The sequence below is a fragment of the Peribacillus sp. SIMBA_075 genome, assembly GCF_046534585.1.
In genome coordinates this window covers 57,672-173,014 of sequence record NZ_JAWRYN010000003.1, presented here as the reverse complement: position 1 = coordinate 173,014, position 115,343 = coordinate 57,672, and the positions used below count along the sequence as shown (strand labels likewise).

Genomic DNA, 115,343 nt, shown 5'->3' with positions numbered 1-115,343 from the left:
ATTTTATTCCGGCAGCCATCTGGTTCGGTCTGAAGTTTAGTGCTGTTTTCTATGTATTGGTCTGGATCCGTGTAACTTTTCCTCGTATAAGGGCAGATCAATTGATGGAATTCGGATGGAAAGTGCTGCTTCCGGTTGCATTAGCAAATATATTTTTGACGGCAATTATAAAAGAATTAATTAAACTTTTTTAAAAACTTGAGCTGGTCAGAAAGCGAGGGATTTATATGCTTGGTTTAGCAAAAGGTTTGACCTATACATTAAAGAACTTGACGAGGAAAAAAGTGACCTATGACTACCCGAATGAGCCGCTGCCGCTCCCTGACCGATTCCGAGGAATCCAAAAATTTTATCCTGAAAAGTGTATTGTATGTAATCAATGCGTGACGATTTGTCCAACCGATTGTATTCAATTAACTGGTAAAAAACATCCGGACCAGTCGAAAAAAGGTAAAATCATTGATACGTATGACATTAATTTCGAAATTTGCATTTTGTGTGATTTATGTACGGAGGTCTGCCCTACAGAAGCAATCGTGATGACGAATCAATTTGAGCTGGCGGAGTATAGCCGTGAACATTTATTTAAAAATCTGGAGTGGCTGGATGAAAATGATGAGAATATCCGGAAGGTGAATAAAGTATGAGTTTGTCCGGTGAATTAATTGCCTTTTTTGGTTTGGCACTCGTCGCCATTTTAGGCGGGGTACTGCTAATTACCTTAACTAAAGTAGTGCACATGGTAATTGCACTCGTTTTTACTTTCTTGAGCATTGCTGGCATTTATATGGTACTTTCGGCCGAGTTCGTCGCCATTGTCCAAATCCTTATTTATTCAGGGGCAATTACGATCGTGATGTTATTTGGAATTATGCTCACGAAACACCAAGAAAGTGATGAACCCGCTAAAGGGGGTTGGGGGAAATTCTCCTTGCTGGCAGCGATTGCTGGATTTGCCGTGGCGGTTTATCTAGGGATTTATAATCTGGATATACCTGTACAGCCTACCGCCTTGCATGAGGAAAATACAAAACAAATAGGAATCGAACTTTTTTCAAAATATGTGATTCCATTTGAAGTAATGTCGGTACTCCTGCTTGTTGCTTTAGTCGGCGCCATCGTATTGGCTAAAAAGGATGATGAGGAGGGAGATCAATCATGACGGGAGTTCCCTTGTCGGCCTATCTTGTATTGGCACTCGTTTTGTTTTGTATAGGGCTATATGGCGCTTTGACGAAAAGAAATGCGGTCATTGTATTGATTTCAATCGAACTGATGCTGAACGCTGCGAATATTAACTTAATTGCCTTCAGTAAATTCGGGGTAACGCCATCCATTACGGGCCAAGTGTTTTCATTATTCACGATTACAATCGCTGCAGCCGAGGCAGCTGTAGGGCTCGCTATTTTAATGTCCCTTTATCGCAACCGGAAGACGGTCAATGTCGATGAAATGGATATCATGAAGCATTGAAGGTTTATATAAATGAAGAAGGGGATTTGATACGATGATGGAGAACGCTTGGCTCATACCGATCTTTCCACTCGTCACGTTTCTGGTTCTGCTTCTATCAGGTGGGCGGTTGAGGGAACGAGGGGCTCATATAGGAATTATATGTACTTTGGCTTCGTTTGTTTTATCTTTGCTTGCCTTGATAGAACGGTTTAAAGAACCTACTTATAAAATATCGATTGATTGGCTTTCCTTCGGAAGGACGCAACTAACAGCGGGATTTGAAATCAATCAGCTTAATGCCTTGATGCTTGTGGTCGTTTCCCTTGTCAGCCTGCTTGTTCAGATATATTCGAAGGGGTATATGAAGGGTGAAGTGCGATTCTCCATTTTTTATGCTTATCTGGGCTTCTTCACCTTTGCCATGCTTGGGCTTGTCATGGCACCTAATTTATTACAACTATATTTCTTTTGGGAATTGGTCGGGGTGGGGTCTTTCCTGCTTATTGGGTTTTACTTTTATAAAGAGGAAGCTAAGAATGCAGCAAAGAAGGCATTCATCATGACAAGGATTGGGGATGTAGGGCTCTTAATCGGTATTATTCTACTATTCTGGGAAACAGGCAGCTTTGAATATGGGGAGATCTTTCAAGCCGTTCAATCGGACGTTATATCAAGTGGAAGGTTGACCTTGATCGCTATTTTGATTTTTATCGGTGCGGTTGGGAAGTCGGGACAATTTCCACTGCACACATGGCTTCCGGATGCAATGGAGGGACCGACTCCGGTTTCCGCATTGATTCACGCAGCAACTATGGTTGCTGCAGGGGTTTATCTGGTGGCGACCATGTTTCCGTTATTCCTGGCCAGTTTTGCTGCGATGCAGGTCGTAGCAATAACAGGTGGATTTACAGCCATCTTTGCCGCAAGCATTGCTATAGTGCAAAAGGATGTTAAGCGCGTATTGGCCTATTCGACAATCTCTCAGCTTGGTTTTATGATGCTTGCTTTGGGTACTGCTGGATATGTGGCGGGGGTGTTTCATTTAATGACCCATGCCTTTTTTAAAGCATTGCTGTTTTTGGCAGCAGGCAGTGTTGTTCATGCTATACATACACAGGATTTGGAAAAGATGGGCGGATTATGGGGTAAATTGAATTGGACTGGGCCGCTGTTCTTGACTGGCACTTTGGCGATATCAGGATTCCCCTTGCTCTCCGGTTTTTTCAGTAAAGATGAAATTCTAATGGCAGCTTGGGAGAATGGAAATTATGTTTTGTTTGGACTGGCGGCTATTACCTCCTTTTTAACTGCGTTTTATATGTTCCGGCTGTTTTTCATGATCTTTGCAGGAGATTCACGCAGTCAAGTAAAACAGGTCAATGAATCACCTTCCATCATGCTACTTCCCATGCTCGTATTGGGATTGCTTGCTGTAATCAGTGGATATATCCAAACACCTTGGTTTGGAGATTTCCTGGGAGAGTGGCTTTTGGAGGGAAATGAAAATCTTCTAGGCGCCAGCCATAGTGAGGGACCTGTTTGGATAATGTTCATGGCCGTTCTTGTATCGCTGGCCGGGATATTCCTTGCTTATACGATTTACGCTAAAAAGAGGTTACATCCGGGCTGGCTTGTTAAGGAAAACTCCGAGTTATATAGAATTTTGGAAAATAAGTATTATATTGATGAGATTTATCATTTCACTGTAGGCCATGCAATCAAAGGCTTCAGTATATTCCTATCTTATTTCGAAAGATTCATTGTCGGTGGCTTGGTATCCACTGTTACAAGTTCAATAGAAGGATTGGGGAAAATAGGGTCTAAATTGCAAACGGGACAGGTACAGCAATATGGAATGATAGCCTTTCTGGGACTTGCGGTACTGTTGGTGATTTTTGCAGTAACTGGGGGGTATCTAAGATGAATGTCTATTTACTCTCGCTTTTAGTGTTTTCACCTCTGCTGGGCATAGTGATGGTTGCCCTTATGCCGAAAAAAGAGGAAAGGACGATTAAACAATTTGGATTTTTCGGAACACTGCCTCCCCTTTTCCTATCGTTCTTTCTATGTAGCCAATATTATTCGGGTGTGGCCCTATCCTTATTTGACATTAAGTTGAATTGGATAAGATTTGGGGATTTGGAGATGTATGATCCCAAGCTCTTCACGGTTGACTTTGAGTTGGGGCTGGATGGATTAAGTCTTATCTTCATATTACTGACGACAATCATTTCTTCACTGGCCGCAATCGCATCCATTTATATAAAAAAAGGATGGAAAGGTTATTATTTGTTATTTTTAATCTTGGAGATTGGGATGCTTGGTGTCTTCACGGCAGAAAATTTGATCCTTTTTTTCATATTTTTTGAAATGACGCTGATTCCCGCTTTCTTTTTAATTGGTAGATGGGGCTTTCTGGAGAGGGAGAAAGCGTCTTATAGTTTTCTGATTTATAATGGCATTGGTTCGGCGGTTTTATTGGTGGCCATTTTGATTTTGTTTGCCAGGACAGGTACGACCAATATTGCGGCTTTGACACAGATTATGACAATGGGCGGTGTTTCGCTTTTTGCACCAATATCCGGTTCGATGAAGTTTGGTTTATGTCTGGCCTTTCTCGTTGCATTTGCGATAAAGCTGCCCGTATTTCCCTTTCACAGCTGGATGGTGCGCGTCCATGCAGAAGCACCTCCATCCATAGTGATGATTCATGCAGGTGTACTATTGAAAATAGGGGCATATGGAATCATCCGGTTTGGAATGGGGATATTTCCTGAACAATATAAAAGCTTGGCCTTTACCGTTGTCCTATTTGGGGTCCTCAGTTTTTTATATGGTGCATTTTTAGCATTGGTACAAACGGATTTTAAACTTGTTTTAGCATACTCGTCAATCTCACATATGGGAATCGTCATGATGGGGCTGGGAGCCTTGAATGAAGCGGGCATTCAGGGAGCAATTTTTCAAGTCATCTCACATGGTCTTATTGCTGCTTTGTTATTTTTCTTGGTGGCTGTGTTGTATGAGCGGACGGGAACCACCATGCTTCCTAAGCTTGGGGGATTGGCCAAGTCGATGCCGATTTTTTCAGGCTTCATGTTAGCATGCGGGCTGGCCTCACTCGGTTTGCCTGGCATGTCGGGCTTCATCAGTGAATTCATGGTATTTCTTGGCTTGTTCAAGAGTCAGCCATTGCTTGCAGCAATTGGGGTGATCGGGCTGGTATTAACCGCTGTCTATATACTGAGGGCGGTCATGTTGCTGACGTTCGGGAAAAATGATAGTTTGGTAGAGAAAGAGAAACGGGACCTTAGAGGCTGGGAGCTTGTACCAGCAACGGTTCTTCTCGGTTTGATAATATCCGTTGGGGTATACCCAAATTTGTTAGGCGGGCCTCTTCAAGGAACGATTAAAGCCATGATGCTAGCTCTAGGGGGGCGATGAAGGATGGAGTGGAACACGATGCTTTCTTATGATTGGGGAGCGATGATGCCGGAATTCATCATCCTTGGAACGGCCATGATCCTTTCGGTATTGGATTTATTCTGGCCGAAGCACTTTAATCGGAGAAAACTGGCATGGCTCGCGCTAACCGGAATCATTTTGGCATGTTTGTCACTGATTAGCTTACTATCCTTTGAGACAGTCAGTATCTTATCCGATACGTTTCGTTTAGATTCTTTTGCAAAAGCATTTAAGCTGCTCCTATTATTCGGGGCGGGCCTAATCATCCTTCTGGCTGAAGGCTATGAACCGCAAGAGGGGCTGCGAGAGCATCGGGGGGAATTTTATTATCTGTTCCTGACCGCTTTGCTTGGAGCGATGGTCATGTCCTCAAGCGGGGATTTGATAACACTGTTCGTTGGATTGGAACTTCTTTCACTTTCATCCTATATATTAGTCGGAATGCGTAAACATGATCGGAAGTCTAACGAAGCGTCCATGAAGTATGTGATAAACGGAGGTATTTCCACGGCGATCACTTTATTCGGGATGAGCTATTTATATGGAGTGACTGGTTCTGTCAATCTAGGCGAGATGAGCCGGACGATGGCAGCGATGACGGATGGTCAGCTGCAATATATTATGGGCCTCGCTTTCTTCATGGTATTTGTCGGTTTATCCTTCAAGATAGCTGCCGCACCATTTCATATGTGGGCACCTGATATATATGAGGGGGCACCGACACCAGTTGTAGCCTTCTTAAGTGTAATTTCGAAAATAGCGGGTTTCGTCATCATCCTGCGCATTTTTCTTTCGTTGTTCCTAACAGCTTCCGGCGATACCTTCGGAGCACTCGACTTTTTGGAAAAAAATAATATCTATATAGCTTCATTGGCAGGTCTGACAATCATCATTGGAAATGTGGTTGCGTTAAGGCAGCAAAATCTAAAACGATTGTTCGCTTATTCAAGCATTGCCCATGCGGGTTACCTCCTTGTAGCGGTGGCCACATTGGGCGGGGGATATTTCCTGATCGATACAGTCTGGTTTTACCTAATGGCTTATGTATTAATGAATATCGGTGCATTTGCAGTCATTCAGCTGCTCGCCAGCCAAAGTGGATCAGAAGACATTAGCATTCTTGCAGGACTTGGGAGGAAATCACCGTTTCTTGCCATAGGATTTACTGTATTTATCCTATCGCTTGCAGGAATTCCCGGGACGACAGGATTCATTGGCAAACTCAATATATTCCTTGGAACATTCATTACGGAACCTGGACATTTTGTCCTTGCGGGAATCATGATTGCCGGTACTGTTGTGTCCTATGTGTATTATTTCGGATTATTGGTTCAAGTCTTTTTCCGGCCCATTCATTCAGGGAAGGTCATTAAAATTCGTTCGGGTCTATCCGCCGTGTTGATCATTTGCGTAATAGGCACCATACTTTTCGGGGTGGCGCCAAATATTGCCTTAGATTTTATTCATGATCAATTCGGTGAATTTACAGACTTTATTTCGAGTAAATGATATAATGCCTGTATCAGAGGCTTGCTCCATTGGATCAAGCCTCTATTTACAGTTTTAAAAAGAAATTTTGCAATTCTTCCTTTTATATTCCAAATACGAAGGGGTTTTGTGTTAGAATAGAAGACGGGTGTCTTTTAGGAGGTATGTACATGTTTTCAGCAATGGGACAGCAAGCTTTAACAGGAATAATTGCACACTTGTTTTTCATTGCAGTTACCTGGTGGGCTTTACAGGCATTACACTTTGATAAAATCTTAAGATCCAATTCGGTCATCAAGGCCAGGGTTTTATATATTTTATTAACGGTTGCCATCGGTTCAGTTGTGAGTAATTTCTTCCTTGACTACCTGGGATTTGCAAACCAACTCCCGTATATGTTTAGTGATGACTGATAAGCTGTAAGGCTCTTCTTATAGCAAAATATGATTCTACTCTTGTATTCGCTTTTGCTTCCTGCCATTTGTCAGGTGGAAGGTGTCACCAATTGTCGGAAAACTCGAAGTATGATCTCTCTCCTTATGGAAAGAATGATAAAAGGGGAGGGATTTAACATGTATAATTTAAACAAAAAAATGTTAACATACATAGTATTTCTTGGTTTGATGGTGATTTTAATTGGGAATAGTACGATTGTGGCAGAAAGTAAACCAGATATAGTTAAATTGGTGGGACTGTTACAAAAGGATAAGGATTTGGACATAGGGGATTGGTCTGTACTCGCTAGAGAAATAAATAAAGAGATTACAACTAAACAAGAGTTTGAAAGAGAAGTTACGGCTTTAAAACGAAAATACCCTCAATTTCAATGGCACCGGAAAGATGATGCTTCCGGCTGGAAGGCTGAGGCGTTAACTTACAATGTCGATTCAGGTCTAACCGAGTCCATCAAAATAATGACAACGGAAGAGAAATTTGATAAAGTTACCTATGTCATTTACGAAGTGAAGGGAAAAGAGTGGGAAAAAGCTAATTCGGCATTTTTTACAACTACGTTCCAGAACAGGGTGAATGAACTATTTATAGGGACTCCTTCAATTTTTTCTTGTATTAAAGGGTCTATCAATGATAATATGGATTCGGTTTTAAACGCTAAAACTGAAGACCTGTTAGATATGTTCCAAGCAAGGGAAATTGAGAGTGTGCATGAAACAAACTTTACATCTATATCTGCACATTCAACATTGTTTAAACAACCTTTGACAAAAGAAAAATTAAATTTGCAGTTTGGGCTACGGACAGAAGGATTGGGTGACCGAACGAACTTTGTAGTTGGCACACCAATCATAACGTTTGAATATTAATATAGAGAAAATGGACGCGGAGGGGAATACTTTTGGAAAAAATCATCGTCCGCGGCGGAAAAAGGCTTAGCGGGACAGTTAAAGTAGAAGGTGCTAAAAACGCCGTTTTGCCAGTTATCGCTGCAACATTATTAGCAAGTGATGGGAAAAGTATCATTAAAGATGTTCCTACGCTCTCCGATGTATATACAATCAATGAAGTATTGCGCAACTTAAATGCAGATGTTGCCTTTCATGACAATCAAGTAACTGTAGATGCATCAAGAGAGTTATTAGAAGAAGCACCATTTGAATATGTACGAAAAATGAGAGCTTCCGTTTTAGTGATGGGCTCATTACTAGCAAGGAATGGCCGGGCCCGCGTTGCTCTTCCTGGTGGCTGTGCCATCGGATCACGTCCTATCGACCAGCATTTAAAGGGCTTTGAAGCGATGGGAGCAAAAGTGAAGGTCGGCAATGGTTTCATTGATGCCGAGGTAGAAGGCAGACTTAAGGGTGCAAGAGTGTATCTTGACTTCCCAAGTGTGGGTGCCACTGAAAACATCATGATGGCAGCAACACTTGCAGAAGGTATAACTGTTCTTGAAAATGTGGCCAAAGAGCCTGAAATTGTAGATCTTGCGAATTTCCTTAATAAAATGGGTGCCAAAGTCAGAGGTGCTGGTACTGGTACGATGAGAATCGAGGGTGTCGATAAATTATATGGCACTGAACATGCGATTATACCTGACCGTATCGAAGCCGGTACATTTATGACGGCTGCTGCTCTTACTGGCGGCAATGTTCTTGTTCAAGGCGCTGTACCTGAACACCTTACTTCCCTTATTGCTAAAATGGAAGAAATGGGTGTTGAAATTCTTGAAGAAGAAGATGGATTACGCGTTATCGGTCCAAAAACCTTGAAGGCCATTGATATCAAAACAATGCCGCATCCTGGTTTCCCGACTGATATGCAATCGCAAATGATGGCATTATTATTGCGTGCTGAAGGAACAAGTATGATTACGGAGACCGTTTTCGAAAACCGTTTTATGCATGTTGAGGAATTCCGTCGCATGAATGCCAATATTAAAATTGAAGGTCGTTCTGTTATCGTTAATGGACCAACTAACATACAAGGTGCTGAAGTAGCTGCAACAGATTTACGTGCCGCGGCAGCGCTCATCCTGACTGGATTGGTTGCAGATGGCATTACTCGTGTTACAGAATTAAAGCATCTTGACAGAGGATACGTGAATTTCCATGGTAAATTGGCTTCTCTAGGTGCCGATGTGGAACGTATTAACGAAGATGTACCTGCAGAAACAAAAAAAATTGCCGATTTAAACGCATAAGATAGCTTATAAAACCATTCACGTTCGAGTCATTGAAACGTGAATGGTTTTTTTGTCTTGTATCAGGCATTCATGGCCTCAAGCTAAATGGTTGTCATTTTTCTATTCATAAAAGCTTGTCCTTCGACATACATTTGTTATGTAAAGATACCTGCCGGATAGTGATTTACGGCAGAGAAAACAAGTGTAGGGAGGCTCAGGAATTTGAAAGCAATCAAACCGATGATTGTACTATTCATAGCAGTAGCATTCGTAATTATCATGATTCCAGCAGTGCTTGTGCTTCCATTTTCAAATGATAAGACAAGTGGAGAGTTAGCCGAACAATTAGAAAAAAAAGTGAAGAATGAAGGTAAAGAGGTAAGTGCAAATGAAATGAGTTCCGTTGAAGTTGCTGTTTACCGTACATCTGCAAGAAAGATTGAAAAACTGCCGATTGAAACGTATTTAGCTGGTGTAGTAGCGGCTGAAATGCCAGCGGATTTCGAGGAAGAAGCACTTAAGGCACAAGCATTGACAGCGAGAACCTACATTGTCAATCAGCTCCTAAGCGAAAGTCGATTAGGCTTGCCTGATGGTGCCGATGTAAGCGATACGGTCATGCACCAAGTTTATAAGAATAATGATGAGCTGAAAAAACAGTGGGGCTCTGATTATAAATGGAAGATGAAGAAAATTAACAAAGCAATAAAGGAAACAGCGGGTCAAATTCTAACCTATGAAGGAAAACCGATTACTGCGACTTTTTTTTCGACCAGCAATGGCTACACTGAGAATTCCGAGGACTATTGGCAAGCGGATTTCCCCTATTTAAAAAGCGTATCCAGTCCTTGGGATAAACAGGAATCACCAAAGTTTTATAATAAAGTTGTTGTGAACACTGCAGATTTTGAAAGCAAACTGGGTGTAAGTCTATCATCGGGAACAACAATAGGAACTGTCATTGAAAGAACATCAGGCAATCGCGTAGGTGTGGTGAAAATCGGAGGAAAGAAAATGACAGGAAAACAGATTCGTGAAAAGCTGGGCCTGACATCATCCGATTTTAACTGGGAGCGTCAAGGCAACCAGATTGTCATCACGACAAAAGGATCTGGGCACGGAGTTGGAATGAGCCAATACGGTGCTAATGGAATGGCCAGGGAAGGGAAAACCTATGAAGACATCGTAAAATATTATTATAAAGGCGTTAAAGTTCAGTCTTCAAGTAAGTGGCTGAATACGATGACGGCAAAAAAATGAGAGATGGGGAATCCCATCTCTCATTTTTTTGTGCTTATTTTTTCTATAATGGTCAAAAAGCCCCGTTCATGCTTGAAATAATGATATTGGACATGAAAATACACAGCAGCTACTCCAATGATATCTTTAATGACATCTATTAAGGTAGCGGAGCGGTATGGGATGAATGATTGGTGATATTCATCTATAACTCCGTAAAAGCATGCTGCTATGGCCGCCAACAAGCTTAATCCAGGTTTCAGTTTTTGGTTTGCAGCAAGAGCAGAAACCAATAATATATACAAAAGGGCAAATTCGACTAAATGAAGTGCCTCTTTGATAAATCGGTCAATTGAGGATGATGGAAGATCAAGAATCATATCATCGGGGTTGCTCGACATTATCCAAATGGCAATCATATATAGAAAAGGCAATAACGTTAACACGATTTTAAAGGCTTTTTTCATGAATTAAACACCCTTCAATAGTTAGATACCAAACATTTTACCATTCTACGAATAAAATCGGTTTCATTTCCACAAAATAAATCTAAAAATTTTTTTATCTGAATGTATATAATCTTACCAAAATGTTCAGAATGATTGCTGAGGTGATTAATATGAGAGAGGAAGAAAAGAAACCAACTTCCACAATCCGACGTATACTAAAACAACGTTGGGCATTATCAGCAATCTATATCGCAAGTGCAGCCATAATCTTAGCCGCGGCCTTCTTATTACAAAATAGTTTTAATGATTCAGCTAAGGATGGCAAAGAGGAATCAGCTGAAACAGGAAAAAACTATGATCAGCCTTCTGTCGAGGTTAATAGTAATCTTGAGACAATCAAGATGCCTGTAGCCGATGCAGACAAAACGGTTATTAAGAAACAGTTTTATGATGTGAATGCGGATGAAAAGGCACAAGAAGAAGCGTTGGTATTTTACAACAATAGATATGAGCAAAACAAAGGTATAGACATTGCAATGAAAGATGGAAAATCTTTCGATGTAAAAGCTTCACTAAGTGGAAATGTATCGAAAGTCCAAGACGATGCGTTACTTGGAAATTTGGTTGAAGTACAGCATGAAGATGGTGTAGTTACTCGTTATCAATCTGTTAAAGACATTAAAGTTGCAGTCGGTGACAAAGTGAAACAAGGGCAAGCAATTGCTACAGCTGGAAAAAGCCAAATCAACGAAGAGGCGGGCGTGCATGTCCACTTCGAAATCAGAAAAGATAACATTGCGTTAAATCCACTTGATTTTGTCGATAAACAAGCTTCTGCCATTCAATCGGCAACTGAAGCTGAAGGCAGCGAACTTGACGATTCAGCTAAAAAAGAAGAAACACCTGCGGTTGACGAAACTGAAATTGATAAAGAAGAAGCACCTGCAGTCGAAGGATCTAAAACGGATAAGAAAGAATCACCTGCAATCGAAGAATCTGAAACTGGCACGGATGAACCGCCTGCCGTTGACGAAACTGACGAGAGCACTGATTTAGATAGTGGCACAGATGAAGAAGGCTCTGTCCCAGGTGAAGATACAACTGAGGAAAGCGATTCCTTAAAAGATTCATTAAAACAATCTAATTAAGATCAAGATTTTTAATAATATCAAAACAAAAAACCTTGAGCGTTACGAATGACAACAACTGAAAATTTGGTAAAAGGAAGCCGTTCATTTTGAACGGCTTCCTTTTTTTCTTTCGAGGAAATATTGGCCGATATGCTGAAACATTTGAATTTCTGACAAATTTCTCGGGAAATAATTTGTTCTTAAGGAAAATAAACAGTTGAAAATCAGAAATAAATCCAAACCTCCTGTCCCATTAGGCATATATTCTTAACCAAGCTAATAAGATGTTATAAACCATGCAAAGAGAGTGTTTGAGGTGAGGAATCGTTTATTACAAATTATCTAATAGGTGAATAATTCTATCTTTCATTGTTTATAGGGCAGCGGTATTCGATTCGAAAAATACGAATCTCATTTCACACTTCTCACATCCAATTTGGGGAGGTCGAGTGGTGTGCACGATTACATCAAAGAAAGAACTATCAAGATAGGAAAGTATATCGTGGAAACTAGAAAAACAGTCCGCGTCATTGCAAAAGAGTTCGGAGTCTCTAAAAGCACAGTTCATAAAGACTTAACTGAGAGGCTGCCAGAAATTAATCCTGATTTGGCTAACGAAGTGAAGGATATATTGGATTATCACAAATCCATTCGTCACCTTCGAGGTGGAGAAGCGACAAAGTTAAAATATAAACGATCGGAAAGAGAAGAAGAAATCGTCAAATAATCTTTGTGATATCATTCCGGCATTTGGAAGCGAATCCAGCAATCAGGGGATGAATAAAGAGACATGGAATAGTGTCAGCTTTTTTCTTAACCTTGACTGCGGTTCCTTGCCGGAATTTTTTTGTGGGGAAAGACCGAAGATAGTACATAAGGCATCGGAATTTTTTACATATTGGAAAAAGAGGTAAAAATAGTCTGTATTAGTGTTTATTTATAATTCATACTTACTTGTGCCAATGCAATATGGTAAAATAAACAATTAGGACAGAAGTAGGTTATATGTGAGGATATTCAAGGAGGATTTAAGAAATGTTTGCTAGAGATATTGGGATAGATCTTGGAACAGCCAATGTTCTTATACATGTCAAAGGTAAAGGAATTGTGTTAAATGAGCCTTCGGTAGTAGCGATTGATAAGAATACGAACCGTGTTCTTGCTGTCGGGGAAGAAGCTCGTAAAATGGTAGGCCGTACTCCAGGAAACATCATCGCAATTCGTCCATTAAAAGACGGGGTCATTGCGGATTTTGATGTAACAGAATCGATGCTTAAGCATTTTATCAATACATTGAATGTGAAAGGCTTCCTTTCAAAGCCTAGAATTTTGATCTGCTGCCCGACGAACATAACAAGTGTCGAACAAAAGGCGATTAAAGAAGCTGCTGAAAAAAGCGGAGGAAAGAAAGTATTCCTTGAAGAAGAACCAAAAGTGGCTGCAATCGGTGCCGGCATGGATATTTTTCAACCAAGCGGCAATATGGTCGTGGACATTGGCGGGGGTACAACGGATATTGCCGTCCTTTCAATGGGGGATATCGTTACATCTTCTTCCATTAAAATGGCCGGTGACAAATTCGATAATGAAATTTTACATTATATCAAGCGGAAGTATAAGCTTCTGATTGGTGAACGTACAGCGGAAAACATTAAAATTCAGGTTGCAACAGTCTTCCCTGGTTCCCGTAATGAAGTCATCGATATTCGTGGACGAGATATGGTATCAGGATTACCTAGAACCATTTCGGTCAATTCGGAAGAAATTGAGGAAGCTCTTCGTGAGCAGGTTTCAATCATTGTACAAGCTGCAAAAAGCGTACTTGAGCGGACACCGCCTGAACTTTCTGCTGATATCATCGATCGCGGCGTCATTTTAACAGGCGGGGGAGCGTTGCTTCACGGGATTGATTTACTCCTCGCTGAAGAGCTTAAGGTCCCAGTACTCGTTGCCGAACACCCGATGGATTGTGTAGCAATTGGAACTGGAATCATGCTTGATAATATGGATAAATTGCCACGGCACAAATTCAACTAAAAAGCGGATGGAAATCTGCATCATAAGATAGGGGTCTAAGGTTCAGACAAACATGAGGCATAGTGAAAGTGCGTGCAGTTCTAGTACTGATGAGCAATAGGCCCTCTTCTTTTAGTCGAGAATTTAACACAATTCCTTTAAATCTGACCTAGCTTACGATACATATAAATTCTTCTGCCTAATGCTAGTCCTTTCCTTAAGATACTGACGTTCATGACCGATAAGATAAATATGAGAAATTGAACGGGATAAGTTATGTAGAATGAGGAGTGAAGAGGATGTTAAGAGGTTTTTATACAGCTGCTTCCGGGATGCTTACACAGCAAAGGCGCACAGAATTGCTCACAAACAATATGTCCAATGCGAATACAACAGGGTATAAAACAGATCAAATGAGTATAAGGTCTTTTCCGGAAATGCTTATCAGCAACATAGAAGGCAAAACGGTTCCTGCGGAGAATAAATTGAATTTGCCTGAATTATCCCAGGTCGGGGGGCTCAGTACTGGGGTTTACGTACAGGAGGCAAATCCTTTATTTACCCAGGGTACATTGGAGGAAACCGAGCTTAATACAGATATTTCCTTGGCCGATGAAAACCTTCCGATCAATGAAGAAACCGGTCTGCGAGGGTCGGTGTTTTTTACTGTTCAGGATGGTGATGGTGGCATCCGTTATACGCGCAACGGCAGTTTCACTCTAGATGGACAAGGTTATCTGACTACACCTGCCGGTCATTATGTATTGAATGAAAATAATAATCGAATCCAGCTTGATAGCGATCAGTTCACCGTAACGGAAAACGGTGTTATTTTAGAAGGGAATGTTCAAACGGCACGTCTCGGCATCGGTTATTCAGATGATCCATCATCACAGCTCATTAAGGATGGGGAAGGCCTTTATAAGGCTGTGAATGATGGGAAGTTACCTAGCGCATACACGTCAGAAGGGGTCGGTTTTTCTACTAAGCAAGGGTTCCTTGAAGGCTCTAATGTCGACCAATCGAGAACGATGACAGAAATGATGTCGGCATACCGCTCTTTTGAAGCGAGTCAGAAGGTTCTCCAAGCCTATGATAAAAGTTTGGATAAAGCGGTCAATGAAGTTGGCAGGCTTTAATTGAACATTAGCAGAAAACCGCCTTTGGAAATTTGGACATGTAAGGGGAATATACATGAATCGTACCATGATGACAGCGACAAATACGCTGAACCAGCTTCAAAGTAAAATCGATCAAATAAGTAATAATATCTCTAATGTGGACTCGACTGCCTACAAAAAGACCCAAACGAGCTTCAATGACTTACTGACACAGAGTTTCAATAATCAACCGAGTGAGACCAAGGAAAAAGGAAGGCTGACCACACCTGGCATAAGGCAGGGAACAGGTGCTAAGATAAGCCAGTCTCAATTGGTGCTTTCACAGGGGTCCTTAAAGACTACGGACCGTAATCTTGATGCTGCATTCACTAGTGAAGACCAATTCTTCACCGTAAGCGTTCAGGACGGTAAAGGGGTTAATGCAAGGCTTACAAGGGATGGCGCCTTTTATTTATCTCCAAATGCGAATGATCAGGACCAAATGGTGCTCGTTACCTCTGCTGGACATCAGGTGCTTGATGAAAATGGTGACCCGATCCTTATTGACGGAAATGTTAGAGACATTAGGATTTCGAAAAATGGTTTTTTGACGGTCGATACGGAAGAATACGGAAAAAAGAGTTTTGGGCTTGGCATCGTCTCGATAAAGAAGCCGCAATTTCTTGAGCGGCTAGGCGGAAATTTACTTGGCCTGCCCGAAAACATCAATGAATTGGGTGTAACTGATGACGATATCATGACTGCATTAACAGGGGATTCCCGCAACCAAATAGCTATCCGTCAAGGAACTCTGGAGTCCTCAAATGTCGATCTTTCCAAAGAAATGACGGATCTTATTAATGTTCAGCGGTCTTATCAATTTCAATCCCGGGCTGTAACGATGGCTGATCAAATGAGCGGATTAATCAATGGAATCCGTTAAGTTATCGGGGAAAATAAAATGTCTCCCTGCGGAATTATAGCAAATCGGTTATAATGAATTCATATCAAAGAGAATCGTTTGTCCATAGCTGCCTATTTTCTGGAGTATGGGGGGAATCAAGTCGGCGAGTTTTCTTAGAAAAAGGAGCTTTCACATTCTATATGGAACAAAATCGTGTAATGAGACAACAAATTGAAGAAGAGATAAAGGAAGTTGAGACGAAACCGAATCGTAGAATCAAGGTCCGTCTTTTGCCAATTTGGCTTCGTTTACTCATTGTTATCGGATTGATTTTCATTGCTGTGTTATCCGGGGCACTTATAGGATACAGTGTGATCGGTGGAGGACATGCAATGGATGTTTTCCAAAAATCCACATGGACCCATATTGTTGATATAGTGAACAAGGATGCGTAGTTCCATTGAGGTAGTTGCTGTCGTTAACGGATTTATATTACATAGCAACTACGCCTCTGTCTTTATGGCAGGGGCGAGTTAACGTTATGTTAGAAATATTTAAATCATAGGAGGAACAAAAATGCTTGATATCACACAAATAAAGGAAATTATTCCGCATCGTTACCCATTCTTATTAGTGGACCGGATCATAGAAATAGATGAAGGGAAAAGAGCGGTAGGTTTGAAGAATGTCTCAGCTAATGAAGAATTCTTTAATGGTCATTTTCCGGATTACCCAGTTATGCCTGGTGTTTTAATTGTAGAGGCTTTAGCGCAAGTTGGCGCTGTAGCGGTTTTGAAACAAGAAGAATATAAAGGACGGCTTGCATTTTTTGCTGGAATTGATAATTGCCGCTTTAAAAAGCAAGTAAAACCAGGTGATCAACTGCGCCTGGAAGTGGAAATAGTGCGTATGAGAGGCTCAATGGGTAAAGGGAAAGCAGTGGCAACGGTAGACGGAGAAGTAGCATGTGAAGCCGAAATCATGTTTGCCTTTGGTGACAAATAAGAAGTGCATTCATTTTCGGGGAAAGAAAATGGACTAATATGACTATATTTTTAAAAGTGGTTTAAGGAATCGTGCAGCGGTGTATATATTAAAGAGTACTGCATGGGCTTTTTTAATTAGACCCTTTCCATTCTCCCTTTGAATGCCGGACATTTTTATATGTCCGGCATTTTTTAATGATTAAATTCCAATAAATATGAGGTAAGTGTATTTCCTTTTTAAAATTAAAAATAGGACGCAAGTTATTTTCTCATTCGGACAAAATAACTAATGATAAAGAAGGAAAGGAGGTTGCCAAAAATGAAGAAAAGAATTTTTGCACTAATTGGGGGATCTTTATTATCTATTATGTTCCTTGCTGGATGTGGAACGAATGATAAGGATAATGACAACAAACCCGCACCAGAAGATAATAACAACATCATAGATAAGAATAAAAATGGTGTAAAGGATAACAACGGCACGGATAATAACGGCACGGATAATAACCACTTGAATGATGATAATAATGATGTGATTGATAATGACAATGACAATAATGATGGAAATGACTTGATTGACAAGAAACACGACGACAATAAGTAATTAGCACAGATTGAAAAAGACTGGCTTAGTTAAGAAGAGGATTATCATCCTTATTCGTCTAAGTCAGTCTTTTTTGTGTATATTCGATTAGGGAAATAAAGGGGGGGATTATTTATTCGTAGCTAATTTAGGCTTTGAACGGATTTTTTCCTTGAACTCATTTATTAATTCATCGCCGGCGAGACCTTTTTGGACTAAATCTTCAAGAAGAAGTTCAGCATATTTGCTACGCGTTTTTTGGATGTGACCAAGGAATAATAGGCTATAATGGTTGCCTACTTTTCTTATGGTGCGTAAAACAGTGTGAAACAATGCCGGTTCATTGTCCTTTTTGGTAATGACGGCCTGGATATAAACCTCTCCGTCTATATTGGGGAGTGAGGGTTCAAGCTCTTTGAAATGCTTTTCTTCTACAAAGGCTTCCAGTAACCATGTTCTAGCATCGTTTTCTTTATTTATTATTAGTCCATCTGTTAATACAATATCAATCAATTGTAAATTCTCAGTAACAATTTGCAACGAAATTAATTTAAATGATTTCATCTAATTCCTCCATTTCTAGCCAGAAGAGTGATAAAAGCCCCTTCTTAAACGTGAATTTTATTTTATCTGGAATGGTTCATGTCGATTAATCCTTTTAAAGGTAATTATATCATACTAAAAGATAGTCCCTTAATGAAATGAAAACCCAGCAATTGTCTAAATTATGCAGGATAGAATAAAAATTTGCAAAATATTAAATTTTGTTAACAATGCGTTTATTACTTAATTTTAATCGAAAAAAATTGATTTTACATCAATTCAAACGGTTTTTTAAGAAGGAAAAGGGTGGAATAATGCCATTTCCTTCATTTTTTATTCGAAGGTAGAAAGAGTATGATAAAAGCATATTAAAGAGGAAGGAGTGAAAAAATGATTAACCAAGTTACCCTCGTCGGCAGGCTTACGAAGGATCCCGAATTAAGATACACACCAGACGGCAAGGCTGTTTCCAATATAACGTTAGCAGTCAACCGGAACTTCCGTAATACTGTTGGTGAATATGAGGCGGACTTTGTACAGTGCATCATATGGAAAAGGTCTGCTGAAAATACTGCTCAGTACTGTAAAAAGGGTGCCTTAATCGGTATCACAGGCAGAATACAGACAAGGAGATACGAAAATCAAGAGGGTAAAAATGTATATGTTACTGAAGTGGTCGCCGAGAGGGTTCAATTCATCGCATCTAAACAAAACGATATTAAACCCAAGGATTTTGAACATATTGGCTTATAGTCTTACGTGGAGGTCGAGCATGAGTAAAGGAAATAAAGCTTGCCTCCGGGCAGGAGCAAGCTCGCTTTTAGACAATGCATGAGAAAAAGCGGATGGAAGAACTCATAAGTGATTTGATCCGTCATGTGGCGAAGACCCATGTGAAAACTTCGAATAATGAATATGAATTAGTACAGATTAATTTGATGCTTACTCAACTGAAAACACAAAACAAGTATTTATACGAACATAATGAAAAATTAATGCAACGAATTTCAGCACTTGAACAAAGCATAAAATATTCCGATGACGAAAAAACTTCTGTAAAGCTTGACTGTAGTATTAGTTCATTATCATCCCTTACTTCCCCAAAGCAAATATAGCTTTTTCCTCGCTGGAAACTCCGATTTACCCTCATTTGGAATCAAGTTTTCTGATTCCCCTCTTTCATAGACTGCCAATAAGCAGTCTTTTTTTATGCCAAAATGTGAGTGTATAAAAAAATAAAAAAATTATTCTGTTAAATTAGAATTTTTAGAAAATATATTGTAAAATTTTAATTTTGATGCAATAATAAACCAAATAATGTAATGGGAAAAAAGTTATATATAGGAAGTGATTTGATGGAAGAACCAATTATTAAGGTGAATGGGCTGCGAACCAGCTTTCGTACTGACGATGGGGTGATTCCTGTCGTAAATTCAATCGATTTTCACGTCAATCCTGGTGAAGTTTTAGGGATTGTAGGAGAATCAGGATGCGGAAAAAGCGTAACTTCTTTATCCATCATGGGTCTGGTTTCTTCACCTGCTGGTAAGGTGGAGGGAGAAATCCTCTTTAAAGGGGAGAATATCGCAAATGCCTCTGAAGCGAAAATGAGAAAGATTCGCGGGAATGACATAGCGATGATATTTCAGGAACCGATGACAAGCTTGAATCCTGTGTTCACTATTGGAGAGCAGTTGGTTGAGACGCTTCGGATACATAAAAAATGGAACAAAAAACAGGCCCGACATAGAGCGGTGGAAATGTTGAAGCTGGTTGGGCTTGGCCGTGCCGAGGAATTGCTCAAAGAATATCCGCATCAGCTTTCGGGTGGAATGAGACAAAGGGTCATGATAGCAATGGCCATGATTTGCGAGCCGAAACTCCTTATAGCCGATGAACCGACAACGGCTTTGGATGTGACGATCCAGGCACAAATCCTAGAGTTAATGAAGAATTTAAATAAAGAAACAGACACGGCAATCATGATGATTACCCATGATCTTGGCGTTGTGGCGCAAATGTGTGAACGTGTCATTGTCATGTATGCCGGCAAGGTGATAGAGGAAGGAAATGTGCAAACGATTTTCCAAAACCCTAAACATCCTTATACGGTCGGTTTACTTCAGTCGATTCCCGATATGCGAATAAAGAAAGATCGCCTTTACTCGATACCGGGCAATGTGCCAAAACCTGGGACAAGCAACCTCGGGTGCCAGTTTGCCCCCCGGTGCTCCCATGCCATGGAGCAATGTATAAATGAGACCCCGTCTCTATTGAAATTTGATGAGGGCAGGCATGTTCGCTGCTGGCTGTATGAAGATGGGAAAGGAGCTGCCTTGCATGAATCAAACATTGGTTAAGGTAGAAAACCTAAAGAAGCATTTTCCAATCAAAGGAGGGGTTCTCGGAAAGACCATCGGAGAGGTCAAGGCAGTTGATGGTTTGTCTTTTTCCATTTATAAAGGGGAAACCTTAGGACTTGTCGGTGAAAGCGGTTGCGGAAAGTCGACGACGGGAAGATTATTGCTTCGATTGCTTGAGCCGAGTGAAGGGAATGTTTATTTCGAAGGAAAGGACCTGACGGCTTTATCTTCCCGTGAAATGAGAAAGATGCGCCGTGAAATGCAGATGGTCTTCCAGGACCCATTCGCTTCCCTCAATCCCAGGCATACTATTGAAAAAATATTGGAGGAACCGCTCATCGTACATGGGGTTAAAGATAAAAAGGCGCGTAAGGCACGTGTGCAGGAACTTCTTAAGGTTGTTGGCTTAAGCAGTTACCATGCTAAAAGGTATCCGCATCAATTCAGTGGGGGCCAGCGGCAGCGCATTGGCATCGCCAGGGCACTTGCGGTAAACCCAAAGCTGATCATTGCCGATGAGCCGGTATCTGCACTGGATGTGTCGATTCAGGCCCAGGTTTTGAACCTCCTGCAGGATTTGCAGGAAGATTTTGATTTGACTTACCTTTTCATTGCCCATGATCTTGGAGTGGTGAGGCATATCTCCGACCGTGTCGGTGTCATGTATCTTGGACATATCGTTGAATTGACGGAAAGTGAAGGACTTTATGAAGATCCGCTTCATCCATATACGCAGGCTTTACTATCAGCCGTGCCCATCCCGGATGTGGAATACAAAGGGGATAGGGTAATCCTGCAGGGTGATGTTCCAAGCCCATCTAACCCGCCAAGCGGTTGTCCCTTCCATACGAGATGCCCGCAGGCCATGGCAGAGTGCAAATCAGTAAAACCCGACTTGCATGAGCATAAACCCGGTCACTACGTTGCTTGTCATTTATACAATTGACATTTAACGTACACATAAATTTTTAAAAAAATAAAGGGGGAAGAATATGAAGAAGACATTGGCTTTATTGTTGACTACAATCCTGGCACTCTCACTTGCACTTGCAGGATGCTCCTCGTCTACATCAAAAGAGAAAGATGATGATAAAGGGGGATCAAATGAAGCAAAAGGGGGCGTATTGATTTACGGTAAAGGCGGCGATGCAGTTTCACTAGATCCCGCTATAGTAACGGATGGTGAATCATTTATCGTCACACAGCAGGTTTTTGAAACACTTGTAAAATACGGGGAAGATAATACGGAAATAAAGCCAGGTCTTGCAGAATCATGGAAAGTTTCAGATGACGCAAAGACATATACATTCAAATTGAAAACCGGCATCAAGTTCCATGATGGCTCGGATTTCAATGCAGAAGCAGTTGTTAAAAACTTTCAGCGCTGGGCACAAAGTAAGGATGAAGCTAAATTTGCATACTATGCCTCTATGTTTGGCGGCTTTGAAGGTGATGAAGGTCATGTTATCAAAGAGGTAAAAGCCATTGATGATAATACAGTGGAATTCACGTTAAATCGTCCGCAGGCACCATTCTTGAAAAACATTGCGATGCCTACATTTGCCATAGCAAGTCCAACTGGCTTTGAAAAAGATGCAGACAATTTCGGTAAGAATCCTTCTGGAACAGGTCCATTCAAATTCAAATCATGGAAACCAGGCGATACGATTGAAGTGGTGAAAAATGATGATTATTGGCAAGATGGACTGCCAAAGCTTGATGGAATCACGTTTAAAGTCATTAAAGATAACTCCGCTCGTTTAAATGCTGTAATCAAAGGTGAAGTTGATCTAATGGACGGGTTAAATCCAAGTGATATAAGCAAAGTAACAGGGGATGACAAACTACAAATATTCGAACGTCCATCCATGAATGTCGGCTACTTTGCATTCAATGTTGAAAAAGCACCATTCGACAAAAAGGAAGTACGCCAAGCCATCTCTCACCTAATTAACAAAAAAGAAATCATTGATAACTTTTACGAAGGCACAGCAGAGCCTGCCAAGAATCCAATGCCGCCATCTGTTTCTGGCTACAATGACAACATTGAAGACTATGACTACGATGTAGAAAAAGCTAAGGAATTACTTAAAAAGGCTGGACTGGAAGATGGGTTCAAAATGGACCTTTGGGCAATGCCGGTACCACGTCCATATATGCCAGATGGTCAAAAAGTGGCTGAAGCCATTCAAGCAAGCTTAAAACAAGTAGGCATTGAAGCAAATATCGTTTCGTATGAATGGGCTGCATACTTAGAGAAAGTGCAGGCTGGTGAAGCTCAATCTTTCATGCTAGGCTGGACAGGCGATAATGGAGATGCGGATAACTTTCTTTACACATTATTGGATAAAGATAATATCGGCTCCAACAACTATGCCCGTTATGCAAACGAGGAAGTCCATAAGCTATTGATCGAAGCTCAGTCCACTGCTGATGAAGCCAAGCGTAATGAGTTATACGGAAAAGCTCAGGAAATCATTCATGAAGAAGCACCATGGGTTCCACTTGTACACTCTTTACCACAACTTGCTGGAACTAAGACAATAAAAGGATTCGTTCCGCATCCAACCGGTTCTCAATCTTTAGTTAACGTGTCTATAGAGAATTAACCGTACGAATCGGGGAGTATGGATTTATGCATGCTGCCCGGTTTTGTTATGGAATGCATTTCAAAATGATCGAGGGCGCTTCGAAGGACCCTTATTTAAAAGGCGGGTGATTGTTTTGTTTTCCTATACCGTACGACGTTTAGGATCTCTCATTCCAGTGTTACTCGGAATGGCATTTATTGTATTCATGATGATTCGGGCGATCCCTGGAAATCCAGCACAAGTAATTTTAGGACAGCAAGCAACAAAAGAGGCAGTTGCGGCAATGACAAAGGAACTCGGTTTGGATAAACCTTGGTTCATTCAATTTTGGGATTATTTATCTGGCCTGTTAAAGGGTGACCTGGGTGTATCGTTAAAAACGAATAGTCCGGTTTCCGAAGAAATCGGGCCATACCTAATGGCCACTATTGAGCTTGCATTGATCGCCATGATCATCGCAGTGGTCATTGGTGTAAATGCAGGGATAATATCAGCATGGTTCCAAAACTCATGGTTTGATTATGTAGCCATGGTGATTGCATTGATTGGGTTGTCCATGCCTATATTCTGGCTGGGATTAATGGAGCAATACATCATTTCAATTCAATGGGATTTACTTCCGACGACAGGGCGGGATAATATCAGGGATCCCGTTGCGGCCATAACGGGCTTGTATTTGATGGATACACTCATTGCTGGCAGGGTGGATCAATTTTTTGAAGTGATCAAACATCTCATTTTGCCAGGAATTGCGCTTGCGACCATTCCTATGGCCATTATTGCAAGGATGACACGTTCGTCCATGCTGGAGGTTATGAGGTCGGATTTCATCCGTACAGCCCGTGCTAAGGGGATGAGAATGTTTTGGGTCGTTTACAAGCACTCCTTCAAGAATGCATTAATTCCAGTGGTGACGGTTATCGGCCTGCAGACAGGATTACTTTTAGGCGGCGCCATTTTAACGGAAAACATTTTTGGGTGGCCAGGTATCGGTACATATATTTATGATGCAATACTATCCCGGGATTATCCGGTCATACAGTCCGGAATTCTGGTCATCGCCTTTTTGTTTGTCATGATTAATCTTGTTGTGGACTTGTTGTATGCAGCGATCGATCCTAGGATTAAGTATAAATAGGGAGGGAAACTCATGCCTGAAATTGCAACGAATACATCGCCAATCCTTCCTCCAAAAGAAACAGAGGAAAAAGTCATCTCTCCCTGGAAGGAAGGATGGAAAAGCTTTAAGAAAAATAAGGTAGCCCTTGTTGGTATGGGGATTGTTTTATTTTTCATCTTAATCGCCATCTTCGCGCCGCTTATAGCACCCTATTCATTTGAGGGGCAAAAGCTAAGTGACAAACATTTGGCACCGTCTGCGGAACACTGGTTTGGAACGGATGAATTTGGCCGTGATATTTTGAGCAGGGTCATTTATGGCTCGCGCATATCAATAGGAGTCGGCTTTTTATCTGTAGCAGGGTCTGTCGTGGTTGGATCTTTTTTTGGAATCATTGCCGGGTATTACGGTAAGTGGATAGATACAATCATATCGAGGGTCTTTGACATCATTCTGGCATTCCCAAGTATATTGCTTGCCATTGCCGTAGTGGCCGTTTTGGGGCCTTCTCTTCGCAACGCACTCATTGCCATTGCCATCGTCAACATCCCGATATTCGGGAGGCTTTTACGTTCGAGAGTTTTAACGGTGAAAGAAGAGGAATATGTAACAGCTGCCAAGGCAATAGGAATGGGGGATGGCAGGATTCTACTTCACCACGTCCTTCCGAACAGCCTTGCACCCATCATCGTTCAAGGTACTTTGGCGATTGCCACCGCCATCATTGAGTGTGCAGCACTCGGGTTCCTTGGTCTCGGTGCTCAACCGCCGGCACCAGAGTGGGGTAAAATGCTTGCCGATTCGAGGTCATTTATCATTCAGGCACCATGGACGGTGCTGTTTCCTGGTCTTGCGATTATGCTAACTGTCCTCGGCTTTAACTTAATGGGTGATGGACTGCGCGATGCGTTGGATCCAAGAATGAAAAACTAGAAGTAAATGGGTGATGTTAGTTTTAACATCACCATCTTTTTGTCGATTATCTTGTGAATCTATTAATATATGAAAAATAATGACAATATCCTAGTTCTAAATAGGAAAATAGTGACTATTATCTCTTAAATCACCCCAAAAGTTGTGATACTTTTATACTCAGTAAGAAAATTCCAAATATTCATTATTTTAGAGGGGGAAAAGTTCATTGATTAAACGTAGCTTGTCCATTCTGGCAATCTTTCTATTAGTGTTTACTGCAAGCGTTTCCGCTGCCCAGCTTCCGAATTCACCGAGCGGCTCTGGTGAAGGGAAGAAAAATCAGCAGAATATCCTGAAGTTGAAGAAAAACGATATGGGAAAGAATTATAAAAGTAACGAGAAGGTCAGGGTCATCGTAGAGATGAAGGAAGCGCCTGCGATAGAAATAGCTTCCAAAGAGGGTAAGCTATTTAAACAGTTATCGAAAAGTAAGAAACAACAATTAAAGTCTGAAAAGCTGGCTAACCAGAAGAAATTGAAAAAAAAGGTGAAAGCGAAAAAAATAGCTTTCAAGGAACTTGAAAGCTTTACGACAGTCGTCAATGGGTTCAGTGGTGAACTTCAGTATGGCGAAATCAAAAAGGTGGAAGCCATGCCTGAAGTTGCTGAGGTACATATAGCGAATGAATATGAACGTCCTGTAGAAAAACCCGAGATGCTTTATAGTAAAGAACTTGTCCAATCCCAGGAAGCTTGGCGGGAATATGGATATAAAGGCGAAGGGATGGTCGTCGGGATTATCGATACTGGAATCGACCCATCACACCGTGATATGGTCCTAAACGACGAGAATAAGGCAGAACTGACTAAAAGTGAAATTAGCGGAATAAAGGAATCTAGCCATCTATTAGGCAACTATTATACGGCGAAGGTACCTTATGGATACAATTACATGGATGAAAATGAAGAAATCCTTGACCTTGGTGAAGGGGCCTCCATGCATGGAATGCATGTAGCAGGAACCGCTGGCGCCAATGGGGATGAAGAGAATGGCGGCATTAAAGGGGTTGCTCCTGAAGCCCAGCTGCTAGCATTGAAGGTCTTCGGAAATGATCCCGCCATGCAAACAACTTGGGGCGATATATATATTAAGGCAATTGACGATGCAATCATCCTTGGGGCAGATGTGCTGAATATGAGCCTTGGTTCCACTGCAGGTTTTGTATCAGCAGAAGATCCTGAGCAGCAGGCGGTATCTAGAGCTGTTGATAATGGGATTCTCATGTCGATTTCAGCAGGAAACTCGGCTCACTTTGGAAATGGATTTGCAAACCCGTCAGCTTCGAACCCGGATATTGGAGTTTCAGGTTCACCTGGACTTGCTTATGATTCGGTACAAGTTGCATCGGTCGAGAATAACTATATGGATTTGGATGCGGCGACATATGATATAAACGGGCAAGCAGGAAAAGCGCCGTTCATGTCGGCCTCAAGCGTACATCCCAATGCATTAAAGGATAAAACATATGACTTGGTCGCTGCAGGTCTTGGGACGCCAGGGGAGCTTTCCAAAGTGGATGTAAAAGGAAAATTCGCCCTCATCGAGCGCGGCACGCTTTCTTTTATAGAAAAAGCGCAAAATGCCCAGGCAGCAGGAGCGGCTGGCGTGATTATTTTCAATAATGCTGACGGATATATCTCCATGGCTACAGATCCAAGCATCACCATTCCGCAGCTGTTTATGTTGAAATCGGATGGTGCAAAGCTGAAAACGGCCTTAATGGATGGAGAAAAGGTGAAGATTACCTTTAATGGTGATAAAACAAAAGCTGTAAATCCAGAAGCAGGAAAAATGAGCTCATTCAGTTCATGGGGAGTCGCACCGAACCTGGACTTCAAACCGGAAATCACTGCTCCAGGCGGACAAATTTATTCGACGTTGAACAATGATGAATATGGTATGATGAGCGGTACTTCGATGGCTGCACCACATGTTTCCGGCGGCTCTGCACTGGTTCTTGAAAGAGTGGATAAAGACTTTAAATTAGATGGATTTGCCCGGGCAAATTTGGCTAAGAACCTGATGATGAATACTTCAAAACCATTAACGGATCAGGGTGTCGTAAATAAGGCCCTTGACTGGGATAACCCATACTCGCCTCGCAGGCAAGGAGCTGGAGTCATGCAGCTGCAAGCCGCATTGTCCACACCAGCTGTCGTGACGGAGGCATTCACGAAAGAAGCGAAGGTTGCAATGAAGGAGATCGGCAATAAGTTCGCGTTTACTTTAAAGGTTGAAAACTTCAGCAACAAAGCAGTCAAATATGATGTAAAAGGAAATATCCAAACAGACTATGTAATTCAGGGACAACTGGGTTATTCCGCTAACCAGTTAGAAGCACAGGAAATTAAGGACGCTTCAATTAAAATCAATAATAGAAATACAAATAAGATTACCGTACCTGCAAAAAAATCGGTTACATTCGAAGTGAAAGTGGACATATCCAATGCAAAGGTGCTTGGAGATGACCTTCAGACTCTTGTAGACATTGACAAGGTCTTCCCAAATGGATATTTTGTTGAAGGGTTCATTTCATTGAAGGATCCAGCTGACACTCATCCGGAACTGCATGTACCGTATGTAGGGTTTAAAGGGAAATGGGACAAGGCACCGATCCTGGATGGCACTATATATGATAAAGAGTCTTTCTATGGCAGGGCAGGAGGAGTATCGACAGCAGGGAAAGATTTCACTTATCTTGGCTATGACCCTGCAGGAAAAACATTTAATGGCAAAAATATTGCGATTTCCCCCAATGGCGATGGAGCACAGGATGACTTCGTGCCGGTCCTATCATTCTTGAGGAATGCGAAAAAGGTAGAGTTCAATATATTGAATGGTGAGAACAAATCAGTCCGGAAAATTCGCGCGGAGAATAATGTGCGAAAGGACTATTATGATGGTGGAAAAGGGACTGCATACACAATTAATCCAGCCCGTAAGTGGGACGGTAAAATCAATAATGCACTCGCTAAGGATGGGGTCTATTATTTTGAAATCAAAGCGATGATAGATTACGAGGGTGCAAAATGGCAGACGTTTAAAATGCCTATCAAAATCGATACGGTAAAGCCGACAGTCAAGATTTCGAAAAAAGGTAATGTATTAACCATCCAAGGTAAGGATAATTTGAATGGTTCAGGACTTGCCTATTACGATGTACAAGTCGATGGAGCATCCATAATGGAAGAGCCGCTTCCAGCGAATGCGAAACAATTCACTCTACCTGATGTAAAAGGGGAAAAGGTTCAGGTAGTGGCAATTGACTATGCAGGTAATGAAAAAACGGCTGAAACTGAATTAGCTAATGATTCAGCTCCAATCGATAATCATGCACCAGCTGTAAAGATCAAAAGTCCTGAGGCCTTAAGCGTGAACAATAAAAATAAAATCAAAATAACAGGAGATATTGAAGAAGCGTCGGAAATCAAAGAATTTAAAATCGATGATAAAACGGTCCCTGTAACGTATAACAAAACGAATAATAAATATGAATTCACTTATGAAAAGAAGTTTGAAGATGGCGTCCAAAACTTTACGGTTAAAGCAACGGACAAATGGGATAACACGGTTTCCTTTAAACGGACGATTATGGTCGATGCAACAAAACCAGGTTTAAAAGTAAAAGGTGTACCGGCAACTGTGGGAGTCAAAGGTAAAAATCCAAGAGTGGATGTGACGGTAGAAGATAATTTCGATGAAATCCGCCTTTATCTAAACGGAAGCGAAGTTTTCTATAATGAATTCAAGGAACCATATAAAATGCGTGCCTATAAGAAGAAGATAGAGGATTTGGAACTGCCGCTTAAATCAGGCAACAACAAGTTCGAATTTAAGGTGACCGATCTTGCAGGAAATGAATCGAAGAAATCCTTTAACATCAATAAAGCAAAAAAATGACCAAAAACAGCCCTCTTATCCAAGAGGGCTGCAGTTTGTAGACAAAGTGATTTTACCGATAGTTTTTTTGAGGGTTTGTGTAATTCGAACGTTGATTGGAACTTTTTTAAAGGAAGGCTGTTTTCACATACTTTGTTGCTATTTACCAGGTAGTGAGTTGTGGTTGATTTCCCCTCCAGATGCTCGCTTTCCTTGGTGCGGGCGGTGAGCCTCCTCGGCGTAAACGCCTGTGGGGTCTCACCTGTCCTGCTGCTCCCGCAGGAGTCTCGCACTTCCGCTCCAATCAACCTTAAAAGTTTCGTTTTAAAACAACAATCTTTACGAAAAGAGCCAAAAGAAAAAACTGAAGGCAAACTCGCTTTATTCAAATTTGTTTTCAGTATGAGTCCTCTTATCCAAGAGGGCTTTTTTTTCCGGATTATGGATTTGAAGTATAATTCTTTAGGTGTAGTTTCCTGTGTTTTCACTGTGCTTATATGGAAATCTATTAGTGGGGAATTATTTTTATTATCTAGCAGGTATTTGGTGAAAGATAAAGGAATTAGGTATAAAGAATCAGAAAAAAGGAGGATGTCTATGATTTATAAGAAGAAATCGAGCAAAAAGGTATATAGTCGTGGAATTACAGTGAAATTTGAAGAAAAAGGAAGCCACAGGTCAAATCTTACAAAACCAAGTTTTTTTGATGCACTTCAGCACGTCAATTCTCCATTTGAAAAGGAGCCCCGCTCGGATTCACCCTATCAGGATTATCCCCTATGTCAGGAGGTTACCCTTTCCTTTTTTGAAAAGGGTGCTAAAACATCTATTAATTATGACCCCCACCAGGAAAAAATCACCATTGAGGAAAGTTCAGATGAATATCAGCAGAATAAGGGTGAGGCGCTTATCGCAATCCTCGATCATATTATGATCAATCATGGAAATCACCATTCTTTTTTCATCATCCAACCGAAAGAGTGGAATGTAAAAAGGAAGGCTGCTACCCCGTGATATCCTCTTTAACTTTCTTAGGCAGGTGACTTTCGTTAAGTGAAACGTAATTCGACAACTTCTTTACCCACTCAGATTGTTCAGTTCAATAAGAATGGGGCTGCCAAGGCAGCTCCATCAATGTCTCAACACGATGATGTCATGTATCAAATCAACCGCCGAATGATCTTTGAGAGGGTTTGGATACCATAATCTAATTGTTCCTCCGAGGCGTATGAATATGAAAGCCGTAGATGCGTATTGTTATTTGGTTCATATATGTACCCCGGATTAAGGAGAAGATTCTCCTTTATCGCTTGCTTGAAAAGGTTTTGATTCACAATTGGTTTACATAACTTTACCCATATATAAAATCCGCCTTGAGGTATTTGCCATTCTGCTAGTCCCTTAAAATACTGATTGAGAAGAGATAATGTAAAATCTCTACGTACTATCAACTGATGCCTTAGCCACTCTAAATGTTTTGTATATTGATCACTTTCTAACCATTCTGCGACAAGGTGTTGAGACAGTGCACTGGAACCGTAATCCATTTGCATTTTAATATCTGCTAAACGTTCAATCACAGTTATTGGACCAGCAATCCATCCGATGCGCAATCCGGGGCTCAATGTTTTGGACATACTGCCAATGTGCAATACAAGGCCATCTGTATCAAGGGATTTTATAGGTAGCGGTGGTCTCTTTTCAAACCACAAGTCACTATATACGTCATCTTCAATAATCGGAATCTGTTCTTTTTTGCATGTGGATAAGAGGTTTAGTCTTTCTTCTTTAGTCCATGTAGTATTGGTTGGATTGTTAAACGTTGGAACAGTATAAAACAGTGACGCTTTCTTCCTTCCATTGATGCGCTTTATTTGTGTCGGAATACTTTCTCGGCCTTGTTTTGATAAACCTACTAATTGCATTCCCGCAGATTGAAAGGGATGAACAGAATTTAAATAGGAAGGGGATTCATGTAAAACCATTGAGCCCTTTTGAAGTAAACCAACTGAAATCAACTGGAGTGCTTGAAGCCCGCCAGAAACGATCATGAGGGAGCCTGGGCTAACGTTGATTCCTTTTGTTTCTAAATAAACACTTATACTTTGGCGTAGCCTCTTATCACCCTTGGGTTCAGAATAACCTAATGAGTGGGCGTCAAAAGAAGTGGATTGCAAAGACTTTTCGATTTTTTTAGTAGGCAATAGAGTTGGAGAAAGTTCACCGGTGCCCAATCTGATGATGGCAGAGTCCGTTTCATGCTGATTAATGTCCTGAATCGTTTTTAAATTAGGTTCATGAAGGCCATTGCGGACATAGTTTTTCCAGTCGGGCTGTTTGCTAGAGACGAGCACATTCCATGTGTTATTCGAAACGAATGTGCCAGATCCAACCCTAGTTTCTAATAATCCGTCCGCAATCAATTCATCCATAGCTGTAATGATGGTACTTCGGTTTACGCCAAAAGAATCGGCTAATGAGCGTTGTGAGGGAAGCTTGGTCGCAACCGGCCATTCCCCTTGTGTAATTTGTTGTTTCACCCAATCTACTATTTGTTGGTGTAGTGATATGCTCGACGGTCGGTTTGGCCTCCAGTCGATAAACATACGAAAACCACCCCTTTCATGTTCTAAATTCATTATAAATTGGTTGGGTTGAATACCAACCAAATGGAGGGTCAATTCCTTTGTCTTTTTCATTATACTGAATGTGAATGGAGGGAAGTATTCGTATGGGACCATTTTTTCATGGATTATTATTGGCATTGGGGCTGATACTTCCATTAGGAGTGCAAAATGTATTTATTTTTAATCAAGGTGCAATCCAACCGACCTTAAAAAAAGCATTGCCTGCAACGATCACAGCTGCCATTTGTGATACAGTGCTCATCCTGTTAGCTATTTTGGGTGTTTCGTTGATTGTCATGCAATATGATTGGCTGCGTCTTACATTAATCATATTCGGAGTCATTTTTTTATTGTATATGGGTTTTCAAATTTGGTCTGCCAAAGCGAACCCACAGTCGGACGCTCAAACTATGCAAATGTCCACCAAAAAACAAATTGTATTTGCCTTATCAGTATCATTACTGAATCCACATGCAATCTTGGATACGATAGGTGTAATCGGTTCGAGCTCACTTGTTTATTCAGGAATGGATAAAGTGATTTTCACGGGAACATGCATCGTTGTGTCATGGTGCTGGTTCCATGGATTATGTTTTGCGGGAAGATTGTTGAAAAAGGTTGATGCATCAGGCAAATTCCTTGGAATATTAAATAAAATCTCTGCAATCATCATCTGGATTACGGCACTCTATATGGTGAAATCGATTTTTTGAAACAGAAAATGACATCTGAGTTCGAATTTGACTACAGTCTTTTTATGGCTTGTACAATTTGAACGTTGATTGGAACGCAGGGCACTCGCTTTCCGCGGGCGGTCCGCCCTCGGAAAGCGCCTTTGGTGTCTCCCCTAGACGCGCTTTTCCCGCAGGAGTCTCGCACACCCGTTCCAATCAACTTTGTTATAAAATTAAAATCTCTTTTTGCCTACAGTCTTTTTTGTTTTAAAATGGAAGTATTAAAACTTTAGGTGATGAGGATGCTTTCTAAACATGATTCCATTCAGCGAGATCAACTTGAAATGATTACTTTAGATCAACTGGTGCCAGCGACCATTTGGTTCGAAAAATGGAGGCCGCCATTGACTTCTCATTCAATATGACTTGGTGAAAGATATGTATCCAGAGGTAGGACGCACAAGTATTGATCCAGTTATTTTAGTTAAACTGACATTCATTCAATATAACTTCGGTATTCGTTCCATGCGTAAAAACGATCGAAGGAGTTGAAACAAATATGGCTTACCGGTGGTTCTTTATGGTTTCCATGATAAAGTGCCTCTTTCAACGTCCGGGAAAAATGATGAGCGACGCTTTAAAGATACAGACTTATTTGAACAGATTTAGATCGATGGTGGATGGCTACTTAAGTATGGGCGGACAGGAAAAGTTATATACCAGTCCAGAAAGCTATGAAAGGTTTTCGGAGTTTGAAAAATGAAGTAACTGAGGTCGTTTTTGCAGCATTAACCCGTGCTTTTTGAATAAAAAGGAGAATACATATCGAATATGTATTCTCCTGTATTTTCTTATGTCTTGATAAGCTAGCATGCCCTCATTCAACTTCGTATCGTGAGAGCGGATTCTTGAGTGTGAGAACATTATTGAAGAGCAACCAAGTCCTTGATTTCCTCTGTGGAAAGTTCGGTGATCCAGTTGTCACTGCTGATGATCTCGTCGTTCAGGGCTTGCTTTTTGTCAAGCATCTGGTCAATTTTTTCTTCCAGTGTCCCTGTGCAAATTAGCTTATGAACATGAACGAAACGCTGTTGTCCAATTCGATATGCACGGTCGGTTGCTTGATTTTCAACAGCTGGGTTCCACCAGCGATCATAGTGAATCACGTGGTTTGCTTCTGTTAGATTCAGCCCCGTGCCGCCTGCTTTCAACGACAGGATAAAGACAGGGAATTCCCCATCTTGGAATCGAGTGATCATATCATCACGCTGCTTCTTGTTCGCACTCCCGTTCAGGAATGGCACTTCAAAGCCATACCGTTTTTCCAACAATTCCTTCATCATATTGCCCATACCAATATATTGAGTGAAAATGAGACAGCTTTCATCCTGTTCGCGGACAGCATCGACAAGCTCAGTCAGCTTCTCGAGTTTGCCAGAACGGTTAGGCGCCTTCATGATGTTTTCCTTTTCCATCTCTTTTAAGTAAAGAGCCGGATGATTGCAAAGTTGCTTTAGCTTATTCAGCATCTGCAGGATGATGCCTTTTCTTTCGAAGGCCGACAGTTGTTCGATATCAGTGAATGTATCTTTGATCAGTTGTTCATACAACGATGCTTGCTCGGTGGTAAGCGGTACGAATTCCTTTTGTTCTTGCTTATCCGGCAGATTAAGGGCGACTTCTTTATCGCGTTTTGTACGGCGGAGCAAAAATGGCTGTATCAAACGCTGTAATTCTTTGATTTTATCCTTCTGTTCATCACGTTCAATGGTTGCCACATATTTTTCCTGAAACTGTCCTAGCGTTCCAAGATACCCTTTATTTATGAAATCGAAAATCGCCCATAGCTCACTTAAACGGTTTTCCATTGGCGTACCCGATAAGGCAATATGATGCCTGCCATTTAGCTTGCGGACCGCTTTGGATTGCTTTGTTTGGGCATTCTTGATGTTTTGTGCTTCATCAAGGATCACGCTGCTCCAATGGATGGAGGATAGTTCAGCTGCATCTTGGTGGGTAAGGCCATATGATGTTAAGACAATATCATGATCCACTGCTATTTTAGCAAATGCTTCACCTTTAGCCCGATTAGACCCGTAGTGAAGGTGAACTTTTAGTGTTGGTGCGAATTTCTCCAATTCCTTTTGCCAGTTGCCTAGGACGGATGTTGGGCATACGATGAGCGACGATTGTACAGAGATCGATTCGCATGTAGCGGTATTGACCTCAGCCTCTTCGCAGCTCTCTGCGTTACTATCCTCATCAACAATGATCGGTTCACTCTTTTGTTCGTCCATATTGGCAGTGGGCAGCTCTTTACTGGCTCCTTCTTTGTCTTTTACATGAAGGAGGTAGGCTATCATCTGGACTGTTTTTCCAAGCCCCATATCGTCAGCTAGACAAGCACCAAAGCCATGCTCCCTTAAAAAAAGGAGCCAGCTCATGCCCAGTTTTTGATAGGGGCGTAAATCGCCTTGAAGTGCATTAGGGACGGGCAGGATGGAGATGTTTTTGGTTTCCCTGAGTCTTCCCACCATTTTACGAAGCTCCTGGTTCAATTCAAATTGAATTCGGAGCATTTCGTCGTTTTCAGAATCACTATCGTCATCTTCATTTTCGCCGTTCAACAGTTCCTGCTGCAGCAAGTCAGTCAGTTGGATTCCTTTTTCATTAGCTGTTTCAATCAGCTCCTGAATTTGTTTAATGAAAGCGGGGTCAAGCTTGACCCATTGGCCGCGGATGAAAACAAGCCGCCTTTTTTCATCGACGAGCTCCTCGAACTCCGCCTCAGTGAGCTCTTTTCCATTTAAAGAGAACCGCCAATCAAAGTCCATTAAAGCTTTTAACCCGACATAAGAAGGGCCGCGGTTCGATTGGCTCTTTACTTTCGCCTTCACCTTCAAAGAGGACTCCTTCAAGGCAAGCCACCAGGATGGAAGGAGAATTTCGACGCCAAGAAACAGGAGTTTTTCGCTTGCGTCGGTCAAGAATTCCCATGCATCCGTTTCCGAAATCTCCCTTTTTAGACGTCCATTCTCTCCAAGCCATGGTACGACGAGTTGCCAGCGTTTCGTAGCACGCACCACTTCACTTGCATACTTATTCCAGCCGCGCGGCAGTTTTTTTCCTGTATAGGTTTCGATGATATTCTCATCCCTTTTGGAACGAAGGGTAACATCAAGTACCCAGGGCCCATTACCATCCGGAGGCTCAGTCAAACGGAGACCTATAGTGAATGGTTTGGGATCAGGCTGGGTCCCAAGCCATTCCTGCCAGCTGTCTTTGTCAAAAAAGGCCTGCAATTCTTCGGGGGAAAGTCTTGAATCCTTTAATGCCCCGACGGCTTCACTCCATTTATGCTGCATAGGTGAGTAGTTTTTTAAATACATATTAGCGGCACCGTTATACCATTTCTCGATAAAAGTCCGATTGGTTTCCACTTCTGGTGAAGGGAGATCTAAAGATATTTCTTCTTCCCAAAAGGAAGGGACGAATTCCTCCTCTACCTCTTCCGGCAGCTTCCAGCCGATGGAGTCCAACTGAAGATTAGTGAAATCCGGTACGGGGATCCCCGCTTCGATGGATTCATGAAGAACAGGAGCAGCAGACAGGCAAAGGGAGGATATCTCCGACCATTCCCATTCTATGAAGGAGTTGAAACTCTCCTTTGCAAAAAAGTTGAGGAGTCCCCAAGCGTCAAGAATGAATACAGGATTTCCATCAATGGTATCCGAAGTCATTTTAGTTCCATAAAAGCTTGCGTCATCCCAATTGAATAGCAACCTGCGTATATAATTCGTGTTGAGGAAGGCATTCTCTTCATTGACGGCACCAAGGGCGTAGGATCCGTTTTCGAGAGCCGCTATTTTGATTTTTAATTTCCCTGGATTAAACATCGATAAGCTTACCCCTTTTTAGTTCTTCTTGGAAAGCGCGAAGCCGTTTGGTTGAATCGGCCACATACAGAATATAACGTTCGAATACGTCTTCCTTTTTGCTCTTTTTATAGATGGTGCGCATCCTTTTTAAATAACGGACAGCTTGCTTATAGGCAGGCCGGTTCTTTAAGGAAACCTTTTCCTGGACCGCATGGTAATAAAGGGGCAGGATTAGTTCCGGTTCTTTAGAGACCACTTCTTTGATGGATTCACTGCTGATTAAGTCAATGCTGATTTCTGAGTAAATATGCATCTCCACCCATTTTTTATATTGTCCTTGTTCAAAAAGGAAATTTGCATAGTTCCAATAGCTGTGCGGAAGGGTGGCTCTGTAGAATTTCTCTAGCAAATCGTTCCGTTTTAATTTATAACAGCAACTGCTGATTAAAGTCGTAAAGGTCCTTACGAAATCTACCCGCTGATAATAATCGGATAAATCAGCAAGGAACTCCTGGACATTAGCGATGATGAATTCAATGAAAGGAATGGCCCGTGACCGATTGTCTGATTCAGACAGGAGATTCAGCCAATAAAAAATGTATGGACAGGCTTCCTTCTTCAATTCATGGAGAAGTCCAATCGCTTGTTTATCTTGATTCTCCAGAAGGGAAAGGTGAATGGCTGCGAGGGAATAGGACGTCCTCTCAGTTGTGCCCATATACTTCTCAGGAAGTTCTTTCTTGATTCGTTCCAGTTCCTCTTTACGCCATGAGGAATTGGAGAATAAGAAGCTCCAAATCTCCCGGTAGAGATCGATCTTTTCATATTCTAGACCTTCTACTCCGTCAAGTAATTTAGCTACATCTTCCTTGATGCTGAAAACGAAGGGGTCAAAGGCGAAGGGCCTGGCTTGCCGGCTAAGCGGCTGCACCGTTTCATGCAGCTCTTCCGCTAGGTCGACAGCAAGTGCATAAAAGACCCGAATCGTTTGTGGCTGACTTTTATGTAACTGAATCATTCTCAGTGTCAGCTGCATCGTGCAAAATTGCGTAACAAAATGATAAAGCAGTTTCCATTCCCTTTCCATTGGAGCTTTAGAGCTAAGGCGTTTAAAGTATGTTTGTATATGGTTTTCAATTATATAAGTAGGCTCGCCTATATGGGGCTCGACATGTTCCGCAAAGGTTGCATTCACGAATTGCTTCCATGAAGGATAGTTTTTATCTAAGATGAGGGATTTTTCCCCCACTTGTTTAAGTAATTCACTCGCCCGTTTTACTTGCTGCAGTGCTTGGGCGGTTGAGGTATCTTTTGGTGCTTTCCATTCACTCAGCCAATCGGAAACACTAGCGTTTTCTGAATACGCAGAAAAGAAAACGGCCATTTGATGCCGGCAAATGAACCTTGAATCACATGTACAGCTTCCATCCTGAGGGAAGAGAAGATTCAACCTGGACTTAAAGCGAGTCTCATCCTGTACCTCGGCCACAATCGTATCTACCGCTTCTTCTTTAATATCAACAAGCCCCTGACGGTATAACTGGAGCCCTTGATTCACCACGTCCGAATCTTCCGGATTCCCGACCTCCAAAAATTCCGCCAGCCTTTCCCCAACTAACAACAACTCCCGCTCCATACTCTCCTCCTTCAGGGCCAATCCCTGTTAACCAAAATTATATTTTGTATATCATGAACTATCAGTACTTTAATAACCATATTATTGCCTCGGTTAACCGAGGATTTGACGTGTATATTACATCCCGAGCAATTGCCGCAATGCCTTTTTTTAGCCATCATATGCATCATGCTGGACTTATTTCATGGCCGTTCACTTTGCATCTTCATCCATTTAATCGAACAAATCATCAATGCCACAAGCCGTATATTCATTTAAACCCTGTAAAAGTCAATATCGTCAAAAACCCTCATGAATATAAGCAGTTCGGATATATAGCCTTCCAAACAGGAATAACTGGCCTTCAAGATAACGATGCCACGAATCCTTCATCCTCTTCACACTCACGAAACCAAGTGATGAGGGGCCGGAACCCTTTTTTAAAAGTGGGTTTTTGAAGCATCTCTTTATTATACTTCATTTTGGCTTGGAATTTGAAATGTAGAATAGAGGTTTTGGAATTGATATGTGATAGATTCTACATATTCTTGTGAATGGGAATAGCCATTCCCGTGGGGAATGGCTTTAATATATGGAATTAGTTTATTTTCATTTCATTCTTCCAACTGTCCAACTTTTTGTTGATGAATGTAGCAAAGGTATGATTTTTTTGTAATGTGAAGAGAAATGCTGACTTTTCCAAGTACTCTTTTGCCTCATCAAAGTTACCTACGAGTTCAAAGTTATAACCTAAATGGTAATGTAAATCCGCTAAAGCATATAATTGATCATGTTGGAGGCACCACTTTATGGCATCTTGGCAGCAGGCAATGGACTCCTCATATCGGACCAGGCGTGTTAACACTCTGCCAAAATTATAGGACAAACGTGTCTTTAGCGTTTTATCCGTCAAAAAGGGCAGGGCTTCCAAATGATCTAAAGCTTTCCTTAACAAGGCAAATGCATTTTCGTATTGTTCTTCGGCAACATACATTACACCTAGGCTACTCAAGATTTCAAGTTCCCGTTCTGAATAAATTTTATCAGTCGTATGAGTGATGGCGATGGCCTGATTAATAAATTTAATGGCTTTATCTAAATCTTTATTTTTTTCGTATTCGTATATCCCCTTGTGCCAAAGTATCAATTGATGATTCTTTTTATTCTGAAGAAAGAGAGGACTGTTCTCCTCAGCCTTTACAATTTGCTGCATTTCCTCATAATTTCGGGTTCTTCTGGCAATTTTTAATTGATAAATCACTTCTTCCACGTAATCCAGCCTAGGGGTCATTCCAATATCGAAAAAATAGTTTACATCAACGCCTAAACGTTGAGAAATTAAGTAGAGAGTGGATGCATATGGATAGACATCGCCTTTTTCAATCTTACTGATCTGTGCTTGTGTACAAATGCCGGATGCCAACTCTTCCTGGGAAAGTCCGATTTGTTTACGTAGCTCTTTGATCTTTTGTCCAACTGCAAAAAAATCCATTTTGATTCTCCTTGAAATATGCCTAGAGTTATATTTTGTTATGAAAAATCGGTGAAAGCTGTATGTACATGTCCTTAACTGATTAAATAGATTCTTTAGTCGAAATATATGGTTAAAAGAAATGTGGTTAAATATAACTATAGAATTAATTTCTATTTTAACCAATATTTTTTTAAAGAAAAGGAGGAATGACCTATGAAAAAAAGTACTAAAGCATTAGTCGTATCTTTTCTTATCATCGCCGCTTTCGTTATTGTCCCAAGCGAATTACCAGGCCTTTACGCAGAACTTCCAGGTTTATATAAATAAGTAATGAAGCTTCCAATCACTCATTCAGCATCTTCATTTGAAGATGTTTTTTTTTTTATCAATGGATTATTCTTTTGCGCATATTCCTGTAGTTATAATTATCTATGCATTGGGAGTGTAAGGTCCATTTGGTAGGTGTGGAAGAACCGTGAGGGTAGTTTGGAACGCCTATTTCCTTTTATTAATTTTGTTATAGTGTAAATAACAAAACGGGGAGAGGTGTAAGGTTAATGATTGATATTAATATGAAAGTTCAGCCCTCTTTTTACGATGAAGAATGTGCCATTGTGTTTTCTTTTTACTTTGATGAGGCAACCAGGAAAATTGGTGAAGCCGTGGTGTACACATGCAAAAAATCGAATGAAAAAGAATACAGCCATGATCATATAGATACAGATGTACAAGAAAAAATCGCTTATATTAAAGAGTTTGCCATTGTAGATGAATATCAGGCAACCTCCATGAAGAAAATCCAACATTTTTTGAATGTAATCGGTATCAAAAAATGTGTGAGGCATAACCTTCAGGGAAATGAAATCGCACTTTAAACGATAAAAACTCATGACATCCCATATGTCATGAGTTTTTACCATTTAAATGAGAGCTTTGAGCATTCATTTTCATTTTTTTGACGAAATCGCTCATTTGTTTTCTTTCGCTTGGTTTAGAGTTATTTGTTCTCTCGAAAAATTTAAAGTGTTGCTTATTGCTATCGGTTTTCATGATGTCTCCCCTTTTCTTTTTTTTATTTACCCTTTCTCCATTATTTAAAACGTGATTTTCATGATAAAAGGATGGATTAAATGGTAAGGAGATCTTGTGTTTATTCCTATAGTTATATTTTCATGTGTTAACGACTGTATATCCGGATTAATAAGTTAATAATAAGCCGTAAAGTCCAAATATGAAGGGATTCCGTGTTTTATCATACTGAAAATAAATGCTAAAATGGTCCGAATATCGGATTTTTCATTAGAAACATCAGTTTCTAGTACCCTAAAGTGAAGAGAGTTGGAGAACTCTTTTCGATGGCCCCCGAGCGCTTGCTTGGGGGATCTTTTTTTCTTGGATAATATGTCCACTTTATTTCTATAATATGTTTCGTTTTGTTTATATATACATGGGTAAATATAAGAAACAAGATGAATTAAACCTGGATTTATCCCAGTTTAATCGGAGGAATATATTTTATGGATGTGAAAGTAAATAAGAATGATCCCACGAAGCGAGCTTTCCAGCAATACATCTTTCCGTTTACCCTTGAAGGAAATATGATTGAAAAGTTTGTCGAAAAGTTGTTTGAGGACAATTTCGTTTTTTTGAACTTGAAAGATATGGAACAACAAAATCAATTTTACGGTGGCAATAAAGTTTCACACCGTAAATTGGAAAAGTATTTTATGCCTTACATCGAGCCGATATTATTTCCAGGTAACGCACAACAGAAGGAAGGCTTGCGCCGTTTTACGAAAAAACTGGATATTGAATGTACCTTCGAATCTCCCTATCTAAATACCCCATTTATTATTAACTCTATAGATATTTTTATATGCCCATTTCATATTGGCATGATGAATCTTCGTGTTACGTTACCTGAAGGACTTTCCTATAATGATGTGCTCTATTTTGGCGATACATTCCGAATCCTCGAACCGATTGCTGATGACGAAGAGAAAACGAAAGTCGGCTGTCGGGAAAATCAGTATGAACAGGTGAAGGATTTCATCTTTAATGAACTATTGCCGCCAATGGAAAAATATATGGATGAAGATCAGGCGGACCCGACCTATTTTGGCAGTTTACCCTTCTTCATCGATGAAAGAATGTACGTAATCAGTTATATTGCATTCCCCGAGAATCGTGAAATATCTAAAAATGACTTATTCCGGATCAGCGAGCTGAACGGATATGACAATGATGGAGCGCCATATATAGGGGCACTAAACCCTGATTATATTGAAAAGTATTATCAAGAAAGAGTATATGACAGGTGGGGCAAGGAAACCTATTATGTAACAAGCATGTATCATTTTGCGTGTGTCACGAAAGCAACAAGTAAACTGGAACAGGAACTGGCAAGCGAAATGTATGGCCAGCACTTTTATACAGTGTTGCTTTTCTTCTATTATAAGATCGTACTGCTCAAATTGGCTCATGAGAATTCCCAGATAGATGTAGAAAAAGATCAGTCGGATACGGAAATGCTGATTTTCATGATCACTGAGTTTTCTGCAAAATATTTATTTACAGAAGTCAATAGTACGGCTATCGGTAAAGAGCTATTCAAAAAAACGGATGAAACCTTCAGGATAGCTCCACTCTACAAAGAAGTGAAGGAGACCCTTTCCTACCTTTATCAAAATCAGGATAAACTGGCTGGGAAAAGCAGTAATTATCTTTTGCAAATACTAACGATTTATACGGTTATCTCCGGGATATTCGGAATGAATCTATATATTGAAGATTGGAAAGGGAAATTACCTTGGAAAGCATATATGGATTACACCTTATACGAATGGATAGCTGTCATTGTAACGACAAGCGGTCTCATCATTTCGGGCGTCATGGGTTTTTTCTTCTTGAAAAAATGGTTGCAAGAGAAGAAAAGCCGAAAAAAAAGAATGCTTTAGTAAAGAGTCCTGTACACTATGTACAGGACTTTTGCTTTAGAAAAAACATGGTAAATTAGCAAAATGAAGAAATTGGTCATACAAATTCCCCCATTCCCCTAATATTTTGATAAACTATATGTATACCATTTTAACTATTCATTGGGAGGAAATCATGAAGAAACTAGTTTTAGTTTCCAGCTTATTGTTGATGAGCGTATTGTTCCTGGCCGGATGCTCGGATGAGCCAAGTCCAGAAGATCGCTTTGAGGCATACACGAAGCTTTGGAATAAACAGGATTTTAAGAAAATGTACGAGTATCTGTCACCTGAGACAAAGAAAGAAATCAGTGCGGATGAATTTGCGAAGCGTTATGAAAAAATCTATAAGGGCATAGAAGTCAACCAATTAAAGGTGGATTATAAACAGCCAAAAGAAGAAAAAGATCATAAAGATGGAGAAAAGGTAAACCTTGATTATACCGTAGATATGTCCACTATGGCGGGGGCTGTCAGCTCTGACCATAAAGCGACCCTTGTCAAGGAAGGGGAAGGTGAGGAAGAGAATTGGTACATAAAGTGGGATGAAAGCTATATATTCCCTCAGTTGGAAGCCGGTGAAAAGATATCGGTCGAATCGTATCCAGCCATTCGCGGGGAAATTGTCGATCGACATGAACGTGGTCTTGCCATGAATGGAACGGTATCGGAAGTAGGAATTGTGCCAGAGAAAATGGCCAACGCATCCGAAACGGTTAAAAAGGTCGCTGGAATCCTCAATATGTCCACCGACGAAGTGAATCAGAAATTAAAACAATCATGGGTAAAGCCCAGCTATTTCGTCCCTATCAAGAAAATGTCAAGTGATAATGCTGCAACCCTGGAAAAGCTATTGGGCATTGCTGGGGTATCGGTCAATAATACGGAAGAACGCATATATCCATATAAAGAGGCCACTGCCCATCTAATCGGATATGTCGGCGAGGCATCGGCCGAAGACCTGGAGAGATTAAAAGGAAAAGGCTACACCTCAAATGACGTTATTGGCAAGCGCGGCCTTGAGGAAGTTTTAGAAGAACGCCTTAAAGGGAAACCGGGCGGTAAGATCTTTATTAAAACAGCAGATGGCGAAGAAAAGGTGATTGCTGAGAAGCCCGCTGAAGAGGGAGAAACAATTACATTGACCATCGACGCCGAGCTTCAAAAGGATATCTTTAAGCAATATAAAAACGAAGCAGGATCAGCATCGGCACTTGATCCGAAGACCGGTGAAACACTTGCACTTGTTTCAAGTCCGTCATTTGATCCTAATAAATATATATTCGGGATAACAAAAGCGGAACAAAAAGCGCTTGAAGAAGATCCAAAAAAACCGCTTCTAAACCGCTTCAGTTCGACGTTTGCACCTGGTTCAACCATTAAGGCCATAACTGCGGCAATCGCATTGAAAAATGGCGTGGATCCGAATGAGGCGATCAATATCGAAGGAAGAACGTGGGCCAAATCGACATGGAAAGACCATTCCATTACAAGGGTTTCTGACCCCGGTGTTCCAATCGATATGGAAAAGGCATTAATTTATTCAGACAATATTTACTTTGCCCAAAAAGCATTGGGGCTTGGAAAGGAAAAATTCACAAATGGACTCAAGGCATTCGGATTTGATGAAGCTTTGAACTACGATTATCCGATCAAAGCATCGAGCATTGGTAAGATCGACAGTGAAGGACGCTTGGCAGACGCTGGATATGGTCAAGCGCAAGTCCAAATGAGCACGCTTCATCTCGCTATGACCTATTCAGCCTTCTTGAATGAAGGAAATATCCTGGCACCTTCGTTGATAGCTGGAGATAAAATAGAAAAGAAAATATGGAAAGAAAATGCCATATCAGCTGACCAAGCAAATCAGATCACCAAGATGCTGACACAAGTGGTGGAACATCCTAAGGGAAGCGGACATGGAATAAATGATCTTGGCATCAAAATGGCAGCCAAAACGGGTACTGCTGAAATCAAGGCATCCAAAAATTCTGACGGAACGGAAAATGGCTGGTTTGTTGCCATGGACACGGAAGATCCAGAACTTCTCATGGCCTGGATGATTGAAGATGTGAAAGGACGTGGCGGCAGCCATTTAGTCATCGATCATATGAAACCGGTTTTGAAGAAGTATTTGAAGTAAAGAAATAATTCATCGGTAATGGGTTATATGCATCTAGCATTTACCCTAAAAAAGTTGGACATGGTTTCTTCCGTGTCCAGCTTTTTTTATTTTTTCACCGGTTATGGAATGAGTCACGTTATCTCAATATTAAAGGTTGGATTTGAAGGATAATGAGCCATACATCCAGAATGTAAAAAGAGAGTTCTGTGAACGGAATATAGGTTGCCATAATCATAGAAGCCTTTACGAATAATGAAAAGGGAACCCGGGACCTGAATTCTATGGTCCTGGAATCATTCAGCAGCAGTGACATCATCCTCGCCGTTATGGACAATGAATTGAGCGTACAAGGATCTGGAAATCTTTGAAGGATAAATAGTTTAGGGAGGATGAAGAGGAATGAGGAGTCTAAAGTATTTGTTTATTGCTTTCTTTATCATTTTTTCTGCATTTCCTTCTCATGAAGCATCGGCAACGGAAGAGAGTAAAACGATGGAAGTGAAACTGAAGAATTACTTAGGGAATCAAACCAGTGTCAAATTAACGGCAACCGGGGACTATCGTACTTCAGGGAGAGAGACATTCATCAAGGAGGGGGAAGAACTGACTTTGAAAATGGAGTCAGGAAAACTTGGCGTTTACAAAGATTCCAAGAAAATGGGATCCGATGCCTCCTTAAAGATAATTCCTGTTAAACAAGATGCTTTATTGTCCATAAACGGCCGGCCGTATACAGGATCATTTTTATTTACAGTGGAGGGCGGTTACATTCGTCCTATCAATCATGTTTACATTGAAGATTATCTAAAGGGCGTTGTCCCGCGGGAAATGCCCGCACTATGGCATTCCGAAGCCTTAAAGGCACAGGCAATTGCAGCCCGGACTTATGCACTTCGCCATCAATCTGCATTAATTGATGATACGGTTTCCTACCAAGTATATGGCGGGGCGGACGGTCACTACCAAACTAATTCAGCCATTGAGCAGACAACGGGTATGGTAATCAAACATGATGGTGAAATAATCGAAGCGTTTTTTTCCTCAAGCAATGGAGGCATGACCGAATCGAATTCGAATGTTTGGTCAAGTGGGAACCCTCTTGCATATTTACCTATAAAAGAAGATTCCTATGATACAAAAACAAATTGGGCGATAACGCTGGACAAGCAGCAAATTGACCTGTCAAAGAAAGATTTATCACAGCCGGATGAATGGTGGACAAGTGTACAGGAAAAAGATAAAGCGGTTGTACCTAAGCTGAAGGTTTGGCTGAAAAATAACGGATATGCCAAGCAGGATATTAAAATTGCTGAAATACCCGCTTTAACCTTAACTGGTAAAAAAACGGGAGGCCGGGTTACGAAAGGCTCCATCCAAATCAATTTCTATGTAAGGAATCTCGTTGATGAAAGGGGGAAACTTTTGGAGCAAAAGGTTAGCCTTACGAATGTAGCGGCTTCCAAAATCAGGGGCATGGTGGGGCAGGATGTGATGAAAAGCTACATGGTTGACCATTCATCTTCCAATCCTTCCAGAATTGCTATTGAAGGGTCAGGATACGGACATGGCGTCGGCCTAAGTCAGGTTGGAGCGAAAAACAGAGCGGAAGCAGGTCAAACGTATCAAGAGATCTTGGGGTTTTATTATCCTAACACTAATATAGAAAAGGAATATGGACATGCAGTGTCTGAACCTAAAAGGGATCCTGTTGCGAAGGCGGCACCGAATCCAATAAACCTAAAAGCGAAGCAGGATCATATAAATGATGGGGTTGGAATCATATACTCCCTTAAAGAAGAAGCTGTAGTTTCACTCACGATTAAAGATAGTAAGGGGAAAGTCTTAGCCACCCCAGTCCATGACCAAACCTTGAAAAAGGGGAGCCATTCAGCAACCTGGAACACGAAAGCTGTAAATAACGGTACATATACAGCAGAAATGTCTGCAATGGACCGAAGCGGTAATGAAGGTTCGACAACAATGAAGATTAAGATAAATAAGGATGCGTCGGCACCGGATATCACCGATGTCGATACATCGGGTAATTACAGTACCGAGAAAGCGAACATAACGTATAAAATAAATGAAAATGCCAATGTAACAGTGGAAATCAAGAACAGTAAAGGAATAGTGGTTGGAACCCTTGCTTCAAGGCAGGTCACTAAAGGCAGGCAATCGGCAACTTGGGATTTCAGAAATATGTCCACCGGGACGTTTACCGTGACCATCTCCGCTAAGGATGAGAGCGACAATCGGAATACCGTTTCAACGAAAATCCCTATTAGGAAGACGATGGGAATTGTGACAGCAAGTGTATTACATATTAAAGAAAAAAGAAGTACATCTTCAAAAACGGTCGGGAAACTGAACACGGATCAAACCATTACGATACTATCTCAACAAGGTGAGTGGTATAAAGTGAAAAAAGGAAGCCAAATTGGGTATGTTTTAATAAAACATGTTAAAAAATGAGTAATTAAGACGTCATTCATGGCGTCTTTTTATCAACTAGTCCGATCCCTAAATCACGAATCCACGAGTAAAAGGTGTAACTCACGAGTAAACGCACTAAACTCACGAGTAAACGGCGCAAATTCACGAGTAAATGCACTAAACTCACGAGTAAAATGCGTGAATTCACGAGTAAACGCTTGGAACACACGAGTAAATCCACTAAACTCAGGGATATCGCGCAATATCGTTAGTAATTGCCCAAAACTCGAGTTAACGCACCTCATAAAAGTAAAATAAGACAGGAGAATGAACTTAAAAGAGGAATGAATTCATTCCTCTTTTGTTTTATGCTGACCAGGTGTGAACGGAACACCGGCGGCTTTTGTGATGATTTTCGAAACATCTGTATTTTCAATGACCCCATCAAAGGCTTCGCTTCCCGGGCCAGAAGCAAAAATGGGAATCATATTGGCGGTGTGCCCTCCTGTGGAACTGGCGGCCCGTATGCTTCTATCAGCTACACCTGCCTTATAATGCTTGGCGATGGTGCTTCCGATTTCCCAATCAATTTGATGCTGTGGATAGACAAGCGTTCTATTCTTTTTTACGTTATCGATGAATTGATGAACTTCCTGATCCGTAAGGGATATATGTGCATACTTCTTGAATGCGGAAACGACACTTTCTGGAATGATTTCATTATTTTTATCGAATATAAGTTGTTTGGACATATATTCAGAAGAAACCCTGATTTTTTTCAATGCGGGGATATCCATCGTTTCAGAAGCGGAGGTCCCCATTGTTTCGTGGTCTGCAAGCACAACAATCAAAGTATCATTTCTATTTTTTGCCCAATTCACAACCTCTTTCACGGTCTGGTCAAATTCGATCGTTTCTTTCCATATTCCAGTGATATCAGCTGCATGCTCCATATGATCAATACGTGCACCTTCACTCATCAAGAAGAATCCCTTATCACTCTGGGATAAAATATCAATCGCTTTGGATGTCATTTCGGGCAGAGATGGCTCTTGTGAATGTAATACTTCTTTATCCAGCTTAAAATTCATGTAGGTAGGGTGAAATAACCCTAAAAGTTTTTCCGGTTTATTAATGGAACTAAGTTCTTCTTTCGTCGTTGTAATCCCATAGCCAGCTTGTTTAAATTTAGCGATTAAATCCTCGCCATTCTGCTTATTTGCCTCGAAATAACTGGAACCTCCGCCAAGAATGACGTCGATCCGGTTATCAAAGAGCTGCCTCGCGATATTCGCGCCGCCTGTCCAGCGGTTAGATACACTTGCACCAAAGGCTGCAGGAGTGGCATCGACTACCATATTGGTTGAGATGATCCCGACTTTTTTTCCGTTAGCCTGAAATGCATCCAATACACTATCTACCTCGGAACCATTGGCATCGACACCGATCGATTCATTGTTGGTTTTTATTCCAGTGGCAATCGCGGACCCACCTGCCGCTGAGTCAGTGACATAATTATTGGCGGAATAGGTGCGCATTAGGGCAACGTGCTCCAGTTTTTCCAAATGTAAAATACCTGTTTTTCCATATTCCATTTGTCGGGCAATTTCTATTGCACCTAACCCCATACCGTCGCCAATCAGCAATATGACATTCCTGGGAGTGTTCTTTGTTTCTGCTTGAATAGGAGAGGTCATGCAAATAAAGCAGATAAGAACGAGTAATCCAAAGTGATGAGACTGTAAATGTTTATGACTTCTAGATGTCTTAATCATCGGTAATCCTCCATTGGGTGAAAGTCTCCATATTCTTTGTTAAAATCGATAAAAAAACCCCTTTATGATATTCATTAATTTCTGCGCTATGTGAATGCAAAAGTAAAGAGCCTGCCTATATTGCCAGTTTGTGCAACAAGGAAAAAGCAATCGCCAAGAATGTTAGCTGACGAATGATCCGCCAACCGTAACCTGAACCTTTTTTACTCATTGAATAATGAAAGAATATACAGTTTTAAAATGATATTGTAATAAAGTGAAAAAAACTTTTCTATAAATTACAATATATAGGCAATAATTTATAAACAGTAAATATATAACTGTTATAATCTCACTAGAGTTCATTTGAAATAATAGGAGAGAGAACCCTATGCTATCCAGTATGAAAAAGTTCTTCAAAGAAAGCTCTAAAGACTTGAATAGAATGTATAAGTTGGTTGATGCCGTGAATCGACTAGAGGGTAAGTATGAAAGTTATTCAGATCAAGAATTAAGCGGAATGAAGGATAGATTTAAAAGCGTATTGGATGCTGGTAAAAATATATGGGATATACAAATCGAAGCTTTTGCGGTAGTAAGGGAAGCTTCTAAACGAGTATTGAATCTTAGGCACCATGATGTTCAGCTTGCAGGCGGTTTTGTCCTGAATGAAGGGGGCATTGCACAAATGAATACGGGCGAGGGGAAGACGCTTGTGTCTACTTTACCAAGCTATTTACATGCACTGTACGGGAATGGTGTCCATATAATTACGGCCAATGAATATTTGGCAAGACGTGATAAAGAGTTAATGGGACAAATTCATGAATTTCTAGGAATGACGGTCGGTTTGAACATTTCCCAATTGGAGCCTTCTGCAAAACGTGAAGCGTATGCGGCGGATATCACGTATGGAACGGCAACAGAGTTCGGTTTTGATTATTTGCGTGATAATATGGTTTTCCGAAGAGAAGAAAAGGTTCAAAGAGGACACCGGTTTGCCATTGTTGATGAGATTGACAGCATCTTGATTGATGAAGCGAGGACACCATTAATTATTGCGGGTAAGTCAAGCGATGGTACCGGGCTTCACCAGATCACTGCACAAATCATGAAGTCATTTATAGAATATGATGATTACGAAATTTTCATTGAGTCAAAGGCTGCCTTTTTCACGGACCGAGGGGCATTGAAGATTGAAGAGGCCTTTGGTATCGACAATCTGTATGGACTGGATCATCAAGAGTTATTACATAATGTAACACAGGCACTTAAAGCCCACGCGATTATGAAATTGGATGTGGACTACATTGTCATGGATGGAAGGATTGCGTTAATCGATAAATTCACAGGCAGGGTGATGGAAGGTAGAAGCTTCAGTGATGGGCTTCATCAAGCAATCGAGGCAAAAGAGGGCTTGGAGATTACCGAAGAGAATGAAACACAGGCAGCGATTACCGTCCAAAATTATTTTCGTTTATATCATTCAATATCTGGGATGACCGGCAGTGCCATGCCATCAAAGTCGGAATTCCAGGAAATATATCAGCTCCCCGTCATTGAAATTCCAACTAATAAGCCCATTATTCGTGTTGATGAGATTGATTTAATTTATAAGGATGAAATGAGCAAAATCAACAAAATCGTCACAGAAGTAAAACGGATTCATAATGAAGGTAGACCTATTTTGATCGGGACGACCTCCATTGAGCAATCTGAAAAAATTTCGGTTCATTTAGAGAAGGCGAAAATTAAGCATCAAATCCTTAATGCGAAGACGGAAGCGGATGAAGCGGAAATCATCGCAAATAGCGGCCAAAAATATCAAGTGATGCTGGCGACGAACATGGCTGGGCGAGGAACCGATATATTATTGGATGAAGCTGTCAAGGAATTGGGCGGCCTTCATATTATCGGTACTGAGCGACATGAAAGCAATCGGATTGATATGCAGCTTAGGGGACGTTCCGGCAGGCAGGGTGATCCAGGTTCAACACAATTCATCATTTCATTTGAAGATGATTTGTTTGATTACTATGATGAAGAAGAACTCGAACGGTATATAAAGAAGATCAAAACGGATGAAAGTGGATTGGTGGTGGGCCCTGCACCCGAAAAATTCGTGAAAAGGGTACAGGAAACGATAGAGCAGATGCATCAATCAAGCCGTTACCATTTATTGAAGTTAGAACATGCATTAAATGAGCAGAGTAAAATCATATACGCGATGAGAGACCGGATACTAGATTTGGAATCTGGACGGATGTCGGCCATTTTACTTGAATATATCGAAAAATACATTCGTCGGCTCATAGTGAAATATTACCATGAGCATATAGAGGAACCTGATTACTCGGCCTTTATTGAAGAGCTTTCCCTTGCTTTCCTGACGTTGGATTGGCAGGCAAGTGATTTGCAGGACTTAGAAGGTCATATAGTTGAGGGAAAAGCTCTGGATGCTTTAGGTGAATTGGAAGCGATACTTGAAATTTTTCAAGCCGATGCAGAATGGCAAAATCAGTTACGTGTTTTCATGCTGCAGCATATTGATACAAATTGGATGAACCATTTAAACGAAATGAATAGTGTGAAGGAAGGAATGGGTTTAATCGGTTATGGTCAACAGGACCCATATATGCTGTTTGAAAAAGAAGCTCTTAGTCAATTCAATCTTCTATTAAGTAAAATCGAGTCGGAGATTAGCATCGGCTTTATGGAATATATGAAAAGCAATCAGGAAGACGAAGCTGCTTTGGGGAGTGATGAATGATGAGTTTTTTTGGAAAAAGGGATAAAGGGGTTAATGGAAGGGAAAATATTTTAGCTTCAGATGGGCATAAGGTACACAATCCGGATGTCACTGTTCATACTTCCCTAATGTTTCACAAGGATTGGGAAACTTCCAAGCAAGAGGAATATGTATATAAATTCCACCATCAAAGGCTTCCTGCATTAAAACCGAATCAAATTTCAATTTCCGGTGTTAAGCTGACTAGGGTGGAGGATGATGTAATCATAGTGGCTTTTCTACGAAATTCATTGGAGAAAGCTGTCCTGTTTGATATCGTGGATTTACTGTTAGTTGATGAGAACGGAAAATTATTGGCAAAAAAGGCTTTCGATCTTTCAAAGCTGGGTGAGATACCAGCACTTTCAAGCATGCCATGGCGGTTTTTATTCGAAGAAGGGGATATGTTGGCAGAATCGATTCCTGATGAAGATTGGAAGATTGCTTTTGAATGGAAGAGATAGTAGGAAAAACACTATGATTGGTGGCAGCCGGACGATATTTTTTTGCCGGACTGCCAAATCAAAACACGCAGAAATGATTAGAACAGTTGAAAGGCCTTCATCCGATGAAGGCTTTTTGTTTTTAACGGAAGACATTAAAGACTAGTTGGATAACTGCCAAATATTTATGCTGTTTTCTGTGTGCAGTTTCTCATAAATGGCAACGCTAAGTAATATTTATAAGTATTCTTCCGTAATCAGGCTTAATTAAGTCCTGGAAATAATGAAGAGGAAAGTGGCAGGAGCATGAAGAACAACCTGAATCAGCGATTGAAGGAACGGTTATTTGAGATTATGTCCATTTTAATCGTGGCAATACTTTTCATTTATACGAATGATAGGATGGGTAATGATCTTTCGATTGGAATTTTTACGATAATCATCGGCGTTGCCGGTTTTATTGTTTATCTGAAGGAATGCGTACCGAATGGAGTCCTAAAGGGCATCATTTTTTCAGTCTTCCTTCTTTCGATCATGGCCTTTTTCCTTGGGGACATTTGGTTTTATCGCTATTACTCGACACCTATCACTTCCTATATGTGGATGCAAAAAAGCAATCTGAATGGGCTTGGTGAAAGTATATTCAGTATGATGAAAATGAAGGATTCAATCTTTCTTCTGTTAGGCTTTCCAATTGCTGAGTCATTCATGAAGAAAAAATACCCCCTCAAGCATATGGCACTTGTACCGGCCATAATATTCCTCATGATAGCGGGGCTAAAGCCGGTAAAGAATATATTTATCGATAAGGTCGATATAACCCGGCGTTATGAGGCGAATACCTTCTTGCGAAACTGGGGTCCGATCGGTCATCACGTATTGGATACGTATGCCTATTTTACTGACTCGGGAAGGCATGGTATGTCTTCGAAAGAAAAGAAGGCCGTTTCTGATTACTTCGATGAAAAGAACAGGCAGGATCATGCGTTTTCAGGCTCTTTGGAAGGGAAGAATCTCATTATCATCCAGGTGGAATCTTTACAGGCGTTTCCGCTATTTCAAAAGAGTGCCGGACAGGAGGTCACACCATTCATGAATGAATTGGCGAAAGAGGGTCTGTACTTCCCGCATGTATATCCACAGACTGTATTTGGAAATTCATCTGACGGAGAGCTGATCGTGAATACCGGTTTATTTCCTTTAAAGCAAGGGGCGACCTTTTTTCGGTTCCCTTATAATGATTTTCCGGGTCTTGCTAAAGAATTAAAGAAGTCGGATTATCAAAGCTATGCTTTCCACGGGGATGAAGAAGACTTCTGGAATAGGCAGCATGCATATCCCTCGCTAGGGTTTGATGACTATCTTTCAATAGAGGATATGCAGAAGGATGAGATGATATCGATGGGCCTGGGAGACCGCAGTTTCTTCAATCAAAGCTATAATTTCTTAAAAGATAAAAAAAATCCCTATTACGCTTTTTTCGTTACGCTGACCAGTCATGTACCTTTTTCGCTACCGAAGGAACAGATAACATTGAAACCTAAGATTGGAAAAGAGGACAGCTATCTGACTAAATATTTCGAAGCAATTCATTATACAGATTCAGCCATCGGGGATTTCGTAAAGAAGTTGAAGGATGACGGGAAATTGAAAGACAGCGTGATTGTCATATACGGAGATCATGATGGACTATTTTTAAAAGATAAACAAGAAGTTGAAGCGTATTACGAGAATAAAATTAGCGATGAGCAGTGGATTGAAAAATATATGCCCATTCCGTTGATCATCTATCAGGAGGATATGGAAGGAAGAACGATTAATAAGGTGGGGGGCCAGGTCGATATTTTACCAACTCTATACGATTTATTAAATATTAAGAGTTCATCATACTTTGGGGAGAGCATGCTGAATGGCGAAGATGGCGACGCATTGATATTAAAAGGGGATTATGGTTCTCAAATGAAAATAAATGGAAAAGGGAAGGTCGAAGGATTTTCACCAGAAGACCAAAAGGAGGTTGATCTGAGTGACCAAGTGATACGTACCGATTATTTTAAACAAACGAAGGATTGACCGAAAAAAAGAGGATGACTGATAAAAGCCATCCTTTCTCCATTATAATCCCAGATGTTTCTTCACACGGTTCTGGGCTTCAAGTTTTATATCTTCTGGAACAATGTTGTACCAAATGCCATCTAGCTTTTGATTGTCACCTTCGAGAGTATATTGTTTTATATTTTTAAGGGATGATTTATAGTTATTTTGGATACTCAACATTTCATTGAAACTTAAATTGGTTTCCACGTTTTTACCTAGTGCCTCGAAAATATCGTCATAATTGGTAAGTGTTGAGAGACTTGCCCCTTTTTTCATGACGGCTTGGATAACCTGGCGTTGCCGCATTTGCCGTCCATAATCCCCGCGGGGATCTTCCTTTCGGATTCGGGAATAAATCAATGCCTCTTTTCCATTTAAGTCGATTGTGCCCTTTTTAAAATTATACCCTTTATAGGCAAGGTCCATATCATTATCAACAGTGACACCGCCTACGGCATTCACTATATCCTGAAAGCCTTCCATATTCATTTTGACGTAATAATCAATCGGAATATCTAAATAGGCCTCCACTGTGTTTATCGACATGGAAACTCCGCCATAGGCATAGGCATGATTCATTTTATCATTTGTGCCTTTACCGATGATTTCTGTACGCGTATCTCTGGGTAAACTCAATAATTCAATGGATTCTTGTTTAGGATTAACAGTCATGACAATCATCGTATCTGATCGACCTTTGTCATTTTTCCTTTCATCCACGCCAAGAATTAGTATTGAAAATGGATCTTTGCTTTTGAACTTGATGTCATCTACACGCTTATCCGTTTTATGCGCAGTACCTTGCATAGTTTGAATCGCACCTGCCAAAGATTGATAAACTGAAGCTCCATAAGCAACTGTGCCAATGAAAAGGATAAGAAGGGTGAAGCCGATTATTTTAAACGATTTGCGTTTCTTTTTCTTTTTTTTATGTTCGGATCTCATCTAATTCCTCCCTGAACCATTCCACTAAATGGAAGATGTGAAAAAGTACCTAGTCGGTATGTTTTTAACTATACCTTTTTTTAATCAAAAATAGAATAGTTTCTTTTTGTACTTAGAGTGCATATTTACCTGTTTTTATTCAAAAAAAACGAAGGATTCACAGAAAATGAATTCCTTCGCTTCCTAATCATTCGAATATTAGTTAATTATATACCCATAGATAAAAAGAAGACGTGATTCTCTTACATGAACTTCGGCTTTAAGAGAAAGTCTGCAAGTAAATCCTATAAACTTCTATAACCGATGATTCTGCTCTTGAAATAGGAGTTTGAAGTAGAAGTGATTTCTACTCCCTTACTTGTTGAGGCATGAATGAACTGCCCGCCGCCCAAGTAGATTCCCATATGGCTTACAACTGATTTATTAGAACCCGTTGCAAAGAAGATAAGATCGCCACTTTTCGGTGAAGTAACCCTTTTACCCATATCATAATATGTGGAAGATGATAGCCTGGAAACTTCATACCCGGCCTTTTTGAACGTATAGTAAATAAATCCGCTGCAATCGAAACCTGATGGGGAGGCGCCCGCCCACGAATAAGGTGATCCAATTAATTTCTTTGCTTCGGAAACGAGTGCGGTTACTTTGTTCCCGGAACTTGGGGCTTCCACTTTTCCATCATTTTTATCTGCAGGGGCTGTACTTGCCGATTTACCTAATTTTAGTTTTTGTCCAACTCTGATTAAATCGGATTTTAACGAGTTGTTAGATTTAAGCTGAGCTACAGTCAAATTGGTTTTTCTGGAAATTCCGGAAAGTGTGTCACCTTTTACCACAATGTATGTAGCTGAATTCGCTGGGGTCTGTGTAACATTGGATGGCTTGGAGCTGCTGGGTAAATCAATGGTAGTGGTAGTGGTTGATTTAGATACGATAAGTTTAGCACCTGCATAAATTCTATCGGATTTTAAGTTATTCAATTTCATCAATTCAGCAAGTGTAAGGTTATGCTTGTTTGCTATCCTTGTTAAGGTATCACCTGAAACAATGGTATATGTGGTATTTTTTGTTTTTTTCACGGAAACTGAAGAAGCATTTGATGTTGTTTTGGAGTTGGATGTAATTAATTTTTGATTAATTTTCAAAAAGTCTGTTTTTAAGTTGTTAAGCTGTTTTAAGTCTTTTACTGTCGTATTATGCTTCTGTGCAATTTTACTTAGGTTATCGCCGCTTTTGACTGTATAAGTACTGGCAAGGGCAGGAGAAACAAAAGTCGAAGATAAAATGGCTAATGTCGAAAATGCGACTATACTTTTTTTCACGGTTTTCCACCTCGAATATGTCTTTTTCCCTATTCTAACAAATGAAAAGGGTTAAAAAATATTACATTTTTGTTACAAGGGGAAAATAGTAGTATTTTACTGGTTTATATTGGTTAGGTTTGAGAGGTGTAATCTACAATATTTTCTATATTATGAGTCCTTTCTCACAATGTGGCTTCGTGCTTTCCTATTTGTCAATCCCTGTAAAAATAGCGCTATTTTTAGAATGTTCATTTCCTGTCCCATCTAACTTCACATTGAGAAGGGATTTCCTTCTTTTTATGAGGGGTTATTGGATATTCTGCCACTTAACATTAAAAACCCACTTCATTTTACAAAGTGGGTTGATTTTATTTAAAAAGGAAATCAACTAAATTCCTACTTGAATTTCCTGTAGAGTATTGATTCCATTTTTGGTTAAAGGGAGCAATCTTCATTAATGATTGATCTGCTACCCGTATTTTCCCTAAAAGCTCTTCAGTGGTAGATACCACCGGTCCGGGCATGGAAGAGGCGTAATCCTCCCAAAATCCCCGTTCCTTCACATACTTTTCTAAGTCATATGCAAAGAATATCATTGGTCTTTCCAAAAAAGAGAATTCAAATGGAATCGAAGAGTAATCGGTTATTAAAAGATCCGTACTGATCAGCAGTTGATTTACGTGAAATTCACTTTTGACAGGGTAAACGAACCCTGGGAATTTATGTTGTAGATCATCCCCCGTTTTTACAGCTGGATGTAGTTTAAGTAATAACGCATATTGTTCGTCCTTTAGTTCCTTGTAGAGCATTTCCAAATCGAGTGCAATCTCTCCGTTGTTCAAGCCGTCATTACGAAATGTAGGGGCGTATAAAATGATTTTCTTATGCTCAAGTTCTGGATATTTGGCTAGCAACGAACTGCGTGCCGTTTTTTTTGATTCATCATTGAAAAAGAAATCAGTCCGAGGTATCCCGGTTCTTAGAATATGGGATGTCGGCAATTGAAAACTTTCTTGATAAATTTCCGCCATTCTCTCTGAACCTGACGTAACATAATCAAATTTTTTATATACCTCTAAAAATCTTGTTCTTGCACGGGCAGAGCGGTTTTGAATGGAAGGGTCTTTTGCCCCGAATTGCTTAACGGCACCGGCCGCATGCCACACTTGAACACATTTCACTTGCTTTTTGAATCCAATGGCTGAAAGAAAGCCAAAATAATTATCAATGATGACCCATTTTGATGTAGCAAGGTGATAAATTGATTGGATCATGGCAATGATATTATTAGATTCAAACGGAAGGACGATGGTTTTTCCATCGTCCTTCACTTCTATATGACTGCTCGGCTTCATTAAAAATACTTTTTGAATAGGAATGTCCTGCTTGTCCATTTCATCCGCTATATATTGGCAGTTGTCCCCGAATGATGTGACAAAGGTCGTTTTATCACGTAAAGGGAAAAGTTTAAAGATAGAGAATAAAACCTTAAAACAAAAAAGGTAAATTCCTATCGCGAATTCTTTAGCCATTAGTAACTTGTAAAAGGTCATCTTTAATTTGGGATGTAGAAATGCCAATTGTTCTTGGAAGGTAGACCACTTCACAAACTTCAGATAATTCATCGAATTGGCCTTTCCAGTCATCTCCCATTACAAAGATATCTACACCTTCACGAAGGATGTCTTCTCTCTTTTGTTCCCAATTGTCTTCCGGTATAACCTCGTCCACAAAGCGGATTGATTCAAGGATCATCTTCCTGTTTTCAAAGCTATGATAAGCCTTTTTATCTTTTAATGCATTGAATTCATCCGTGGAAATGGCAACGATAAGATAATCCCCTAAATCTTTAGCACGTTTTAATAGATTGATATGACCCCAATGAAGTAAATCAAAGGTTCCATAAGTGATTACTTTCTTCATTTTTATTCCTCCTGTAAGACTCTTTATTTCCTTAATTAAATTAGGATATATATTTGGACTATTAGAATATTAAATGAAACAATAAAACAGGTAACCAGCTTTTCAGGGCATTCAGCTTTTTGCTTAAAGGCAAGACAAATGCGTTTTTAAGTAAGTCTTTCTCCTATTAATTATAACTTAATAGTTTTACAAATAAACCACAATTTTTTTACAAATAAACCACATTTATTTAATTTAATGATAATTGTAGATATTAATTTTTAAGCTATAATTAAATGTTGACTAAGTTGTATTATTCTGGAGGGAATATTAATGTGTCCATACAAAATATTTTATATTGAAATAGATATTGTATGGTTTATATTGAATAGTATTTAATATAATTTCAAACACACACCACTCTTATTACTTGAAGTCAAAGGTGATTGCTTAACAAAATTACAAAAAAAATATTATTCTTGCTGTAATTAGAATAAGCCATTCACATTAACCACATGTAGGTGAGAACATCATAAAATCCATGTTATATAATATAGAAGTTGAAAGTGTCATTAAAAAATCTAAATTCGATCTATAAAGGCAGAGGATGAGTCATGTATAGACTCTAAACCTACCGGAGAACATTTTATAGACCCATTTAGCCTATTCCTGTATTGAAAGCGTTAACTATGATGTTAAGAATGCTCCTATGCTATTAAGCATCTTGATTTTGCTATACCCTTTCTATTCTGGCTGGCAACGGAAGGACATGCAAATGATTTTTACGTTAGTCCTTCCTTGGCAACGAACACATTGTGCTCAAGGGGACAGTCATTGGCTTGTAGAACTTGGTCTTTTAGCCGATTGAAGTAAAGGTGTTGTTTTCAACCCAAACGATATCAAAAAATTAAGATATGTAATATTCGATGTAAGCTGCAAGTGACTCACATTTAAAGGTTCTATTAGGATAAGCTAACCAATAATGTCCCATTTTGTATATTCAAGGCGATTTGGGTAATATATGAACATTTCACCTGATATTGAGGAAAAACCGAAAAAAGTTTATGATTTTAAAGTGCAATGAAAGATTCATTTATTTAAATAATTTGTTATAGGTGGTCTAAAATGATAAAAAAGCTTCTTAGAAAAAGGAAAGCAAGAAAAACCCCTAAAATTAAGTTGAAACAAGTTCTGTCCATTGTGCAAGAGGAAAATACGCTCTTTATAAAAGGTCAATTTTCAAAAGAACATTATTGTGCGAAAGAACTATGGCTGTATTCTAGGGGAAATGAAGATCAAAAATTTAAAATAGCGGAATCGGTGGTTTCACATAAATTTGAGTTTGAAATAAATCTAATAGATTTAATCCGAAAATTAGAAGATGAACCCCATTCTGTTTATGACTGTTATATCAAAGTTTCCGTTCCAGTTGAAAATCTAAGCAAAAAATCAATCCTTAATATTGAACATAAAGCTGAATATGTAGAAGTATGCGAACAGGTTAATATTGAATATCCAATTCGTCTAGGGCGTTTTCAGGAAACATACACGAACAATTTAGGTTTTTATACCTATGAAGATAAACAAAGTATATTCTCTATAACCAATAAAGGGAATTTATCTCTTTATATCAATAAGGCCCCTGAAATTTCGATTAAGTCTCAAATCGAAAAAATCACCAACAAGTCGAAGACAATGCACATTAGTGGTCAAATCTTCACCAAGAATTCAAAGATAATAAAAGGTGAGAGCCTAGTAAAAGGCAGGCAAAGTGACAAAGAATATCAGGCAAATATATCTTTTATTCATAATAAGGAAATGAATATTAAGAAATATGGACTGAATCGATATATATATGATATGAATTTGGATTTAGAACAATTGGTCAGTGTGGATTTGGAAGATGATGTATATGATATTTACATGAAATTATATTTGCATGATCAGGAAGAGCCGAAAATGATACGCGTCGGAAGACCAACCACCAGAACTAAAATATTCACTAAAAAGACCGATGTTATCTCGGGTAATGGAGTTGCTATAGTCAATCCATACTATACCTTTAAAGCAGCTAATTTATCTTTGGAAGTGTTTACCTTCCCTACGGAAACATATCGATACTTAAAAAGGATGATGGGGTGGAGGCGATTTCTGGGTTTATTTAAAAAGAAAAAGGATGTCTGGATTATTGGAGAAAGAACTTATAAAGCCCAGGATACTGGATATCATTTTTTTAAATATATGAGAGAAAATCACCCTGAAAAAGAAGTGTATTATGTAATAGAAGAAAGTTCTGTGGAAGCTAAGAACGTCGAGCCCTTTGGAAATATACTTTATTTCAAGTCAAAGGAACATATTAAAAAGACAATGGAATCAACACGTATTATTTCATCACATCATCCAGATTATTTATATCCTTTAAGAACATCTGAATTTAAAAATCGTGTTAAGGGTGTTAAGGTGTTTCTACAGCATGGTGTTATGGGTACTAAGAATATGGTGGCAAACTACGGGAAAAAGGCAACCTCTGGTTTTAGTACGGATGTTTTTCTAGTAAGTTCAGACTTCGAAAAGGATATGATCGTAACTGATTTTGGGTACAACGAAAAAGAAGTATTCACAACGGGACTGTCAAGGTTCGACTCGCTGTTTAAGGATGATGTTTTAATAAAGCGGCAATTATTGATCATTCCAACATGGAGAGATTGGATTACATCCGATGAAATATTTTTGGAAAGCGAGTATTTTGAAAGGTATCAGAAATTAGTGAATCACCCGGTTTTACATGATTTATCTAAAAATAATGGGTTTGAAATCATTTTTTGCCTTCACCCTAATATGCAGAAATTCACGTCTTATTTTAAAGATGCTCCAGTTAGGGTAATTAGTCAGGGTGAAGTGGATGTCCAAAGATTAATTAAGGAAAGTGCGATTATGATTACGGATTATTCAAGTGTAGCTTTTGACTTCAGTTTTCTGCATAAACCGGTGATTTACTATCAATTTGATAGAAACCGTTTTATAGGGAAAAGACCGTCACATTTGGATTTGGATAACGATCTTCCGGGTGAAATCGTTGATGAATTGGATGAATTGTTAGGTGTTTTAGCCGAGTATGCCAAGTCTGATTTTGTCATGAAGAAAAAGTATATGGACAAGGCTGACCGTTTTATTAAATATCGCGATGTTCATTCTAATTCAAGGATATTCGAAGTGATTCAACATGCTGAAAAAGATCAAAATTCACTAAGTAAATTATATAACCATCCGGTTGTTAAACTCTTTGTTAATCGATTTAGGAAAAGTAAAAAGTATTTCCCTGTTATGAAAAATGTATATAAAATTATGTCAAGGCTTATCCCGGTTGACAGGAATCTTATTCTTTTTGAAAGTGGAATAGGAAAACAATTCGCAGATAGCCCCAAGTATATATATGAAGAGCTAGTGAAAAGGGACAATAATTATAAAAAAGTTTGGGTGTATAATGGTAATTTACCGATAAAAGGAAAGAATACGAAGCTGGTAAAACGTTTAAGCCCGGAATACTATTATTATTTAGCTAAAGCCGGCTATTGGATAAATAATCAAAACTTCCCTACCTATCTAAGCAAAAGGAAGGAAACGACTTATATTCAGACTTGGCATGGTACCCCTTTGAAAAAAATGCTATTTGATATAGAAAATATACAAGGAAGAGACGATGGGTACTTAAATCGGGTTCATGGTGCAACGAGAACTTGGGATTATTTAATATCACCAAGTCCATATGCGTCCAAGGCCTTCAGAAGTGCTTTCAAATACGAAGGAGAAATATTAGAAACGGGCTATCCAAGAAATGATTTATTTTATAGGGAAGATGCTTCAATGATCGCCAAGTCCGTGATGGAAAAACTGAAGCTACCAGCAGGAAAAAAAGTCATCTTATATGCTCCTACATTTCGGGATAATCAAACATCTAAAAGTAATAAATTTATTTTCGAGTTGAAATTTGATTTAGAAAGAATGAAAGAAGCACTTGGAAATGAATATGTCCTATTGTTAAGGATGCATGTTGTTATAAGTAATAATCTCAGCATCCCGAGTGAATTTGAGGATTTCGTTATAAATGTATCCAATTATTCAGATATACAGGAACTTTACCTGATTTCTGATATATTGATTACTGATTATTCTTCAGTAATGTTCGATTTTGCTAATACCGCTCGTCCGATTTTGTACTACACTTATGATATGGAAGATTACAGAGATAACATCCGTGGATTCTATATGGACTTTGAAAAAGAAGCACCAGGTCCTTTTTTAAAAACAACTGAAGAGATTATCGAAACTATTGGCGATATTGATGAAATAAACAAGCAATACAAAAAGAGATATAGTTTATTTAGAGAGAAGTATTGTGGAATAGAAGACGGTAAAGCTACACAGAGAATCGTGGATAAATTTTTTGATGATTGATTCCTTAAAGGGTATTTTTGCTTTTAAGTAACTGGTAAACTGGCTGCCTAATCGAAACATGTGCCTCTACACATAAAGGAGAGGAACCGTATGAATTTTTTGGTGCGTCAAAAAGCGAGGGAACTTTTAAAGAGCGGCAATATTCAAATAAAAAATAATCCTTCAAGCTTAAGAAATAAATTTTTAGGAAAAGTTAAAAAAGTCACTGTAGTTACTGCTGCTTTTAATGCTGAAAAATTCATTAGAAAAACGATTGAATCAGTAATAAATCAATCCATGGGTATATATCAGATTGAATATATAATTATAGATGATTGTTCGACTGATGATACCGTTAAAATTATTCAGGAGTATGCAGCTAGATATAAAAATATATGTTTAGTTTCCCTTCAGGAAAATAATGGGTCACCTGGGACCCCCAGAAACATTGGAATAGAACTGGGAACATCTAAATATATAACTTTTTTGGACGCAGATGACTGGCTTGCTCCTGATGGACTGGAAAGCCTCTATAACATCCTGGAGGAAACAGGTGATGATTATGTAGTGGGCAAAACGGTAAAAGTCGAATCTGAGTCAGAGACTGTTATTGGTGAGTTTGCTTCTATTAAAGAAAGAAGAAGCATTACCCCATTGGATGTTCCGCACTTTTTTTATCATATGGGTCCAACGGCCAGAATGATGAATTTGTCTATGGTTAAAGAAAATGAAATTGGTTTTCCAAATATGAAATTCGGTGAAGATAAATGGTTTTTTACGGATGTTTTCTTTAAAGTCAGAGCAGTTTCAACTACTAAAAAACCTATTTATTATGTCAACAGAACTTCAGAAAATCCATATTCTTTAACACGTGTTACGAATGTGTTAGATAAAAGAAAAGCGGATGTCGAAATAATAAGGTATATTCAATCCAAGGATATAGCCATTGAATTGAAAAGAGTGGCCCTTAACCGGATTTATGAGTACGATATTGTAAAAACGTTCGACAGTCAAACTTTTGTGAAATCCAAGAAAAAAGAAGATTTTATAGAAGTATTAAGGGATGCTGTCGAAACAACGAAAAACCTGTCATATGACTTTAAGAATGAATTTAAAGTCCCTATCTATAAATTTGCCATTGAATTATTCATGGCGGATCGTATTGATGATTTCATAAGGTTATTTGAATGGTTAAAGCAAGATGCTAATAAAAAATATCTTATTAAAGATTGTTTGCCTTATTATGAACTTCCATTTCTGGAAGGTGTTTATCGCTTCGTAAGGATACCGATGCTTGCTCGTGCAATAGATTCTTATGTTATCGATAATGTCTACCACCAGAGTTTTGAGATTTATGGTGATGATATAAACAACATAGAGTCTGTATTAATACGTGATAGAAAAAGAATGGACAATGAAATCAACTGTGAAGTTCGAATAGAAGGTAATAGAGGTCATTTTACTGTTTCATTAGATGAAATTGACCGAATGGAAAAGTCATTATTTACAGTGTTCATTCGATACAATGATTATCAATTGGTGAATATTAAAAGAATCCTGAAAAATAAGATGGCGTATAATAACAAAAATGTGGAGTTTTATACAACAGTGGCAAATAATTTGGGACTAGCTATAAAGTCTTTGGAGTAGCTGTTAGAGGTACACCAAAAATAAGCTCTCCCCTTTATTGGGCGAGCTTATTTTTAATTTGATATATTTGAGAAGAAGTTTGATGATGATTGTATGTAGTAGGTTATGGGGATTGTGTTAATAGGCATAACACAAAGAAAGACAGTGCTCCACGATTAATTATAATCATTATTCAATTATTACTAATTAATAAAAAGGGAGATCAGATATGTCAAATGAAACAATACAAACCTCAAAGAGACCTTCCTTTCTATCGCTATTAAAAAATGGGGCTAAAGCAATTATTTTAAGAGGATATAAAATGGCTTTTGCAATGGTAGGGCAAGTATTGCCAGTGGATCATAAGCTTGTAATATTTGAGAGTTTTTTAGGAAAGCAGTATAGCTGTAATCCACGAGCGATTTATGAATACTTGCAGAGTCACCATCCTGAATATAAAATGTATTGGAGCGTAGATAAAAGATATAGTGCTCATTTCAAAGAGGCAGGCATTCCGTATCTCAATCGTTTTTCATTCAATTGGCTGCTTAAAATGACCAGGGCCCGTTATTGGGTAACGAACAGCAGGCTCCCGCTTTGGATTCCGAAGCCGAAGCACACAATCTATTTGCAAACGTGGCATGGGACGCCATTAAAGAAACTTGCGGCAGATATGAATGAAGTACACATGCCTGGAACAACGACGGATAAATATAAAGAAAATTTCCATGCCGAATCAAGTAAGTGGGATTATTTAATTTCACCGAATGCTTATTCAAGTGAAATTTTTGCCCGTGCCTTCAATGTCGATACTTCTAAAATTCTCGAAACTGGTTATCCGCGCAATGATATACTTTACAATGGGAATAATCGTGATACAATCGACTCATTGAAACAGAAGTTGGGTATACCAATAGAGAAAAAGATCATTTTATACGCCCCTACTTGGAGGGATGATGAGTTTTATAGCAAGGGAAAATATAAATTTGAAATAAAACTGGATTTGAATCGAATGAAACAGGAGCTGGGGGATGAGTATGTCATTTTGCTCCGTCTTCATTATTTGGTTTCTGAGAACTTGGATTTAACAGCTTATCAAGGATTCGCCTACAATTTATCCAATTACGAAGATATTAGTCATTTGTATCTTATTTCGGATTTATTAATAACCGACTATTCATCCGTATTCTTTGATTACGCAAATTTAAAGCGGCCGATGCTTTTCTATGTATATGATATTGAAAATTACAGGGACAAGCTTCGCGGGTTTTACTTTGATTTTGAAAAGAATGCGCCAGGTATGTTAGTAAAAACATCTGATGCGGTCATTGATAGTATCAGTGCAATCAAATTTGAAAATAACAATGAGTTCAATCACTTTCACGAACGGTTTTGTGCCCTCGAGGATGGCCAGGCTTCACGCCGTGTCGTAGAAAAAGTGTTTTTAGGAAGGTCTGTGTAATATATGAGTTCAGCTTTGACCGTTTTAAAAGAACAAATCAATAATTTTTATTTGGTAAGGCGTTTATCTGTTTATGAGGTGAAAAGTGCCAACAGTAATAACTATCTGGGAATCCTATGGGAAATCATCAATCCGATGATACAGATTGCGATTTATTGGTTTGTATTCGGATTTATAATCTTAAATCGCGGTGAACATTTCCTTCCATGGCTTATGGCAGGGATCGTTGTCTGGTTTTTTGTGAATCCTTCAATAACCCAAACGTCCAAATCCGTCTTTTCCCGACTGAATATGGTATCCAAGATGAGCTTTCCAATGAGTGTCATTCCTTCGTATGTCATTTTTGCTAAGTTGTATCAGCATCTTGTGCTGCTGGGGGTCATTATCATACTATTAGGTTTTACTGGATACCTCCCTACAGTTTACATCCTACAACTGCCGTATTATGTTGTCGCGACGGTTGCGCTGTTATTTTCATTTGGCTTAATCTCGTCAACCTTATCAACCATTATTCGTGATTTTCACAATATGATCGTGTCATTAATGAAAGTCTTGTTTTATTTAACACCAATCCTTTGGGTATTAGATGCTAAAGATCATCCAGTAATCGTTAATATCATGAAGCTGAATCCTCTATATTATATTGTGGATGGGTATCGAGCTTCGTTATTGGGGGAATCATGGTATCTAATAGTGAATTGGGAATATACGCTATATTTCTGGGCAGTCGTAATCGTCTTCTTTTTGATAGGTTCCTCGCTGCATGTTAGGTTTAGAGATCGCTTTGTTGACTTTAAGTAAACTGGAAGTGAGAAAAATTGGAAAAATCGGTAATTGTCAAAGATATAACGAAAAAGTATAAATTATATAATAAAAACTCGGAAAAATTATTGGATCTCCTTTTACCTAAAAGCTATGGGGAAGAGTACTTTGCTCTGAGAAATGTAAGTTTTGAAGCGGAAAAGGGCGATGTAATAGGATTTGTCGGGGTCAACGGATCCGGGAAATCAACATTGTCCAATATTATTGCAGGTATTATCCCGCCTACGGATGGAAATGTCCAAACTAACGGGAAAACGGCTTTGATTGCCGTTTCATCGGGCCTGAATAATCAGTTGACGGGCAGAGAAAACATTGAGCTGAAAATGCTTATGCTCGGATTCGATAAAAATAAAATCAAAGAACTTGAGCCTGAGATCATTGAGTTTTCAGAGCTTGGCAAGTTCATTGACCAACCGGTGAAATCCTACTCAAGCGGTATGAAGTCCAGGCTTGGTTTTTCCATTTCCGTGCATATTGATCCAGATATCCTGATTATTGATGAAGCCTTATCGGTCGGGGATAAAAACTTTGCTGAAAAGTGTTTGGAGAAAATGAACGAATTTAAGGAAAAAGGCAAAACGATGTTCTTTGTCAGCCATTCAATCGGTCAGATGAAGAAGTTTTGCCAAAAGGCTCTATGGCTTGAATATGGAGAGTTAAAAGCATACGGTGCCATGAACGAAGTAATGCCGCAATATGAAGCATTCTTAAAAGAATATAACGCCATGTCTAAAAAAGAACAGAAAAAGTACCGTGAAGAACAAATGAAAAGACGTAGTTCTACACTGGTATGATAGTGAAAAGCAGACCCGGTCATCGGGTCTGCTTTTTTTAGTTAAGCACTTCATCATAAGTTTTCTCAAACCGCTCGGCAGCTGTAAGGTGGGAGTATTCGCTTTCCATTTTATATCTTGCTTTCGTAGCTAACATTGTTGCATATTTAGTGTCATTAAGCAGAATAGAGATCGCTTGTGCAAGTGCTTCTATATTTTTTTCCTCAACTAACAGACCATCTTCACCATCAATGAGAATCTCCTTTAAACCTCCGATTGCACTTGCAATGACGGGTGAGCGGCAACTCATCGCTTCTAATGCAGATATGGAAGTCGCCTCTTCCACCCCGTGGGAATGAACACTTGGGATGAGTACGATATCCGATGCTTCATAGAGGCTATGCATTTTCTCGAAAGGCACTGAACCTAAGAAAAGTACGGAATCGGATAATTTGAGCCGTGCTGCCGCTTCCTCAAGCCGGGTTCGCTGTTCTCCTGTACCCGCATAGACCAATACCGTTTCAGGATGGTTTTCCAGCACCTCCGGCAGAGCAAGGAGCGGGTAGATGACACCGTTCTTTTCCGTCATTCTTCTAGGGACGAAAAGCATCTTTTTATGTAGGGGGATTTGAAAATCCTGACGGGTTTGCTTCCGCTTTTCCGTTTCCCGTTTGAAAGCTGACACGTCAATGAAGTTCTTGATCGTTTCCGCCTCTATATGTGCCAAATGATTTATATAGTCTTTGATCCTTTGATCGACCGTCACAACTTTTGCAGCAGACTGATAGGCTTTTCTTTCAAGCTCCCGAATGATTAAATCTTCTTCACTGTCCGGAAGGAGGGCGCCCCTGCTGACTGCTTCGAATGAATAATACCCATGGACAGTTTGTACCGTTGGAATCCCGGATTCAATGGAAGCAAGCGTTGCGAAAATGTCTTGGGCATTAATGACATCATAGTTTTTTTTCAAGCTTTTAATAGATGAAGCCAATAATTTTTGGCGCTGTTTGTCATTGAAAAGCTGACCGCTCCCTTGTTTTACTTTATTCAATAAAAAACCGGGAGCCTGGGCGAGCATCTTCCTCTTGAAAGGGGGCAATTGAGAGAAAGATAATATGTCCACATTATGGCCCCGTGACATTAACCCCTTTTTTAACGTAGTGATATGACTTGATAGCCCTCCTTCATGAGGGTAGTTGAAAATCGTCGTGATTAATATGTTCATAATGGCACTCCTTCTTCTAATTTATTACTTTGATCTTATCCTTTTCATTACTTGCAGGCTGCTTACTTTAAAAAGCATGGCTAATGCGAAATATAATCCGAATACCAAAAGCGATATGATCACTAATTCCATAATGATGGGGAACGTTTCGGTAAGCGGATGGACCCAGAGCGCAAGTCCGAATATGATGGTTCCGATGATGATCAGCTTGCCGCTTTCCTGAAAAACATCCCTGAAAGCGGCCTTGTCCGTTCTTTCTGTCTTTAACCATAGGAAGCCGAATAGGTAGAGAGATTGCAGGAGCATGGATATCCCTGTGGCTAAGGCAATTCCGCCGACACCAAGATAACGTGATAGGAACCAGCTGAGCAGGACATTAAGCAATACGGCGAACAGGCAGGAATACATGGCCACTTTTGTTTTCTTTAAGGCATAGAAGGCGTTCATCAAATAATCCCTTAATGCAAAGAATGGGAGGGAAGCTGAATAAAAGGTAAATGCATTATAGGTCGTTTCGGTGGCTGAAGCATCGAAAGCCCCGCGTTGGAAAGCCAGAGTGATTAAGCTGTTTCCGCTGATTAACATGACGATCATGAAAGGAATGGCTAAAAATAAAAGTGACTTCAGACCTTTTAAGGTCAAATTAAGGAAAGATTGATAGCCTATAAGTGCCCGCTCGACGATTGTAGGATACAATACGGTAATCAACGGCGTGAGGACAATGCTTAATGGCAGCCACAGCAGCCGATTCGCATAGTTCAGAGCTGATACGCTTCCGGTTTCGAGCGAGGTGGCAATGATCCGATCGACGACACTATTCAATTGGATCGCCAAAGCGGCGATGATAATCGGGTAAAAGGTGTACAGTGTTTGAACGATCTGCCTTTTATGAGGCAGGAAAGAGACGATGGGCCGGATTCCGAATCTCTTTAATGATGGGTATTGAATCAGGAACTGACTGGCCGCACCGAACACAAATCCCCAAGCCAGCCCTTCAACCCCAAAGGGAGCAGCGAACAAAACGGTGGCTGCTATAATGACCGTGTTTTGTGCAGTCGAAGTGAGTGCTGGAAGAATAAAACGCTTATTCGCATTCAGGACTCCCGTCGCCATGTATGAAAGTGTGAAAAATAGTAAACTTGGCAGCATGATCCGGGTCAGGGACTCCGTCAGAGCAAGTTCCGAATCAGAGAAACCGGGGGCTACCATTATGACGAGCGGCTTTGTGAAAATCATGCAGGCAATGGTCATTAATCCGGCTATCAACATAAAGAAGGAACCTAAAACACTGATGAATTCATCAGCTTTCAAAGGGTTATTCGCCTTCTTTTCCAAGTAAATGGGAATGACGCCTGCCTGAAGACCGCTGCCGAGGGCCGTAAATAAAATGGTTGGTATGAGGCTTGCCACGAAAAAAACATCTGCCATTGACGATGCACCGAAATAGGCGGCAATGATCGATTCCCGCCCGAATCCGAGGACTTTTCCAATGGCTGCAATAATAGTGACGAGCCCGACCGATTTAATTACATGTGAAAGAGTAGGCATATTTTCAATCCTTTAAAGTGATATCCTTTTGTAAACAGAAACCTAAACAACTATAAAAAAATAGTGTAAACGTTTTATCTTCTAGAATATTGTAAAAAAGTCCTGCTAGCAATGCTGCTAACATCAGGCAGATAGTAAATACCGTTAAAGTGCCATTTCTCGATTTAATGATTTTACGGTAGGTAAAAAGAATGAATGCAAGTACCGCGAGAAAACCCAGCACCCCAGTTTGAACAAGAATTTGGATATATTGATTATCGGTATACATCCTTTCACCAATTTTGTATTCCTGATAGATTGGTGAGGAAAAGGAAAGGGTGGCAGAATCTCCGAAGGTTGCTAGCCCTGTGCCCATTATGGGATGATCTTTGAAAATTTCAAGTCCCTTGATTAGGACATATAATCGGCCCCATTCTGTACTTTGGTGAAGAGTCGTATTAGAGAACATTTCAGAAAATCGATTGGAAAGGGCATGTTCGTGTTCTGAAGTGGGAGTGCTGCCAATTGCCATATTTTCCATGGGAACCGATGCGGATACCTCCACTTTACTTGAAGCGAATAGAACAGGGTAATAAATCAGAAGCAGGCCGAGACCGAATGCGCCTACAGCATATTTGAGAAATGATTTATTTCTAGTCCAAATTATAAACACGAGCGCCGCGAAGCCGAATGCAATCATCGTACCCCGTGAATAGGTGAGCAGTAACGTACCAGAAAGTAAGATGGACGCTAGAAAGACGAAGGGTTTATATTTTTTCAGTGACTGAAATAGAAAGAAACTAAGGAATAACTGAATGCTTAAGAATAAGGCAAATACATTAGGGTTGGCAGGTGCTCCATAAATCCTCATCCGGTTAGTTGGAGAAAGATTCCACATTTCCCATTCATGGGGCAGCAAGATCGTACGTGAAAAGATTTTCTCCAATATGCCATGCAGGCAAAGAAAAATTGTAAATATTAGGATTACCTTCAAAAAGCGAAAGATATCCTTTCTTTCTAGATTTAATTCACCGATAATGTAAAGAAGTAAGAATGTAACAAGCAATGCCCGGAGTTCGAATAGGATGGGGAAGATACCCACTCCGTTTAGGAGTCCAGCTACTGCACCCACAAAACAAAACAACCAAAATGGCACAGTAAAATGATATTTAGAAATTTGCCATTCGTATTTCTTGAAATTTTCCATAAGCAAAGAAATGAATAAGGTGAGGATGATCAGATCACCTGTATAGGTTAAGCCGCTATTCAGTTCCATCAATAAGGGACGGGCAGGGAAGTAAATGAATAGAATTAATAACAGGTTTTTTTTATTTATACCGATAAAAACGAGCATTAACACCGTTGCCATGTAACCGGTGATAGGGTGAGGCACTGCTAATGGGACGAGCAGGCACATGATTAGAATGAATAACGATTGTTTTTCTATAAATTTCAATTGATTAACCACCTTTGAATCGAAAATCACGTTCTTTGATGTGTATGAAAAAATTTCTTGAATAATACCCCACCCTTTAGATGTATAGTACATATGAAAGGCTGAAGTGAAATGACAGAAAAGTTTGTTGAGATACTATCCATACCATTCATCGATAGCAATATGGATGAATTCATGAATGGAATGATCTATCCAAGATTAATGAATCAGGAAAAAACGTTTGTCGTTACGGCAAATCCAGAAATAGTTGAGTATGCAAATGAACATCAGGATTATAAGGACATCATTCTATCGGCTGATTACATCACTCCGGATGGCATTGGTATTATTATGGCCTCTAAATGGCTAAATCAACCTTTACAAGAGCGGATTACAGGATTCGACTTGATGAATGAATTATTTCGGGTCGCTGATGAAAAAGCGCTGAAGGTATATCTGCTCGGAGCGGAGGAACAGGTTATTGAAACAGCGGCCCTTAAAGCAAAAGAGCTATACCCTGGCCTCGAGTTGGTGGGATACAACCATGGTTATATCGATATTAAGGACGATAGCCTGGCCAAGTCCATAGCGGAACTTGAACCTGACATCATTTTGACTGCATTAGGGTTTCCTAGACAGGAAAAATGGGTTTCCAGGCATTATCCGTTATTTAAAAAAGGAATCTTCATGGGAGTTGGGGGAAGCTTTGATGTTCTTGCAGGAAAGGTGAACCGCGCCCCGGTTTTCTGGCAGAAGATGCGTCTTGAATGGTTGTACCGACTGATCCAGCAACCTTCACGGTGGAAACGGATGCTTGCTTTGCCAAGATTCGTTTTCAAGGTTAGACGGTTAAGGAAAACGGTCCAGCGTTCCTGAACATAAGGAGTGGAATGGATGAGAGTCTTGCACTTAAACGCTGGCAATGAAACTGGCGGCGGTATGTTTCATATTATGTCCTTACTGAACCAATTGAATAAAGAGGAGTGCTTGCTTGGTGTATTTGAAGATGGTGAACTTTACCGGCGGGCCATGTCTTCCGGGATACAAACCGAACTTTTCAAGCAACATTCCAAATTTGACCTTTCAATTTTGAAACCTTTACGGGACTTTATCCGTCTTAATAATATAGACATCATCCATACCCATGGACCGCGGGCGAATATATATGGTGCCTTTTTAAAGCGCTTCATTAAACGCCCTTGGCTCCTTACTGTTCACAGTTCACCTCATCATGACTTTTTGGGTCAGGGTGTAAAAGGAAAATTGTTTACGGGACTTCATGTAAGGTCATTTAAATATGCAGATCATATACTGGCAGTTTCCGATCGCTTTAAGCAAGGCTTGATTGACCAAGGAATCGACTCGTCCAAAATAACAAAAATCCTAAATGGAATCGACTTTGAAAAGGAATTGCCTTTCCCCTTCCAAAGAGATGATTTTGGGTTTAGGGCAGATGATTTCATCATCATCATGCCTGCAAGGCTTGAACCGGTGAAAGGTCACGAATTTGCCTTAGCGGCATTAAGTGAAGTGGTATCGAAATTCCCCCATGTAAAACTGTTGCTTTTAGGGGACGGGAGCAGGAGAACTGCTTTGGAAGAGATGGTCTCGGAAAAGGGATTATCCGATCACGTGTTCTTTTTGGGGTATCGTGAAGATTTAGAAAGAATCTACCCAATGGGGGACGTCACGTTATTGACTTCCTTAAGCGAAAGCTTTCCACTGGTTTTACTTGAAGGAGCAAGGTCCGGTCTTCCGGCTATCACTAGTGATGTTGGCGGTGTAAAGGAATTGATTCCGGATGGGGGAAAGGGCTGGATTACAGATATAGGAAATGTCGATCAACTGAACTTGGCGATCTGCAATGCTTTAGAATTAAAAAAATCCGGGGACCTGACAAAGATAGGGTCGGATTTACAAAAATTTGCAAAAAACAACTTTTCTATAGAGATTTTAGCCAAAAACGTATATAATGTTTATTTGAGGATGAAAAATTAAAATAAGCATTTATATATAGGTTTTCTTATAGATCGTTACGGGTATTAGATTTTTAGTTGAATTGAGGTGGTTCTTGATGTTAATAGGGGCCTTGTTGGTAGCCTTTTTATTATCCATTTTTTTGACTCCTTTTGTCGGAAAGTTGGCCTTTAAATTAGGAGCTACCGATAAACCGAGTGAGCGAAAAGTGCATAGTAAAATTATGCCGCGCATGGGCGGTTTAGCTATATTTTTGAGTTTTTCCATTACATTCTTAATTTTTACGAATGACTTGTGGGAGCAATTGCCTCTTCTGGTAGGTGCTCTTGTCATCATATTAATTGGAATGGCTGATGATATATATGAATTAAGAGCTGCACCCAAATTCCTTGGCCAGATTTTGGCTGCCCTCATTATCGTATTATGGGGCGGTCTTCAAGTGGAATTCATCAATTTGCCGTTCATTACCGATACACTTGAATTTGGTGTTTTAAGTATACCGATCACCATTTTGTGGATTGTCAGCATCATTAATGCAATCAACCTGATAGACGGACTGGATGGTCTAGCAGGCGGTGTCTCGACAATTGCATTAGTGACAATTGCAACAATGGCCCTTATTAAAGGGGATCTATTCGTTGCCATGGTCGCATTGATTGTGATTGGAAGCACTCTTGGCTTTTTGAAATATAACTTTCATCCGGCAAAGATTTTCATGGGAGATACAGGTGCCTTATTCTTAGGTTACATCATTGCTGTCCTGTCCCTGCTAGGATTTAAAAACGTTACGATGATTTCCTTGATCGTACCGATCATCATCTTGGGTGTTCCCATTTCGGATACATTTTTCGCGATTATCCGCAGGGTCGTCAATAAACAGCCGATTTCGGCTGCTGATAAATCCCATTTGCATCACTGTTTGATAAACTTGGGATTCACTCATAAGCAGACTGTTTTGCTCATTTACGCTTTAGCTGCTTGCTTCGGCTTAGCGGCGATAATCTTTTCATTTGCAACGATGTGGGGAGCTTTGATCCTTGTAACCGGACTCCTGCTGATCATAGAGATATTTGTGGAGAAAATCGGTTTGGTCAATTCAAACTATCAACCATTGCTGAAGATGCTCAACTTTAAAAACAAGCCATAATGCTTTGCAAATAGATTAATAGATTTGAATAGATGAAAAGCCTCCAAACGTTACTATAAACGGTTGGAGGCTTTTTTCTTCTATCGGTTATCCCTGACTTGGAAGTGGGGTAAGAATTTCAGAAGTGAGCCGGATGATTCATGAAAAAAGGAAACCCCCACTACATGAAGAGTGGGGGTTTCACTTTATTCTTGTGTTTGTGATTGAACGGCCTCAGTTTGATTGCCTTCTTTTGGCCCCAGGTTCAGGTGGGATCGAAGAGTCTGCCTAGCGTTCGCTACTGATGTATCGTTTAGTTGATAATAATAGGTTCCGTTAATGTAAGAATCCTGACCTTCAAGTTTGATGGTTTCAAGGTTAAGACCCTTATCGGTAGTCACATATTTTATGAAACCCTTAATTTGTGAGAATTGTAGGTTCGTCGTCATATTGTCACCGACAGCTTCCATTACGTCTGTATATTTCGTTAGGGACCCAGCAGAAGTTGCTTTAGCGACGATGGCTTTAAGGACTTCCTGTTGACGCTCACCACGTTGGATATCACTGTCCTTTTTACGTGTCCTTGCAAAGGCTAATGCCTCTTCACCATCAACGGTCTGTAATCCTTTTTCAAGATGGATGCCATTCTTCTTGTCATGTGAATCCAGTTCATTTATTTCATAAGGTACGTCGACTTTGATTCCATCCAATGAATCTACGACATCGATGAAAGCATTGAAATTCATGCGGACATAATAATCGACAGGGATATCGAGTAGCTCCTCAACTGTGTCCATCGTTGCTTTTGGTCCACCTGCAGCATGGGCCGCGTTGATTTTCGTGGTTACGCCTTTGGCTGGAACGTACACATAAGAATCACGGGGGATGCTTAAAAGTTTAATGGATTTCTGATCTTTATTGAATGTGGCCAAGATTAAAGCATCAGAACGTGAGTGTCCTTTATAGTCACGTTTATCACTATCATCGATCCCTATGAAAAGAATCGAGAAATTATCTTTAAGGGGATCTACCGCTTCACTCCGCTTGGCTGAAGCTTCAACCGGGTCATAGGAATTCTTGAAAACATCCTGGGCTTTCAAATATATAGTTGCAGCATACGTAGTGGCCCCTAGACCAAGTACCAGTAGGGGAACAAGCAATAACCAAAGCCTCTTCCGCCTTTTTTTCTTTGTTTTTTTAACTTTATAGACACGCCTAGTAGTAGACATCTTTTTCTTCTCCTTTTAAATAGCGAACATCAGACATAAATCGCCATTTTTCGAATCCTACAATATATTTCGTCATATATTAATCTTAATTTTACAATGATTTAATAACTTCGTAAAATATATATTTCTTTTCAATTATATTACAGCAAAAAAAAGGAAAAATATGCAGGAGAAAATCAAGCGAATTCCTGTTCCAAATAAAGCATTTCGCCTTCTGTGATTTGGCCTTGACCATTTGTCAGCTCTGTCATCCAGGCGGTATATGCCTCTTTTTGTTTTTCTTCAACATATACTTGGATATCGACCTGTTCAAGGTACTTGATTTCCTTTATTTGATAAATCGAAGATCGCAGTTCATTTTCCAATTTTCCAAGCCAGGTATAGTCGACGGTTGTCGAAATGACCCGCATTAAGTTTCTAATGACTACACCAGTGGCATTTATTCCTTCTGAAGTCGCTTTACTGTAAGCGCGAATGAGACCTCCTGCACCAAGTTTAATGCCACCAAAATACCGTGTGACGACAACGGCGGTGTCTTTCAGTTCTTTTTTCTTTAGAACTTCAAGGATAGGGACGCCTGCTGTACCGCTAGGTTCTCCATCGTCAAGGGCTTTTTGGATTTGATTTTGTTCCCCTATCATATAGGCTGAACAATTATGTGTTGCATCTTTATGCTTTTTCTTGATTTCCTGGATAAAGGCCTGTGCGGCTTCTTCGGTTTCGACCCTGGCGATGTGGGAAATAAAACGGGATTTTTCAATGACGATTTCATGTTCGCCGCGTCCTGTCACCGTTAAATATTGAGTGAGCATATTATTCCACCTTCGTACTTCCTATTAGTTGATTCATTATAAGGCTTTGCGGAAAAAGTGGCAATGACGATTCTATTTCATGCCGTCATGTGTAAAGAAACTTTAATATAAGAAAAAGCTGTACGTGTTATAATTAATTCTATTGCCTGCTATTATTATTAGCTGATCATATATGCTTAAAAGAATAACAATGTAGGAAAAACATGAGTTCTGTGCCATTATCTTGCCTTGTCCTTAACGTGTCCTCTCATTTCAAGGATTTTGCCATTTACTAAATGCATCTGTTTCATATGATAATCAATGGAGCGGAATATCCCATTTGATAGAAAAGAATAATTTGTATTGGGATAATAGAAATGGCTTTCTGCCTTTGATGGGTGACTATTACATGATCCCTAATAGCCGATAATATGAGATGGAAAGTTATTGCACATTTTGTGAAAATCAAATAAGGAAAATAACGTATTATTATTATTATTTTGGTACAATATGTTCATGAAGGTTACTTTATACAAAAGTTTCCTGAAAATTAGCCATTCATGAAAAAGGAAAAAGAACTTTTTTCCATATACATAGTCTTTAAGACAAGAAATTGTTTAAGTCTTTTGATTTAAGTGGAGGGGATCTTAATGTCCATAAAAAAGGTTGATGCTAAAGCATTGGACAAGATCTTAGAAACAATGGTGAGCACTGTTAGTGAAAGTAAGGATGAAGTCTTTGATATCGGCGAACAATGCCGAAACGACTTTGAATCATTAACAAAAGAGCTCGAAGATGTGAAAATTAGGGTCGCCATTGTGATAACCGACAGCGATGCACTGGACTCAAAGGCCAGGTTTGCTCGAAAAAGGCTTTCCGAAGTCAGTATGCACTTCAACCATTTTTCTGAAGAACAGGTACGCGATGCTTATGAAAGGGCACATAAGCTGCAAGTCGATTTGCAAATAAACAGGCAATTGGAGAAAGAGCTCCGTAATCGCCGGGATGAACTTGAATTAAGGTTAAGAGGTTTACAGCAGACGATCGATAAAGCGGTGCATCTCGTCTCGCAAATATCGGTTGTACAGAATTATTTGATGCAGGATCTTAAATTTGTAGGGGAAGCCCTCCAAGAAGCGAAACGCAAACAGGACTTCGGCTTGAAAATAATCGAAGCCCAGGAGCAGGAACGTAAAAAGCTCTCACGTGAAATTCATGATGGTCCGGCTCAAATGCTGGCGAACGTCATGATGCGTTCTGATCTGATAGAACGAGTGCAACGCGAGAGAGGTCCTGATGAAGCGCTGGTTGAAATCCGCAGTTTAAAGGTCATGGTAAGGAATGCTTTATATGAAGTGCGCAGAATCATCTATGATCTTCGCCCTATGGCACTTGATGATCTAGGCCTTGTACCTACCCTCAGAAAGTACCTGCAAACGACCGAAGACTATAATACTGGCGTGCATTTGAATTTCGTCAACCTTGGGCAGGTCAAAAGGCTTCCTTCCGATATGGAGGTCGCTTTATTCAGGCTGGTTCAGGAGGCTGTACAAAATTCATTGAAGCACGCGGAGCCAAAACAGGTTCAAGTTAAACTGTCCATTTCCAAAGAGATGGTGACCGTCGTCGTCAAGGATGATGGAAAAGGGTTTGACTCTTCGATCCAAAAGGAAGGTTCATTTGGCTTGGTAGGCATGAGGGAGAGAGTCGAGCTGCTCGAAGGTGAAATGACGATCGATTCACAACCAGGGGCGGGCACTTTGGTGTTTATACAGATTCCCTATCATTTATAAATTTTAGAATAGAAACTAGGAGGAAGAAGCCGTTGAAGACTAGTATCATCATTATCGATGACCATCAGCTTTTCCGCGAAGGCGTAAAGCGTATATTAGATTTTGAATCATCCTTTGATGTTGTTGCCGAGGGCGATGACGGAAGCGAAGCTATGGATCTCGTTGAAACACATAAACCGGATGTTGTTATCATGGATATCAACATGCCGAATATGAATGGGGTCGAAGCAACAAAAATGCTCGTGAACCGTTACCCTGAAACAAAAGTAATCATCCTTTCCATTCATGATGATGAAAACTACGTACAGCACGCATTGAAAACGGGAGCACAAGGTTACCTGTTGAAGGAAATGGACGCAGATGCGTTGATTGATGCTGTTCGTGTAGTCGCTGAAGGCGGCTCATACCTTCATCCGAAGGTTACCCATAATTTAGTTAAAGAATATCGCCGCTTGGCAGCCGAAGAGGGTGCTGATCGTGATTCCGTATATGCAATAGAAATCAGGAGGCCGCTGCACCTATTGACTCGACGCGAATGTGAAGTACTTCAACTTCTAGCTGACGGAAAAAGCAACCGTGCCATCGGTGAAACCCTATATATCAGTGAAAAGACAGTCAAGAACCATGTGAGTAACATTCTTCAAAAGATGAATGTGAATGACCGTACACAAGCGGTTGTCCTTGCCATTAAAAATGGCTGGGTAGAAGTGAAGTAATTAAAGTATTCGATAAGTCCGGCTCTTCAGTTTCCGCAATGCGTGCTGAAGGTCCGGGCTTTTTTTGGTGGCTCGATTTGACTAATTTTACATATTTCCGGTAATGAAGAAAGCTATTTAATGCAAATAAAGGCAATTTCAGATAGAATGGTGAATAAGATACAGAGCAAATTTTTATAAGGATGGTATTATTTATGAAAACCGCAGTCGTAACAGACAGCACTGCATATATACCTAAGGAAATTCGTGAACGTTTACATATACATATGATGCCGCTTAATGTCATTTTTTCCAATGAAGCTTACCGGGAAGAAGTGGACATTGCTGCGGATGAGTTTTATGAGGAAGTAAAGAGGCAGGAGAAATTGCCGACCACTTCTCAGCCCCCAATCGGGCAGTTTGTCGAAAAGTTCGAGGAGCTGCAACGGGAATATGATGATGTTATTTCGATTCATTTGTCGAGTGGTATCAGTGGTACGTATCAAGGAGCGATATCGGCAGGTGAAATGGTCGAGGGGGTTAGGGTACATGCCTTTGATTCGGAAGTCAGCTGCATGGTCCAGGGGTTTTACGTGATCGAGGCGGCTAAGATGGCACTTGATGGTAAAGCTGCAGGAGAGATCATGGCCAGGCTCGAAGAAATGAAACCATCGGTCAGGGCATACTTCATGGCAGATGACCTATCCCACCTACAGCGCGGCGGACGCTTAAGCAGTGCCCAAGCATTGATTGGCAGTCTGCTTCAAGTAAAGCCGGTCCTCCATTTTGTTGATAAAATCATCGTCCCATTTGAAAAAATCCGTACTAGAAAAAAAGCGATGAAACGAATTGCCGATTTACTTGGAGAAGACGCGGCAAGTGGAGAGAAGTATAAAGCTGTCATTATTCATGCAAAGCGAGAAAGTGAAGCTAAAGACTGGAAAACCGAACTCGAAGCACGATTCCCTAATGTCGAGTTCGATATCAGCTACTTCGGTCCAGTAATCGGAACGCATCTGGGCGAAGGCTCGATGGGGATGGGCTGGTATAAAATATAAGCTGGGACGTCTTTCCTTCGAAAAGGAGGAAGGCGTTTTTTTTATGAGCAAAAAGGGATCTGAGAGTAAAAGGCGAATGATATGGAGGAGTATAGTTTATTAAGAAAGAAGGTTACAGTTTGGAAAATATGGTCATTCCCCCCTTTTTTTCTCCGGAACTTCAGCACCATCTCACGGGAAGGCACCTTTTGGCCTTCGAAATCCCCTTCTCCCAGGAACTCATCGCAGGGCATCTCAAGAATGGGTATGTCTCGGAAACTTACGGAGTGCAGTCAAGCAATGGCCTGTTTAACTGTTTGCGCTGCGGTAACAAAGATCAAGCTTTGTTTTATACGTTCCCATGCAAGATTTGCAATCAGGATTGTACTTACTGCCGCTCATGCATCATGATGGGAAGAGTCAGTGAATGTACAAAGTTATATAGGTGGACCGGTCCGGGTTTTCAGTTTGAGATACCTGACAATGTGCTGAGTTGGGAAGGCACTTTATCTGCAGGTCAACAATATGCTTCTGACTGTGTCGTCGAGGCGGTAAACGGAAAAGGTGAATTCCTTGTTTGGGCTGTATGTGGTGCCGGTAAGACGGAGGTCCTGTTTGCAGCGATTGAGGTAGCCTTGCTTGCTGGGAAACGAATTTGTTTGGCAACACCGCGGACCGATGTCGTTCTCGAACTCTCACCAAGGTTAAAAAAAGCCTTTCCTGCCATTGAAGTCACGGCGCTCTACGCCGGCAGTACAGATCGACATGCGTTTTCGCCACTAACCGTTTCTACGACCCATCAGCTATTCCGTTTTATTGAAGCCTTCGATGTCATCATTGTTGATGAAGTCGATGCGTTTCCCTACTCAATTGATGATTCGCTGCATTATGCAGTTAATAAATCAAAAAATTTTTCTGCCGCAACCATCTACTTGACCGCCACACCTTCGAAACGAATGCAGCGACTATATCGAAGCGGCAAATTGAAAGCCGTTATAATCCCAGCCCGCTATCATCGTCAGCCAATCCCTGTCCCTGAAATGAAATGGAGCGGTAACTGGCAAAAACAATTTCATCAAAAAAAGATTCCTCCCGCAATCAAAGGGTGGGTATGTGAACGACTTGAGCAGAATATCCCCTTCCTATTGTTTTTCCCAAGCATTCAAGTGATGGAGCAGGCACTTCCGCTGTTTCAAATGCTGTCCCCTAAATTATCGATTGTCCACTCACGGCACCCTGACCGAAAAGAAAGAGTAATGGCATTAAGGAATGGAATGGTTCCTGGATTATTGACCACGACCATCCTGGAACGCGGCGTGACAATTGAACGGTTGGAAGTAGCCGTGATTGGTGCTGAACATAAAGTGTTTTCAGATAGTGCCCTCGTCCAGATTGCCGGCCGGGTAGGGAGAAGCTTTGCTAACCCTGCCGGGACGATCAGTTTTTTTCATTACGGTAAAAGTAAAGCGATGGTTGAGACGGTTCACCATATACAAATGATGAATAAGGATGCCATGAAAAGGGGGCTGCTGGATGAAGAGATGCCTAGTTTGTGATGAAGGAATGAAGGAAGCATTGACATGGAGGAGCCTATTGGTGAGGGCTGAGGCAAAGGTAATTTGCGAAAAGTGTGAGGGGAAACTTAATAGGATAACCGGGGAAACATGTACAATGTGCTCAAGGGAGCTGGGCAGGAATTACAGTACTGGTGACATCTGTATTGATTGTTTAAGATGGGAAAGGAATAGGGAATGGTCCGGCTATTTGTCGAAGAACATATCGCTATTTCATTATAATGAAGACTTAAAAGATATTATTGCTAAATATAAATACCGAGGGGATTATGCATTAGCTGAGGTATTCGTCCCTTTTTTGAAAGACAGGTTAAAGGACATGGAGTTTGACCTGGTAACGGCCATCCCGCTTAGTGATGAACGGCTTAGGGAGCGGGGATTCAACCAAGGACAGGCTTTGGCGGTACTTCTTGGACTTCACACTGCCGAGATCTTAACAAGGATCCATACGGAAAAACAGTCAAAAAAGTCACGTCAAGAGAGAATGTCATTACCCCAGGTTTTTCAGGTCATACAAACGGATTTGCTGGAGCATAAATCAATTTTGATCATCGATGACATTTACACTACAGGCACAACGCTCAGGCATGCAGCCAAGGCATTAAAAACGGCTGGGGCCAGAGAGGTATCATCCATCACCCTGGCTAGGTGAAACAGCTAATTTTAATAAACGTCCTAAAGTATCGCTGGTATTATTCGATATATACAGTAATAAGAATAATCGTTGTGATGGTGAGGGAGGGAAACTCAATGGGAATATTCAACTGTCCAAACTGTAATTCGTTATTCGTTATGACGAAATTCCGTGATCTATGCGATGCCTGTTATAAAGAAGAAGAAGCCCAATATGATAAAGTGTATGCCTATATCCGCAAGAAAATAAATAGAACGGCGTCCATGATGCAAGTGGTTAAGGAAACAGGCGTTGAAGAAACTTTAATTATTAAATTTGTGAAAACAGGAAAGCTAAGGATTTCGCAGTTTCCCAATCTAGGAATTCCTTGTGAAAAGTGCGGCACTCACATCAAGATCGGAAGGTTATGCGGCAAGTGCAGTGATTCCCTCGTTACGGATTTGCAGGCATTTGAAAGTGAGGAAAGGCGCCAAACTGAAATTCAAGGAAATGATAAAAAAAATACGTACTACATGAAGGATAATCAAAAAGGGTAGGTATCATGGCAATAGCATGCATGATTTGTGAAAACATTCGATATTGAGAACAATATTCGACAATGGTTGTCGAAGGAAAGATTACAGAAACAATAAAAGAAATCGATTCTTTGTCGATAATAACAATAGGGTGAATAACACAGTCCAGAGCTTTCTCATGGTCTGTTGAAGAATCATATTGTTATGGGATTTAAAAAATCGGCCGAAGGAGAGGATCTGGAATATGAAAATCAATAACGTCGGTATGACAGGTGTTAACCCGTATAATCTTCAAGCCAATAAAACGGGGAATATCAAAGAATCTAAGGTCAATGCCTCGGATAAAGTTGAAATTTCTTCAGCGGCAAAAGAAATGCAGCAATCATCTCCGATTCCTGCTGCTAGACAAGCAAAGGTGGACGAACTGAAAATTCAAGTTGAAAACGGAAATTATAAATTGAATGCGCAAGCAACGGCTAAGGGACTCATCGATTTTTACCGGAAATGAACTAAAGTTTGAATGAAGTGGACGGGACTATTTTCCGTCCTTCATTTATGAGCAGAGGAGGCAGCAAAATGTCTGCACGGAACATCATCGAATCGCTTGAAAAATTGAACAAGCTTCATAAAAGCTTCAATCAATTAGCGATAAGAAAAACGGCCATTTTGAAAGCAAGTGATACCGAGGCAATTACTGCCCTGCTGATTCAGGAACAAAAGCATATTAAAGCAATCAGTCAAACCGATATGGAGAGAGAGGGGGCAGTGAAGGAATTTCTTGCAGTAAATGGAACCGTGGGAAAGAGGGCCTCCATCCATGCCGTAACGGAACTGACAGGACCAGTTGAAACGGAAATCATTGAGCGGCTAAAAGCGGAATTGATTGATGAAGTGACTAAGCTGAAAGAGCGGAACGGTTTAAATCAGCAATTAATCTATCAATCCCTTCAATTCATCAATGTCTCTTTGGATATGCTGAGGCCGCAGAATCAGAACTTGAATTATGGGGATTCGGTTAAAAAGCCGGTAAAAAGCGTCATGGCAATGTTTGATTCAAAAGCTTAAGAAACAGAAAAAAGATGGAGGTTTGAGCAAATGATTTCAACCTTTATGGGTCTTGAGACGGCAAAGCGCGGATTATCCACCTCTCAAGGAGCCTTGTACACGACAGGGAATAATGTGGCCAATGCCAATACATTAGGATATTCAAGGCAGCGGGTCAACCTGGTACAGACGTCTGGCTTTCCAACTGTCGGATTGAACAGCCCGCGCGTAGCTGGACAAATCGGGACAGGGGTGGCGGCAGAAACGGTTCAGCGGATCCGGGATAGTTTCCTGGACGCACAATTCAGGACACAAAGTAATAAAATCGGCTTTTATGGGGCCATGAGCGAATCATTGTCTAAAATGGAAGGGATCATGAATGAACCAACCGACAGCGGATTAGCTGCCACGATGGAGAAGTTCTGGAATTCGCTGCAAGGGCTGACGGCCAATACGGAAAACTCCGGGGCCCGTGAAGTCGTTGCCTCAACGGGCGTCATGGTCGCGGATACCCTTAACTACTACTACAAATCGCTAACGAGCGTTCAAACGGATATCGGTAATCAGATAAACGTCAAAGCGAACGAAATCAATACGCTCATTAGCAGTATTGATCAACTCAATCAACAAATCAGTAAAGTGGAGCCGCATGGATATATTCCAAATGACCTTTATGATAAACGTGATGTACTTGTAGACCAACTTTCGCAGCTTGTCAGCATAAAAGTGAATAACGTCATTCCGACGGATTACGGAAGATCCAGCGATGTAGCTGCAGGGCTATACAACATCGAATTGATGCAAGAAGACGGTTCGTCTTATGTGCCGCCTATCAATCTAGTAAGTGTTAACCAAACTGGGATGGTGGGAACTTCGAAAGTTGAAGTTAGCTATGATAAAACGACAGGTATGGTAGACGGAGTGAAGTTCGGTTCAAAAACAATGACGGATTACAAATTCTCGGGAGAACTATCCGGTTTGATCAACAATTTTGGTTATAAAAAGGATGATGGTACGATCGGGGGAGCGTATCCTGATATGCTAAAAAAACTGGATAATATGACGACGGCTTTTGTGAACGAGTTTAATGCCATCCACAAACAAGGATATGCGCTAGGTGATAGCGATGCTTCAACATTGGACTTCTTTGAAATAGAACCAGGTAAGAGCGCTGCCCAAAGCATCAAGGTGAATAGTGAAATCGTAAAGGATCCCTCGAAAATTGCCGCAGGCGCTAAAAGCGGAGGGGCATCCGGGGATAATGAAAATGCCAAACTCCTGGCTGACCTGAAGAAGAAAGCGTTTAGTGAGTACTCGACTAAAGACCAAAATTCAAAGGAATTGACGGGAAGTTTCGACACATATTATTCCGGAATCATCGGAAAACTGGGTGTGGATTCTCAAAGCGCCCAAAAGAACCTTTCCAATTCTGTCGTGCTTGCTACATCCGTTAACCAAAATAGAGACTCTGTCAGTTCTGTATCCTTGGATGAAGAGATGACCGATATGATCAGATTCCAGCAAGCATACAATGCTTCTGCAAGAATGATGACGATGATGGACGAAATGCTCGATAAAATCATAAACGGAATGGGCACTGTAGGCCGATAATGGGAGTGAACGAACATGCGGGTAACGCAATCGATGCTAACCAATAATATGTTAAGCAATTTAAGCAGCAATTACGAGAAGATGGCCAAGCTGCAAGAGCAGGTTTCCTCTCAAAAGAAATTCTCCAAACCATCCGATAACCCTGTCGCTGCCATGATGGGAATGGGGTACCGGACAAACCTCAATCAAATAGGGCAGTATCAGAGCAACATCGCCGAGGCGACAAATTGGATCGACAGCACGGATGATGCCATTTCTGAAGCTGTTTCCGCCATGCAGCGGATACGTGAGCTGACGGTTCAGGCCAGCAATGGTACGTATGAAGGCGAACAACTGAAAAATGTTGCTGAGGAAATAAAGCAATTAAAAGAACATCTCATAACTCTTGGCGACACACAGATAGGCGGTAAGTATATTTTCAACGGCCAGGATACAAATGTGAGACCGTCTTCCGTTAAAGATGGGAATGGGAATACGGTGTATGGCACAGGAGACATAAACCTTGAAGTGTTTTCCGGGATTTCCCTGAAAATCAATACGGACGGTTCGAAGATTTTTGGTGATGCGCTTGCCGCTGGGGGAAGCATTGACCAAACAATCGACGCACTTGAAAACGGTGGGGACGTGAGTGGCACGCTGGCAGGACTTGACGAAACGATAGATACTTTTTTAGGCATGCAAGCACAGGTTGGCGCAAGGCAGAATCGGATTGAGCTGATGACGGACCGCCTCAAACAGCAGGAGGTCTTTGCTACTGAAATCCTTTCGAAAAATGAGGATGTCGATATCGAAAAAGCAATCATGGATTTGACGACCCAGGAAAGTATCCATAGTGCTGCATTAAGTATCGGTGCAAAAATCATGCAACCGAGTTTATTGGATTTTCTTCGCTAAGCTATTCTTAAATGGATGGCTTTTTTCTCTTAAGGAGTGTTGATGATGCAGATTCCACAAATTAGATTGCAATCCACCTCAATGAAGATTGGATTGAATATAGAACAGCCTGTACAGCAAATCGAACAGAAGGCAGCGGACCAATCTATCGAACAGCCGCAAGCAATCCTGGAAATCCGAACGGCCCCAGGCAAGCTGACGATCGACCAGTCACAAGCCAGGGGAGATATGGATTTAAAAAGCCTTTCAAAGCGAGTGGAGGAATTTGCCCGGCAGGGATATCAAGATTGGCTGGCTGGTATGGCAAGACGTGCTCAGCAGGGGACGGAGCTAAGGCATATTGAAAAAGGCGGTAATGCACTCGCTGAACAGGCCAGGCGAAACAGCAAAGGGCCGGAGAAGCAATTCAATCTTGGGTGGATTCCCTCTCATTTCAGCATGAAGCTTGACTATCAGCCGGCCCAGGTGGAGATTGAAGCAACCGCTCAAAGACCGATCATTGATGCTCGAATCAATAGACCGAACCATACATACACACCAGGGAGTGCAGATGTGGAAATTCTACAAAAAAATGCGCTGGATATAGATTTCATCAATTTATTTCCGGATGAGATAGGTGAGTGAAACAATGATGATTCTACAAACAAAATTTCATGGCGAAATCGAATTAGTGGAAGAAGAGATTTATCGATTTGATAGCGGGATACCAGGATTTCTAGAAGAAAAACAGTTTTGTTTGCTAACTCTGGATGACACGCCCTTTTTCGTCCTGCAATCTGTAAAAACAAAAGAGGTTGCCTTCATTGTGACAAATCCTTTTGAAGTGTTTCGTGATTACGAAGTGGAGCTTCCGGATGAGGTATTATCTTCTTTACAAATAGAAACGGAACTGGAAGTCATTACTTTCGTCATATTAACGATTCAAGACCCTTTCAGTGAAACGACGGCGAATCTTCAGGCTCCCATCATCATAAATGCCTCTAAAAAAACGGGAAAGCAATTTATCATGAACGGCAGTGAATACCGTACAAAGCACAGATTGATTGAACCTCCAGCAGAACAGGGGGAGGAATGATGCTCGTATTGACCAGAAAGCTAAACGAAGCGATCATGATTGGCGATGATATCGAAATTACGATTTTGGCTGTTGAGGGAGAACAAATTAAACTGGGTATCAATGCTCCTAAAAGCGTCGATATCCATAGGAAGGAAATCTACCTGTCCATCCAGCAGGAAAATAGCGAAGCTTCTGAAATAAAAACCAATCTTCTGGAAAATATAAATGAGTATTTCAAGAAAAAACCTTGAAAACCCGCTAAATATGTTTCCAAGCAGGCCGATATTAAATATACAACGATGAGCAGTGAAATAGACTTAACCATTGCTTTCGTAAACAACCACATGGACGTGGGAACTTAAAACTCAAGGAGGAAACATAAAATGATTATCAATCACAATATCTCAGCTTTAAACACGCACCGTCAATTATCAAGTGCAACGAATGCACAATCTAAATCAATGGAGAAACTTGCATCAGGTATGCGTATCAACCGTGCAGGCGATGACGCTGCCGGTCTTGCAATCTCTGAAAAAATGCGTGGACAAATCCGCGGTTTGGACCAAGCTTCCCGTAACTCACAAGATGCTATCTCTTTGATTCAAACTGCAGAAGGTGCATTAAACGAAACGACTGATATTCTGCAACGTATGCGTGAGCTTGCTACACAAGCAGCAACAGACACCAATACTGGTACAGACCGTAATGAAATCCAAAAAGAAATCAATTCCCTAACATCTGAAATTAACCGTATCGCTAACACAACTGAGTTCAATAATCAAAAACTATTAAACGGCGACAAAGATGGAGCAGCAGTGGCAGGGAAACCAGCAGTTGCAGGAGAATATTCATTTGATTTTGGATCAATTTCCACCACTGTAGACGATACAATTGAAATTGGTGGTCAAACATTCACAGTTGTAGCTGCCGGGGATGAGGATCCAGCTACAGGTAAATTCAGTGATGCAGATACATTAAAAGCTGCCATCGAAGGTAATGCCGCACTTAAAGATAACTATTCTGTAGCTGTTGATGCTGGAACAGGAAAAATTACTTTAACTCAAAAAGCTGACAAAGAATCTTCTGCTGCCTTGACTGGTAACGGCGTTGGAACTGTAACAGAAGTTACTAAGGGTGCAGAAAAGGTCGACGCAGTTCCTGCTGACCCGGATAAGAGCCTTAAATTCCAAATTGGGGCTAATGAAAAACAAAGTTTGACTCTTGATATTGGAAATATGAGTGCAGAAGCTTTAGGTATATCTACTAAAGGAGCAGATAATGCAGGATTAGCAGTAACAGACGGAACTAATAACGAAACAACTGAGCAAGCATTAAATGTAGGAACCCATGCTAGTGCTGCTGCAGCAATTACAAAAATTAATGACGCAATTAATACAGTATCAGCAGAGCGTTCTAAACTAGGTGCAAACCAAAACCGTTTAGAGCACACTATCAACAATTTAGGTACTTCTTCTGAAAACCTGACTGCTGCTGAATCACGTATACGTGATACAGATATGGCAAAAACAATGATGGAGCAAACTAAAAACTCTATCTTGGCGCAAGCATCACAAGCAATGCTAGCTCAAGCTAACCAGCAACCGCAAGGCGTTCTTCAGTTACTTCGGTAATTGAATAGTTAGCTTAACAATAAAGGGTCTGACACATCGTGTCAGGCTCTTTTATTTGTACTGATTGAAGGGTGTAAGGAACACTGTGATGTAGAAAAAAAGAGATTACTGCCCCTTAAAAAGGAAGGGACCATTCGTTCATGTCACCAAGGAACCTTATGGCTATAATCCTAATAGAGTATGATGGCACTGCAAAATACACAGCTGAAGATGTCAGTAATGTGTATGGTGAAATGACTGTGAACACAGCTATCAATCACAAGCTGGATGGGATATATCAATTTTTAGTATGTTCGCTGATTATTTGAATAAAAAGGGAAGTCCTAAACAAGATTGTAGGTAAAGGGCTTTCTATCTAAATATTAGAACAAAGTTGATTGGAACGGAAGGTACGAGACTCCTGCGGGAGATACGTGTCAAAGGGAGACCCCGCAGGCGAAAAAGCGCCGAGGAGTCTCCCGGACCGCCCGCGGAAAGCGAGTGCCTGGAGTGGAAATCAACTAGACCCCAAATATTTTTCTGGAGTTTTTTTAGTAGAATCTCTTTTATAGCAAAGGATCATTAATGAGTATTTGCAGGTGCAACCAAAATCTATGAGTGACTAAAAATAAAACCTTAATTACCGATATAAAAAGTAAACAGATCAAATTGGGGGCTATTTAGATGCTGGAGAGTTTGTCCACGAATATTCTTTCCTCACAGCTTAGAACAGCAATCTCAGACGGAATTAGTTCATATTATCAACGTGAAATGAATACGCTTGCCTATTCAGAACAAAGTGTGGAATCTATTAATGAGCCTGCTAAAGAAAAGGTGAATGAAGTAGTGGAAAGTTTGAACACCTTCCTGGATCCAACACAAACGGCCATCCATTTTGAGTATCATGAGGAGCTGAATGAGTATTATGTCAAGGTTGTGGATGACGTTACGGATGGGACGATCAGGGAGATCCCTCCTAAGAAGTTACTGGATTTCTATGCGGCAATGACAGAGTTTGTCGGGATTATGGTGGATGAAAAAATATAGGCGGGTGATTGATTGTGGTAAGAATCAGTGGTTTTGCGAGTGGAATGGACATTGATGAATTAGTTAAGAGTATGATGCAGGCGGAACGGGTGCCTTTGGATAAATTAACACAGAAAAAGCAGTATTCCGAGTGGCAGCGGGATGATTACCGCTCGATAAATACATCTTTATCAGAATTGGATAGACTCATTCGTGATGGGGTTGGGAAGCAGTCTTCCTTTATTAAAAAGAAAATATCGGTATCGAATCCAGATGCAGTATCGGTGAGAAATGTGGGATCGACCAGTGATTTTACTGGAAATATCAAGGTGAATGGGCTTGCCAAAGCAGCAACCATGACCAGTACAGATAAATCAGCAGTTACTGATTCCAAAAAGAAACTATCGGAATTGGGTATCACGACTCCTCAAGATATTACGATACTGGCTATAAATAAAGATGGCGGTTTTGATACGAAAGTAAAAGATGGAGTAACAATGGACAAACCGTATACGCTTACTCTTAATGAAAACGATACGCTAGAGAGTGTTATTAATAAAATTAATGCTAACTCGGGAGTGACTCTATTTTTTGATGAAACCTCCCAGAAGTTTTCCATCACTGCTAAAAATACCGGAGATGTAAATGATCGCCCTGAAATTGAATTAGGGGGTAGCGGAGATTTTTTTGCTGTGTTAAAAATGAGCAGTAATAATGAAGGGGCTGGCGGCGCAAAAGGGGAAAATGCATCGATTACTTATAATGGACTGGACATTTCCCGGCCTTCGAATACGTTTCAAATCAATGGAGTGGAAATAACGGTTAAGCAGAAAACGACGGATACCATCACATTCTCTTCAACGGCTGATGTGGATTCCATCTTGGATACAATCACTCAGTTTGTGAATAAATACAATGAAACCATTAAAAAGGTTCAGGATAAAACAGGTGAAGCGAAATATCGCTCCTTTACCCCGCTTACTACTGAGCAAAAGAAGGCAATGACAGAAGATGAAGTGAAGATGTGGGATGAGAAAGCGAAGAGCGGAACGTTAAAAAGTGACTCAACACTAAAAAGTCTCCTAACTACGATGAGAACGTCCCTATACACCTCGGTGGATGGAATTTCAGGAAAAAACAATCTCAGCAGTTTGGGTATCACTACGACCAAGAACTATTTGGAGGGCGGTAAATTAACGATTGATGAGGACAAGCTCCGGGCAGCCATTAGTGAAGATCCCAATGCGATTTATGATATGTTCATGGCCAATGGAACGGAGAAAAGCGATAAAGGCCTCGCGCGCCGGTTACGGGATGATATAGAATCATCCATGAAAGTGATTACTGAAAAGGCCGGAAAGGCCGGATATGTTAATAACAATTTTACAATTGGAAAATTGGTTGATGGGTTGGATAAGAGAATATCAACATTTGAAGCAAAGTTAATGAAATTGGAATCGCGCTACTACAATCAGTTCACGGCCATGGAAAAAGTGATTCAAAAGGCAAACAGCCAAAGTTCATCGTTAGCTTCTTATTTTAGTTAAGGCAAGTCGGAAAGGAAGATAAATATGGCGATAAATAATCCATATCAATCATATCAACAAAGTTCAGTCAATACAGCATCCCCGGGAGAGCTTACATTAATGCTTTATAATGGCTGCATAAAGTTCATCATGCTTGGGAAAAAAGCAATTGAAGAGGGAAATATCGAAGTGAAAAATACCAACATCATAAAGGCGCAAAACATTGTCCATGAATTGATGGTGACGCTGAATATGGATGTCGAAGTGTCCAAGGAAATGATGAGTCTGTATGATTTCATGAACCGACGTCTGATAGAGGCGAATATGAAAAATGATGTTGCAGCCTTGGAAGAGGTCGAGGGACTCGTTACTGACTTCCGTAATACCTGGAAGGAAGTTATTCAGATGAACCGGAAAAAACAGTTTACACAAAGCGGTCAAGTGTAATGACCATTCAAACCTTTCATGATTTGACTGTTGAATTACTTGCCGTTTTGGAAGATCGGACGATTGCAGAACGTGAAGATAAAATAGAAAGGTTCACACAGCTGATTGACCAGCGGGATGAACTTCTTTCTCAAATCAAACCGCCTTTTACTGGTGAAGAGCAACAGCTTGGCCGTGCAACAATGTTACTTAACGAACAGGTCGATCGCATGCTTTATCTCCAAAAGCTGGAGATAAAGCGGGACATCCAGGAAATAAATAAGAAGAAAAAATCATCTAATAAATACACGAACCCCTATGAAAGTCTATCAATCGATGGCATGTTCTACGATAAAAGAAATTGATTACCCAGCCGTTTGGATTCCAAACGGTTTTTATGTTAAATATTTTTAAATTTTCTGTAAATAATTTAGGCTTAATTTTTTCTTTATTGCTAGGCATTTGATATAATGAAGCTAGGGCAGACATCAACCCTTTCCAAAACCTTCCGACAATTGCTTCATAATTTCGACATATTTCATGATGTGTTTCTAAAGGGAACCGGAGGGGTATTGTAGAATCTAACTGTATAGTCTTAATTTAAGGAGGACTCACTTTATGAATTACAACGTACGCGGTGAAAACATTGAGGTAACTCCAGCAATTCGAGAATACGTCGAAAAGAAAATTGGCAAGTTAGAACGATATTTTAACAATACACCAGATGCAAATGTGTTAGTGAATTTGAAAGTGAACAATAATACATCCAAAGTCGAAGTGACGATCCCTATGCAGAATTTGGTTCTTCGCGCTGAAGAGGAAAATGCGGATATGTACGCTGCCATTGACTTAATCAATGATAAGCTTGAACGCCAAATTCGTAAACATAAAACGAAGGTCAATCGTAAGTTCCGGAACAACCTATCTACGACTCCTGAGGCATTCGCCTTCAATACGGAAGTTGACGAAGTGGTGGATGAATTCGAAGAGGATACTGATATTGAAGTGGTCCGCAATAAGCGCTTTGATTTGAAGCCGATGGACAGTGAAGAAGCCATTTTACAAATGAATATGCTTGGTCACAGTTTCTTCGTATATACGAATGCGGATACTAACACAACGAACGTGGTGTACCGACGTAAAGATGGACGCTACGGATTAATTGAACCTAGTTAAATATATTAATCTTAGATCGAAAGCACAACCCAGCCTCTGGGTTGTGCTTTTTTATACATTTTGGTAGTTTCCCATTAGCCGATGATTATTTCATTACTATTTTACTAAAGTTAAATGGATATAATCAAAAGGTATAAAAAATGACTGTAATTAACGAACAATTCTTGTTCTTTAACGAGATAGATGATTATTTTTACCTATTCAAACACCACCAACTTTTGTACTATGCTCAAGTTGTTAATTCTTTAAAGAGAACGAGTAGTTTCTTAATAAAAAACATTTGATAAAGGTGCAGAGGGGGGCGTTTTTTATATCGAAACAATTGCCATAAATACCATAGGGCTTCCTTTAGCAGTGCCGAATATGGAAAGTGGCTTTGCCCGATCTGCGGTGAGGACTTAACTGTGCAAAAAATTGGTTGCACCTAAAGAGAGAATTAATACGCCCCATCGATGGTTAATGAAGGCAGTATCCCCCATTTTATAAAAAAGCGAATATGAATAGGACTTTGATAATGATTGAATTAATATTAAATATTCCTAATATTGTAATATTTTGTCGGATAAAAGGTTTGCTTTTAGATGGATTACCGACATAAAATAGCAATATATGGAGTGTGTATCCGTTATAATATGTTTAAAAGTAATGTATTCGGTAATAGTAACACGACAAAGGCAAACTTATTGGAAGATTAGGGCGCAAAGGCACAGGTCTAAGGTTTAGCGACTACGATGGCTGGTCTGCCTGAAATACAAAGAGTATTTTAGGAGGTAGAAGAGGTGGCTAATGTGGAAATAGATCAAGAATGGGTAAAGTTGATTTCAGAAGCAAGGAGCTTGGGTTTCAAAAAAGAGGAAATTAGTGCTTTTTTTGAACGGGAAAGCCTTGAGGTTACATTAGAGGAGAACGATGGAAGTTGAGTACTGAAAAGGAGCGAGAACATCCCTATAAACAGTGGTTCAATTCATTAGCTGTTTATAGGGTTGTTCTTCCATGAGATTCTAGCAAGTCTGGTTCATTCAAGCTGTATTCTTCCGGATTATGTAGGTAGATTATTAAACTACTATTCTTCTTTATCTTTCCTCCATTTATTAAACTCGATGAATTCCCTGAATTGTTGTTTTGATACACCCGAATTCATAGCCTCCTCAACGATTTTCATCCAGTCAGTGTCCAAGTTTTCCTTATTTGGTGCATCGTAAAGAAGGGCATCAACAGGAATGTTAAGCACGGCGGAGATTTTTTCAAGAAATTGAATAGAAGGATTCGTTTGTAAGTTTCGCTCGAGCGAACTTAAGTAAGACTTTGCCACCCCCGCTTTATCGGCGAGTTCAGTCATGGACATTTTCTTTTCTTCTCGCAGTTTTTTTACACGTTTACCAATCATCAATACCACCTCGAAACATGTTCTATTTATCTTCTGCTTATAAGTTTGAGTAGCCCACATTAAATCATTCAAAGCATGGAGCCTGTAAGGTTTGATTACCTTGACATGCTATCGCTAGAGAAGGACACAGATCTAGTGATGGAAGGTTATGGATAGTTCTCAGTTGCATTTGGAATAGTGGGGAGTTTGCAATATATTTTTTATACTTCCTTTTATTTTAACAGTTTTACTCTTCATTTATCCATTGTTTTTCGCAAGAATTGTATTCAGGTCTATACCAGGTAAGTGACATGAAGTTGTACCTCTAGGGTAGAAGTGGTAAAATTAAGCGTGGATTGTAATAATAGAAGGTGTGTTTCTTCTTACTTATATGAATTTTGTTATTGAACGATCATTACCATAATAGAGGAGCGTTATTGAATGCTTAATATATTAAATAAAGTTTTTGATCCGAATAAGCGGGAAATAAAGCGTTTGGAAAAAATCGCTGATCAGGTCGAAGCGCTGGCTGATAAGACGGCTGCGTTATCGGATGAACAGCTGCGTGCCAAAACGGGTGAGTTTAAAGAGCGTTATCAAAACGGGGAAACAGTGGATGATCTGCTAGTTGAGGCTTTTGCGGTTGCGCGTGAAGGGGCAAAGCGTGCTCTGGGCTTATATCCTTACCGTGTTCAAATCATGGGTGGGGCATCGCTTCATGATGGAAATATCTCCGAGATGAAAACGGGGGAAGGTAAAACATTAACCTCCACCATGCCGGTTTATTTAAACGCGCTTACTGGTAAAGGTGTACATGTCGTTACTGTCAACGAATATCTGGCACACCGTGATGCCACTGAGATGGGTGTATTGTATGATTTCCTTGGCTTGACCGTCGGATTGAATTTGAACAGTCATTCTAAAGAAGAAAAACAAGAGGCGTACAATGCTGACATTACGTATAGCACGAATAATGAGCTAGGTTTTGATTACCTACGTGACAATATGGTGTTATATAAAGAACAAATGGTACAGCGCCCATTGCACTTTGCTGTCATTGATGAAGTCGATTCGATTTTGATCGATGAGGCGAGAACGCCTTTGATCATTTCCGGTTCCGCACAAAAATCGGCCCAGCTTTATATTCAAGCCAATGCGTTTGTGAGAACGTTACAAAAAGATACGGATTACACGTATGATGAAAAGACAAAAGGTGTTCAGCTGACCGAAGATGGGATGAACCGAGCTGAAAAAGCGTTTAACATCGATAATTTGTTCGATATTAGTCACGTTACTTTGAATCATCATATTAATCAGGCGTTGAAGGCGCATGTTTCCATGCATTTGGATGTGGATTATGTGGTCCAGGAAGGTGAGATTGTCATCGTTGACCAATTCACTGGCCGTTTGATGAAGGGCCGCCGTTACAGTGAAGGTCTCCACCAGGCGATTGAAGCGAAAGAAGGCCTTGAGATTCAAAATGAAAGCATGACTCTTGCGACGATTACGTTCCAGAACTATTTCAGGATGTACGAAAAACTTTCCGGTATGACTGGTACAGCCAAAACTGAAGAAGAGGAATTCCGCAATATCTATAATATGAATGTCATCGCGATCCCGACAAACAGGAATATCGTTAGGGATGACCGGGCAGATCTTATATACGCGTCAACTGATGGAAAATTCAAGGCTGTCGTGGAAGACATCGCCGAACGTTATACAAAGGGTCAGCCTGTGCTTGTCGGTACGGTTGCCATCGAAACATCTGAAGTCATTTCTGCCTATTTATCTAAAAAAGGGATCCCTCACGATGTTTTGAATGCAAAGAACCATGAACGTGAAGCGGAAATCATTGCGAATGCAGGTAATCAAGGCTCAGTCACGATCGCTACCAACATGGCAGGACGTGGTACGGATATCAAGCTTGGTGAAGGTGTCAAGGAGCTTGGTGGACTTGCTGTCATCGGTACGGAGCGCCATGAGAGCAGGCGTATAGATAACCAGTTGCGTGGTCGTTCCGGCCGTCAAGGAGACCCAGGGGTCACTCAATTCTATTTATCAATGGAAGATGAATTGATGCGCCGCTTCGGTTCGGATAACATGAAAAGCATGATGGCACGTCTTGGTATGGATGATTCCCAGCCAATTCAAAGTAAAATGGTGACCAGGGCCGTTGAATCCGCACAGAAACGGGTCGAAGGCAATAACTTCGATTCACGTAAGCAGTTACTGCAATATGATGATGTTCTCCGTCAACAACGGGAAATTATTTATAAGCAGCGTTTCGATGTAATGGAAAGTGAGAACCTACGTGAAATCGTCGAAAAGATGATTACTGCATCCATCCAGCGCAATGTTGCCGCATTTGCACCAATGGGCGATGAGGAAGGCTGGAATTTACAAGGTCTAGTCGATTACCTGAATGGTAACCTATTCAATGAAGGCTCAATCACTGTAAATGATTTAGATGGAAAAGATGAATTGGAATTGGTTGAATTCATTTTAGCAAAAGTGAAAGAAGGCTATGACCAAAAAGAAGAAGAGCTATCCGAAGAACAAATGCGTGAGTTCGAAAAAGTAATCGTTCTTCGTGCAGTCGATAGTAAGTGGATGGACCATATTGATGCAATGGAGCAATTGCGCCAAGGGATCCACCTTCGTGCTTATGGCCAGATCGATCCGTTACGTGAATATCAATCTGAAGGTTTCGCAATGTTTGAAGCCATGATTGCTTCTATGGAAGATGAAGTCGCTAAATATATCATGAAGGCTGAAATCCGCAACAATTTAGAGCGGAAGGAAGTCATAAAAGGACAAGCGGTCAACCCGAAGGAAGAAGACGGGGGAAAAGTGAAAAAGGCCCCTGCCCGTAAAAAGGAAGACGTTGGCCGGAATGCGTTATGTCCATGCGGCAGCGGTAAAAAATATAAGAATTGCCATGGTAATTTAGGCTAAAGTTAGGTGTATAATGATTATGAGACGGTAAAGTTTAACGCTTGCCGCCTCTTTTCATGTTTAGTTTGCATAAAGCAATATATTTGCATATAGTTTGAAGAGGTTAATTTGTAATGAAGCGAATCCCTCTACAGGGATTTTTTTTAACATACTTAATGAGGTGAAGAGAAATGGAATTGGCAGAAATTAGAAATGAACTCGAACGGACAGCGCAACGATTAACGGACTTTAGGGGGTCTCTTTGACTTAGATGAAAAAGAGGCACGAATCGCACAGCTTGAAAATGAGATGACACATCCTGATTTTTGGAATGATCAGCAAAAAGCACAGACTGTCATCAATGAAACGAATGCTTTGAAAGAACAAGTGAATCAATTGTCCGACCTTAATGAATCATATGAAAATCTGGATTTGACATATGAACTAGTGAAAGAAGAGAATGATGAAGAACTTTTGGCTGAGCTGGAAGAAGAAATCACGATTCTTTCACAAAAGATGAATGACTTTGAACTTCAACTTTTACTAAGTGAAGAATATGATTCGAAAAATGCCATTCTTGAACTTCATCCAGGTGCAGGCGGAACGGAGTCCCAGGATTGGGGTTCCATGCTACTTCGTATGTATACAAGATGGGGTGAAAAAAGAGGCTTTAAAGTGGAAACCCTTGATTACCTTCCAGGTGATGAAGCTGGAATCAAAAGTGTCACTTTAATTTTCAAAGGCCATAACGCCTATGGCTATTTGAAAGCGGAAAAGGGCGTGCACCGTCTAGTCCGTATTTCTCCTTTCGATTCATCGGGACGGCGCCATACTTCATTCGTTTCGTGTGAAGTTATGCCGGAATTCGATGAGACGATCAATATAGAAATACGCACGGAAGATTTGAAAGTCGACACGTACCGGGCAAGTGGTGCAGGTGGTCAGCATATCAATACAACTGACTCGGCAGTCCGGATCACCCATTTACCTACAAATACTGTGGTAACGTGCCAAAACGAGAGATCGCAAATCAAAAACAAGGCCCAAGCCATGAATATGCTGAAAGCCAAATTGTATCAACGTGAAATCGAACAGCAACAAGCGGATTTGGATGAAATCCGGGGTGAGCAAAAGGAAATTGGCTGGGGAAGCCAAATTCGTTCTTATGTTTTCCACCCGTATTCCATGGTTAAAGATCACCGTACTAGTGCGGAGACCGGAAACTTGGGAGCTGTCATGGATGGGGACATTGATATGTTCATTGATGCGTACTTACGTTCAAAATTATAAGATATTAAGTCGGACCTTTTCGCGGTCCGGCTTTTTTATGGTTTCTTATGAATGAAAGATCCTTGAATGACCTATTAAACACGTCCTCTGGCTGACATTAACAGGATATGAAAAGGGATGTTCTGCTTCGTTCGGACAATACTATATATAGAGGAAAAGAAACCGGGAGGCGAAGCATCCTTTAATGCAAAAGTTAATGGAGTATTGATGGGTGATTGTTGGTTCGGCCATAATTGCCATGACCGGGGTGGTGTTACAGGGATATCGGGATATAGCGGCTATACGGATGATACTCGTCCTATATATTGATGTGCGTAATAGACCAGTCGGAATTCACTAAATTGAAACAAATGGTGAAACAAGTTGACCCTAAAGCGTTTGTAATTGTAATCGACGCATCGGAGGAACTTGGGGAGGGTTTTAAACTGGAATGGAATTGGTATAATGTTCTTGTACTGGTATAAATCAGAGGGGGTAAATTCAATGAAAATGAAATGGTTAGCCTTAGTTCTGGGTACTTCTTTGGCCTTGGCAGCATGCGGTGGAAATGATGATGCTGGAGATAAAGAGCCTGCTAAAAATAGCGAAACGACAACGGCAGGTGCTGGTGATGCCGCGAAAATTTACGAAAACAAATGTTCAAGCTGCCATGCAGTGAATCTCGAAGGCGGTGTGGGACCGAATTTAACGAAGGTCGGCTCGAGGCTATCAAAAGCGGACATCGAAAAGGTCATTGCGAATGGCCAAGGTGCAATGCCAAAAGCTATAATCCAAGGCAAGGAAGCGAGTATGGTCGCGGAATGGCTTGCCGACCATAAGTAATGATCAATGAAACGTTCTGCTTAGCAGGACGTTTCATTTCGTATAGTCTCCTTTAAAATCCTCGAATAACCACATTTAATCCCTTATCAAGCAATCAAATCCTAGGAATATTACATAGATGTTGATATATGTCTAACTGAAATGAAACTGTAATATTTTTTATGCTTAATTTGACAAAATTTGATGTTATAATGTTTCTGTGCTCAAGTAAGAGAGATTCCTGTCAGATTTCAGTGAAAATTGTCGAAAAAGCTGTAGATACATAGTGATAATACAAGCAAATTAGGTGGTTTTAGAATGATAGAAATGATAGATGTGAAAAAGACATATCCAAATGGCGTAATTGCCATTAATGGTATCAATGTGAAAATAAAGCCAGGCGAGTTCGTTTATGTAGTAGGTCCCAGTGGTGCCGGAAAATCGACCTTCATCAAAATGATGTATAGGGAAGAAAAGCCGACAAGCGGTAATATCTTGGTCAATGGCATTAGCCTGCCAAGTATCCGCAATTCGAAAGTTCCTCTATTCCGCCGTAATATCGGTATGGTATTCCAAGATTTTAAACTCCTTCAAACATTCACTGCATATGAAAATGTAGCATTTGCCATGGAAGTTATCGAAAAGGAACCAGAAGAAATCAAAAAGAGAGTCATGGAAGTTCTTGATCTGGTTGGCATTAAACATAAAGCAAGGATGCTGCCTTCCGAGTTATCTGGTGGGGAACAGCAAAGGGTTGCGATAGCCCGTTCGATCGTCAATGATCCTAAGGTAGTCATAGCCGACGAGCCTACAGGGAATCTTGATCCTGAAACATCGTGGGAAATCATGAACATATTTGAAGAAATTAATAAACGCGGAACTACTCTTGTCATGGCCACACATAATAGGGACATCGTCAACAATATCAAACGACGTGTCATTGCCATTGAAAGTGGAAAAATAGTTCGCGATGAACATCGAGGTGATTACGGATATGAAATTTAGAACATTGCTCCGTCACTTCCGTGAAAGTTTTAAAAATATTGGCCGTAATGGATGGATGACGTTTGCTTCAGTCAGTGCAGTAACGGTCACACTAACATTGGTTGGCGTCTTTTTAGTGCTCATGATGAATTTAAATCATATCGCGGGAAATGTGGAGAAAGATGTCGAAGTTCGTGCACATATTGATAATGCGGCGAATGATGACGATATAAAAGATATTGGTAGGAAGATTACGAAGATGAAGGGCATTGAATCAGTCATCTTCTCTCCAAAAGATGAAGAGCTTACGAATTTAATAGATGATTTAGGCGATAATGGTGATGCATTTAAACCATTTGAACAGGACAACCCATTAAGGGACGTTTATATCATCAAGACGAAATCTCCGCAAGATGTCATCAAGGTGGCAAAGGAAATCGAAGGTCTTGATTATATCCAAAGTGTTAAATATGGACAAGGCTACGTCGAGAAACTATTCAAATTCGTGAATATCGCGAGAAACATAGGGATCGTTCTTATTGTAGGATTACTATTTACTGCAATGTTCCTGATTTCGAATACGATTAAAATTACCATTGTAGCTAGAAGAAAAGAAATTGAGATCATGAGATTAGTGGGAGCAACGAATACATTCATCCGTTGGCCATTCTTCTTGGAAGGACTATGGTTGGGAATCCTCGGTTCCATCATTCCAATCGGTCTGATTGCTGCACTCTACTACAATATTTATAAATATGCTGCACCACAGATTACGTTCAAATTCATAGATTTCCTGCCTGCAAACCCATTTATTTATCAAGTTTCGGCCATCCTCATTGTAATTGGCGCCGTTATCGGGATATGGGGCAGCTTGATGTCCGTTAGGAAGTTCTTGAAAGTATAAAAAAGCATCTTTACACTCGAATATTAAAAGAAGCCAGATACAGATAGAGAGACGTTACAAGGCACTGGATGTAACGGGATTGAAAGGGGAAATGAAACGTGAAAAAAAATATCATTGCCATGAATGCCTCCATCATGATTGGGTTGGGAAGCATTTTAGCGGCACCTTCGGTTCATGCTGAGTCGATTTCGGATCTGCAAAAACAGAAAGAATCCATTCAGGAAAAACGTTCGGGCGTTGAATCGAATATTTCAGACACGATGAAGAAAATCGATAACCTGCAGGATAAGCAAATGACAGCAGAAGAACAAATCGAGGCCATTGAAGCGAAAATTGCAGAGTCCTCAAAAAAAATCGATGCTAAAAATGCTGAAATTACAGAAACGAAAAAAGAAATAGAGGCATTGAAAGAAGAGATTAAAGTATTAAAAGAGCGGATCGCAAAACGTAATGAAGTATTGAAGGAAAGGGCACTTTCTTTCCAGGAGACTGGTGGGGACGTGAACTATCTTGAAGTATTATTCGGATCATCCAGTTTTGGGGATTTAGTTGACCGTGTCGGAGCTGTAGCGACAATTGCTGAAGCCGACAGGGATATTTTAAAACAGCATGAGCTGGATAAAAAGGATCTGGAAGAAAAGCAAAATGCCGTTGAAACGAAGCTTGCCAGTTTACAAGTGGCAAAAGCTGAACTATTGGAAATTCAAATGCAACAAAAGCAGCAGAAGCAAGAAAAGGATGCATTGGTTAAGAAATTAAGGCAACAAACTAAAGAACATGAAGATGTGAAGATGGGCTTAGAGGAAGAAAAAGAGAATCTTGCTGCTCAAGAAAAGGCTATCAAGTCAGCCATCAACTTAGAGCATCAACGTCTTGCCGAATTGGAAGCAGCTCGTAAAAAAGCGGCAGCCGAAGCGCAAAAACGTGCAGAGCAAGAAGCGGCTCAAGCGGCAGCACAAGCAGCATCTCGAGCATCCGAATCTAAAAAACAATCTACTTCTTCAGAATCCAGTGCAAAAAGCAACAGTTCATCACCATCACCTTCACTCTCTTCGTCTAATGTAAGTCAAGTGCCAGCTGTATCGTCGGGTACTTTCACTAGACCAAGTGCAGGATATGTATCATCAAGAATGGGCGAACGCTGGAATAAACAGCATGCCGGCATCGATATTGCTGCTAGCGGAACGGTTCCAGTTGTAGCAGCTGCAGACGGAGTGGTTAGCCGTTCTTACTTATCAAGTACATACGGTAACGTCGTCTTTGTTACCCATTCAATCGGCGGTCAGCAATGGACTACTGTGTATGCACATTTAAGATCTAGACAAGTAAGCGAAGGTTCTGTTGTTGCCAAAGGCCAACAAATTGGCATCATGGGTAGCACAGGACATTCAACCGGTCAGCATTTACACTTTGAGTTACATAAAGGGCCATGGAATTATAGCAAGTCAAATGCTGTTAATCCTTTAAACTATATAAATATTTAATACCCAATATATCATCGGAAAAACAGATTAGGATAAATTCCTAATCTGTTTTTTTGTGGTGTATCATTTTCTTCAAGCATATTCACTCCAATCCCCACATATAGTGAAATACATATCAGGGTCAGAAATGGGGATAAATATGGTCAAAAAATGGGTACTTCCTCTAGCAATCATCATGTCACTAGCCATTGGAGCAGTGGGGGGCATATATTGGACAAGCTTCCCGGATAAGAATGAAGCAAAGGAAGAAAGTCAAACAATACCGAAGGATAAGGAATGGGCAAAAGTGGAACAAGCTTACGGTTTGATCGTAAGCCAGTATGTAGAACAGGTGGACGGTTCTAATCTGGTGGAAGGTGCCATCCAAGGGATGCTGTCAGCGTTGAAAGATCCTTATTCCGTATATATGGACAAGGAGACCGCTAAGCAATTCAATGAAACCTTGGACTCCTCTTTTGAAGGGATAGGGACTGAAATTGGCATGGAAGATGGTAAGGTCATAATTGTATCTCCTTACAAAGACTCGCCTGCCGAAAAAGCTGGATTAAAGCCGAAAGATCAAATCCTTAAGGTGAATGGTGTAAGTGTAGAAAGTTTAGATCTATATGAAACACGCCTGAAAATCCGTGGCGAAAAAGGGTCACCCGTAAAAATGGAAATAAAGCGGGCAGGGGTTGCCAATCCACTTGAATTCAATATGGTTCGTGCTGAAATTCCATTGGATACCGTATTTTCATCAATTAAGGAAGTCGCCGGAGAACAAATAGGTTACATCGAGTTGACTACATTTTCGGAGAATACTGCCACTGATTTCAAAAAACAGATGAAGGAGCTGGAAAAGAAGGGAATCGAAGGCTTGGTCATAGATGTACGAGGCAATCCAGGTGGCCTTCTTTCTAGTGTGGAAACGATTCTTGGCGAGTTCATCACAAAGGAAAAGCCCTATTTGCAAATTGCAGAAAGAACGGGAGAAACCCAATCGTTTTTTACAAGCCTTAAGAAAGCGAAAGATTATCCCATTGCCGTTTTGACGGATAAAGGCAGCGCATCAGCCTCGGAAATCCTGGCTGGCGCCATGCAGGAGGCGGGAGGCTATCCATTGGTCGGCGAGAAGACCTTCGGGAAAGGCACAGTACAGCAAGCTGTACCGATGGGTGATGGCAGTAAGATTAAACTTACATTATATAAGTGGCTGACGCCTTCAGGCAACTGGATCCATAAAAAGGGGATCAAACCGACAATCAAAGTAAAACAGCCAGATTACTTTAATGCCCATCAGCTGGCCGTTGAGAAGGTCCTGCAGCGGGATATGAACGATGAACAAATCCAGTATGCACAAAGCATTCTGAAAGGAATTGGATTTGAACCGGGTCGTGAGGATGGTTATTTTGATTGGGGTACGGAAGTCGCTGTAAAAGCATTCCAAAAACAGTTTGGACTGAAAGTGACTGGCAAGCTGGACGCTAAAACCGCGGCACATCTTGAATCCGCCATACTGGAAAAGATCCAGGATGAAGATAATGATATTCAATTACGCACGGCTTTGAATTATTTAGTGAAATAATGCGAAGGCACCGCAGCTTAAGAAGCGGTGCTTTTTTTGCGCTTGATCAAGCTTCCGTCTGGAAACATGAAGGCAGTGTAGGGGAAACAAAAGATAAAGCTACTTTTTCTGCATCTTAATAGGCAGGGAGGTTACATTTTTGATAGAATAGGAGGTATATGACCAGAACGAAATTCAACAAAATTTTGATTACTTTTGAGGATGGTGGATAGAAATTGACAACGGATTGGCTGATAGCATGCTTAATGGGATTAGGAAAACTCTTCCTTCATCCTTTGCTTTATGTTTCGATTGCATATTGTTTATTCATCGGCTATCTTCGCGTTAAACGGGAACGCCATGATTTTAATACGAAGATCTACAGTATTTCCATGGAGCTGCGTTCCATGTTACCTCAAGGGTTGATATGGGGATTAATCCTTTCTGTCCTCACGTTGGCTTTGGGACTCACCATTCCCTTGGCGGCGCTGTTCATCATGGCAGGGGTTACGATCTTGTCTATGTTATCCATGAAAAGGAGGTTCGTTTCCCCCGTTTATACAGTGGGACTCACTTTCTTTATCCTTTTCTTTTTATATGATAGAGATATCAAGCTGACGGTATTTCAGGATGCATTTAATCAGCTGGATCAGTCCGTATATCCGACACTTGTTATTTTGATAGGGTTATTGCTGATTGCTGAAGGGTTTTTGATTGTAGGCAATGGAAGTAAAAGGGTATCCCCACAGTTGGAGGTATCCAAGAGGGGGCAGCCGATAGGTGTGTATGTTTCACAGCGAATCTGGCTAATTCCAATGTTCGTTATGATTCCAGGAGGACAGCTTCCAGCGCCTTTCGAATGGTATCCGGTTTTTTCAATCGGGGACATAAATCTGTCGCCAATCGTGCTTCCCATTTTAATCGGCTTCAAGCAAAAAGTTCATGGGACGCTCCCGGAACAGGCCATTAGGGCGCAAGGCAAAAAGATAGGAGCATTGGGATTTGTGATTACGCTATTAGCGGCAGTTGGTTACTGGTACCCGCCATTGGCAATCATTACGGCCATTTTAGCAATCCTGGGTCGAGAATTCCTGCATTATTCCCAAAAGGCAATGGATGAAAAGCTCCCTTTTTATTTTTCAAAAAGTAAGCTTGGTGTCCAGATCTTAGGCATAATCCCTCAATCTCCGGCAGATAAGATGGGGTTGCTTAAAGGGGAGGTCATTTCGAAAATAAATGGTGTCGTCGTCAGGGAAGAAGAAGAGTTATACAGGGCGCTACAAATAAACCGGGCGCATTGCAAGCTTGAGGTCATCGATAATAATGAACAGATTCGTTTTGTGCAAAGAGCCCTATTTGACGGGGAGCATTACGAATTGGGCATCTTGTTCGTTGACGATCAATTAAAGGAAAGTGGACAAGCGGGGTAAGTCATTTAAGCGAAGCGCATGAATGTAAAGTAAAACGGCCTTTCTCGAATCTTATATCGAGAAAGGCCGTTTTCAGTAGGATCGCGATCCGTATTTTTACTTTTTAAGCATGATTTTTTCTATATCGTCCAGCATTTTATTAGCTGCTATTACTCCGCCGGCCGTATTCCATGTTGCGTCACTAACCTCATAAGCATTTCCTTTTTTGACTGCATCAAGGTTTTTCCAAAGTGGATCATTAGTCCACTCTTTTGCAGAGCTTAGTGCTTGTTTGTCGCCTTCAGGAGCGTAGGTGAAGTAAAAGAGAATATCTCCATCCATTTTAGGGATGGCTTCTTTCCCAACCTCGATGGCAAGGTTGCCTAATTTATTATTTGGAGTGAACAGCTCCTTCTGTTGTTCTGGACGTTTAAATCCTAATTGATCGAAAATCACTCCAGAGAATGAATCTGTATAATAAATACGAGTTGTTCCAGCCATGAAACGAACAATGGAAACTTTTTGATTTACCTTATCACCCAATTTAGCTTTAAGATCTTCTGTGCGTTTATCGAATTTAGCAATTACGTCGTTTCCTTTTTCTTCAAGGTTCAAGGCTTTCGCATATAGTTTAAAGTTTTCTTTCCAATCTCCTCTTAGCGTTTCAGAAAAAACGGTAGGGGCGATTGCATTTAACTTATCATAAACAGCTTCTTGGCGTATCTTGCTTCCGATAATCAAATCAGGCTTCAGTGATGCGATTTTCTCTAAGTTAACTTCATGTTCAACACCAACAACTTCGACCCCATCCATATCATCTTTAATATGGTCGTACCAAGGGTCACCAAGCCATGATTTAACGGCACCAACAGGTTTGATTCCTAAAGCAAGTAATGCTTCAGTGCCTTCATTTGTTAGAACGACCACTCTTTTAGGCGTTTTTTTCAATTCGGTAGTGCCCATGGCATGCTCTATTGTGTAGCTTGTGTCTTTTTTCTTGTCTTCAGCTTTATTTCCTTCGGCTTGATCCTTCGAATTCCCGCAAGCTGCTAAAAGGAAGACTGCAAATATTGTAAAAATCGTTAAAAGTGACTTTAATCTAAACATCTATGTATCCCTCCCAATTTTAAAGCAAATGATAATCATTCGCACTTACCAGCATCATCATAAAATGAATATACTTTTCTGTCAATATATAATTGAAAATGATTCTCAAAATCATTGACATAATCCTGTTAACGCCAGTACAATTGAATAAAATAAGGATTTACAAACGTGATTGGAAAGGTAACTGGTTATGTTATTAAAAAATTCATGGCAGAAATGGATGGGGCTATTCATTACCATTCTTTTGTTGCTTTTTTTACTATGCTCAAGCATTGTATACGGATATACAAATACAACATGGCAAATGGCCATTGATGCTTTTACCCATTTCAATGGGACGAATGAACACATTGTCATTCAATCAGTCAGACTTCCACGGGCCCTGATCGCATCGGCAATTGGTGCAAGTTTAGCCATCTCGGGGGTTTTGATGCAAACGCTGACTAAAAATCCCCTCGCATCTCCAGATATATTCGGGGTCAACGCAGGCGCGGGATTGGCGGTTGTCACTGGGGTCACCGTTTTTGGGATAAGCAATCTTCAAGTATTCACTTGGTTGTCTTTTATAGGGGCAGCAATAGCCGCGATAAGCATATATATGATAGGAAGCATGGGGCGGGGCGGCTTGACACCGATGAAGCTGACATTGGCCGGTGCAGCCATGACTGCCATGGTATCTTCACTGACACAAGGTCTTCTCGTTTCCAACGAGGCCCTTTTAGAGCAAGTCCTATTCTGGCTTGCTGGATCAGTTTCCGGAAGAAGTTTAGACAATTTAATAGCCGTCCTCCCTTATCTTACTGTTGGCTGGGGCATTGCCTTGGTCGTCTCCGGTAAAATGAATGTGTTATCCATGGGTGAAGATGTTGCAAAAGGTCTTGGACTGAATATAATTTTCCTTAAAATTGTTCTGGGACTGGCAATCATTCTGCTCGCTGGAGGATCAGTGGCGGTTGCAGGCCCGATTGGTTTTATAGGAATTGTCGTTCCGCATCTTACCCGTTCAATAGTAGGCATTGATCATCGCTGGTTGATTCCGTTCTCTGGACTTTTCGGAGCGGTGCTTTTGATCACAGCAGATATCATATCCAGGTATATCCTGATGCCTCGAGAAGTTCCGGTTGGAGTCATGACAGCCATAATCGGAACCCCATTCTTTATTTATATAGCTAGAAAGGGGTTCAGCGGTCGATGAAATCGTTTAAGAGCTTTCGTTTTTTTAATGAAAAAATATCATTCTTAATGGATAAAAAAGCCATGATCGTGATCTTTATATTATTTTTGGTCACTTCATTAGTATTTGTGATCAGTACTGGAGTGGGTGAAATGAATATACATCCTTTGAGTGTCCTCCAGGTCTTTATCGGAGGGGGAACTGAGGGCGATCGGCTTATCATCCAATCTTTCCGGCTGCCTAGAATAATCGTTGCTCTCTTGGTAGGGATGGGTCTTGCTGTAGCTGGAGGAATCCTGCAAGGGATGATTCGAAATCCACTTGCCTCCCCTGACATCTTGGGGATAACAGGAGGAGCGACTGTAGCGGTCGTTGGCTTCATGGCCATTTTTAGCGACAAGAATCATTCGTTAACGGTGAGCATCAATTGGCTGCCGTTAGCTGCATTCATTGGGGCGACAGTCGTAGCTTTACTTGTTTATTCCTTAGCCTGGAAAAATGGGGTTCCCCCGATAAGGCTTGTGTTGATCGGGATTGGGGTGATGGCTTTAATGAAGGCACTCACAACAATGATGATGATTCTTGGCCCAGTCTTTCTAGCGAGCCAGGCAAACCTTTGGATCACGGGATCAGTGTCAAACTCCAGCTGGAGTAATATTGCTGTGCTTGCTCCGTGGACGATTCTATTCCTTTTACTTGCCTTTCTGTATGCTAGAAATATTAATTTACAGGAGCTAGGCGATGACCTTGCAACGGGGCTTGGGGGGCATGTCCAAAAACAGCGATTTACATTATTGATGATCAGTACAGCATTGATTGGTGGTTCTACAGCTTTTGCTGGAGGAATAGGCTTTGTGGGATTAATGGCACCCCACATGGCTAGAAGGCTGGTTGGTTCGAGTTTTGGAGTGTTATTGCCGACTTCAGCTTTGCTAGGTGGCATCCTGGTTATGGTGGCGGATTTGGTTGGACGGACCTTATTCTCACCTTTGGAAATACCGGCTGGTGTCTTTACAGCGAGCATCGGGGCTCCATACTTCATTTATTTACTGTATAAAACGAGGAATTCGTAAATCCGGTAAATGTAGAAAGAAGCAGTCATTCTAGCGATGGCTGCTTCTTTATTTCATTAAGCTTCTTTAGCTGCTTCGATTTCGATGGTTAGAGTGATTTGATCCCCGATTAGTACGCCGCCTGTTTCTAATGCTGCATTATAGGTTAAACCATAATCACTGCGTTTAATTTTCCCTTTTCCGCTAAAGCCTGCTTTTTCATTACCCCATGGATCTTTTCCTTGGCCTTCGAAGGTGATGGCGAAAGTTTCTTCTTGTGTGATTCCGTTAAGGGTTACATTACCTGTTACATCGTATTCATCATCATCCGTGTTTACTATTTTTGTTGATTTGAATGATAATGTAGGATTTTTTTCTACATCAAAAAAGTCAGCAGAACGCAAGTGATTATCCCGATCTGCATTGCGTGTGTCAATACTGGCCACATCAACGGTAAACTCGATATCCGCAGTTGTTAGATCCGATGGATTTGCTGAAATGATTGCCTCGAATTTGCTAAAACTTCCTTTTACTTTAGCGATCATCATATGTTTTACAGAAAATTCAATAGAACTGTGAGTCGGGTCGACTGTCCATTTTGTATTGGTCATGGTTATTCCTCCTGAATATTAATCTTGAATTTATATATCTTTAATTTGAGATACTTGAACTTAATGTAATTATAAGAGGTGAAAGTAATAGTGTCAACTGAAAGTTTTCCTTTATTTAGAAAACGTGTAAAAACCCTGTGCATTTAAGGGGCACAGGGCCTTTTAAGAAGAGGTGTGATTACCTTTCTTTATAAATTGTCATGTTGTTTCACTTGTTGATTAGTCACTTTACTCGGCCAAAAGGCACGTCGGCCAAGTAGGGCGGTTATCGCAGGAACCAGGAAAGGGCGTACGATGAATGTGTCCATTAACACACCCAGGGCGGTAATGAGCCCGAATTGAACCAATACTTGAATGGGAAGTGTGGCAAGAACGGAAAAAGTGGCTGCCAAGATTATTCCGGCGGAAGTGATCACACCGCTAGTTTCTGTAACGCCTTCTCTTATGGACTGCTTGATTGGCATCGTTTTTTTCTTGCGCCAAATGCTTGAAACCATGAAAATGTTATAGTCTTCTCCAAGTGCAACCAGGAATACGAATGAATAAAGTGGAATTGTCCCCTCTATGGCATCCACACCCATGAAATAGTGCAAGATTATCCAGCCTAAGCCCATAGCCGCAAAGAATGAGAGTATGACTGTTCCCATTAAATACACCATGGCTGTCATAGATCGCAAGTAGGCTAAAAGGAGCAAGGAAATCAGGACGATGATAATCGGGATGATCATGAATTCATCGGCTTTTACGGTATCCCTTTTATCAAATTGTGTCGCAGTTTGCCCGCCAACCCAAACTTTTTCATCAACTGAAGAGACATTGGCCGCCTTCAATTCTTTCTCCGCCATGTTGCGGATTTCTGGAATTGAATCAATGGCCTCGATATCATATGGGTTTATGTTGAATGTGACATCATAGGATTGCAGATTTTTATTTGATTTACTTGTAACTGGATCAGCAACACTTTGAACGATGCTCATCCCTTTTAATGCATCCGACAAATCGATATCCTTACCATCCGTATCGACAACCACTGTCGCTGGTGCCAGTTCGCCTGGTGAGTAAGAGTTGGATATGACAGTATAGCCTTCCCGGGAGTTCATATCTTTAGGGAAAGAAGAGAGAATATCATATGAATATTTTATTTGCGAAGAATATCCAGCTAAAACACTGAAGATGATCAGGCATGTAAGAATGACGGTCCATGGTTTGGTTGTGACGATATGACCAATCCAATTACCGATTCGGCCTGATCCTTTAAATTTTTTGACGGCTTTTCCCTTTTTCTTAGCACGTGCTTCTTCCATTTCTGGTGTGCGAGGAACGATTGGGAAGAAGGAAGCCCTACCGAATACAGAAAGCAATGCCGGTACAAGTGTTAAAGCCGCTACCATCATGATTAAAATGGACAAGCTGAATGGTACAGCAAAACGGTGATAGGCTCCGTATTTGGCTACAAGCAATGTTAGTAGGGAAATGACGATCGTAAGGCCGCTCATCGCAATCGCGCCTGATGAATCTTTGAATGCCGCGATCATGGCATCCCGTTTACTTTCATGAGTCCTTAATTCACTTCTGTAGTGAGCGATTAAAAATAGACAATAATCCGTTCCGGCACCGAATAATAATACGGTCATGATTGAAATGGCCTGTGAATCGACTGTAATCCAACCATGGTCTGCCATATATCCAAGGATCGGACTTGTGACAAGATAGGCGAAGCCTACTCCGATTAGCGGAATGATGGCTAAAAGCGGGGAACGGTAAATGAGTAATAAGACAACAAGTACAAGTATTACAGTCGCTAAAAGCAATTGGAAATCAGCACCTGAAAATAATCCCGTTGCATCGACGGATATCCCTACAGGGCCAGTCACTCGAAGGGATATTTCATCTGAATCCGTCGGGACCTTGAATGGGTCCGACCCAATGCGTTCCGATACTATTTCATTAATGGTTCCAAGATTTTTTTCCAGAATGGCAGTCCCGGTCTTTTCCTTAAAGAAAAGCGGCTGTACGAAAGTCGTTCCATCCTCTGAAACTGATTCTTGCAGAGCAGGCAATGGGATGTCATGAAGCGGTGGTAAAAAAGATTGCTGTGTAAGTGGGTTATCTGTAAGTTCTTTGGAGATGTACTGGATTTCGGCCAAGTCGGCTGCTGTCAGTCCGCCTTCCCGATGCCATGTCAGCAGGGCTGGTAATCCTGAAGAATTCGGAAACTCTTCGTTAATAAGTTCATCAGCCACGACAGAAGCAGAGTCTGCAGGCAAGTCAGCGGCATTATTCGCTGTTCGATCATTTACTGCAGGCAATGTGAAGGTTAATAGAATTGCTGTAATTATCCATACAGCAATGACAATCCAACGACTGGTTTTTCCAGTCATCATCCTGCCAAGTCTTCCTAATATTGATTCGTCCAATGAAGGCACCCCGCTTTTTGTTTTTTATCCTTACTTCATTATATTTGGGTTTTGCTAGCTTATACAAAAATGGGTATGCTCCCTTCATGTTTCTAAAGCTTCAATCCATCATGAATCCCGTTTGCAGCGTATCTTGATAGTTACTGGGTGCTAACAGTTTTTCTTCCGTAGGATTGGGAATGAATCCTGATCCAACTAAAATGGCAGTTGTTTATTAGCTCTAATATCCTGCAAATTACGCGTTTTTGTACCTCGATTCCTTATATGTTTTTTCGATTTTATGAAGCGGCGTTATTAATGGAGTGAAAATATACTTATTCACATATAGGAGAAAAGCGATTATTTATCTGATTTCTATTAAATTTGAAGATTGAAGAGTGAAATAAAGGGAATAGGGGAAAGTATAGTGTGTTGGCTTTTATTAACAAAGGAGGGATTTTTTTGTCTGATAAATCCAAAAAAACCAATGATGAAGCGCAAGAAACATTAACGAACAGGCAAGGGCACCCCGTAACGAATAACCAGAGTCTTAGAACTGTAGGGAACAGAGGTCCAAGTACACTTGAGAACTACGATTTCCTGGAAAAGATCAGCCACTTCGATAGGGAGAGGATTCCTGAACGTGTCGTGCATGCCCGTGGTGCAGGTGCACATGGTTATTTTGTTCCGACTGGTAAAGCAGGAGAAGAGCCGATTTCAAAATATACGAGAGCGAAGGTTTTTCAGGAAAAAGGTAAAAAAACACCGGTATTCGTGAGATTTTCATCTGTTATTCATGGAGGGACGTCACCGGAAACGCTACGTGATCCCAGGGGGTTTGCCGTAAAATTTTATACGGAAGATGGGAACTGGGATCTTGTAGGGAATAATCTGAAGATATTCTTTATCCGAGATGCCATGAAATTCCCTGATCTGATCCATGCATTCAAACCGGATCCGGTTACGAATATCCAGGACGGAAGAAGGATTTTCGATTTTTGCTCCAGCTCCCCAGAAACATTTCATATGATTACGTTTGTTTTTTCCCCTTGGGGCATTCCTGCCAATTACCGCATGATGCAAGGGTCAGGGGTCAATACTTATAAATGGGTGAATGAGGAGGGCAAAGCCGTACTTGTCAAGTATCACTGGGAACCGAAACAAGGGATCAAGAACCTGACCCAGAAAGAGGCTAATGAAATACAAGCTACGAATTTCAATCATGCCACACAGGATTTATATGAAGCGATCGAACGTGGGGACTACCCGGAATGGGATCTAAACGTACAGATCATGAGTGATGACGATCATCCTGAATTGGATTTTGACCCGCTGGACGATACAAAGATCTGGCCGAAAGATGAATTCCCATGGCTACATGTCGGTACGATGGTATTGGATAAGAATCCGGAAGACTATTTCACTGAAGTGGAACAGGCTGCATTCGGCACGGGTGTCCTAGTGGATGGATTGGACTTCTCGGATGACAAGATGTTACAGGGACGTACTTTTTCTTATTCCGATACACAGCGTCACCGTGTTGGCGCGAATTACCTGCAATTGCCGATTAATGCTCCAAAGAAACGGACAGCCACGAATCAGACTGGCGGACAGATGCAATATGAAGTTGGCAGGGGGAACCAAAGCCCCCACATCAACTACGAACCATCAACAGTTGGCGGTTTGAAAGAAGCTGAACAGACGGGCAAGGAGTATACACCTATGGTAGAAGGGAAACTTGTCCGTGAGACAATCGATCGCCAAAGCAATACGAAGCAGGCCGGTGAAACATTCCGTGAATTCGAAGATTGGGAAAAAGATGATTTAATCTCCAATTTAGTGTCGGCATTGGCTCCTGCCGACAAGCGCATTCAGGTAAAAATGATTGCCCTCGCTGAAGAGGCTGATGAAGAGTATGGCCGCAGATTGAAAGAGGGATTAGCCTCGGCTTCTAAACATACGGAATCTTCAAAACCTCTGGGTGGTACGGATAATCCGGAGGCCGCAGTTAGAAAAGGACATGAAGCCGATCCATATTGATTGGTCTGAAAAGAAGCAAACATCCCTTTAAAAGGGGTTTGCCTCTTTTTTTTATGGGCATAATTGATGGATGGGTGGGTGGAACGATCTTCTAAGGATGCTTTTGAAAAACTAGTGGGAAATTAATTGGCAAAAAACTTCATAATCATTTAAACTGAAACTACTCTATTTTTCTCTTATAAAGGAGATGAAAAAATGATTAAAATTCTTTCTGCCCTTTTCTTTCCTTGTCTACTTGTCATGCTATTTTCAAGAGTCACCTATAACAATGTCGTGGGCCTTGTTTTAACTGTTGCCTTGATTACAGCTTCTGCATATAAAGGTTATACGCATACAAACTTATTGATCATCGTTGATGCCTTATCCCTTACAGTGGGATTTTGGTTATCAAAAAGAATGATGAAACGAACATCCAAGAGCGCCTGACATCAAAGGTGCTTTTTTTTTCTAAAAACATTCCATTTCCCTCAACAAACCATGAGTCCATAAAACTAAAAAGTAGAATGGATGTTCGCTTATTGCTGGTTTGTTTTGAGGCTATTGTGGTAGAATGAGTATATATACTTTCTTAAACCGGAATAAATAGAAGGGATATGCTCATGTCCCGTTTTCATATAAAAATATTTCAATAGGAGGCTATGCTTGGTGAAGGATAAGTTTGAGTTAGTCTCAAAATACTCTCCTCAAGGAGATCAACCTGCAGCAATTGAAATGCTTGTCGAAGGCATTAAAGAGGGAAAGGAAATGCAGACATTATTGGGGGCAACGGGGACAGGGAAAACGTTTACCGTTTCGAATGTTATTCAACAAATCAATAAACCGACACTTGTCATTGCCCACAATAAAACGTTGGCAGGGCAGCTTTACAGTGAGTTCAAAGAGTTTTTCCCTAATAATGCCGTTGAATACTTCGTCAGCTATTATGATTACTACCAGCCAGAAGCTTATGTTCCCTCCACTGATACATTCATCGAAAAAGATGCAAGCATCAATGATGAAATCGATAAACTGCGTCACTCGGCAACCTCGTCATTGTTCGAAAGGAAAGATGTCATCATCATTGCCAGTGTTTCGTGCATATATGGGCTGGGTTCTCCGGAAGAGTACAGGGAGATGGTTGTTTCTCTCCGTACAGGCATGGAAATAGACCGAAATGCCTTGCTCCACAGGCTCGTGGATATTCAATATGAGCGGAATGATATTGCTTTTCAACGGGGAACTTTCCGCGTTCGCGGTGACGT

Annotated in this window: 98 protein-coding genes, 3 pseudogenes and 1 riboswitch (2 of these 102 cut by a window edge); of the genes and pseudogenes, 79 read left to right on the top strand and 22 right to left on the bottom strand. The window is 40.6% G+C overall.

The annotated features are described in order from the left end of the window. From nuoH to spoIID, 11 genes are all read left to right on the top strand, one after another. Positions 1 to 194: the final stretch of an NADH-quinone oxidoreductase subunit NuoH gene (gene nuoH, locus SB775_RS04140; protein ID WP_061465685.1), read on the top strand. Its footprint begins 814 nt before the window's first position; the window shows 194 of its 1,008 coding nt (coding positions 815–1,008); the start codon falls outside the window, past its left edge; the stop codon is at positions 192 to 194. A 33-nt stretch (positions 195 to 227) separates the two neighbouring features. Further along, entirely contained in the window at positions 228 to 647 is a 420-nt protein-coding gene (gene nuoI, locus SB775_RS04135; RefSeq protein ID WP_061465683.1) for an NADH-quinone oxidoreductase subunit NuoI, read from the top strand. Continuing rightward, positions 644 to 1,162, top strand: coding sequence for an NADH-quinone oxidoreductase subunit J (locus SB775_RS04130; protein WP_061465681.1), 519 nt, complete (start codon positions 644 to 646; stop codon positions 1,160 to 1,162). The genes nuoI and SB775_RS04130 overlap by 4 nt, the downstream gene beginning before the upstream one ends. Then, positions 1,159 to 1,473 carry an NADH-quinone oxidoreductase subunit NuoK gene (nuoK, locus tag SB775_RS04125; RefSeq protein ID WP_061465679.1) on the top strand — a complete coding sequence of 105 codons (315 nt, stop codon included), beginning with the start codon at positions 1,159 to 1,161 and terminating at the stop codon, positions 1,471 to 1,473. Before SB775_RS04130 ends, nuoK begins: the two co-directional genes overlap by 4 nt. Positions 1,474 to 1,507: 34 nt before the next feature. Continuing rightward, positions 1,508 to 3,379, top strand: coding sequence for an NADH-quinone oxidoreductase subunit L (gene nuoL, locus SB775_RS04120; protein WP_410860612.1), 1,872 nt, complete (start codon positions 1,508 to 1,510; stop codon positions 3,377 to 3,379). Continuing rightward, a complete protein-coding gene (locus SB775_RS04115) occupies positions 3,376 to 4,899 on the top strand; it encodes a complex I subunit 4 family protein (protein WP_410860611.1) in 1,524 nt (507 codons plus the stop codon). The genes nuoL and SB775_RS04115 overlap by 4 nt, the downstream gene beginning before the upstream one ends. A 3-nt stretch (positions 4,900 to 4,902) precedes the next feature. Next, a complete protein-coding gene (nuoN, locus tag SB775_RS04110) occupies positions 4,903 to 6,429 on the top strand; it encodes an NADH-quinone oxidoreductase subunit NuoN (RefSeq protein WP_410860610.1) in 1,527 nt (508 codons plus the stop codon). 149 nt (positions 6,430 to 6,578) lie between these two features. Next, complete coding sequence (locus SB775_RS04105; RefSeq protein ID WP_061465671.1) at positions 6,579 to 6,821, top strand: DUF1146 family protein; 243 nt, start codon at positions 6,579 to 6,581, stop codon at positions 6,819 to 6,821. A 159-nt stretch (positions 6,822 to 6,980) separates the two neighbouring features. Next, positions 6,981 to 7,730 carry a YwmB family TATA-box binding protein gene (locus SB775_RS04100; protein ID WP_185147775.1) on the top strand — a complete coding sequence of 250 codons (750 nt, stop codon included), beginning with the start codon at positions 6,981 to 6,983 and terminating at the stop codon, positions 7,728 to 7,730. 32 nt (positions 7,731 to 7,762) lie between these two features. Further along, positions 7,763 to 9,064, top strand: coding sequence for a UDP-N-acetylglucosamine 1-carboxyvinyltransferase (murA, locus tag SB775_RS04095; RefSeq protein ID WP_089362013.1), 1,302 nt, complete (start codon positions 7,763 to 7,765; stop codon positions 9,062 to 9,064). A gap of 204 nt (positions 9,065 to 9,268) precedes the next feature. After that, positions 9,269 to 10,306: a stage II sporulation protein D gene (spoIID, locus tag SB775_RS04090; RefSeq protein ID WP_250211729.1), complete on the top strand. Its 1,038-nt coding sequence runs from the start codon at positions 9,269 to 9,271 to the stop codon at positions 10,304 to 10,306. A gap of 20 nt (positions 10,307 to 10,326) precedes the next feature. On the opposite strand, the gene SB775_RS04085 is transcribed toward spoIID, so the two are convergent. Beyond that, entirely contained in the window at positions 10,327 to 10,752 is a 426-nt protein-coding gene (locus SB775_RS04085; protein ID WP_061465665.1) for a VanZ family protein, read from the bottom strand. A 152-nt stretch (positions 10,753 to 10,904) separates the two neighbouring features. Here SB775_RS04085 and spoIIQ point away from each other — a divergent pair, with 152 nt between their 5' ends. The 8 genes from spoIIQ to SB775_RS04045 all read left to right on the top strand — a co-directional run bounded on the left by spoIIQ (position 10,905) and on the right by SB775_RS04045 (position 17,474). Continuing rightward, complete coding sequence (gene spoIIQ / locus SB775_RS04080) at positions 10,905 to 11,882, top strand: stage II sporulation protein SpoIIQ (RefSeq protein WP_410860609.1); 978 nt, start codon at positions 10,905 to 10,907, stop codon at positions 11,880 to 11,882. A gap of 436 nt (positions 11,883 to 12,318) precedes the next feature. Next, positions 12,319 to 12,591 carry a sporulation transcriptional regulator SpoIIID gene (spoIIID, locus tag SB775_RS04075; protein WP_034315767.1) on the top strand — a complete coding sequence of 91 codons (273 nt, stop codon included), beginning with the start codon at positions 12,319 to 12,321 and terminating at the stop codon, positions 12,589 to 12,591. A gap of 308 nt (positions 12,592 to 12,899) precedes the next feature. Then, positions 12,900 to 13,901 (top strand): rod shape-determining protein, encoded by a 1,002-nt coding sequence (gene mreB / locus SB775_RS04070; protein ID WP_057911932.1) that lies wholly within the window; start codon positions 12,900 to 12,902, stop codon positions 13,899 to 13,901. A 278-nt stretch (positions 13,902 to 14,179) separates the two neighbouring features. After that, positions 14,180 to 15,019 (top strand): flagellar hook-basal body protein, encoded by an 840-nt coding sequence (locus SB775_RS04065; RefSeq protein ID WP_410860608.1) that lies wholly within the window; start codon positions 14,180 to 14,182, stop codon positions 15,017 to 15,019. A 55-nt stretch (positions 15,020 to 15,074) separates the two neighbouring features. After that, positions 15,075 to 15,923: a flagellar hook-basal body protein gene (locus SB775_RS04060; RefSeq protein WP_410860607.1), complete on the top strand. Its 849-nt coding sequence runs from the start codon at positions 15,075 to 15,077 to the stop codon at positions 15,921 to 15,923. Between the two features lie 161 nt (positions 15,924 to 16,084). After that, positions 16,085 to 16,339: a DNA-directed RNA polymerase subunit beta gene (locus SB775_RS04055; RefSeq protein WP_410860606.1), complete on the top strand. Its 255-nt coding sequence runs from the start codon at positions 16,085 to 16,087 to the stop codon at positions 16,337 to 16,339. A 121-nt stretch (positions 16,340 to 16,460) separates the two neighbouring features. After that, positions 16,461 to 16,889 carry a 3-hydroxyacyl-ACP dehydratase FabZ gene (gene fabZ / locus SB775_RS04050; RefSeq protein WP_061465660.1) on the top strand — a complete coding sequence of 143 codons (429 nt, stop codon included), beginning with the start codon at positions 16,461 to 16,463 and terminating at the stop codon, positions 16,887 to 16,889. A gap of 300 nt (positions 16,890 to 17,189) precedes the next feature. Next, positions 17,190 to 17,474 (top strand): hypothetical protein, encoded by a 285-nt coding sequence (locus tag SB775_RS04045; RefSeq protein WP_410860605.1) that lies wholly within the window; start codon positions 17,190 to 17,192, stop codon positions 17,472 to 17,474. A 108-nt stretch (positions 17,475 to 17,582) separates the two neighbouring features. Here the strand turns inward: SB775_RS04045 and SB775_RS04040 are convergent, their stop codons facing one another. Further along, positions 17,583 to 18,017 (bottom strand): YwpF family protein, encoded by a 435-nt coding sequence (locus SB775_RS04040; protein WP_410860604.1) that lies wholly within the window; start codon positions 18,015 to 18,017, stop codon positions 17,583 to 17,585. Between the two features lie 369 nt (positions 18,018 to 18,386). Here SB775_RS04040 and ssb point away from each other — a divergent pair, with 369 nt between their 5' ends. The 9 genes from ssb (at position 18,387) to SB775_RS03995 (ending at position 29,939) form a co-directional block, all read left to right on the top strand. Further along, the gene (gene ssb, locus SB775_RS04035) at positions 18,387 to 18,749 is read left to right on the top strand and encodes a single-stranded DNA-binding protein (protein ID WP_061465657.1); all 363 of its coding nucleotides are present in this window, start codon (positions 18,387 to 18,389) and stop codon (positions 18,747 to 18,749) included. Between the two features lie 92 nt (positions 18,750 to 18,841). Beyond that, entirely contained in the window at positions 18,842 to 19,111 is a 270-nt protein-coding gene (locus SB775_RS04030; protein WP_410860602.1) for a hypothetical protein, read from the top strand. A 240-nt stretch (positions 19,112 to 19,351) separates the two neighbouring features. Next, entirely contained in the window at positions 19,352 to 20,356 is a 1,005-nt protein-coding gene (locus tag SB775_RS04025) for an ABC transporter ATP-binding protein (protein ID WP_155727488.1), read from the top strand. Then, positions 20,337 to 21,305: an ABC transporter ATP-binding protein gene (locus tag SB775_RS04020; RefSeq protein ID WP_410860601.1), complete on the top strand. Its 969-nt coding sequence runs from the start codon at positions 20,337 to 20,339 to the stop codon at positions 21,303 to 21,305. Before SB775_RS04025 ends, SB775_RS04020 begins: the two co-directional genes overlap by 20 nt. 46 nt (positions 21,306 to 21,351) lie before the next feature. Further along, entirely contained in the window at positions 21,352 to 22,968 is a 1,617-nt protein-coding gene (locus SB775_RS04015; protein ID WP_061465653.1) for an ABC transporter substrate-binding protein, read from the top strand. Between the two features lie 115 nt (positions 22,969 to 23,083). Then, positions 23,084 to 24,088 carry an ABC transporter permease gene (locus tag SB775_RS04010; protein ID WP_061465651.1) on the top strand — a complete coding sequence of 335 codons (1,005 nt, stop codon included), beginning with the start codon at positions 23,084 to 23,086 and terminating at the stop codon, positions 24,086 to 24,088. 12 nt (positions 24,089 to 24,100) lie between these two features. Further along, the gene (locus SB775_RS04005; RefSeq protein WP_089362004.1) at positions 24,101 to 25,003 is read left to right on the top strand and encodes an ABC transporter permease; all 903 of its coding nucleotides are present in this window, start codon (positions 24,101 to 24,103) and stop codon (positions 25,001 to 25,003) included. Between the two features lie 208 nt (positions 25,004 to 25,211). Beyond that, positions 25,212 to 28,946 carry a S8 family serine peptidase gene (locus SB775_RS04000; protein ID WP_410860600.1) on the top strand — a complete coding sequence of 1,245 codons (3,735 nt, stop codon included), beginning with the start codon at positions 25,212 to 25,214 and terminating at the stop codon, positions 28,944 to 28,946. A 576-nt stretch (positions 28,947 to 29,522) separates the two neighbouring features. Next, complete coding sequence (locus tag SB775_RS03995) at positions 29,523 to 29,939, top strand: hypothetical protein (protein WP_410860599.1); 417 nt, start codon at positions 29,523 to 29,525, stop codon at positions 29,937 to 29,939. Between the two features lie 146 nt (positions 29,940 to 30,085). On the opposite strand, the gene SB775_RS03990 is transcribed toward SB775_RS03995, so the two are convergent. Further along, positions 30,086 to 31,531: an aminotransferase-like domain-containing protein gene (locus tag SB775_RS03990; RefSeq protein WP_410860598.1), complete on the bottom strand. Its 1,446-nt coding sequence runs from the start codon at positions 31,529 to 31,531 to the stop codon at positions 30,086 to 30,088. A 125-nt stretch (positions 31,532 to 31,656) separates the two neighbouring features. On the opposite strand from SB775_RS03990, the gene SB775_RS03985 reads away from it, so the two are divergent. Next, entirely contained in the window at positions 31,657 to 32,265 is a 609-nt protein-coding gene (locus SB775_RS03985) for a LysE/ArgO family amino acid transporter (protein ID WP_061465643.1), read from the top strand. A gap of 263 nt (positions 32,266 to 32,528) precedes the next feature. Then, a pseudogene (locus SB775_RS03980) lies at positions 32,529 to 32,892 on the top strand (transposase); the annotation flags it as partial. A 257-nt stretch (positions 32,893 to 33,149) separates the two neighbouring features. Here SB775_RS03980 and SB775_RS03975 read toward each other — a convergent pair. The 3 genes from SB775_RS03975 to SB775_RS03965 all read right to left on the bottom strand — a co-directional run bounded on the left by SB775_RS03975 (position 33,150) and on the right by SB775_RS03965 (position 39,211). Continuing rightward, complete coding sequence (locus SB775_RS03975; protein ID WP_410860597.1) at positions 33,150 to 36,122, bottom strand: DEAD/DEAH box helicase; 2,973 nt, start codon at positions 36,120 to 36,122, stop codon at positions 33,150 to 33,152. Continuing rightward, the gene (locus tag SB775_RS03970) at positions 36,115 to 37,740 is read right to left on the bottom strand and encodes a hypothetical protein (protein ID WP_410860595.1); all 1,626 of its coding nucleotides are present in this window, start codon (positions 37,738 to 37,740) and stop codon (positions 36,115 to 36,117) included. Before SB775_RS03970 ends, SB775_RS03975 begins: the two co-directional genes overlap by 8 nt. 577 nt (positions 37,741 to 38,317) lie before the next feature. Next, entirely contained in the window at positions 38,318 to 39,211 is an 894-nt protein-coding gene (locus tag SB775_RS03965) for a helix-turn-helix domain-containing protein (RefSeq protein ID WP_410860594.1), read from the bottom strand. A 539-nt stretch (positions 39,212 to 39,750) separates the two neighbouring features. On the opposite strand from SB775_RS03965, the gene SB775_RS03960 reads away from it, so the two are divergent. Next, positions 39,751 to 40,068, top strand: coding sequence for a hypothetical protein (locus SB775_RS03960; protein ID WP_089361999.1), 318 nt, complete (start codon positions 39,751 to 39,753; stop codon positions 40,066 to 40,068). 28 nt (positions 40,069 to 40,096) lie between these two features. Here SB775_RS03960 and SB775_RS03955 read toward each other — a convergent pair whose 3' ends face one another. Next, a complete protein-coding gene (locus tag SB775_RS03955; protein ID WP_289336811.1) occupies positions 40,097 to 40,243 on the bottom strand; it encodes a hypothetical protein in 147 nt (48 codons plus the stop codon). Between the two features lie 467 nt (positions 40,244 to 40,710). On the opposite strand from SB775_RS03955, the gene SB775_RS03950 reads away from it, so the two are divergent. The 3 genes from SB775_RS03950 (at position 40,711) to SB775_RS03940 (ending at position 46,765) form a co-directional block, all read left to right on the top strand. After that, the gene (locus tag SB775_RS03950) at positions 40,711 to 42,150 is read left to right on the top strand and encodes a hypothetical protein (protein WP_410860593.1); all 1,440 of its coding nucleotides are present in this window, start codon (positions 40,711 to 40,713) and stop codon (positions 42,148 to 42,150) included. A gap of 154 nt (positions 42,151 to 42,304) precedes the next feature. Next, the gene (locus SB775_RS03945; RefSeq protein WP_410860592.1) at positions 42,305 to 44,311 is read left to right on the top strand and encodes a penicillin-binding transpeptidase domain-containing protein; all 2,007 of its coding nucleotides are present in this window, start codon (positions 42,305 to 42,307) and stop codon (positions 44,309 to 44,311) included. A gap of 381 nt (positions 44,312 to 44,692) precedes the next feature. Then, entirely contained in the window at positions 44,693 to 46,765 is a 2,073-nt protein-coding gene (locus SB775_RS03940; protein ID WP_410860591.1) for a SpoIID/LytB domain-containing protein, read from the top strand. A gap of 53 nt (positions 46,766 to 46,818) precedes the next feature. On the opposite strand, the gene SB775_RS03935 is transcribed toward SB775_RS03940, so the two are convergent. Further along, positions 46,819 to 46,953 (bottom strand): hypothetical protein, encoded by a 135-nt coding sequence (locus SB775_RS03935; protein ID WP_410860590.1) that lies wholly within the window; start codon positions 46,951 to 46,953, stop codon positions 46,819 to 46,821. A 123-nt stretch (positions 46,954 to 47,076) separates the two neighbouring features. Further along, positions 47,077 to 48,501 carry an alkaline phosphatase gene (locus tag SB775_RS03930; protein ID WP_410860588.1) on the bottom strand — a complete coding sequence of 475 codons (1,425 nt, stop codon included), beginning with the start codon at positions 48,499 to 48,501 and terminating at the stop codon, positions 47,077 to 47,079. Positions 48,502 to 48,871: 370 nt separating this feature from the next. Here SB775_RS03930 and secA (SB775_RS03925) point away from each other — a divergent pair, with 370 nt between their 5' ends. The 3 genes from secA (SB775_RS03925) (at position 48,872) to SB775_RS03915 (ending at position 53,784) form a co-directional block, all read left to right on the top strand. Further along, on the top strand, positions 48,872 to 51,250 hold the full coding sequence (gene secA, locus SB775_RS03925) for a preprotein translocase subunit SecA (RefSeq protein ID WP_410860587.1): 2,379 nt from the start codon (positions 48,872 to 48,874) through the stop codon (positions 51,248 to 51,250). Then, complete coding sequence (locus SB775_RS03920) at positions 51,250 to 51,732, top strand: SLAP domain-containing protein (RefSeq protein ID WP_176431811.1); 483 nt, start codon at positions 51,250 to 51,252, stop codon at positions 51,730 to 51,732. Before secA (SB775_RS03925) ends, SB775_RS03920 begins: the two co-directional genes overlap by 1 nt. A gap of 285 nt (positions 51,733 to 52,017) precedes the next feature. Next, positions 52,018 to 53,784, top strand: a complete 1,767-nt coding sequence (locus SB775_RS03915; protein WP_410860586.1) for an LTA synthase family protein — start codon at positions 52,018 to 52,020, stop codon at positions 53,782 to 53,784. A 42-nt stretch (positions 53,785 to 53,826) separates the two neighbouring features. On the opposite strand, the gene SB775_RS03910 is transcribed toward SB775_RS03915, so the two are convergent. From SB775_RS03910 to tagD, 4 genes are all read right to left on the bottom strand, one after another. After that, entirely contained in the window at positions 53,827 to 54,753 is a 927-nt protein-coding gene (locus SB775_RS03910; RefSeq protein ID WP_089361991.1) for an LCP family glycopolymer transferase, read from the bottom strand. A 284-nt stretch (positions 54,754 to 55,037) separates the two neighbouring features. After that, positions 55,038 to 56,075 carry a C40 family peptidase gene (locus SB775_RS03905; protein ID WP_410860585.1) on the bottom strand — a complete coding sequence of 346 codons (1,038 nt, stop codon included), beginning with the start codon at positions 56,073 to 56,075 and terminating at the stop codon, positions 55,038 to 55,040. Positions 56,076 to 56,425: 350 nt separating this feature from the next. Further along, on the bottom strand, positions 56,426 to 57,589 hold the full coding sequence (locus SB775_RS03900) for a CDP-glycerol glycerophosphotransferase family protein (RefSeq protein ID WP_410860583.1): 1,164 nt from the start codon (positions 57,587 to 57,589) through the stop codon (positions 56,426 to 56,428). After that, complete coding sequence (tagD, locus tag SB775_RS03895; RefSeq protein WP_061465620.1) at positions 57,582 to 57,980, bottom strand: glycerol-3-phosphate cytidylyltransferase; 399 nt, start codon at positions 57,978 to 57,980, stop codon at positions 57,582 to 57,584. The genes SB775_RS03900 and tagD overlap by 8 nt, the downstream gene beginning before the upstream one ends. 1,104 nt (positions 57,981 to 59,084) lie before the next feature. Between tagD and SB775_RS03890 the strand changes: the two genes are divergently transcribed. The 5 genes and pseudogenes from SB775_RS03890 (at position 59,085) to tagH (ending at position 67,100) form a co-directional block, all read left to right on the top strand. Further along, complete coding sequence (locus SB775_RS03890) at positions 59,085 to 62,414, top strand: CDP-glycerol glycerophosphotransferase family protein (RefSeq protein ID WP_410860582.1); 3,330 nt, start codon at positions 59,085 to 59,087, stop codon at positions 62,412 to 62,414. A gap of 90 nt (positions 62,415 to 62,504) precedes the next feature. Next, complete coding sequence (locus tag SB775_RS03885; protein ID WP_410860581.1) at positions 62,505 to 64,043, top strand: glycosyltransferase family 2 protein; 1,539 nt, start codon at positions 62,505 to 62,507, stop codon at positions 64,041 to 64,043. Between the two features lie 235 nt (positions 64,044 to 64,278). Next, a pseudogene (locus tag SB775_RS03880) lies at positions 64,279 to 65,484 on the top strand (CDP-glycerol glycerophosphotransferase family protein); the annotation flags it as partial. Positions 65,485 to 65,487: 3 nt separating this feature from the next. After that, on the top strand, positions 65,488 to 66,285 hold the full coding sequence (locus tag SB775_RS03875) for an ABC transporter permease (protein WP_318683384.1): 798 nt from the start codon (positions 65,488 to 65,490) through the stop codon (positions 66,283 to 66,285). A gap of 17 nt (positions 66,286 to 66,302) precedes the next feature. Continuing rightward, positions 66,303 to 67,100, top strand: a complete 798-nt coding sequence (tagH, locus tag SB775_RS03870) for a teichoic acids export ABC transporter ATP-binding subunit TagH (protein ID WP_061465616.1) — start codon at positions 66,303 to 66,305, stop codon at positions 67,098 to 67,100. Between the two features lie 37 nt (positions 67,101 to 67,137). On the opposite strand, the gene SB775_RS03865 is transcribed toward tagH, so the two are convergent. Genes SB775_RS03865 through SB775_RS03855 form a run of 3 tightly spaced genes read right to left on the bottom strand, consistent with a single transcriptional unit; the run spans position 67,138 to position 71,287 of the window. Next, the gene (locus SB775_RS03865; protein WP_410860580.1) at positions 67,138 to 68,304 is read right to left on the bottom strand and encodes a glycosyltransferase family 4 protein; all 1,167 of its coding nucleotides are present in this window, start codon (positions 68,302 to 68,304) and stop codon (positions 67,138 to 67,140) included. A gap of 24 nt (positions 68,305 to 68,328) precedes the next feature. Continuing rightward, positions 68,329 to 69,852, bottom strand: a complete 1,524-nt coding sequence (murJ, locus tag SB775_RS03860; RefSeq protein ID WP_410860579.1) for a murein biosynthesis integral membrane protein MurJ — start codon at positions 69,850 to 69,852, stop codon at positions 68,329 to 68,331. A 4-nt stretch (positions 69,853 to 69,856) separates the two neighbouring features. Next, complete coding sequence (locus tag SB775_RS03855; RefSeq protein WP_410860578.1) at positions 69,857 to 71,287, bottom strand: O-antigen ligase family protein; 1,431 nt, start codon at positions 71,285 to 71,287, stop codon at positions 69,857 to 69,859. A 111-nt stretch (positions 71,288 to 71,398) separates the two neighbouring features. Between SB775_RS03855 and SB775_RS03850 the strand changes: the two genes are divergently transcribed. The 3 genes from SB775_RS03850 (at position 71,399) to SB775_RS03840 (ending at position 74,390) form a co-directional block, all read left to right on the top strand. Next, the gene (locus SB775_RS03850; protein WP_089361981.1) at positions 71,399 to 72,142 is read left to right on the top strand and encodes a WecB/TagA/CpsF family glycosyltransferase; all 744 of its coding nucleotides are present in this window, start codon (positions 71,399 to 71,401) and stop codon (positions 72,140 to 72,142) included. Positions 72,143 to 72,160: 18 nt separating this feature from the next. Continuing rightward, positions 72,161 to 73,264 (top strand): glycosyltransferase family 4 protein, encoded by a 1,104-nt coding sequence (locus tag SB775_RS03845; RefSeq protein WP_410860576.1) that lies wholly within the window; start codon positions 72,161 to 72,163, stop codon positions 73,262 to 73,264. 76 nt (positions 73,265 to 73,340) lie between these two features. Beyond that, positions 73,341 to 74,390, top strand: a complete 1,050-nt coding sequence (locus tag SB775_RS03840; protein WP_089361979.1) for a glycosyltransferase family 4 protein — start codon at positions 73,341 to 73,343, stop codon at positions 74,388 to 74,390. A 185-nt stretch (positions 74,391 to 74,575) separates the two neighbouring features. Here SB775_RS03840 and SB775_RS03835 read toward each other — a convergent pair whose 3' ends face one another. After that, positions 74,576 to 75,598 carry an LCP family protein gene (locus SB775_RS03835; protein ID WP_318684146.1) on the bottom strand — a complete coding sequence of 341 codons (1,023 nt, stop codon included), beginning with the start codon at positions 75,596 to 75,598 and terminating at the stop codon, positions 74,576 to 74,578. A 176-nt stretch (positions 75,599 to 75,774) separates the two neighbouring features. Continuing rightward, positions 75,775 to 76,410, bottom strand: a complete 636-nt coding sequence (locus SB775_RS03830; protein WP_061465608.1) for a YigZ family protein — start codon at positions 76,408 to 76,410, stop codon at positions 75,775 to 75,777. 629 nt (positions 76,411 to 77,039) lie between these two features. Here SB775_RS03830 and SB775_RS03825 point away from each other — a divergent pair. From SB775_RS03825 to SB775_RS03730, 20 genes are all read left to right on the top strand, one after another. Beyond that, positions 77,040 to 78,182, top strand: coding sequence for a sensor histidine kinase (locus SB775_RS03825; protein ID WP_410860575.1), 1,143 nt, complete (start codon positions 77,040 to 77,042; stop codon positions 78,180 to 78,182). Between the two features lie 32 nt (positions 78,183 to 78,214). Beyond that, positions 78,215 to 78,898 (top strand): response regulator, encoded by a 684-nt coding sequence (locus SB775_RS03820; RefSeq protein WP_410860574.1) that lies wholly within the window; start codon positions 78,215 to 78,217, stop codon positions 78,896 to 78,898. Between the two features lie 194 nt (positions 78,899 to 79,092). Further along, positions 79,093 to 79,935 carry a DegV family protein gene (locus tag SB775_RS03815; protein WP_410860573.1) on the top strand — a complete coding sequence of 281 codons (843 nt, stop codon included), beginning with the start codon at positions 79,093 to 79,095 and terminating at the stop codon, positions 79,933 to 79,935. A 128-nt stretch (positions 79,936 to 80,063) separates the two neighbouring features. Beyond that, positions 80,064 to 81,470 (top strand): ATP-dependent helicase ComFA, encoded by a 1,407-nt coding sequence (locus SB775_RS03810; protein ID WP_410860688.1) that lies wholly within the window; start codon positions 80,064 to 80,066, stop codon positions 81,468 to 81,470. Beyond that, on the top strand, positions 81,448 to 82,140 hold the full coding sequence (locus tag SB775_RS03805) for a ComFC family protein (protein WP_410860572.1): 693 nt from the start codon (positions 81,448 to 81,450) through the stop codon (positions 82,138 to 82,140). Before SB775_RS03810 ends, SB775_RS03805 begins: the two co-directional genes overlap by 23 nt. Before the next feature lie 98 nt (positions 82,141 to 82,238). Further along, complete coding sequence (locus SB775_RS03800) at positions 82,239 to 82,658, top strand: TIGR03826 family flagellar region protein (protein WP_410860571.1); 420 nt, start codon at positions 82,239 to 82,241, stop codon at positions 82,656 to 82,658. A 223-nt stretch (positions 82,659 to 82,881) separates the two neighbouring features. After that, positions 82,882 to 83,145, top strand: coding sequence for a flagellar biosynthesis anti-sigma factor FlgM (gene flgM / locus SB775_RS03795; protein WP_410860570.1), 264 nt, complete (start codon positions 82,882 to 82,884; stop codon positions 83,143 to 83,145). Positions 83,146 to 83,213: 68 nt separating this feature from the next. Beyond that, positions 83,214 to 83,702 carry a flagellar protein FlgN gene (locus SB775_RS03790; protein ID WP_410860569.1) on the top strand — a complete coding sequence of 163 codons (489 nt, stop codon included), beginning with the start codon at positions 83,214 to 83,216 and terminating at the stop codon, positions 83,700 to 83,702. 30 nt (positions 83,703 to 83,732) lie between these two features. After that, entirely contained in the window at positions 83,733 to 85,292 is a 1,560-nt protein-coding gene (gene flgK, locus SB775_RS03785) for a flagellar hook-associated protein FlgK (RefSeq protein WP_377380896.1), read from the top strand. Positions 85,293 to 85,307: 15 nt separating this feature from the next. Continuing rightward, the gene (gene flgL, locus SB775_RS03780; RefSeq protein WP_410860568.1) at positions 85,308 to 86,186 is read left to right on the top strand and encodes a flagellar hook-associated protein FlgL; all 879 of its coding nucleotides are present in this window, start codon (positions 85,308 to 85,310) and stop codon (positions 86,184 to 86,186) included. A gap of 45 nt (positions 86,187 to 86,231) precedes the next feature. After that, positions 86,232 to 86,810 carry a DUF6470 family protein gene (locus SB775_RS03775; RefSeq protein ID WP_410860567.1) on the top strand — a complete coding sequence of 193 codons (579 nt, stop codon included), beginning with the start codon at positions 86,232 to 86,234 and terminating at the stop codon, positions 86,808 to 86,810. 7 nt (positions 86,811 to 86,817) lie between these two features. Next, positions 86,818 to 87,261 carry a flagellar assembly protein FliW gene (gene fliW / locus SB775_RS03770; RefSeq protein WP_089362103.1) on the top strand — a complete coding sequence of 148 codons (444 nt, stop codon included), beginning with the start codon at positions 86,818 to 86,820 and terminating at the stop codon, positions 87,259 to 87,261. Then, positions 87,261 to 87,494, top strand: coding sequence for a carbon storage regulator CsrA (csrA, locus tag SB775_RS03765; RefSeq protein WP_410860565.1), 234 nt, complete (start codon positions 87,261 to 87,263; stop codon positions 87,492 to 87,494). The genes fliW and csrA overlap by 1 nt, the downstream gene beginning before the upstream one ends. A gap of 132 nt (positions 87,495 to 87,626) precedes the next feature. Beyond that, positions 87,627 to 88,874, top strand: a complete 1,248-nt coding sequence (locus tag SB775_RS03760; protein WP_318684160.1) for a flagellin N-terminal helical domain-containing protein — start codon at positions 87,627 to 87,629, stop codon at positions 88,872 to 88,874. Positions 88,875 to 89,537: 663 nt separating this feature from the next. Continuing rightward, complete coding sequence (flaG, locus tag SB775_RS03755) at positions 89,538 to 89,900, top strand: flagellar protein FlaG (protein ID WP_410860564.1); 363 nt, start codon at positions 89,538 to 89,540, stop codon at positions 89,898 to 89,900. A 14-nt stretch (positions 89,901 to 89,914) separates the two neighbouring features. Next, a complete protein-coding gene (locus tag SB775_RS03750) occupies positions 89,915 to 91,426 on the top strand; it encodes a flagellar hook-associated protein 2 (protein WP_410860563.1) in 1,512 nt (503 codons plus the stop codon). Positions 91,427 to 91,450: 24 nt separating this feature from the next. Beyond that, positions 91,451 to 91,852 (top strand): flagellar export chaperone FliS, encoded by a 402-nt coding sequence (fliS, locus tag SB775_RS03745; protein ID WP_410860562.1) that lies wholly within the window; start codon positions 91,451 to 91,453, stop codon positions 91,850 to 91,852. Then, positions 91,852 to 92,196 carry a flagellar protein FliT gene (fliT, locus tag SB775_RS03740; RefSeq protein WP_410860561.1) on the top strand — a complete coding sequence of 115 codons (345 nt, stop codon included), beginning with the start codon at positions 91,852 to 91,854 and terminating at the stop codon, positions 92,194 to 92,196. Before fliS ends, fliT begins: the two co-directional genes overlap by 1 nt. 253 nt (positions 92,197 to 92,449) lie before the next feature. Further along, entirely contained in the window at positions 92,450 to 93,007 is a 558-nt protein-coding gene (hpf, locus tag SB775_RS03735) for a ribosome hibernation-promoting factor, HPF/YfiA family (RefSeq protein ID WP_061465591.1), read from the top strand. A gap of 663 nt (positions 93,008 to 93,670) precedes the next feature. Beyond that, positions 93,671 to 93,755, top strand: a riboswitch (cyclic di-GMP riboswitch). Positions 93,756 to 93,786: 31 nt separating this feature from the next. Beyond that, positions 93,787 to 93,927 (top strand): anti-repressor SinI family protein, encoded by a 141-nt coding sequence (locus SB775_RS03730; protein WP_081108949.1) that lies wholly within the window; start codon positions 93,787 to 93,789, stop codon positions 93,925 to 93,927. 143 nt (positions 93,928 to 94,070) lie between these two features. Here SB775_RS03730 and SB775_RS03725 read toward each other — a convergent pair whose 3' ends face one another. Continuing rightward, on the bottom strand, positions 94,071 to 94,394 hold the full coding sequence (locus tag SB775_RS03725; RefSeq protein WP_061465590.1) for a helix-turn-helix domain-containing protein: 324 nt from the start codon (positions 94,392 to 94,394) through the stop codon (positions 94,071 to 94,073). Between the two features lie 420 nt (positions 94,395 to 94,814). On the opposite strand from SB775_RS03725, the gene secA (SB775_RS03720) reads away from it, so the two are divergent. From secA (SB775_RS03720) to SB775_RS03680, 9 genes and pseudogenes are all read left to right on the top strand, one after another. After that, entirely contained in the window at positions 94,815 to 97,328 is a 2,514-nt protein-coding gene (gene secA, locus SB775_RS03720; RefSeq protein ID WP_317777121.1) for a preprotein translocase subunit SecA, read from the top strand. Positions 97,329 to 97,498: 170 nt separating this feature from the next. After that, positions 97,499 to 98,597, top strand: a protein-coding gene (prfB, locus tag SB775_RS03715; RefSeq protein ID WP_250211727.1) for a peptide chain release factor 2 whose coding sequence is annotated in 2 segments (ribosomal slippage) — positions 97,499 to 97,561 and positions 97,563 to 98,597 — 1,098 coding nt in all. Because the reading frame shifts where the segments join, the coding sequence is not laid out codon by codon here. Between the two features lie 249 nt (positions 98,598 to 98,846). After that, positions 98,847 to 99,061 (top strand): annotated as a pseudogene (locus SB775_RS03710) (YitT family protein); the annotation flags it as partial. A gap of 19 nt (positions 99,062 to 99,080) precedes the next feature. Beyond that, positions 99,081 to 99,419 (top strand): cytochrome c551, encoded by a 339-nt coding sequence (gene cccB, locus SB775_RS03705; RefSeq protein ID WP_061465586.1) that lies wholly within the window; start codon positions 99,081 to 99,083, stop codon positions 99,417 to 99,419. Positions 99,420 to 99,716: 297 nt separating this feature from the next. Continuing rightward, positions 99,717 to 100,403 (top strand): cell division ATP-binding protein FtsE, encoded by a 687-nt coding sequence (ftsE, locus tag SB775_RS03700; protein ID WP_089361962.1) that lies wholly within the window; start codon positions 99,717 to 99,719, stop codon positions 100,401 to 100,403. Continuing rightward, on the top strand, positions 100,393 to 101,286 hold the full coding sequence (ftsX, locus tag SB775_RS03695; protein WP_061465585.1) for a permease-like cell division protein FtsX: 894 nt from the start codon (positions 100,393 to 100,395) through the stop codon (positions 101,284 to 101,286). Before ftsE ends, ftsX begins: the two co-directional genes overlap by 11 nt. 98 nt (positions 101,287 to 101,384) lie before the next feature. Further along, positions 101,385 to 102,770: a murein hydrolase activator EnvC family protein gene (locus SB775_RS03690; protein ID WP_410860560.1), complete on the top strand. Its 1,386-nt coding sequence runs from the start codon at positions 101,385 to 101,387 to the stop codon at positions 102,768 to 102,770. Between the two features lie 139 nt (positions 102,771 to 102,909). Next, entirely contained in the window at positions 102,910 to 104,334 is a 1,425-nt protein-coding gene (locus tag SB775_RS03685) for a S41 family peptidase (protein ID WP_061465583.1), read from the top strand. Between the two features lie 215 nt (positions 104,335 to 104,549). After that, positions 104,550 to 105,743 (top strand): PDZ domain-containing protein, encoded by a 1,194-nt coding sequence (locus SB775_RS03680; protein WP_289336837.1) that lies wholly within the window; start codon positions 104,550 to 104,552, stop codon positions 105,741 to 105,743. Between the two features lie 96 nt (positions 105,744 to 105,839). Here SB775_RS03680 and SB775_RS03675 read toward each other — a convergent pair whose 3' ends face one another. Continuing rightward, on the bottom strand, positions 105,840 to 106,829 hold the full coding sequence (locus SB775_RS03675) for an ABC transporter substrate-binding protein (RefSeq protein WP_061465581.1): 990 nt from the start codon (positions 106,827 to 106,829) through the stop codon (positions 105,840 to 105,842). A 190-nt stretch (positions 106,830 to 107,019) separates the two neighbouring features. On the opposite strand from SB775_RS03675, the gene SB775_RS03670 reads away from it, so the two are divergent. Both SB775_RS03670 and SB775_RS03665 read left to right on the top strand, forming a co-directional pair. After that, positions 107,020 to 108,024, top strand: a complete 1,005-nt coding sequence (locus SB775_RS03670) for a FecCD family ABC transporter permease (RefSeq protein ID WP_410860559.1) — start codon at positions 107,020 to 107,022, stop codon at positions 108,022 to 108,024. Next, on the top strand, positions 108,021 to 109,076 hold the full coding sequence (locus SB775_RS03665) for a FecCD family ABC transporter permease (protein WP_089361957.1): 1,056 nt from the start codon (positions 108,021 to 108,023) through the stop codon (positions 109,074 to 109,076). The genes SB775_RS03670 and SB775_RS03665 overlap by 4 nt, the downstream gene beginning before the upstream one ends. Before the next feature lie 56 nt (positions 109,077 to 109,132). Here SB775_RS03665 and SB775_RS03660 read toward each other — a convergent pair whose 3' ends face one another. After that, complete coding sequence (locus SB775_RS03660; protein ID WP_089361956.1) at positions 109,133 to 109,666, bottom strand: YceI family protein; 534 nt, start codon at positions 109,664 to 109,666, stop codon at positions 109,133 to 109,135. 188 nt (positions 109,667 to 109,854) lie between these two features. After that, positions 109,855 to 112,050: an MMPL family transporter gene (locus tag SB775_RS03655; RefSeq protein WP_410860687.1), complete on the bottom strand. Its 2,196-nt coding sequence runs from the start codon at positions 112,048 to 112,050 to the stop codon at positions 109,855 to 109,857. 468 nt (positions 112,051 to 112,518) lie between these two features. On the opposite strand from SB775_RS03655, the gene SB775_RS03650 reads away from it, so the two are divergent. The 3 genes from SB775_RS03650 to uvrB all read left to right on the top strand — a co-directional run. Continuing rightward, the gene (locus SB775_RS03650) at positions 112,519 to 114,102 is read left to right on the top strand and encodes a catalase (RefSeq protein ID WP_410860686.1); all 1,584 of its coding nucleotides are present in this window, start codon (positions 112,519 to 112,521) and stop codon (positions 114,100 to 114,102) included. Positions 114,103 to 114,297: 195 nt separating this feature from the next. After that, positions 114,298 to 114,528: a CsbA family protein gene (locus tag SB775_RS03645; RefSeq protein WP_061465576.1), complete on the top strand. Its 231-nt coding sequence runs from the start codon at positions 114,298 to 114,300 to the stop codon at positions 114,526 to 114,528. A 219-nt stretch (positions 114,529 to 114,747) separates the two neighbouring features. Continuing rightward, positions 114,748 to 115,343 carry the start of an excinuclease ABC subunit UvrB gene (uvrB, locus tag SB775_RS03640; protein WP_061466296.1) on the top strand. Its footprint extends 1,390 nt past the window's final position, so the window shows 596 of its 1,986 coding nt (coding positions 1–596); its start codon is at positions 114,748 to 114,750; its stop codon lies beyond the right edge, outside the window.

Bases quoted from the DNA above. Each gene is read 5' to 3' on its own strand.
- murJ (WP_410860579.1), bottom strand. From the start codon at position 69,852: ATGCCTACTCTTTCACATGTAATTAAATCGGTCGGGCTCGTCACTATT.
- SB775_RS03760 (WP_318684160.1), top strand. From the start codon at position 87,627: ATGATTATCAATCACAATATCTCAGCTTTAAACACGCACCGTCAATTA.
- fliS (WP_410860562.1), top strand. From the start codon at position 91,451: ATGGCGATAAATAATCCATATCAATCATATCAACAAAGTTCAGTCAAT.
- SB775_RS03940 (WP_410860591.1), top strand. From the start codon at position 44,693: ATGAGGAGTCTAAAGTATTTGTTTATTGCTTTCTTTATCATTTTTTCT.
- SB775_RS04030 (WP_410860602.1), top strand. From the start codon at position 18,842: ATGGAAGAACTCATAAGTGATTTGATCCGTCATGTGGCGAAGACCCAT.
- nuoK (WP_061465679.1), top strand. From the start codon at position 1,159: ATGACGGGAGTTCCCTTGTCGGCCTATCTTGTATTGGCACTCGTTTTG.
- SB775_RS03725 (WP_061465590.1), bottom strand. From the start codon at position 94,394: ATGATTGGTAAACGTGTAAAAAAACTGCGAGAAGAAAAGAAAATGTCC.
- flgL (WP_410860568.1), top strand. From the start codon at position 85,308: ATGCGGGTAACGCAATCGATGCTAACCAATAATATGTTAAGCAATTTA.
- SB775_RS03865 (WP_410860580.1), bottom strand. From the start codon at position 68,304: ATGAACATATTAATCACGACGATTTTCAACTACCCTCATGAAGGAGGG.
- fliW (WP_089362103.1), top strand. From the start codon at position 86,818: ATGATTCTACAAACAAAATTTCATGGCGAAATCGAATTAGTGGAAGAA.
- nuoN (WP_410860610.1), top strand. From the start codon at position 4,903: ATGGAGTGGAACACGATGCTTTCTTATGATTGGGGAGCGATGATGCCG.
- SB775_RS03950 (WP_410860593.1), top strand. From the start codon at position 40,711: ATGGATGTGAAAGTAAATAAGAATGATCCCACGAAGCGAGCTTTCCAG.
- spoIIQ (WP_410860609.1), top strand. From the start codon at position 10,905: ATGAGAGAGGAAGAAAAGAAACCAACTTCCACAATCCGACGTATACTA.
- SB775_RS04005 (WP_089362004.1), top strand. From the start codon at position 24,101: ATGCCTGAAATTGCAACGAATACATCGCCAATCCTTCCTCCAAAAGAA.
- SB775_RS03670 (WP_410860559.1), top strand. From the start codon at position 107,020: ATGTTATTAAAAAATTCATGGCAGAAATGGATGGGGCTATTCATTACC.
- SB775_RS03850 (WP_089361981.1), top strand. From the start codon at position 71,399: ATGACAGAAAAGTTTGTTGAGATACTATCCATACCATTCATCGATAGC.
- SB775_RS03975 (WP_410860597.1), bottom strand. From the start codon at position 36,122: ATGTTTAATCCAGGGAAATTAAAAATCAAAATAGCGGCTCTCGAAAAC.
- SB775_RS03965 (WP_410860594.1), bottom strand. From the start codon at position 39,211: ATGGATTTTTTTGCAGTTGGACAAAAGATCAAAGAGCTACGTAAACAA.
- SB775_RS03910 (WP_089361991.1), bottom strand. From the start codon at position 54,753: ATGAGATCCGAACATAAAAAAAAGAAAAAGAAACGCAAATCGTTTAAA.
- SB775_RS04055 (WP_410860606.1), top strand. From the start codon at position 16,085: ATGGAACAAAATCGTGTAATGAGACAACAAATTGAAGAAGAGATAAAG.
- flaG (WP_410860564.1), top strand. From the start codon at position 89,538: ATGCTGGAGAGTTTGTCCACGAATATTCTTTCCTCACAGCTTAGAACA.
- SB775_RS03970 (WP_410860595.1), bottom strand. From the start codon at position 37,740: ATGGAGCGGGAGTTGTTGTTAGTTGGGGAAAGGCTGGCGGAATTTTTG.
- nuoI (WP_061465683.1), top strand. From the start codon at position 228: ATGCTTGGTTTAGCAAAAGGTTTGACCTATACATTAAAGAACTTGACG.
- SB775_RS03955 (WP_289336811.1), bottom strand. From the start codon at position 40,243: ATGAAAACCGATAGCAATAAGCAACACTTTAAATTTTTCGAGAGAACA.
- SB775_RS03840 (WP_089361979.1), top strand. From the start codon at position 73,341: ATGTTAATAGGGGCCTTGTTGGTAGCCTTTTTATTATCCATTTTTTTG.
- SB775_RS04040 (WP_410860604.1), bottom strand. From the start codon at position 18,017: ATGAAATCATTTAAATTAATTTCGTTGCAAATTGTTACTGAGAATTTA.
- SB775_RS03775 (WP_410860567.1), top strand. From the start codon at position 86,232: ATGCAGATTCCACAAATTAGATTGCAATCCACCTCAATGAAGATTGGA.
- SB775_RS03825 (WP_410860575.1), top strand. From the start codon at position 77,040: ATGTCCATAAAAAAGGTTGATGCTAAAGCATTGGACAAGATCTTAGAA.
- SB775_RS04025 (WP_155727488.1), top strand. From the start codon at position 19,352: ATGGAAGAACCAATTATTAAGGTGAATGGGCTGCGAACCAGCTTTCGT.
- secA (WP_410860587.1), top strand. From the start codon at position 48,872: ATGCTATCCAGTATGAAAAAGTTCTTCAAAGAAAGCTCTAAAGACTTG.
- SB775_RS03875 (WP_318683384.1), top strand. From the start codon at position 65,488: ATGAGTTCAGCTTTGACCGTTTTAAAAGAACAAATCAATAATTTTTAT.
- ftsX (WP_061465585.1), top strand. From the start codon at position 100,393: ATGAAATTTAGAACATTGCTCCGTCACTTCCGTGAAAGTTTTAAAAAT.
- csrA (WP_410860565.1), top strand. From the start codon at position 87,261: ATGCTCGTATTGACCAGAAAGCTAAACGAAGCGATCATGATTGGCGAT.
- mreB (WP_057911932.1), top strand. From the start codon at position 12,900: ATGTTTGCTAGAGATATTGGGATAGATCTTGGAACAGCCAATGTTCTT.
- SB775_RS03645 (WP_061465576.1), top strand. From the start codon at position 114,298: ATGATTAAAATTCTTTCTGCCCTTTTCTTTCCTTGTCTACTTGTCATG.
- SB775_RS03805 (WP_410860572.1), top strand. From the start codon at position 81,448: ATGAAGAGATGCCTAGTTTGTGATGAAGGAATGAAGGAAGCATTGACA.
- SB775_RS03920 (WP_176431811.1), top strand. From the start codon at position 51,250: ATGAGTTTTTTTGGAAAAAGGGATAAAGGGGTTAATGGAAGGGAAAAT.
- SB775_RS03995 (WP_410860599.1), top strand. From the start codon at position 29,523: ATGATTTATAAGAAGAAATCGAGCAAAAAGGTATATAGTCGTGGAATT.
- SB775_RS03830 (WP_061465608.1), bottom strand. From the start codon at position 76,410: ATGCTCACTCAATATTTAACGGTGACAGGACGCGGCGAACATGAAATC.
- SB775_RS03900 (WP_410860583.1), bottom strand. From the start codon at position 57,589: ATGGCTAAAGAATTCGCGATAGGAATTTACCTTTTTTGTTTTAAGGTT.
- SB775_RS03665 (WP_089361957.1), top strand. From the start codon at position 108,021: ATGAAATCGTTTAAGAGCTTTCGTTTTTTTAATGAAAAAATATCATTC.
- SB775_RS03890 (WP_410860582.1), top strand. From the start codon at position 59,085: ATGATAAAAAAGCTTCTTAGAAAAAGGAAAGCAAGAAAAACCCCTAAA.
- ssb (WP_061465657.1), top strand. From the start codon at position 18,387: ATGATTAACCAAGTTACCCTCGTCGGCAGGCTTACGAAGGATCCCGAA.
- SB775_RS04130 (WP_061465681.1), top strand. From the start codon at position 644: ATGAGTTTGTCCGGTGAATTAATTGCCTTTTTTGGTTTGGCACTCGTC.
- ftsE (WP_089361962.1), top strand. From the start codon at position 99,717: ATGATAGAAATGATAGATGTGAAAAAGACATATCCAAATGGCGTAATT.
- secA (WP_317777121.1), top strand. From the start codon at position 94,815: ATGCTTAATATATTAAATAAAGTTTTTGATCCGAATAAGCGGGAAATA.
- SB775_RS03810 (WP_410860688.1), top strand. From the start codon at position 80,064: ATGGTCATTCCCCCCTTTTTTTCTCCGGAACTTCAGCACCATCTCACG.
- SB775_RS03930 (WP_410860588.1), bottom strand. From the start codon at position 48,501: ATGATTAAGACATCTAGAAGTCATAAACATTTACAGTCTCATCACTTT.
- SB775_RS03945 (WP_410860592.1), top strand. From the start codon at position 42,305: ATGAAGAAACTAGTTTTAGTTTCCAGCTTATTGTTGATGAGCGTATTG.
- SB775_RS04105 (WP_061465671.1), top strand. From the start codon at position 6,579: ATGTTTTCAGCAATGGGACAGCAAGCTTTAACAGGAATAATTGCACAC.
- SB775_RS03915 (WP_410860586.1), top strand. From the start codon at position 52,018: ATGAAGAACAACCTGAATCAGCGATTGAAGGAACGGTTATTTGAGATT.
- nuoL (WP_410860612.1), top strand. From the start codon at position 1,508: ATGATGGAGAACGCTTGGCTCATACCGATCTTTCCACTCGTCACGTTT.
- SB775_RS03655 (WP_410860687.1), bottom strand. From the start codon at position 112,050: ATGATGACTGGAAAAACCAGTCGTTGGATTGTCATTGCTGTATGGATA.
- SB775_RS03815 (WP_410860573.1), top strand. From the start codon at position 79,093: ATGAAAACCGCAGTCGTAACAGACAGCACTGCATATATACCTAAGGAA.
- fabZ (WP_061465660.1), top strand. From the start codon at position 16,461: ATGCTTGATATCACACAAATAAAGGAAATTATTCCGCATCGTTACCCA.
- flgM (WP_410860570.1), top strand. From the start codon at position 82,882: ATGAAAATCAATAACGTCGGTATGACAGGTGTTAACCCGTATAATCTT.
- cccB (WP_061465586.1), top strand. From the start codon at position 99,081: ATGAAAATGAAATGGTTAGCCTTAGTTCTGGGTACTTCTTTGGCCTTG.
- tagD (WP_061465620.1), bottom strand. From the start codon at position 57,980: ATGAAGAAAGTAATCACTTATGGAACCTTTGATTTACTTCATTGGGGT.
- flgK (WP_377380896.1), top strand. From the start codon at position 83,733: ATGATTTCAACCTTTATGGGTCTTGAGACGGCAAAGCGCGGATTATCC.
- SB775_RS03800 (WP_410860571.1), top strand. From the start codon at position 82,239: ATGGGAATATTCAACTGTCCAAACTGTAATTCGTTATTCGTTATGACG.
- SB775_RS03790 (WP_410860569.1), top strand. From the start codon at position 83,214: ATGTCTGCACGGAACATCATCGAATCGCTTGAAAAATTGAACAAGCTT.
- SB775_RS03985 (WP_061465643.1), top strand. From the start codon at position 31,657: ATGGGACCATTTTTTCATGGATTATTATTGGCATTGGGGCTGATACTT.
- SB775_RS03835 (WP_318684146.1), bottom strand. From the start codon at position 75,598: ATGTCTACTACTAGGCGTGTCTATAAAGTTAAAAAAACAAAGAAAAAA.
- SB775_RS03960 (WP_089361999.1), top strand. From the start codon at position 39,751: ATGATTGATATTAATATGAAAGTTCAGCCCTCTTTTTACGATGAAGAA.
- SB775_RS03990 (WP_410860598.1), bottom strand. From the start codon at position 31,531: ATGTTTATCGACTGGAGGCCAAACCGACCGTCGAGCATATCACTACAC.
- SB775_RS04015 (WP_061465653.1), top strand. From the start codon at position 21,352: ATGAAGAAGACATTGGCTTTATTGTTGACTACAATCCTGGCACTCTCA.
- SB775_RS04060 (WP_410860607.1), top strand. From the start codon at position 15,075: ATGAATCGTACCATGATGACAGCGACAAATACGCTGAACCAGCTTCAA.
- SB775_RS04100 (WP_185147775.1), top strand. From the start codon at position 6,981: ATGTATAATTTAAACAAAAAAATGTTAACATACATAGTATTTCTTGGT.
- fliT (WP_410860561.1), top strand. From the start codon at position 91,852: ATGACCATTCAAACCTTTCATGATTTGACTGTTGAATTACTTGCCGTT.
- SB775_RS04085 (WP_061465665.1), bottom strand. From the start codon at position 10,752: ATGAAAAAAGCCTTTAAAATCGTGTTAACGTTATTGCCTTTTCTATAT.
- SB775_RS04020 (WP_410860601.1), top strand. From the start codon at position 20,337: ATGAATCAAACATTGGTTAAGGTAGAAAACCTAAAGAAGCATTTTCCA.
- hpf (WP_061465591.1), top strand. From the start codon at position 92,450: ATGAATTACAACGTACGCGGTGAAAACATTGAGGTAACTCCAGCAATT.
- SB775_RS04045 (WP_410860605.1), top strand. From the start codon at position 17,190: ATGAAGAAAAGAATTTTTGCACTAATTGGGGGATCTTTATTATCTATT.
- SB775_RS03885 (WP_410860581.1), top strand. From the start codon at position 62,505: ATGAATTTTTTGGTGCGTCAAAAAGCGAGGGAACTTTTAAAGAGCGGC.
- SB775_RS04065 (WP_410860608.1), top strand. From the start codon at position 14,180: ATGTTAAGAGGTTTTTATACAGCTGCTTCCGGGATGCTTACACAGCAA.
- SB775_RS03660 (WP_089361956.1), bottom strand. From the start codon at position 109,666: ATGACCAATACAAAATGGACAGTCGACCCGACTCACAGTTCTATTGAA.
- SB775_RS03675 (WP_061465581.1), bottom strand. From the start codon at position 106,829: ATGTTTAGATTAAAGTCACTTTTAACGATTTTTACAATATTTGCAGTC.
- SB775_RS04115 (WP_410860611.1), top strand. From the start codon at position 3,376: ATGAATGTCTATTTACTCTCGCTTTTAGTGTTTTCACCTCTGCTGGGC.
- SB775_RS03845 (WP_410860576.1), top strand. From the start codon at position 72,161: ATGAGAGTCTTGCACTTAAACGCTGGCAATGAAACTGGCGGCGGTATG.
- SB775_RS03685 (WP_061465583.1), top strand. From the start codon at position 102,910: ATGGTCAAAAAATGGGTACTTCCTCTAGCAATCATCATGTCACTAGCC.